Origin of the sequence: Robertmurraya beringensis, assembly GCF_042433785.1 — a bacterium.
Taxonomy (GTDB): domain Bacteria; phylum Bacillota; class Bacilli; order Bacillales; family Cytobacillaceae; genus Robertmurraya_A; species Robertmurraya_A beringensis.
In genome coordinates, this window is record NZ_JBHLUU010000022.1 from 1 (window position 1) to 115343 (window position 115343).

Consider the following 115343-nt stretch of genomic DNA (forward strand, 5'->3'; position numbering starts at 1 on the left):
CCGCTGGTGTACCAGTTGTCTTGCCAAAGGCATCGCTGGGTAGCTATGTGCGGAAGGGATAAGTGCTGAAAGCATCTAAGCATGAAGCCCCCCTCAAGATGAGATTTCCCATAGCGCAAGCTAGTAAAACCCCTGAAAGATGATCAGGTTGATAGGTCAGAGGTGGAAGCGCGGTGACGTGTGGAGCTGACTGATACTAATCGGTTGAGGACTTAATCTAAGATGCGGAAACGGCTTGGTCAGGGACGACAGGCATAAGATGAAGACTGAAAGAGGTCCTGACCTCTGGAAGGCTTTGGCTTATGACCCCGAGTCCCTAGCCGTTGGAGCTCGATTCCGCTTGGTGAACCCTCTGTATTTCTCCTTCTTCATTCATTATCTAGTTTTGAAGGAATGATTTTCTTCAATCATATAATCTAGTGGCGATAGCGAAAAGGTCACACCCGTTCCCATACCGAACACGGAAGTTAAGCTTTTCAGCGCCGATGGTAGTTGAGGGTTTCCCTCTGTCAGAGTAGGACGTCGCTAGGTTTAAAAATGGCCCCTTGGTCAAGCGGTTAAGACACCGCCCTTTCACGGCGGTAACACGGGTTCGAATCCCGTAGGGGTCACCAAGTTTTTTTACGAAGTGAAAATAACCAAGTTTTTTTACGAAGTGAAAATAACCAAGTTTTTTTACGAAGTGAAAATAACCAAGTTTTTTTACGAAGTGAAAATAACCAAGTTTTTTTACGAAGTGAAAATAACCAAGTTTTTTTACGAAGTGAAAATAACCAAGTTTTTTTACGAAGTGAAAATAACCAAGTTTTTTTACGAAGTGAAAATAACATTCCATTTCGGAGGATTAGCTCAGCTGGGAGAGCACCTGCCTTACAAGCAGGGGGTCGGCGGTTCGATCCCGTCATCCTCCATTAAGAATTTTTTCACGAAGTGAAAAATAGTCTTCCTTAATACAATCACGAGATGAAAAAAAATTAAACTATGCCGGCGTAGCTCAATTGGTAGAGCAACTGACTTGTAATCAGTAGGTTGGGGGTTCAAGTCCTCTCACCGGCACCACTTATACCGAGCCATTAGCTCAGTCGGTAGAGCATCTGACTTTTAATCAGAGGGTCGAAGGTTCGAGTCCTTCATGGCTCACCAAAGTTTTTTACTATAACTTTCTTTCATTATGCGGGTGTGGCGGAATTGGCAGACGCACTAGACTTAGGATCTAGCGCCGCAAGGCGTGGGGGTTCGACTCCCTTCACCCGCACCAATGTTTTTTTTTATAGCCTATAAACTTTCCATATGCGGAAGTAGTTCAGTGGTAGAATACAACCTTGCCAAGGTTGGGGTCGCGGGTTCGAATCCCGTCTTCCGCTCCAAGAACTTCTTTTGCCGGGGTGGCGGAACTGGCAGACGCACAGGACTTAAAATCCTGCGGTAGGTGACTACCGTACCGGTTCGATTCCGGTCCTCGGCACCAATGCTTTTTACGAAGTAAAATAGCTTTCGTTAATACGAAGTAAAATATCCAACGATAAATTGCAAAGCAAAATAGGATTCAATAAATTATGAAGTAAATTTCTTATATGCGCCCGTAGCTCAATTGGATAGAGCGTCTGACTACGGATCAGAAGGTTATGGGTTCGACTCCTTTCGGGCGCGCCATTTCTATTAATATTTGTTTGGGGCCTTAGCTCAGCTGGGAGAGCGCCTGCCTTGCACGCAGGAGGTCAGCGGTTCGATCCCGCTAGGCTCCACTTAGATTTTTTCACGGAACGAAAGTGCAGTGAAAATAATCTTCAATAATTCACGGAACGAAAGTGCAGTGAATAAAATCTTCATTAAATTAACTTTGGCGGTGTAGCTCAGCTGGCTAGAGCGTACGGTTCATACCCGTGAGGTCGGGGGTTCGATCCCCTCCGCCGCTACCATAATAACTTATACTTTTGGAGGTATACCCAAGTCTGGCTGAAGGGATCGGTCTTGAAAACCGACAGGCGGGTCAAACCGCGCGGGGGTTCGAATCCCTCTACCTCCTCCATCTTTAAATAATATTTATTTTTCAAGTAAGACACTTGAAAAAAACTCTGGTCCCGTGGTGTAGCGGTTAACATGCCTGCCTGTCACGCAGGAGATCGCCGGTTCGATCCCGGTCGGGACCGCCATCTATACATAATTGAATAGTATTATGGCTCAGTAGCTCAGTCGGTAGAGCACGATGAATAAGCTACAAAGAAAAAACATCCAGCGTACCGATTGAAGATCGGGACGAAGGACGAAATAAGATTTTATCTAGGGTAATTATTAATAATCATGGCTCAGTAGCTCAGTCGGTAGAGCACGATGAGTAAGCTTCAAGGAATTAACATCCAGCGTACCGATTGAAAATCGGGACGAAGGACGAAATAAGATTTTATCTAGGGTAATTATTAATAATCATGGCTCAGTAGCTCAGTCGGTAGAGCAAAGGACTGAAAATCCTTGTGTCGGCGGTTCGATTCCGTCCTGAGCCATCTTTTTTTGAAGGGGTATAGTTTAAAGGTAGAACGAAGGTCTCCAAAACCTTTGGTGTGGGTTCAATTCCTACTACCCCTGTCAAATCACATGGCGGTTGTGGCGAAGTGGTTAACGCATCGGATTGTGGTTCCGACATTCGTGGGTTCGATTCCCATCAGTCGCCCCAATATTTACAATTTCTTCTTTGGGCTATAGCCAAGCGGTAAGGCAACGGACTTTGACTCCGTCATGCGTTGGTTCGAATCCAGCTAGCCCAGTACGAAAAGCGGAGCCGACTGTTTTGGTCCGACAAGCGCTGGAGGGGCACCTGCGGAAGTCATAAGACTTCAAAGGGGCACCGAAGCGACCTCGAGGACCAAGGAGGCGCAGCTGGACAATATAATATGCGGGTGTAGTTTAATGGTAAAACCTCAGCCTTCCAAGCTGATGTCGTGAGTTCGATTCTCATCACCCGCTCCATAAATACATATAACCTTGTTTCCAACACTAGAGTTGTTTCCAATGAAGCAGTCCTAGTGTTTTTTATTTTTTTAGATGTTATTCTCATAAAGAAAGGATAGATGCATAGCATCTATCCTTTTACCAATCTTGTGTATTTTCAAGTAAATGATCAATTTCAATTGTTGTGATGAATGAGAATCCCTCATCTTCAGTAAGGTCTCGAGTGGATTCTAACAATTCATCGATATCAGCTTTAATTAATCGCATAGTTATTTTCTCCTCTCGTGTATGTACGTTATTAAACATACCCTATTTCCTGGTCTACTAAACTTTTCGATGCGACGTTCTTCTTTATGGGGGTAAGAATAAAGAAATTATTAATTTGTTTCCCTTATCATGTTATGAATAAAATATGACCAAACTATTACTTAGCTATTAACAAATTAGGAAGAATCTCATTTTTAGTTGAAAAAAAGTTATAAATACATTTAAATAAGGTCGAGAGATGTAGGGGGAGTTGAAATAAATGAACGTTTTAGTAATAGAAGATAATGAGAGTGTATGCTCAATGATTGATATGTTTTTTTCTAAAGAGGGAATTAAAGGAACATATATCCATGATGGTTTAGAAGGCCTTAACACATTTAAATCAGGTGAATGGGACTTGGTTATTATTGACTGGATGCTTCCGAGTATGGATGGTGTTATGATATGCCGAAAAATCCGAGAAGAGGGCTATTCGGTTCCTATCATTATGTTAACAGCAAAGGATACAGAATCAGACCAAGTGCTCGGGCTTGAAATGGGAGCGGATGATTATGTAACGAAACCTTTCAGTCCACTTGCTTTAATGGCAAGAATTAAGGCCATTAGTCGTCGGATGCAAAGTAATGATCTAGTAAAAGTCGATAAAGGGATGCTACAAACAAAACATTTTAAAATCAGTAAAGATACAAGAGAAGTATTTTTAGATGATCAGCAAGTGTTAAATTTAACACCAAAGGAATTCGAACTTCTTTACTACTTCGCACAGCATCCAAAGCAGGTCTTTACAAGGGAACAGCTTCTAGAAAGAGTTTGGGGCTACCAATTTTATGGCGATGAGCGAACAGTAGATGTTCATATTAAAAGATTAAGAAAAAAGATAGGAACCGATTCACAGCCATTCTTCCATACGGTTTGGGGGGTAGGCTACAAGTTCGATGAAGTGGTGCAGGGAAATGAAAATTAAATATTTGTACCAACAGCTTATAAGTCACATAAGTGTGCTAGTAGTTGCTTTTTTAATATTAAGCTTAGTGTTCTCTCATTACGTAGAGGGGCTGGTGTATAAAAATAAGGTGGATGAACTTGAATCATACGGTGAAAATATCTTGCGTGACATTACAGAGGGGAATCTTTCCTCCGACCGAATTGTAAATGAATATATGACCGTATTAGGTGGACGGAATATTAGCTTCTCTATCTTTGATGAGAAACGATCAGTTATATTTCCTGCCGATAAGCACGGGGGAGATTTAAGGTTAGTGGATGAAGTACTTGAACAAATTTCGAGCGGAGAGACTCTAATTGTTAAAAATAGGACGAAACGCTCGAATCAGGAAGTAACGCTTGTTGCTATTCCTTATATAGTAAATGGACAATTAGCAGGAGGAATCTTGCTTACTGCACCAATTAGCGGTTCAAGGGAAATGATCAGTCAAATTAACCAATATTTATTTTATACCGTTCTGATCGCTTTAGTGGTTGCTGTTTTACTAAGCTTAATTTTATCAAGAATACATGTTCATCGAATTAAACGAATTCAAGCGGCAACATCTTCCGTTGCTGCAGGAAATTACACAGTAAAGCTACCTTCTTCAACATTTGACGAAATTGGGGAACTTGCCGAGGACTTTAATTCAATGGTGATGCGATTAAATGCCTCGAAGGAAGAAATTGAAAGCTTGGAAAACCGCCGTCGTAATTTTATGTCAGATGTATCGCATGAGCTTCGAACACCGCTTACAACGATCAGCGGAGTAATTGAAGGGCTAAAAAATAATATGATTGCTGAAGAAGAAAAAGAAAAAGGAATTCAACTAGTTAGCAAAGAGACCAAGCGCCTTATTCGCCTGGTCAATGAAAATCTAGATTATGATAAAATCCGATCAAATCAGATCAAGCTTACTAAAGAAGAGATTCCATTGGATGAGTTATTTGAAATTATTCAGGAACAATTATCTCTGCAAGCGGAAGAAAAAGGGAACTCTATCCAAATAGAGGTAGAAGAGGGTACATCCATTTTTGCGGATTATGACCGTCTTATACAAATTCTCATAAATATCACCAAAAATAGCATTCAATTTACTTCAAATGGAAGTATCTATTTGCGAGGGAAGAATGGAATAAGGGAAACGATCATTGAAATACAAGATACAGGAATTGGAATTGATCCGATGGAGATTGAAAAAATATGGCATCGTTTTTATAAAGCTGAAATCTCGCGTACATCAAATCCATTTGGTGAGTTCGGGTTAGGCTTGTCCATTGTCAAACAGCTCGTACAGCTTCACAATGGAAAAATTGAAGTTACAAGTGAAAAAGGAAAAGGAACAATATTTACGATTCGTTTTCCTTCTGAATGATCCTAGCAAGAAATAAGCCGCATGAGCGGCTTATTTTTTTTTGGCTAAATAATCAAAATCTTTCCCTATTATTTCTAACTCTATTAAAGGTTTGTTAATTATTTGTTCATAAATGGGGTCTATGATGTAAATATGAAGCAAGACATAAAGGAGGAGCTTAGAATGAGTGATTTTAATCAATATCCATCACAATTAGAAACTTCGCAAGAATATCATACAGAACCTGTTAAGAAGAAAAAGAAAGGAAGGAAGGTACAAAGCTTTTTATCAATGGTAACCGCTGGGGTTGTTGGCTCTATGCTTACCATTGTAGCGATTCCTAATATTGACACTTTACAAAACCTCTCTGAAAAGATCAGTGGAGTGACTGGAGAGCAAAATTCCGCTATTTCTAGCTCAAATGAAAATAATGAGGCAGCAGCTGTAGTGACAACAGCTGCAACTACTACTAAAGATTCTAATGATATTGCGGTTGCAGATATGGTTGAGGCATCCTCAAAAGCGATTGTAGGGATTGTCAACTTACAAGAGCAAACTAGTCGTTATTCTACTGACACATCAGCTGTTGAGGCTGGATCAGGATCAGGTGTCATTTTTAAAGTAACAGGTAATGAGGCTTATATTGTTACAAACAATCATGTAATCGAAGGGGCAAGTGAAATTGAGGTTTCACTCTATAACGGAGAGAAAGCTAGTGCACAACTTATTGGAGCAGATGCTCTAACTGATTTAGCTGTATTAAAAATTGATTCCAAAGATGTTGAAGGCACACTTGATTTCGGAGATTCATCCACATTGCGTGCTGGAGAAGAGGTACTTGCCATTGGAAATCCACTCGGTCTTGAATTTTCACGTACGGTAACTCAAGGGATTGTAAGTGCAACGGATCGGACGATTGATGTTACGACTTCTGCAGGAGAATGGGAGCTGAATGTTATCCAGACGGATGCAGCCATTAATCCTGGAAATAGTGGTGGTGCTTTACTAAATTCAAGTGGGCAGGTGATCGGAATTAACTCACTTAAGATCTCAGAGGATGGAGTTGAGGGATTAGGATTCGCGATTCCAAGTAATGACGTCGTACCAATCGTAAATCAACTCATTGAATCAGGACAAATTTCACGTCCATATATGGGTGTTAGCTTAGCAGGCCTAGAGGAACTTCCGCAAATGTATCTTCAGGAAGTGCCAGAAACAGTAACAGAAGGTGCTATGGTGATGCAAATCGATTCTAGCTCAGCTGCTGCAAAAGCGGGTCTAGCAGTAGGTGATGTTATCGTTACTATCGATGATGTGAAGGTAACCAATTCAAATGATTTACGTAAATATTTATACAATGACTTATCTGTGGGAGATGAAATAACTTTAAAGGTCTATAGCAAAGGACAAGAAAAAACGGTCACGATGACTTTAACAGGTCAGCAAGCGACAAGTTAATCAAATCTATGGAGGAATTAGATATGAACGATAAAAACAAGATATTAAAGAAACTGCGTATGCAATCTTACTTGAAGGGAGGTGAATTCATTTGAACAAGGCGGTAAAATGGACGATGATTGTAGCGCCGATCGTCGTTCTAGCGATTGTTATAGTTAATATGTTTAGTATACCTACCATGACTGTTCAAGCTCAGGGATTTCATGGAATGAAAGGTGGAGGCGTTCATGGTTTTCATGAAAGAGGTATGATGGTGAGCCACTCCTACTTCGTAGTACCATTCTTACTGGGTGTATTGGCAAAGGCGGGCTTAGTGATAGCTGGTTGGATGCTGTGGGTCCGTGGAAAGAGCAATGGAATGAAGCTGATTGGTGGAATCTTACTTGCACTAGGAATACTAGCTTTATTACCTACTATTCTAGCCATTCCACTTCTAATATTATTAGGGTACTTACTTTATAAGGGTGCAGTAAAGAAAGACACAAATGTTCAGGAATTAATGACGGGAGAAGAGCTAGTGGTACCGTCCTATACAAATAGAGATTACCTTGATGAGTGGGAAAACAAAGTACGTAGGGAGGAAAAGTAAAAATGGGGATTTTCAAACGAATAAAAGACATCGCAACAGCAGATTTTAATGACGCATTGGATAAATTAGAGGATCCAATTAGTATGCTCAAGCAATATTTAAGGGAGCTTGAGGGAGAGATAGGAAAGGCACAAAAGGCTCTCGCTCAGCAGCTGTATATTGAAAAGAAGTTTGAAGCAGTCATCGAATCAACGATAGATAGAGTCCAAAAAAGAGCAAGGCAAGCAGAGTTAGCCGTTGAAAGAGGCGAAGATCAGATTGCTAGACTAGCGATAGAGGACAAGCTTCAGCAAGAGAAAAAATTAAGATTGTATGAAGGACAGTACCATACCATTAAAAATCAAACGAATTTATTGTACGACGAACTCGATAAACTTAAAGAAAAATACGACGAATTACAGGATCGAAAACTTCTGCTCGTTTCTAGAATGACAGCGGCAAAGGTATCAAACGATATCTCTCAAGTCCTTGCTTCCATTAATCCGGACCGAGCCGTCAAGGGGTTCATAAGAGTAGAGGAAGAGATACTAAAACTTGAAGCAAAGTCACAAGCAAATCAATATTTCACAAAAGCGAATGCGGGAAGAATTGAGAGTGTTCTTGAAACATATTCACATGAAGATGTAGAGAAGGAATTGGAAAAGCTAAAATCTTCAAGACTAGAAACGGTATAATATGGGAGACGGAGACGAGTGAATCGTCTCTTTTTCTTTTTCATATCTCTTTCATTGCTTGTTAATAGTTTTGTCACATTTACAGGTTAGTATAGAGGAAGAGAAAACAAAGGAGAGGACAATCACATTATGAAGGAAAAATTACTTAGGAAGAAATTAGTCATAACAATAGTAACAGCACTAATTGGACTAGCTATTATCGCTGGTATTCTCTTATCAACAAAAGACAGTGTAATAGCAAAAGTAGGAGATGCGTCCATTTCAGAAGATGAACTACAACAGACATTGTTAGATCAGTATGGAGCAGATGCACTTGATGTGTTAATTACAAACAAATTAATAGAGCTTGAAGCGGATAAACAAAAGATTACGGTTTCTGATGAAGAAGTTGACGAGGAACTTGCTACATTGGCTGAATCATATGGCGGTGAAACTGCTCTTGAAGAGGCAGTTGTAGCAAGTGGATCAACAATGGACGATGTACGAGACGATATTATCAGTTATATTAAAACAGAAAAATTGCTTGAGCCAAGAATTGAAATTACAGATGAAGAGTTACAAACGTATTTTGATGAAAATAAAGATACTTTTGCTACAGCTGAACAAGTACAAGCAAGCCATATTTTAGTAGCTGACGAAGCAACTGCTAACGAAGTCAAGAGTAAGCTAGATGCTGGGGAAGACTTTAGCGAATTGGCAAAAGAATATTCTACAGATACAACTACAGCAGAATCTGGTGGGGATTTAGGTTACTTTAGTAGTGGTGATATGGTAGCGGAGTTTGAAGAGGTTGCATTTGCACTCGGTGTGGATGAGATTAGTGCTCCTGTAAAAACCGACTATGGTTACCATATCATTAAAGTGGTGGATCATCAGGAAGCGAAGGAAGCAAATTTCGAAGATAGTAAGGAAGAGATCTCAGACACTTTAATGAATGATAAGATGTCAACAGAATATACTGTATGGTTAGAAGAGCTAAAAGAAGAGTATGAAATTACTAACTATCTAGAAGCATAAAAAAACCCTCGATTTGAGAAAATCGAGGGTTCTTCATATTAGAAACTAACTGATTGCTTAGAAATCATTTCTTCTGATGTGTTTGGGACAGCTGGTAGTGGGGTATCAATTAAAGAATGCTTTGTGACATTCTTTGAAACCTCTACATATTTCATATGATGTTCTTCCATTTCAATAATTTTGAAGGTGTAGTGTTCAAGTGTTATTTCGTCGCCTTCTCTTGCCTCATAATTCTCAGTTAAGATCCAACCACCAATTGTATCCACATCTTCATCATCAATATTTAATCCTAATAGATCATTTACTTCGCTTACAAGCATTTTTGCATCAATAATATAGTGATCTTCCTGAAGCTTTCGTATCATTGGAATTTCATCCATATCAAACTCATCACGAATTTCACCAACAATTTCTTCTATTATGTCTTCCACGGTAACGAGACCAGAAGTACCGCCATATTCATCCATAAGAATGGCCAAATGGATCCGTTCCTTTTGCATTTTAACTAACAAGTCATGAATAGGAACCGTATCTATAACGCGGATAATAGGTCTTGTATAAATTTCAAGTGTCTTCGTTAAGAGTGTTCGGTTTTGGATCAGCTCTGTCATGATTTCTTTTATATTTACCATTCCTATAATATGGTCCTTGTCACCATCTATGATAGGGTAACGAGTAAACTTTTCTTCATTAACAACTTGAAGAAATTCCTCTAACGTATTGTCCTTTGATAGGGTAATGATTTCACGTCTAGGAACCATAATTTCCTTGGCAATTCGGTTATCGAATTCAAATATTTTGTTTACATATTTAAACTCTGATTGGTTTATCTCACCACTTTTATAGCTCTCAGAAAGTATTAATCGCAGCTCTTCTTCAGAATGTGCTAAGTCATTTATGGAAGCAGGTTTTAGCCCAAATATTTTTGTTAATATTTTCGTTGTACCATTCAGTACAAATATAAAAGGGAACATTAGCCGGTAAAACCAGATCAGTGGACGCGCAGTAAATAGCGTCATTTTCTCTGCTTTTTGCAGTGCCATCGTTTTTGGAGCTATTTTTCCAAATAGCACATGAAGGAATGTAATTGCTAAGAACCCTATTCCGAAAGAAAGGAAAGATACGATTGCCTCTGTTCCGTTCATTTGCTGGAAAATAGGTCGCAATACGATTTCAATCGGTTCAATGGCTAACCAACCTAGACCTAGTGTTGTCATTGTGATACCAAGTTGGCAAGCAGACAAATAATTGTCTAGATTAGCATTAACCCTTTTGGCAGAAATAGCACCTCTTTTTCCTTCCTCAATGAGTTGGTCGAGTCGTGAGTCTCGTACCTTTACAATAGCATATTCCGAAACCACAAAAAATGCCGTCAAAGCAATTAAAATGGCTATTAAAACCAAGTTTAATATGTCCAATAAGTTTCCTTATCTCGCTTTATAAACGAGTAAGGAGTCACCTCCCAGTTAATTCGAAAATTTTACTAACCTTTGAAACTCGGGTAAAAACTTCATCAGCCATTCGCTCTCCACTGTTAACTCTTCTGAGAGCACTTTCGTTTGCTGACCATCTAGATTTTCAATTAATGGGATGAGTACAGAAATATCGTGCTGTAGCTGCTTCATTTGTTGACCAATGGAGTGAATATGCTTTTCCATTTCTACCTGTTTCACTTCTTTTTGCTTTTTCATTTCTAGTTTTCTCTTAATCTCTTCTAAAGGGATGTGCATTTCTTTACATGCTTCAATGAATTGTAGTGCTTCTAGAGCTTCATCATTGTAAAGTCTGTAATTCCCCTTTGAACGATCAGCGTGCAGTAACCCTAAGTTTGTGTAATAGTCAATCGTTCTTCTTGAAACTTTTGCAATTGAAGCTAGCTCTCCAATTCGGTAAAATGCCCCATTGTACCACCTCTGCTTATGAATTCTTCAATATTAAATAATTATAATTATACGAAAGGAAAAACTGTACAGTCAAACGTTACGGTTAGATAAAAATTGGTATTATCCATATTTTATGATGAATTTAGTGTAATATGAAGGTATAAAGATGAATTGTTAGAAAAATGAAAAAAAACCTCTTTACTCAGAGGCTTTGGTATGTGATGGTATAGGCATGGTCATTCTAAAAATGGTTTTTTCTTTACTTGATTCACATATTAGACGACCTTTATGTTTTTCAATGATTTCTCTACATACGAAAAGTCCAAGGCCAGTTCCGAGTGTTTTAGTAGTAACAAATGGCTCGAAAATGGATTTTAACATTTGGTCTGGAATCATCGGTCCGTTATTTGAGATTTCAATAACAACATGCTTATTGTGTGAAAGAGAACTAATGATCTCGATTGTTGGGTCTTCACGGTATTGTGTTAACACATCAATTGCATTAAATATAATATTGATTAGAACCTGTCTAATTTCATCCACATATCCGAATAAATGAACATGGTCAAAAGTTTCTCTGATAACCTTTACTTTTGAGTCGAGTATGCTTGGATATAAGAATATGAGTACTTCATCAAAAAGTTCATTTAATGAAAATGAACTTTTTTCTTTACCAATGAGTTCTTTCTTCGAGAGAAGTAAGAATTGAGAAATACGGAAGTTTAACTGTTCTAATTCACTTGAAATAATATCTAAGTATTTAATTGATGGGTCTTCGGCTTTTAATAATTGAATAAAACCTTGAACCGAAGTTAAGGGGTTTCTGAATTCATGAATAAAACTTGAGGTCATTTGTCCAAGTAGTGTTAACCTATCCTTATGTGTAGAATCGATAAATTGCGTCTTTTCTTCAATTATTTTATTTTTCTCTTCTGTAAAGTAAGAAACAGAGTACAGCAGAAACTTATCGAAGAATGAATCAATGATCTTTATGGATTCTTGAATTTCTTCTTTAGTAAAATCACTTTCAAGTAAATGGTGATAGATAATCGACCGGCCGATGTTGACATTATAAACAAATGTCCCAATGTTGATAGAATCATTTACTCGTTGTTCAGCCATTTTTAACGAAAATTCCTCAATAAACATTTCAAAACCAAGACCTTCTCTATCAAGTCCATCTAGAATCATTTGAAATAAAGAAAGATCATTTGTATTAACTTCAATTTTATATGGATCTTCTGTTGAGATCAGGATTTCTTTTTCCCATAAAGAGATTAATAAATTCTTTGATTTGGAGAGATAATCAATTAATTTCTCCCTGGTTGCTTGCAGCATGGATTGTCACTCACCCTTATATTCTTTCTCTCTCTTTATTTAGTTAATATGGATATATTCGCGGATTTTAGGTGGAATCCTCTTTCGAAAAAGGAGAAAGAGAGAAATCATACGTAAGTCTTATTAATTGTAAAAAATACCCAGATAAACGTAGTCATTATTGGATAGCAGTATTTTTATGGAATATTTTCCATTATTGCTTTATAATAAAAAGAGGATGTGTAAAATTACACCAATTCATTTTAAAGGACTGAATGGATTTGACTAGAGACGAGATAATATCGAAGGTATCGGAGAAAATGAGATTAATCCGGACGGAAGCAGGTTACACACAGGATAAAATGGGTGAAGTCATCGGTCTTTCGAAAAAGACGCTCGTACAAATTGAAAAAGGTAGGATGGATGCAAACTGGCAGACTGTTGTTACCATATGTGCTCTATTTCGTGAAACAGAAACCATTCAGTATTTATTTGGGAGTGACCCATTAGAAGTGCTTGAGACTGTGGCGAGAGATGGGATTGATTACCGAAAAGAAAAAACATTGGGTGGTAAGCTATGGTGGCGTGAAATTGAAAGAAAAAAGGGGATTATTCTACAGCAGAATGTCTTAAGTCAACACTATCGCATTCTTGATGATGAGTACTTTCGAATTTTTAGCAGTTTCGAAGAACATGCATCCAGAGAACGTTTTGAAGAGCTTGTGAATGAAATAAAGGATTAAGAACAAAAGCTACCGGGTGTCCATTAAGGGATACATAGTAGCTTTTTTTCATGAGATTTTTGGAATGAAGTTAGTAGCCACTTTCGTCATTTGAGTTGTAGCGGGTGTTGAAATGAAATGGATTTGGAGACATGATTGAGCGAATGGTCATTTTCAAAAATAGATTTGATCTTATTTAGAAATAAATGATTCCTTTTTCCATCCACAATTACTAGCAACTTACTTCCCCTTTTTACTGTTAAAAAGAATGTCACTAGCTTTGTTATGTGTAAGCCTGAAACGGAGTGATGATTATGATAAAAAGTAACCAGGCCATTGAATTTCTTTATTAATGTGTATAATTCCATTATCTCTTTCATCATTATTCGATGAGTGTAACGAATCGTTACAGACGATGTTTCATTCATGGACAGCACTCCTTTATCCAGTTATTTTAATAAATGATTACCCCTTCTTCCCCATAATGAAACATGTTTGTTAGGGAATTTACTGAGAATTCAATCTCTTCCGTCTAGAGAAGGGATGTTAGTTGGAGTATTTTATACTATCGCTCTTCCGAAATACAGTCGTAATCTCCAGGCACAATCCAAGCCTTTGCCTGTTTCTTAGAAGCATACCAATATTGAGAAAATTCAATTGACTTTAGAGGGTTTTAATGATAATGTAAAAAATATGGAAAATATTGAAAGGATAGGAGGTTACGATCATGAGAGTTAGAGATTTTCACATTCACTCAACTAAATATGGGAGCGTAACCATTTTTTATTCTGTCCTTAAATGAGCACTGTTTACTTTTTAATGAACAGCACAGGTTGCGTATGAGTAGCTTGTGCTTTTTTGTCGCCTTTGGACATATCGCATAGGATGCGGTATGTCTTTTTTGTCTTGTAAAAGAGGTAGCATTGGGAATAACCCATTACTATAAAAAGATTCTAGGAGGAGAAACAATGCAAACATTACGTGTAGAAAGATTATTGGTATCACCCGTGGAGCTTGAGAGTGGTTAGTTAAATATGATGGAAAGAAAAGAGAGGAGACTCAAAAGATGTTCTCTATATTAAGAAAATTAAGTTGGTTCTTTAAAGAAAATTGGAAACGTTATACTGTTGCGATAACGCTTCTTGTTTTTATAGGATTTGTTGATGTTATTCCACCAAAGCTTGTTGGAATGGTTATTGATGATATTCACATGGGAGTAATAAGTCAGGAAAGAATAGTGCAGTATTTATTAGCATTTTTCATTCTTACAGTTGTTTCTTATGGGGTCACATATATTTGGATGTATCAGCTGTTTGGTGGGGCTTTTCTGATTGAAAGAAAACTGCGCTCACAATTTATGAGACATCTTTTTAAAATGACACCAACGTTTTTTGAAAAAAATCGAACGGGAGATTTAATGGCGCGTGCAACAAATGATCTAAAGGCAATTTCAACCACTGCTGGTTTTGGTATTTTAACACTAGTAGATTCTACAGCCTTTATGCTTACCATCGTTGCGATGATGACGATCTTTATTAGTTGGGAACTTACTCTTGTAGCAGTACTACCGTTGCCAATTATGGCTGTTCTCATCAATTACTATGGCAATACCATTCATAAAAAGTTTATGTCAGCACAAGATGCATTTGGTGAACTTAATGACCGTGTTCTCGAATCGGTTTCAGGAGTAAGAGTGATTCGCGCTTATGTACAAGAACGTGAAGATCAAGAACGATTTCACGATATGACTGAGGATGTTTATAAAAAGAATGTGGCTGTTGCAAAAATTGATTCTTTGTTTAATCCGACGATCAAGGTTTTGGTTGGACTAAGTTATGTTATTGGATTAGGTTTTGGTTCATACTTAGTGTTCCATAATCGACTCACGTTAGGGGAACTCGTTTCGTTCAATGTGTATTTAGGTATGCTTGTTTGGCCGATGTTTGCCATTGGGGAGCTTATCAATATTATGCAAAGAGGAAATGCTTCACTAGACCGAGTACAAGAAACTTTATCCTACGAGCCTGATGTATCGGATCCATTGAATCCAAAATCGGGTAATCATCCTGAGCAGATTACATTCAAGGAATTTTCTTTTCGTTATCCATCCTCTAGTGTAGATAATCTTAGTAAAATCAACGTAGATTTAAAGCAAGGAGAGACGTTAGGGATTGTTGGGAAAACGGGAAGTGGAAAAACAACCTTTATTAAGCAGTTATTAAGAGAATATCCATTAGGGGTAGGAGCGTTAACGATTTCTAATGTAGAGTTAAATGAGCATACGTTAGAGACAACTAGAGGATGGATTGGGTATGTTCCACAAGATCATGTCTTGTTTTCAAAGACAGTAAAAGAAAATATTCTTTTTGGACGAATGGACGCGACCGATATCGATTTGGCAAAAGCCATTGAATTAGCGGACTTCCAGAAGGATATTGAGATGCTTCCTGAAGGTCTAGAAACACTTGTTGGGGAAAAAGGTGTTGCTTTATCTGGGGGACAAAAACAAAGAATTTCGATCGCTAGAGCATTAATTAAAAATCCTGAAATTCTAATTTTAGATGATTCGCTTTCAGCCGTTGATGCCAAAACAGAAAAGAAAATCATCGAAAATATACGGAGTGAACGAAGCGGAAAGACAACAATAATAACGACTCATCGAATGTCTGCCGTTCAGCACGCGGATCGTATTCTCGTGTTGGATGAAGGGTTGATTGTTGAGGAAGGAACCCATGAAGAATTGATGAAACAGAACGGCTGGTATCAAGAGCAATATGATAGACAGCAGGTTCAAACCTCATCTGATGTGGAGGTGAGTGTATGACGACCGGTAAACGCCTCGTACAATACGCTTTGTATTATAAAAAAATCATTATCGCCGCACTTTTGATGCTTTCAGTCGCAGTTACCGCTGACCTTGCAGGACCATTCATTGCCAAGAGAATGATTGATCAACACATATTAGGAATTGAGTCGACTTGGTATCAAACAAATGGAACGAAGGATTCAGTTGAATACAAAGGGAATTATTATAAACGTGAGAAATATACTGAGGACGATGAGGTGAAGGTAGAAGAAGCAACCATTCTACAAGTGAATCGTTCATTCGTCTTTGTGGAGGAGGCGACTCCCTTTGACGGGGAAAGAAGCTTTAATAATGGTGTACTAACCATTACAAAGGGAGACAAGATTAAGACCTTTGAAGGAACAAAGCTTACAACGGAGGAGCTAGTTGCATTTTATCAACCGGAAACCTCAAGAATTATTGGTTTATTATCACTATACTTCGGGCTGATCGTTATTGCAGCAATCTTTGAATACGGACAGCGTTATTATTTGCAGATGTCTGCAAACCGTGTCATTCAAAAAATGCGTGAGGATGTATTTGGACAGATTCAAAAACTCCCTATTCGATACTTTGATAATTTACCTGCCGGTAAGGTTGTTGCTAGGATAACAAACGATACAGAAGCGATTCGAGAATTATATGTTACTGTACTATCAACCTTTTTTACCAGCGCGATTTACATTACGGGAATTTATATTGCATTGTTCATTCTGAATGTAAAGCTAGCGTTGATTTGTTTATTACTATTACCAATTCTCTTTGTGTGGACACTTGTTTATCGAAAATACGCATCAAAGTATAATCATAAAATACGTTCAAGAAATAGTGATATTAACGCAATTGTTAATGAATCCATTCAAGGCATGAACGTGATTCAAGCCTTTAATCGAGAAAAACAAACTCAGAATGAATTTGAAAAACTAAATGAAGATCACTTTAAGTTTCAAAACAAACTTCTCAGTCTCAACTCATTAACTTCACATAATTTAGTAAACGTGCTCAGGAATGTGATATTTGTAGCTTTTATTTGGTACTTTGGCGGAGAAGCATTAAACCCAAGTGCAGTTGTCTCACTAGGAATGCTGTATGCGTTTGTTGATTATATTAATCGCCTTTTTAACCCTATTCAAGGGATTGTGAATCAGCTAGCCAATCTAGAACAGGCGCTCGTTGCGGCAGACCGTGTGTTTGAGTTATTAACTGAAGAGGGAATTGATGTTAATGATCATCGGATGGAACGCTATAAGGGGAATGTAACTTTTGATCATGTTTCCTTTGGTTATAAAGAGAATGAATTTGTTTTAAAGGATATTCATTTTTCCGCTGAGCACGGGGAAACTGTGGCACTTGTCGGACATACCGGCTCAGGAAAGAGCTCAATTATCAATTTGCTTTTTAGGTTTTACGATTGTCAGAAAGGAAGTATTTTAGTTGATGGAACCGATATAAAAAATATTCCCCATCAAACCCTGCGACAGCATATGGGAATCGTGTTACAGGATCCTTTTCTATTCACTGGTACGATTGCTTCAAACGTTAGTCTTGATAATCCAGCTATTACTCGAGAAAAGGTGGAACAGGCACTTCGTGATGTAGGGGCTGACAGAGTATTCAAGCATTTGGAAAAGGGTTTTGATGAGCCGGTTATTGAAAAGGGTAGCACGTTATCAAGTGGTCAGAGACAGCTTATATCTTTTGCAAGAGCATTAGCGTTCGATCCGGCCATTCTTATCTTGGATGAAGCAACTTCAAGTATTGATACAGAGACGGAATTGATTATTCAAGAGGCGATGGATGTATTGAAAAAGGGAAGAACCACATTCATTATTGCTCACAGATTATCGACCATTCGAAATGCTGATCAAATACTCGTATTAGATAAAGGATGTATCGTCGAAAAAGGAACGCATGATGAGTTAATTGAACAAAAAGGAAAGTATTATCAAATGTATCAGCTTCAACAAGGTAGCAACTTAGCGGGTTAATGTTCAAAGAACTTTCGAAATATAGACATACAATTTTCTAATTTTACGTCCAGTTGGTCCCCTATTTCATGATAATGTTAAAGCAAACATAGGCACGAAGGGGGACTTAAAGATGGAAGAGCTTTCAGTGACATTAGTTATTGCAAGTATTATGGTTTTAGGTTACTTTATTGGATTTACAATCATAAAAGAATCTTAAAAACGGCCTTTTATTAGGAAAGGCTGTTTTTTATTTGGGCATAATATGAAAGCCCTCTTCCGGAATGGAAGAGGGCTAAGCCATACCTTATTCAATTGTTGTACTATCTTTAATTAAATTAGCGTTGGAAAGATCCGCTCATAGATTGTTGAGCCATAGATACTAAACGCTTAGTGATTTCTCCACCTACAGATCCGTTAGCACGTGAAGTAGTTTCGCCACCAAGGTTTACACCAAATTCGCTAGCGATTTCGTACTTCATTTGCTCTAATGCTTGCTCTGCTCCTGGTACTAATAGTTGGTTTGAAGAATTGTTGTTTGCCATGTTGAACACTCTCCTTCAGTTTTTTTGGTGGACTATTTTGGATTGAACCAAATTGATTTTAGTAAATCAAGCTTTCAGCATAGTCCGTTATAAAAGTTATTTGGTGGTTGGCCACTCGTTGTCGCTGTGTTTAATCAATATTATGGATGATTTTTTGGATCCTATTCGAAATAAACTACAGGTAATGTTTTCCTGTTCATTATTTCTTTTTACTTTACATGAAGAGGTTAGATGCTTCTCAAACTAATAAAAAAACAAAGTAGGGAAGAGAAATGGGAATATGTCCAGTTTGTAACGGGCTTGAAGAAAAATATTTTACTTGCAGTACATGCGGAAGTGAATTAGAGGAAGCAGGAAGGCTAATGGATTTTTTTGATGATTATAGTGCCTATATGCCAATTGACTTAATGAAGCTTGAAGATGGATATCCCGAGGATTATGCTAAGGGACTCTGTCCACACCTTTATAAGTGTCCTACTTGTTATAGTGATGTCGTACAATTCATCCAAGAATAGAATAGAAAAAAGGATGCAGCGCGTTCGTGCTGCATCCTAGGTGATTAACGGATTCTTGATTCTGTAGTTACATCGAAGAAGTGAGCTTTGTTCAAATCAAATGCTAAATCGATTGATTGACCAGGTTTAATATCTGAACGAGAGTCTACTCTCGCTACAAAATCCTGACCCTCAATGCTTGAATAAAGCATGGTTTCAGCACCAGTTAATTCTGATACATCGATTTTAACATGGATTTTTGTACCTTGAGAAGCCTCGATGAAAACAGGCTCATCATGAATATCTTCAGGACGGATACCGAGAATAATTTCTTTACCAACATACCCTTGCTCACGTAATACTTTCATTTTTCCTTCTGGGATAGCGATAGCAGTTTTGCCTGCTACAAATTTACCTTCCTCGATTTTTCCTGTTAGGAAGTTCATTACTGGTGATCCAATAAATCCACCAACGAATACATTTTCAGGCTTTTCGTATACTTCTTTTGGTGCTCCAACTTGCTGGATAACTCCATCCTTCATAACAACAAGACGAGTAGCCATTGTCATTGCTTCTGTTTGGTCATGTGTTACGTAAATAGTTGTTGTTTGTAGACGTTGATGAAGCTTTGCAATTTCAGCACGCATCTGAACACGAAGTTTAGCATCAAGGTTTGATAATGGCTCATCCATTAAGAATACTTTTGCATCACGCACAATCGCACGACCTAACGCCACACGCTGACGTTGACCACCAGAAAGTGCTTTTGGCTTACGATCAAGATAAGGTTCTAGACCAAGGATTTTTGCAGCTTCTTGAACACGGCGATCAATTTCATCCTTAGGAAATTTACGAAGCTTTAATCCAAAAGCCATATTGTCATAAACACTCATATGTGGGTAAAGAGCATAGTTTTGGAATACCATGGCAATATCACGATCTTTTGGTGCAACATCATTTACACGTTTACCATCAATAGAAAAATCACCTTTAGAGATTTCCTCAAGACCAGCAATCATACGTAAAGTTGTTGATTTTCCGCAACCAGATGGTCCAACGAATACGATAAACTCTTTATCTTGAATATGAAGGTTAAAGTCTTCAACAGCAGTTACTTTATTGTCGTAAATTTTGTAAATATGATCTAATACTAACTCAGCCATAATTAATTCCTCCCAATGTTCTGTAATCGTTTTCTTATGTATAGATTACATGATGGGTAGGATCTTGTACCATGTGAATAGTGCACAAAAATAGGGAGAAGGAAATTGGGCAATGTGCTATTTTTGCTTTTGTGATTGTAGTAGACAAGCAATATAAAGGGTTATGGCACTAGGATAATCTTTTAAATTTACGCCAGCTTTTTCTGTAAACTTGTCTACGCGGTATTGTAAGGTGTTTCGGTGAATGTATAACTTCTTTGCTGTAACACTCGCGTTTAAATTATTTTCTAAATATACTTGAATGGTTGCGAGCGTTTCTGGATCATCCATTAAAGGTTGAAGAAGTTGGACTTCTATAGCTTTTAAAAGCTCAGTGGTGAGACTGTGCGAGAGCAACGATGGGAATAGGTTCTCAAATGTAAATACTCTTTCTTTGAGCTTCCATTCTAAAGCTTGTTTGAAAAATTGATGATCTTGATGGAATAATTCCTTTAATTCCTCTGTGGCAGAATGGAACTTTCCGATAAAAAAACTGACACGTAGGTAAAGATCGTTTTCAAATGTCTCAGAGATTTCTAAGAAATTTTCTGCCATTAAAAAGCTGTGAGATTCGTGTTCAATGAGCACAGCGTGATTTGGACTTTCCCAAAAAATAATAATGTCTTCAGATAAAAAGCCTTTTAAGGCGAGTTCTAAATCTTTTTGCTCCCAGTCCTCTCCTGAACAATGAAGGTGAATGATTCGAACTCGACGTTCTTGTTTTTGTAAAGGGACTTTATCATCCGAAAATAAAAAATTGTACCATCCCTGAGATTGAAACTCTATAACAGGTGGTTCAAAAGAGTGGAAAAGGGCATCTAGTAACTGTTTTTCTTTTGGTTCTAAACTGTCTTTTTTAATACCAAGCCAGCCCTCTTCGTTTTCTTCATAAAACCAGTCATACTCTTTTGTCTCTTCAAGTGTAGGCTGTTGATTTAAAAATTTACTGTCTTTGTATAATTGGTGAACTTTTTTTAGCATATGGTTGCTCCCAAATGTTTGTATATCTTCATTATAACAGGTAACGTCTCTTATCAATAATTTGTCTTATAATTTCTATTTAAGAAAAGAATACGATATAATCGGTTCAATAGGGGATACCGTATCGATAGTTGAGAGGTGAATAAATTGGAATACTCACAAGAAATGAAAAATCGGTTAAAACGGCTTGAGGGTCAGGTTCGTGGAGTAATACGTATGATGGAAGAGGAAAAACATTGCAAAGATGTGGTAACTCAGCTATCAGCTGTGCGATCGGCTGTTGACCGAGCAATGGGATATATTGTAGCAAAAAATTTAGAGGCATGTATTCGTGAAGCAAATGACGAGGGGAAAAACGCCGAGGATGCGATTCAAGAGGCTGTAAATATGATAGTAAAAAGTCGATAGACAAGTAAAAAGACACGCTGTGTGAATAGTGTGTCTTTTACTTCTTTTCTATAGAGGAACGGAAAAGCTCGCAAAGCATTTTCACCCGTTTTTCTTCAATAGTTTTTTCGTCAAAGCTCATTGGCTTTGAATTAATTTCATAAATAACAAACCTTCCATCTGAAGTTAACCCTAGATCGATGGAGAATTCAGCAAAGAATCCGTATTTCCTATTTAATTCTCTCCCGCAAAGCTCTACGATTTTTTCGATTAACAGGTCATGTTCCTTTGTTTGAAATAGTGAGTAAGGAAGGAGCTTCCCTCCATTAGGAATATGTGTAGTTACTTGTTGATGACCTGATTGTCTAACACCTACTCCTACAGGGATATGCTTCTCGCCTTGGAAAACAGCCAATATTCTAAAATCATACCGTTTCCCTTGATATAGTTGAGGACTTGCTGCTTGCTGTGCAATATATAATATTTTGAGAAATTTAGTAGACCATTGTTCCCAATAGTGATGAAAGTCATGATATATAGTCTGCCGACTTTGATCTATGAGCAGAACTTTCCCATCTCTTCGCCGTTTAATCATATGAATGCCTCTCCCCATGGAAGAATTGGCTTGTTTTATATAGATAGAACGATGAGCTAAAAGAAATTTTTCTAGTGCTGTTTTGTCGTCGACTTTTATTGTTGGCAAGAAATATTGCTTTAAATCCATATGCTCCTTGAACTGCAAATAACAATCGTATTTGTTTAAAAAACCTGGGTTAAAAAAGGGAATGGATTGTTCTTTAAATAGAGCTACAGTTTCTTTAAAGATGGTGGTGTTTTCATGTTTTCGAAACGGAACCCGGTTGTATACTAGGTGTGGAAAGGGAGCTATTACAGTCTCCCATGTATTATTGCTAGGTTCATATTTTGCTGCTTTTATTCCATGACTTAAAATATCCTCAGGAGAGAATACAATAGATATTCCACCTGTCTTCAATAACTCTTGTTGAATAGATCGGAATAACGGAATATTTCCAGCTAGGTTCTTTTCACCTTTTTTACTGGTTAAGATACCGATAAAAGGATTCCCAAGAATGAGGGAAGTCATTTAAAAACCTCTCCTGGTTTCTTAATCGCTTGCTCTGATAAAAAGACACCAAATGCAAGAGAAAGTTTACGAGTTAATAGGTCAAATTCCTTCATATCAGGATGCTTGAAAATCGAACGACCTGGTTTTGAGTTTGCCTCAAAAAGCCAAACCTTTCCTTCTCGGTCGACTCCTAAATCAAACCCAATTTCTCCAACAATGCCTTCCATATGATTTTCTAACACATGACTAAGTAGAAGACTAGCTTCAGATAACTTTTGCAGTAGCTTCTTTTGTTCCTCTTTATTTTCAATCACTTCTTCTATCGTTTTTATACAACCACCACTTTTTACATGTGTTGTCACACTTCCAGGTCCAGCTACTTTTGCTGCAACGGCGCTAACTTTCCAACGTCCATTTTCATCTTTATTGGTGTGAACTCGGAAATCGACTGGACAGCGCTCATGGCGTAGAAGATGTATCCCTTGTTGGACAATAAGGTGATTGAGCTTGTTATTCGGAAAGGTATGCTTCATTAAAGATTCTAATGTTTCAAACTTTCTAAGACGGTTGATTCCATCAGTATCTCGGAACCGACAATAATAATGGTTCTGGTCTCGATCATAAAGGACTTGATAAATTCCAAGACCCAGGCTTCCATTCATTGGTTTTACATACACATGACCATATAAAGATAGCATTCTTTCAATCATTGAAAAAGAAGTAAAAGGATGTGTTTCTGGTAGTAGAGAGGAAACGGCACCAACCGATTCAAGCCTTTCAAATACATCTAACTTATTAAAAAAGCCTGGATTATACCAAGGAATAAGATACTCGGATTGCAAGCGATCTTTCACTTTTCGCAACGCCGCCTTTTTTTCACTTCGGCGGTTTGGGAGTCGATCATAAATGACATTTGGGAACGGTAAAATGATAGATTGCCAACCGTTCTTATGATAGATAAGTCCCTCTATCGTTCCTTCTTCCCAATTGATATGTTGTTCGCCAAAAACAAATGGGAGGGCTCCAACAAACTTTTTGACAGATAATAACTTCGAAAAAAAGATGGATCTTTCCCCAATCGGCCGCATAGCAAATGGAGTAAAACCAGAGGTGAAAACACCAATAAGAGGACCAATATGAATGGTCTTATCTGCAATGAACAGATGAAACGGAATGTCTAAAGACGGGACTTTAATAGTTTCTGCAATGTCAGGACTAAGAACAAGAGTGTTTTTTCCATCGGGATGTGGATAGCATTTTGCTTGAGTCGCAAATGTTCCGAAAGAGACACGAGTTGGAGCATGATGTTTAGATAGCTCAGCCGGAAAGTATATGGTGCCTTTTTCAAGATGGTCGCTAATGTCAATTCGATATTGTTTTTTCATGATTCATCAAACTCCTTTTTTGCTCCATCAGATGTTTTGCATAAAGGATTGGAGCTAAATCTAACAAGGCTTTTACTTCAGGTGTGGTAGAAACAACGACTTTTCTTCCTGGCTTTGAATTTACATCTAGTATCCACAGTGATCCATCCTTCGCAATTCCGATGTCTACCCCGATTTCAAATAAAGGACGGAAGGTACCTTCTAAAACAGTTGGAAGAAGGGACAAGATATATTGAATTTCTTTTAAAAGAAAAGAAGATGGAGTATTTTCTTTTGACCAGTCCTCGAAGGTAAGAATTTTCCCCCCAGCACTAACATTTGAGACAATAGAGCCAATAGAACCCTCACGAATACCTTTGCCACGAACCATCCACTTCCCGTGTTGATTCTTTTGTAGCAAGATTCGAAGGTCAAAGGGGTGCCCATCTTTATTGGTTAAATGTTTATAAGGTTGAATAAGGAATGTTTTCTTTTTTAAAAGAGATTGAAGCCAAGCTGAAAAAAGTTCTTTTGATTCAAAGACTCGGTTCACATGTTTCCCTTTCTTATCGGTTTCAACAATATATTGTTCTTTTTCTTTTTTAATAAAATATATGCCCTTTCCTTGTGAACCATTGATGGGCTTAATAATGGCTGGATTGATATGGGAAAGCGAGTGTATCACTTGATCAGCATGAGCGACTAGTGCTGAGTGAAGAAGATAAGGATGAAGCTTAGAATGATTCAAGACATCATAAAGTTCCATTTTGTTTGGAAGACCATATCCTAAAAAGGTTACATCCTTTCGTTTTTTTAACCAGCGTACAATGGAAAGGCAACTTTGAGAATGTGTATCATCACCATAAAAGCATCGGTCGTACAAAACATCAGGAAGTGGGAATTCCGCTTTTATCCAGCGGGACTCGCTCGGATTATATTTCTCTCCAACGATAAGTTCTGAAGTTGGGATAATATTCGATGGGACAAATCTAAAGCAACTGATTCCAAAGTTGCTGGCAGCCTGGGCAATTCCACTAAAATAAGAATTTTCATTCCTCAGGTTTAATGTCATGAATCCAAAGGTCAGCATGTATGTTCTCCTCCAATTCCTTGCTTTTGTACTCGAAAGCCAGTGTTGTACATAATTCCATTATTGCTCTTGTGGAAGGTCGGATTTTAACGTCCTGCTCTTCGAAGTTTTTCGAGGGCTTTGAGTTAACCTCAATCAGCCAAAGCTTACCATCCTGATCAATGCCTATATCTAAACCCAGTTCACCGGTAATACCATCTGTTTTATTACTAATAACAGTTGCAATTTCTCTGGCTAACTCTTTCATATCCACGAGTTGCTGGATCGCCACATTTTTTTCGAAGAGCTCTGTTAATGCTTTAACTGGTTTATAGGTTTCGCCACCTCTAGCGATATTTGCTACAAATTGCTTTTCACCTGAAATTCTGGCTACTACAGAGGTGACTTTCCATGCATTATGAAGATTTTTGTGACATAATACTCTAAAATCGATGTGGCGATTTTTATATAAAAGCAAGGGGATGCCCTGCTGAATAATATAGGTTGTATTTTTTCGGAAGCGTGAAAACCATTTGAAAAAACGCTCAACATTAGAAAAGGACATGAAATCATCGCTTTGTGTTCCAGTGGAAACCTTTACGATAAATGAGTGACTTTCTTTATATAAATGTAGGATTTTTCTCCCTTGACTACCATGAATAGGTTTAATAAATAGGCTAGAATGTTTATTTAATAATTCAAGAAAATGGGTTTCCGTAAACAGTAAAGTTTCTGGGAGATGTGGTTGCAAATGGTCTTCTTGAATTAACAGTTCATGAACATCCCATTTAGATAAGAAACGGTCATTAAAGAATGGAATATTCAATCTTGTCATTTCGTTTTTAATTTTATTAAAGTGGTCACTACGTTCTTTTTTTCTTGAGTGAATGCGGTTATAAACTACATCAGGGGGTGGGAATGTATGTTTTTTCCACCCGTCATTATAGTAATAGCCACTAATTTCATCTATTGAAAAATCATCACTTTCAAATACGTAAAAAAGTCCACCTGTTTGCTGTGTATGGTAATGAAGTTCCTCACAAAATGTATGAACAGACCGGAAATTAGGCTCATAATTCGTTTCCGTGCTGTCTGTTATAAGGGCTACAATAGGACCAACTATTAAGGTGTTGAATTCATCAATAAATTTTGCTAAATACTTTGTTGCTTTATTAGGTATTTTAAATTGTGAGAATAGGAATGAAGGTAAGTGTACTTCGTTTTTTGGTATATCACTTATTTCCACATTAACTTCTATACAGACCCTACCAATCTTTAGAAATATGGTAGGACGTGCTAAAATGTGAAAATAACTTGCTATTGCTCGGCTTATCTGGATACAATTTGCTTTTGTTTGAAACGTTTCGGTAGGAATCACCGTAATAGGTAAGTAAGAAGTAGCCATCACGATACCTCTTTCTATTGCCCCTATATATGGGCAAAAGCTGATACGGTATCGTATGAAAAAACAAAACCATTTGTGAAAATTTTTATGGAAGGTAGATGCTGTATGAATATAGCAATAACCATAGTCTTTATGGTTGTCATTGGAGCAGTGATTGGAGGGTTTACTAACTCGCTTGCCATTAAAATGCTGTTCCGCCCGTATCGAGCACTTTATATAGGGAAATGGAGAGTGCCGTTTACTCCTGGATTAATTCCAAAGCGAAGAGATGAATTAGCTGAACAAATGGGGAAAATGGTGGTTGATCACCTGCTAACTCCTGAAAGTATCCAAAAGAAATTTTTAAATGAGCAATTCCAAAAGGATATGATAACCGTTGCTCAAACGGAGCTTGATCAACTGTTAAGAAGTGAACTTACTTTGGCACAAGTCTTCGACCGGCTAGGCTTTAAGCATATAGAAACAAGTGCAACCGAAAAACTGTCCCTATTTATTCAAAGTAAATACGAGGAAATGATGCCACGCTTTAGGGAGAAACCAATAAAGGACGTGCTTCCAAAGGAACTTCAAGAAAAATTAAGTGAAAAGATCCCTGTAATTAGCGAATATATTTTAATAAAGGGGAAGGATTACTTTAATAGTGCCGAAGGTCAGCTTAGAGTGGAAAGAATGATCAATGACTTTGTCCGTGAACGAAGTGGGATGTTAGGGAATATGCTACAGATGTTCTTAGGAAATGTAAATCTCACAGAAAAGATCCGTCCAGAGATTTTAAAGTTTCTTGAAAATGAGGGTACAAAGGACCTGATAACGACACTCCTTTTAAAGGAATGGGAAAAACTATTAAATAAGAAAACGGAAGAATTTGAGGATCAATTAGGAAAAGAGCAATTATTACAACTGATTAATCAAACAGTTATAAAACTTGTGAAGATGGATCAATTTTTTCAAAAACCTATTTCAGAACTACTTGAAAATAATCGTGAGAGCATTATTAACGACTTTGTTCCTGCCGGCTTACGTTTAGTCTTCGACTGGACTACTGGCCGTATGGAGACAATTCTTGAACGATTACACTTAGCAGAAATTGTGAGAGAGCAAGTCGAAACGTTTTCAGTAGAACGCCTTGAGGAGATGGTATTATCCATTTCTAGAAGTGAATTAAAGATGATCACGTACTTAGGAGCATTGTTAGGAGGAGTGATCGGCCTTTTCCAAGGTATTGTTGTTATTTTCATTGGATAGGGATTATTCGCTTTTTATTGAATTGTTTGGTATAGTTGGAAGGATTTCTTGATAAGGAGTGTATAAATATGGCGGTTAATTTACATGATGCAGCTTATGAATTAGAAAAGGCGATTCGCTCAAGTAATGAATATGCGAGTTTAAGAAGAATTTATGATGAAGTAAATGCGGATCCATCCGCTAAACAAATGTTTGAGAATTTCCGTAACTTACAGCTTGAATTACAACAAAAGCAAATGATGGGCCAAGAAATTACTCAAGAGGAAGTAGAGCAGGCGCAAAAGACAGTAGCACTTGTTCAACAACACGAAAAAATTGCTCAGCTAATGGAAGCTGAACAAAGAATGAGTATGATTATTGGTGAATTAAACCAAATAATTATGAAGCCACTAGAAGAACTCTATGGAGCTATGGGACAATAACATCTAAAACACTTTATCTATTTTGATAAAGTGTTTTTTCTTTTCAACAGCAAACTCTGCTTCTCAATTGTTCTATTTGCCTCACTGTTTTCATACATGTGATATAAAGGGAAATGATGAAGGTGGGGGGCACTAACTATGATTTATCGTCTGCTTGCTATAAATATAGACGGAACGCTTCTTCAATCAAACGGGCGAATCCAAAGGTCAACCAAGGAAGCCGTTGAATATGTCCAGGGAAAGGGAATTTATGTTACGTTAGTATCATCTAGAAGCTTTCCATCAGCAAAGAAAGTGGCAAAGGCATTAAAGCTCGATTCTTATTTAGTCACACACCGTGGAGCTTATATTGCAAGCTCGATGGATCAACCGGTATTAGTAAGAAGAATTTCGGAGGATGTCACCTTCGAGTTGGTTCGATTATTAGAAGCCTTTCACTGTCAAATTCGATTAGTAGATGATCGGTATTCACTGGCCAATCGCTCAAGAGTTAGTAATAATTTACTAGCAAAAACAGTGTTTTCTTCAGGGGATCCGGTCTTTTACTCACAACAGTATGTTGATTCACTAAGTGATGCCATTTCAGATGAACCATGTAGTCCACCAAAAATTGAAATATATTTTGAGAGAAAAGAAGACCTTCAGGATGCAAAGAAAGCAATCTACACGATGTATGATGAAGTGGATACATTGCAACTGGATGATCTTCGGTTAGAAATTGTACCAAAGGGTGCATCCAAGTTAACAGGTCTTTTATACTTAGGAGAAAGACTCGGTGTGAAGCGTTCAGAAATGGTTGTAATTGCTGATGCATTGGATGATATAGATATGATTGAAAAGGTTGGGTTAGGTGTTGCCATGGGGAATGCACCCGTTGAGGTAAAAAAGGCAGCCGATTGGGTGACACGATCAAATAATGAAAATGGAGTCGGATATGTAGTAAAGGAACACTTCCGGAAGCAACAGCCGATTGAGTTCTTAAAGAAAATGAATATTATCAAGTAATTGGAAGGTATGGATCAACGATTGAAAGTTGACCCATACCTTTCATTTTTGTACACTTTTAAAGCAATGATATAAATTTAACTAAAAGGTGATTTTTTTGCAGATTAATATACAAGGATTAGTGGAGGAGAAATTCCACCGCCCACTAACAAATATTGCGAACTTATTTTTTGAAGAAACGAAAGTATTCATGGAAAACCATTCGGACCAAGCAGAGTTAACGGTAAATTTTGATTTACGAGTATCGGATTGGATTCATGTACAAGCTGAAATACCTGGTTCCGAGCTACTACATGCAAATTATGAAAAAGTTCTCCCAAATGAACTTTCTCAAAAAGAAAAAGATCGAATGATTAAACATGCGATTTCTTATGTATATTTATCTGTTCTACAAACTTATACAGGAATGACACAGAAGTGGGGGATATTAACAGGAATAAGGCCAACGAAACTTCTCCACAAGATGTTGCACGAAGGAATGCCGAAAGAGGAAGCACACCAAAAGCTTCAAACGGAGTATATGATTTCTGATGAAAAGATTCAATTAATGCAGAACATCATTGATCGTCAATTATCCGTTGTTCCGGACTTGTATCAACTGCAAAACGAAGTGAGCATTTATATTGGCATTCCGTTTTGCCCTACCAAATGTGCGTATTGTACATTTCCTGCCTATGCGATTAATGGTAGACAAGGATCCGTCAATTCATTTTTAGGTGGCCTGCATTTTGAAATGAAGAAGATTGGACAATGGTTGAAGGAAAATAACGTTAAAATAACTACGGTCTATTATGGAGGCGGTACTCCTACGAGTATTACTGCTGAAGAAATGGATATGCTCTATGAAGAAATGTACGAGTCATTTCCTGATGTGATAAACATTCGTGAAGTAACGGTAGAAGCAGGGCGACCTGATACCATCACGCCAGAAAAGCTAGAGGTATTAAAAAAGTGGAATATTGATCGAATTAGTATTAATCCACAATCGTATATTCAGGAAACATTAAAAGCGATTGGCCGTCATCACACGGTAGAGGAAACGATTGAAAAATTTAAGCTTGCACGAAATATGGACATGAATAATATTAATATGGACTTAATTATTGGTTTGCCTGGAGAAGGGGTGGAGGAGTTTTCTTATACACTACAAGAGACTGAAAAGCTCATGCCAGAATCCTTAACTGTTCATACTCTTTCCTTTAAACGTGCTTCCGAGATGACAAAGAACAAAGAAAAGTACAAGGTTGCAGGGCGTAGTGAAATTGAAGACATGATGAGGCTTGCCGAAAACTGGACGAAGGAACATAAATATGCCCCTTATTATTTGTATCGCCAAAAGAATATTCTAGGAAATCTGGAGAATGTAGGATACGCGCTTCCTAATCAAGAGAGCATTTATAATATTATGATTATGGAAGAACAGCAGACGATCATTGGTTTAGGCTGTGGCGCTGCGAGTAAATTTATTGACCCATCAACGGGGAAAATAACACAATTTTCTAATCCTAAAGACCCAAAAACATACAACGACTCATACGAGAAATATACAAATGATAAACTTGAAATTCTCACAAACTTATTCACAAGCCCAGGCTCTTCTATAAAGTAAGTCAATAGGGTAATTGTAGTAGCCACGGATATTTAGTTATCCGTGGTGTTTTTGTATGCCTCGTATATTTGTTCCATATTTAATGGCCGCAGCATTCGGTTTTCTGGTTGATCGATTGGCCGGAATCCGAATTTTTCATAGAGGCTGTGTGCATCCTTCGTCGTTAAATGAAAGGCAGCCCCCTTTAATCTTGGCTCACTAACAATCGTCTCAATTAACCATTTACTTAAACCTTGACCACGGTACTCTTTTATTACAAACACATCTGCTAAATAAGCAAATCTAACAAAATCAGTTATTACGCGAGCAAAGCCAATTTGCTTGGCTGTAGAGTTTTCTTGTGGATTACCATCAAACAGGCCGAAACATAAATTAGAGTTCTCTATTGATTTTACTATTAAATCGCGATTCATCCCCTGTCCCCAATAGGAATCGTGGCAGATAAATCGTTCAATGACATCAAGATTTAAAAGATCTTTGTTCGTTGTAATAAAAAATTGATTATATGAGTAGGTTGATTTCAAAAAGAACACTCCTTTCCTTTTAACTATACCTATTTTTGTAATAATTTAAAATAATTAGTTTTTTATCAAATGGAATACCGATATAATAATAGAAGAGAAGTCATTTGGAGGGGAGAAGGATGAAAACGAATACTGAATCTAATACACTGTTAGTACATGTGAATGGACGAGTCGCAACGATACAATTGAATCGACCAGAAAGCTTAAATTCACTAAATGTTGAACTAATCAAGGGATTGACAACAAAATTAAAGGAAATAAGTATTACAGATGATATTGATGTTGTGGTTATAACTGGAAACGAACGTGCCTTTTCATCAGGAGGCGATATAAAAATGATGCTACAGGAAACGAATGAAAGCGATTTCTTTAATGTGATGGACAACATTAATGAATTGGTTATGACTCTTTATTCTTTACCTAAGCTAACAATTAGTGCTGTATCAGGTTCTGCGGCTGGTCTCGGACTAAGTATAGCTTTAGCGACAGACTATATTCTAGCTGATGAAAAAAGCAAGCTTGCTATGAATTTTATCGGAATTGGTCTCGTCCCTGATGGTGGAGCTCACTTCTTCCTTGAGAAAAAGTTAGGTGAGGATCAAGCCAAACAGCTCATTTGGGAAGGGAAAATAATGACTGCACATGAGGCATTTCAAAAAGGCCTCATTCATGAGGTAGCGCCTAATTATTTGGAAGCATTAAACGATAAGCTGGAGGAGTATTTAAAGAAACCACTTCAAGCTATGATAAAAACTAAGAAAATATTGGTTGAAAAGAACCGGCCACAATTATTAAAAATTCTTGAGCTTGAAAAATATGGACAACATAAAATGAGACAAACAGAGGATCACCAAGAGGGAATCCGTGCCTTTATAGAAAAGCGAAAACCTCAGTTTAAAGGGAAGTAAAGGAAAACTCAGCCAATATTTACTGGCTGAGTTTCTTATGCTTTAAATAGGATTAGATTACCATCAGGGGTTACGAGACGGTGTGTTTTATTGTATAGCTTCTTTTCCTTTAAGAGAACCTCGGTCTTATTCTTTGCCTCGATATCATTCTTCGCCTCGATTGCTTCGTCTATAATTTTTTCCCCAGTAGCTTCAAAACAAGTTAATTTGTAGATCTTCATCCTTTTTCCCCATCGTAATAACTTCCTAGTTTTATTTTCACATAGGTGAGGAGGTTCTTGCAAAATAGAAATTACAAAAATATGTAACTTTTTATATTCTCGAACGTACTACCTTATGGAAGAGGAGGGAAGGACATGGTTTTAAAAATCGAAAACATAACGAAGCGTTTTGGAACGTTTACGGCAGTGAACGACCTATCATTAACCATACCGGAAAGAGAGATGTTTGGTTTTCTTGGGGCAAATGGAGCAGGGAAAACAACAACTTTTCGGATGATTCTAGGCTTAATGGATAGTAGTGATGGTCGAATCACTTGGAATGGTAACCCCATTAATTATTCAACGAGCAGATATATTGGCTACTTACCAGAAGAACGTGGACTGTACCCTAAATTAAAGGTAAAAGAACAAATTGTGTACTTGGCAAGGTTAAGAGGAATGGAGAAGGGAGAAGCACAAACGGAATTAGACAAATGGCTCGAACGATTTAAAGTTCCTGAGTATGCAAACAAAAAGGTTGAAGAGCTTTCTAAGGGAAATCAGCAAAAAATTCAGTTTATCGCAGCCGTTCTACATAAACCAGAACTGCTAATTCTGGATGAACCTTTTAGTGGACTTGATCCTGTAAATGTCGAGTTGTTAAAAGAGGCTGTACTGGACTTAAAGAAAAACGGATCAACGATTGTCTTTTCAAGTCACCGTATGGAGCATGTAGAAGAGATGTGTGAACATTTATGTATCATGCATAAAGGAAGCCCTGTTGTACATGGCTCTCTTAGGGATATAAAGAAAAGTTTTGGTAAGAAAAATGTCGTGATTCATGCTGATTTCTCACTAGACTTTTTAAAAGAATATCCTGGAGTAATTAAGCACAAAAAGACCGCAGAAGGAATTCATCTTCAAATAACGGGTGAAGAAGTAGCGGAGAACCTACTTAAGGAAATTGTACCTTATGGGTTTATACGAAAGTTTGCCCTAGAGGAGCCAAGCTTAAATGATATTTTTATCGAGAAGGTAGGTGCCTCATATGAGTAAGTTTTGGATCATCCTGGCTCATACTTACATGAGTAAAGTGAAATCAAAATCATTTATCATTACAACTGCTGTAACTTTATTGTTAATTGTAGGACTTACGAATCTCTCAAACGTGATGGACTATTTTAATAAAGGAGAATCCGGAGAGGAAATTGCAGTCATTGATGAGAGTGAAGCAATTTTTTCTCCATTAAAGCAGCAAGTCGAAGCAGTCAATGAAGATATTAAACTAACCCAATTTACTGGGGACGAGGATGCGGCAAAGGAAGCAATTCGAGAAGGGGAATATGATGGACTACTTCTTGTACGATTAAACAATGTGAACTTACCTGAAGCAACTTATCATGCAATGACCATTGCTGATACAACCATTGCAAATGAGGTGAAAAATAGCCTCCAGCAATTGAAAACACAGTTAGCTGCCACACAGATGGAACTCTCCACTGAGGAGCTTGCAAAACTGTATGAGCCTGTTGACTTTGAGCAACTAGCACTAGAAGAAAACGCAAAAACAGAGGAAGAACTGAACCAAGCAAGAGGCCTTGTTTATGTACTTTTATTTGTCATCTATTTCTCAGTGATTCTATACGCTAACATGATTGCAATGGAAGTTGCGACGGAAAAATCTTCTCGTGTAATGGAAATTCTTATTTCGAGTGTATCTCCCATTAAGCAGATGTTTGCAAAGATTCTTGGTATAGGTTTGGTAAGTATTACACAAATGGCTGTTTTACTAGGTGTAGGTTATGTTTCCATGAAGCAGAATCTCGATACGATGCAAGGGGGATTTTTTAGCTATCTTGGTTTTGGAGATTTACCCTTAGCTACCCTTATATATGCTGTGGTATTCTTTATTTTAGGATACTTTCTTTATTCCACTCTTGCTGCCTTTCTTGGGTCACTTGTTAGTAGAATAGAAGACCTTCAGCAGATGATTACACCCATGACAATGTTGGTTGTTGCTGGTTTTATGATCGCTATGTTTGGATTAGGCCAACCAGAAACACCTTTCATCACGATCTCTTCATATATACCGTTCTTTGCTCCCATGCTAATGTTCATGAGAGTTGGTATGTTATCGTTACCCATTTGGGAGCCAATACTAGCGATTGCGATTCTTATTATCACTATTATTCTTCTAGCGATCTTCGGAGCAAGAGTATATAGAGGTGGCGTACTAATGTATGGACGATCAACTTCTTTTAAAGATATTAAAAAAGCCCTTCAACTTACAAAGAATGAATAAGCAAGCTTCGATTTTGAAGCTTGTTTTTTTTATTTAGTATAAGAACGTGCATTCGTATTTTTAAGATGCTAAAATATAGAAAAATAGAAAACCAAATGAGGAACCGATTATGAAGCGAGTAACCTTTATTCATGCTGCTGATTTGCATTTAGATAGTCCGATGGTGGGTCTGAAGTCTTTGCCAGCATCCATTTTCTCACGACTAAAGGAAAGTACGTTTGTCGCGCTTGAAAGGATTGTTAATAAGGCGATTGAGGAAAAGGTCGATTTTGTTATTTTAGCTGGTGACCTATTTGATAGTGAGGATAGAAGTATTAAAGCCCAAACAAGACTTCGTAATGAAATGAAGCGGCTTCAAATGCATGGAATACCTGTCTTTGCTATTCATGGAAACCATGATCACCTTGATGGGAGTTGGGCTCATCTTGATATGCCTGAGAATGTACATATTTTTTCCACCGATGTAGAAAGAAAGATATATACAACGGCCAATGGAAGCCATATTCACTTATACGGTTTTAGTTACCCTAGCCGGCATGTTTTCGAAAGAAAAATAGTTGATTACCGAAAAGAGGGCGAAGCGGATTTTCATATTGGGATACTACATGGAAACATCGAAGGAAACCATGAACATGGAAATTATGCCCCTTTTTCGATAAAGGAATTATTAGACAAGGATTTTGATTATTGGGCTCTTGGACATATTCATAAACGCATGATCCTGTCACAAGATCCTCCGGTCATTTATCCAGGCAATACGCAAGGGCGTAATAGGAAGGAAACAGGGCTAAAAGGAGGCTATTTGATTGTGTTAGAGGAAGGGAAAAAGAGTTTTGAGTTTTTTCCTACCTCAGACTGTTTGTGGACAGAAAAGGAGATCAATGTAAGTGAAGTAAATGGGTTTGAACAGCTTTACTTAACCTGTAAAAGCTTGATTGATGCTGAGAGAGAAAGTAAGGTAGGCATTTTGCTTAAACTTCATCTAACCAAGCTAAGAAAGGAAAATAATCCTAGTGAAAGAGACATTTTAAATGATTTATTGGAAGCTCTTCAAGAAGATGAAAAAGAAGAAGCTTCCTTTGTTTGGACATATGCTGTTACAGCTGAGGAACAGTGCATTTGGGATAAGGAGACATTGGCAAATCAAACGGATTTCTATGGTGAGTTATTTCGGCTATCAGGGGAGCTAGGGGAACTCGGACATAGTTTAGACATACTATTTCACCATCCGCAAGCAAGGAAATTTCTAAACCCATTAACTGAAGAGGAAAAAAAAGAAATGATACGATATGCGGAGAGTTTTCTAGTGGATCAATTGTTAAAGGAATAGGAGGTGAAAGATATGATAATTAAAGAGTTACAAATTTATGGTTATGGAAAAATAGAAAATGTTACGATTTCTAATCTACATTCCTTTACCGTTTTCTATGGAGAAAACGAAGCAGGCAAATCAACGATCATGTCCTTTATTCATAGTATGTTGTTTGGTTTTCCAACAAAAGTTCAGGCTGAGCAGAGGTATGAGCCGAAGTCAGGAATAAGGTATGGTGGGAAGCTCCTTTTCGAAATAAACGATAAAGGTCACATCGTTATCGAACGAATAAAAGGCAAAGCCACAGGTGATGTGATCGTTACTTTAGAGGATGGAACAAGGGGAGGAGAGGATCTCCTTAAAGAGTTACTATCCCGTATGGATAAATCTCTTTACCAATCGATCTTTTCTTTTAATTTACAGGGGTTACAAAATATCCATCAACTGAAAAAAGAGGATTTGGGAAGATTTTTATTTTCTACGGGTGCTGTTGGTACTGACCGGCTGGTTTCGATAAATTCGACCCTCCAGAAAGAAATGGATGAAAGGTTTAAACCAAGTGGAAAAAAACCTGTAATTAATGAGAAATTAAAAGAGCTGAAAGAAGTTTATCATCAGCTTAAGAGTTCGGAAAATAAAAATGAAGGCTATTGGCAGTTGGTACGGCAACGCAATGAGCTAGTGGAGGAAATCTCCCAACTAGCTAATAGCGAAGAAGTTTTAATGCAAGAGCTACACCAGCTACAAGAATGGAAAAAGCTTGAACCAGTTGTAAAAGAGCTGGAATATGTAAAAGAGAAAATAGAGGGAAAACCTCCTATTAAGTTTCCTGTTGAGGGGATAAAAAGATTAGATCAAATCATTCAATGGATGAAGCCATTAGAAGCGCAAAAAGAAAGATTAGATAGGAAAATACTAGTGCTTAGTGAGGAGATTAGAAATTCTCAACCCAATCTTGCTCTTCTAGATAAGGAAATAGACATTCAAGAAGCATTAGACAAACTTCCTTTACTTGAAACACTCAGTGAGGAAGAAAAGAGTTTGCGCATTCAACTGGAACATCTACAGAGACAAAAAAGAGAGTGCGTGAGCAAATTACATATTCCTCTACCCGATGATGCGCTCTTAAATATTGATACGAGCATGTTTATGAAGGAACGTGTGAAGATCGCACAGAAAAAACAATGGAAGCTCAATGAAAAGAAAGAAGAACTTGATGCGTTATTTGAGCAAGAAAAGTTGGACTTAGAGTTACTTGAGAATAGGATTGCCTTTTATAAGAATGAGTTGCTTTCGGAGAATGAATATCTCGAGCTTGAGGAAAAGGTAAAGCTTTCGAGCCCAGCTAGCTTAAAAAGTGATCAATTACAAGTGAAACAAACACTCAATATGTTAATGGGATTTGAAGAGGAGGCAAACAAGGAATCGAGGAATCGCTTCTTTCAATTACTCGCATTTACAATCATAAGTATATTCCTTGGTGTATTTGGTCTTATGAGATCAGAACCTTTATTCATTTTTATTAGTATCAGTCTGTTTCTAATTGTATTGTTTTCTTCACTTTCCACGAAAACGAGGAAAACAAAGAAAAATATCCGAACGCAGCTAGAAGATTTATTAAAAGAAGAAAAAGAACTAGATGTACAAATACAAGCATTGAATTCTGATCAATTTCACGAAAATAGCCGCCGGTTAGAAATGGAGAAACAAAAAGCGGAAGAGTTAAAGATCCTTAACGTTAAATGGGAGCAACAAAATACCCATTATGAACGAATAATCTTAGAATTTGAAAAATGGGAAATTGAGTCTGCAGAAATCGAATCGGAGCTAAAATCAATCGCCCAAAAACTTTGCTTATCAGAAGAAGTTACAAAGTCTTATTTAGGAGAGGCATTTGACCTTTTAGAACGTATCAAACAGACGATTCATGAACAACACGCCCTTCAATTACAAATAGATAAAAAAATAGACGTCATTCAAAGGATATCAAATCGTATCGAAGAGCTTGGTAGATTATTTTTTGAGAAACAGTTTCCATTGCCACAACTAGCGTTGGAACTAAGAAATCGATTAAGAGAAGAACAGCAAAAGTATATAATATTCAGTGGAAAAAACGAAAAACTCGACGAAAGTAAGGAGGAGCTTGAGAAGGTTATAAGTGAGCTGAATCAGTTCCGTAATGAAATGAATGAACTGTTTGTTTTAGCTGATGTAATCAATGAAGAAGAGTACCGTAGTGCAGGGCTTGAAATGGACAAACAAACGGAGGATAGAAATAAAATAGAAGAACTTCAAAAGCAAATCGCTTTTTCATCATTAACAAAGGAAGTAATCGGAAAATTAATAAAGATTACTGATATCAAACAAGCCATAATAGAAAAGAATACGGACATTGAACAGAATCATAAAAGACGTGAGGAAGCTCTAAAAACTCTATCTGAAACAAAACACCAAATTTCAATTCTAGAAGAAGGAGGTAAATATTCAGAACTCCTTCATAAGTATACGCAATTGAAAGCGGAGTTAGAGGATGAAGCAAAGGACTGGGCACGCGTGGCTCTAGCTAAAGAGCTTTTGAACAAAACCATGAAGGTATTTAATGAAGAAAAGCTGCCAGCGGTTTTAGGAAAAGCCGAGGAATACTTATCATTTTTAACGGAAGGCAACTATCAGCGCATCGTTCCAAAAGAGAATGAAAGTGGGTTTTATATTCATCGAAAAGATTATTCTGTATTCGAAGCTAATGAACTAAGTCAAGCGACCATGGAGCAGGTGTATGTTGCGATCAGACTTGCTCTTGTAACCACTATTTATAAAAAAAGACCCTTCCCAATTATGATTGACGATAGCTTTGTAAACTTTGATCACGTTCGAACGAGTCGTGTTCTTGAATTATTAAAGAAAATAACGAATAATCAAGTTTTGTTCTTCACTTGCCACCGTCATTTACTGAAGGATTTACAAGGTAGCCATATCATCCGTCTTGAAGAAATGCCCGTTCCTCAGTTGAAGTGAGGACGGGATTTCTTATTATGACGAAAGAATTACCATAATCAAGTCTATGAATATTGACTGTTATGATGATTAAATATGCTATACTAGAATCATAGAAAGGGGCGTATTTGATGTCAAAAGGTATCCTTGATTATGAAGTAGGAGAAGCTGTTGAACAGTTTCTACTTATAAAAAATTCGGTAAAAGGGATCGCAAGTAATGGTAAGCCCTTTTTAACGATCATTTTCCAAGATCAAAGTGGTGAGATTGAAGCGAAACTATGGGATGCATCTGATGAAGATGAAAAAATATATGCAGCACAAAAAATCGTGAGAATCGTTGGGGAAATCCAGAATTATCGTGGGCGTAACCAATTAAAGCTAAGACAAATCCGACCTGCAGCTCCTACAGATTCTGTGAAGTTAGCTGACTTCCTTGAAACAGCTCCTGTTAGTAAGGATGAAATGTCTAGTAAAATTACACAATATATATTTGAAATGAAAAACCCTAATATCCAAAGAATTACAAGACATTTATTAAAGAAACATTTAAATGAGTTTTTAGAGTATCCAGCTGCAACAAAGAACCATCATGAGTTTGTTTCAGGACTAGCTTACCATGTGGTTAGTATGCTTGACTTAGCTAAGGCAATAGCTGAGCTATACCCTAGCTTGGATAAAGATTTACTATATGCTGGAATCATTCTTCATGATCTAGGGAAAGTAACGGAACTATCTGGACCGATTTCGACCTCATATACCGTCGAAGGAAATCTTTTAGGTCATATATCTATCATGGTGAACGAAATTGGTAAAGCGGCAGATGAGCTTCATATTTCTGGTGAAGAAGTCGTTATCCTTCAGCATCTTGTATTGAGTCACCATGGAAAGGCTGAGTGGGGAAGCCCAAAACCACCATTAATTAAAGAAGCAGAAATTCTTCATTATATTGACAATTTAGATGCAAAAATGAATATGCTAGACCGAGCATTGGAGAGAGTGAAACCAGGTGAGTTTACTGAAAGAATTTTCCCTCTAGAGCAAAGGTCATTTTATAAACCAAGCTTTCATAAATAATACCTTACGAAAAATGCTCTAAATGGGCATTTTTTTGTTTTTTATCTCATATGGTTTATAAAGACTTGGACAACCATTAATGAAAAAGGAGGATGTTCTATGATACCAATTTGGGTCTATTTTGTTGTTGCTGGTATTTTTATTAGTGCCATGATGGCACTTCGTACAGGAAGGAAAGAGAGGGAGGAAGAAATGCAAAGTATTGAAAGAGAAGGAGAAATTTATATGATGAGGGTTGAGAGGGCCAGAGAAGGTCGTTCTGCTCAATAAAAAAGGTTCCAGATACTCTGGAACCTTTTTTACATACAGAGGCTGCTATTAGCCTTGCGTTGTTGTTTCCTCACTGTCCAATGCTTTTTCTAAATCCTCATCTTTGATTTTTACATCAGCATCTTTAAGCTCACGTTCCATGGCTTCAGTAATCGATGCTTCGTCTAGCTTGGACACTTTTACTTGGTGTTCAATTTCAGCCTTCATATCTTCATATGATTCTTTTTCTTTCTTTTCAGTTACCTGGATAATGTGGTACCCATGTTCTGTTTTTACAGGATCACTGATTTTGTTGACTTCAAGTGCATAGGCAGCTTCTTCAAACTCAGCAACCATTTGTCCAGCTCCAAACCAGCCAAGGTCTCCACCGTTTGCTGCAGATGCTGTATCTGTAGAGAATTCTTTTGCTACATCTTCAAATTTCTCTCCAGCATCAAGCTTAGCTTTTACTTCTTTTGCTTTTGCCTCATCTTCAACTAAAATGTGACGAGCTTTAATTTGTGGCTTAAAGTTTTCGTAGTATTCCTTCATTTCTTCTTCTGTAGCCTCAATATCTTTCACTGCAGCTTTTTCTTGTAGCATACCGATTCTGAACGTTTCACGAAGGTCATCTTCGCTATCGTATCCATATTGAGATAAAGCAACTTCAAAATTGTCCCCTAGTTGCTCTTTTAATTCTGCAATTTTTTCATCTAACTCTTCATCGCTTACTTCATAGTTGTCAGAAAGAACTTTTTCATAAACAAGCTCACGTAAAGTAGCTTCTCCGTATTTTTCTTTCATTGCCTCGTAAAGCTCGTCCTTCGTAATATCCCCTGCAGACGTTTCTACAACTGTTGCAGAATCATTGGCATTATTACAGGCAGTTAAAGTAATGATGCCAGCAATGACTGATAGGGATAACATCCATTTTTTCATCTTGAACACTCCTACAAAATTATTTCGTATCATTCGGTCACAAACATTACTATACCATACCTGATGGGAAGAGCAAAAAAAATATCTGTTCCACAATGGTAAATCTTCAAAAATAAGTAAATGGCCCATCCCATTATGGAATGGGTTACATAATATAAAGGGAACTAGCAAATAGTTCACCCAAGAAATCAGGCATCCTTCAAAATGATTGGAATGCCACGATAAAAATTAGAGAGAAAGGGAGGTTTTAAAGATGGGACACAATGGCTTTGCGCTACTTGTTGTTTTATTCATCTTGTTGATTATTGTGGGGGCAGCTTATTGTTAAGCTCCATATGAAATATAATGAATCCTTTTAACGGATGTAGCTCTACTTGAATAGGATATATTAACTTTCCTTGAGAGGAGGTGTTAGAATGGGTCACTCATATGGTGGAGGCTTCGCGCTAATTGTAGTATTGTTCATCCTTTTAATCATCGTTGGTGCTGCTTGGCTATAAGCGAATAAATGAATAAGAAAAAAGAGCGGTGGATGAATGTCCACCGCTCCTTATTGTTCTATGTAAATAGGATTTCTACATAGGAAGATATCAGAAGGATTGTTATTAATATATTAATCGTCCTAAAAATTTGTGGCTGTCGTTCTTCTGGAATCTCTTTCTGTAAGCAGAGAGAGTTTGTAAGTTTGTTAATTTGGAATAAAATAAAAACGGCAAGTACTATAAAAAGAAAAATCATCGTTAAATCCCTCCTATGGGAAGGTGTTTTCTTGTATTGTATCATAATCAATTTTTAAGTTAAAAGAAAAATTGATTTTAGCAGTGATTAAAGAAAGAGGACATCAGTAAGATGTCCCTTCCTTATTGATAATTAGTATTTCATAACCATCTTCATTTTCTTCAATAAATGCATTCTTAGGAGCGCTAAGTACATCTTTACCGCAAATAAGATCAGAAACACACAATCCAATATGGTAAGCTAGTAAAATCGTAAAATAGTGTGCGTAATGCGGAAATACGAAGCAAGCTGCTAATAATACCGAATTGATAATGACAAATGGCGATAGTAGAGCGATTAAGAACTGATACTTTTTAATTGGTTCTGTAATTTGAATTTTGATTGTTGGAATAAAACCCAATTTAATATCTACAATTTTTCTGATCTTCTCATTCATAGGAGCAATTGGTAAAAAATGTAGAAGTTTATGAGCCGGATACAATAAAATTAATGCTAAAATAAAATAAATAAAATGATTGTCATAAAAGGCTGTTGCAACAAATAAGTATGTTGCCGGAATATAAAGTAGAATAAAAGTAAATAACATAGTTAAGGCAGACAGTATAAAAAGACGCTGCGATCCATATTGTCTTGTAAAGTTTATTGTTTTCCAGCAATTCAAGCGAATCAGCCTCCAAATGGAGATATAAGTATTTTGTAAGCTTCATATGTTCCACTTACTTTAGATACTTTACGATGAACAGATAAAAAAATCAATAGGAAAACAGCAAACAATTTTCGATAAATTTTTTGTCATATCATTTTACATTTTATACAATAGAATGAAGGAAGAATAGAAAAGAGGTAGAAGGATGTTTGACGAGGAATTATTAGAAAGAATAAAGCGTTTAGAGTACCATCAATCCTTGCTTTTAAAGATGATTGGTAGTAATAATGCCAAATTTGATCTGTTAGTAATTGAAAGAGGTTTATCTGAACGTGATGTACAGGTATTTTGTACGAATTGTGAACGAATGAGCATAGAATTGGAAGAACAGAAAGCGGAAGGCTTTGTATATTTTCATCCGCTTTTTAAAAAGTTTAAAGAAGAATTACACCCACGCTTACAAGTAGAAGAAGTAATTCATGCGTGTATCCTTCAAAGACTGTTTCTACCACTAATGGATGAGCTTAAAAGGTACTTATGATTATACATACTCAGACGATGATTTTTTCTTTGTAAGCTTTCCTTCCTTCTCTTCAAAATCCTCTTCAATGTTTCTAAAGGATGTTTCGAAAATCTCCATAAAGTCGTCCCCATAAATATTTCGGACAATGGCCATTACCTCAATGATATCTGGAAACTTGCCGTATAGTTCCTTTAATGGCAAAGCACCTGAGAAAGCAGCATTTCCTGATGGTTCATAGTGTTCCATTAAGTCCAGAAGGATGCTTTCTCCTTTATCCGTAATTTGTACATACGTGTTTCGCTTATCATTTTCCTTTTTAGAGAATTGTAAAAGTCCTCGCTCCTCTAGTTTCTTTGAAAAGTTAAAAGCTGTTGAAACATGCATGACCCCAAATTTCGCCACATCAGAGATGGATGCACCATTTAGATGGTAAGCAATCCATAAAATATGATGTTCATTAATGTTTAGATCATGTGGCTTAATCCAATGTTGCCAATCCTTTTCAATGGCTTTCCAGAGAGCTTTGCTTAGTTGCGCAATTCTCTGACTAAATAGCATTGCTTCTTTCATTGTATAATCTTTTCCCGCCATCCCTATTAGTCACCCACTTTTTTTTGTCTATTATTTTCATTATGCCAATAAAACAAAAATTAATAAAGATGTAATTTACAAAATTTTTAGAAATTAGATAAAATTTTATTTCCAATTAAGAAGATAGTGATAGATTTATAAGATTTATGGAAATAAACGTTAAATAATATGAGAAAATTTTCATTAAATAAAAAAAATCCTTCTTTTCATATGAAAAAAAGGACAGACAAGATCTTAAATTCTAGAGTGATTAATTTTTTCCTAAATCATTTTCAAGTTTGCGTAACGCTTCTTGTATCAAATCTAGCTCTATTTTAATCGCATGTTGGTTGTCGGCCGTAGACTCCTTCCAGGCTTGTACACTAATTTTAATATCTGTTATCAAGCTTGAAAGGACGACTTTCCCTTCTTTAGTTACTGAAGCAACCTCTTGGCTCAGATCTCGTATAGAAGTACTTAAAGCGGCCAAATTTTGTCTCCATTCCTCTTCAAAGCGAACTAGGTTTTTCCGCAGAGCAACACCAGATTGAGGAGTTGTTAGGAGCGTAGCTATACCACTAGCAATTCCACCAACTACCACTCCTAGAAGAATTTTCTTTGCATTCATAAGCTCACCCCTAATAGACGTTTATAGGACTTATATTAACATGATTCATCATGGGTAAACATGTTGTTTCACATAGATTATATAAAACAAGCATATATATAAATATTTCACGAACAAGAAGGTGGTATGGGTGGTAAGCATATTAGTTTTAATAAGCATTATTTGTTTTGTAGCCGCAGTTTTCTATATGTTATCACTATTGAAACCAGGTTTTTATCCTCCAAAAAAGCGGTTGAAAAAGAGGGCAAGTGCATTTTTAGGGACTGGAATCATCCTTTTGTTAGCGGCCATTCTTCTATCCAGCATAAAATAGAAAAGAACCCTTAAAGGGTTCTTTTCTATTAACCAGAAATAACTTGCTGGTTAAGTTTTGTTCTTTTAACAATTGCATAGGCAATTGGGTAAAGTACAATCATAGCAATTGTGTTAACCACCGTAGCAGGTAAGACCACACCAGCAAATAATGCGGCAAATGGACCAGGTAACCCAGCGATTACACTAGCTGCACTTAAGAATACAAGTCCGGACACAACTGTACCAACAGCAGTTAATACACCAACACTAACCATATTGTTTCTAAACTTCTTAAGAGCTAGAAATAGGCCAAAGAAAACAAAAGCAGTGATAGGCTTATCGATAATATTCGGGAATAGTCCTCCAGGAAAGCTTGTAGTTAAGCCAGAAATGATGCCTGTTACTAATGAAACAAGCAGCACATTTTTCTTTTCTGGAAATAGCATAATTCCTAAAAACATCATCGTTAACATCATGTCAGGCTTCATTCCAAAAAGAATTGGTGGAACTACTGCATGTAATACCGCACCCATTCCCACTAGTAATGATAGTGCAACAAGATTTTTCGTATTCATTTCTCATCTCTCCTCGTCTGTTCTTCTCTCATTTTCGTTCCTCCTATAGTGCACTCTTTGCCTATAGCGAAAAACTTGCTCTTATTATATCACACTACAAATTATATAAAAAGTTAACTAATCTGGTTATTATTTTTGCGAAAACTTCTTCATGAACTCAGCTAGCTTTTCAACATTCTCAAGAGGAACAGCATTATAAATGGATGCACGGCAACCACCGACTGAGCGGTGACCATTTAAACCAACAAAGCCTTCTTCTTTTGCCTGTTGAAGGAAAACTTTTGTTGCTTCTTCACTTTGTAAAGTGAAAGTCACATTCATCTTCGAACGGCTATTAAGTGTGGCGTGCCCATTATAAAAACCTTCACTCTCATCAATGGCATCGTATAGAAGCTTAGCTTTTTGATCGTTGATTTTTTCTATTGCTGTCACACCACCTTGATTTTCAACCCAATCAAGTACAAGCTTCAATAAATAAATAGCGATTGTTGGCGGTGTGTTATATAAGGAATTGTTGTCTGCATAAGTTTTGTAATTAAGCATGGTTGGTAACGCATCTGTGGAGCGTTCTAACAGGCTTTTCTTTATAATAACAACAGTAACTCCTGAAGGTCCTAGGTTTTTCTGTGCTCCAGCGTAAATAAGTCCAAATTGATCCACTTGAATAGGCTTGCTTAAAATATCACTCGACATATCTCCGATTAAAGGAACAGGCGAATCTGGGAAGCTTTGCCATTGTGTACCAAAAATTGTGTTGTTACTAGTAATATGAAGGTAGGCAGTATCAGATGAAAGATCTGAAAGAGTAAACTCCGGAATAGAGTTATAATTGCTTTCTTTACTTGAAGCGAGGATGCTCGTTTGTCCAACTTTTTTTGCTTCCTTTAACGCTTTTTCAGACCAAGCACCGGAAAGGATGTAGGAAGCGGTTTGACCTTCCTTCAGCAGATTCATTGGAACCATAGAAAACTGAGTGCTAGCGCCACCTTGTAAGAAAAGGACTTCATAATCATCAGGAATGTTCATTAGCGTTCTAAGCTTTGAGATGGCACCATCGTGAACTTCCTCATAGGGTTTACTTCTATGGCTTAACTCCATTACCGACATGCCGGTACCATTAAAATTAAGCAAATGCTTTTGAGCTTCAATTAGAACCTCTGCCGGAAGAGCAGCTGGTCCTGCATTAAAATTAAGTGCGCGATTCATACAATACATACCTCCAGTTAGATGTTTACGGTTTAAAGCAGCAAAGAAAAAAGATATATTTATCCTAACAGAAAATCGTACTATGTAAAGATGAGAATTTGAACATTATGAAAATTTTAAAAAGGAAAAGAAAAAAAGACTGTCCGAAAAGAACAGTCTTACAATTCGCTACTGATAGAATCCGCAATTTTACGAAGATCGTCTGGCGTGTAGTTACTTTGATTAGACTTCCAAACAGCACCGAATCCATCTCCTTCACCATAGCGTGGAATCAGATGCATGTGGAAGTGGAACACGGATTGTCCAGCTTTTTCACCATTATTATTCACAAGATTTAGACCAACTGGGCGATACGCATCTTTAATGGCATTGGCAATCTTAGGAGCCACTTTGAATAATTCGCTAGAAATTTCGGGAGTCAATTCGTATAGATTTTCCTTATGTACCTTTGGAATGATTAATGTATGTCCCTTTGTTACTTGGCTTATATCTAAAAACGCAACCACGTGGTCATTTTCAAATACTTTCGCTGCGGGAATATCTCCATTCACAATTTTGCAAAAAATACAATCGCTCATTATTTGTCCCTCCTATTCATATATATGTATATTTTACCATAGAATTTAAACAAATAAGAGGGCAGGATTCGCAAGGAATCCCGCCCGTTCTTGAAGGGGAAAGCTTTTTAATCGTTCTATAGCAATAAATTCTCTTTGATAAACACCTCATTTAAAAATGATTTGTCTATAGAGATTTCGATCCTTTGTTCAAGCGAACCATCCCCTTATCTTTATATGTTTTACAACTTATAAAGCATAGCAGATTGGTCTTTTGCGAACACCTCATTTATAAAAATGTGGTTAGATCAAAGCATATAGGAACGTTTAACGTATCGTGATTGATTATTATCGCCCACTGACACCTCATTTCGATGATTGAACATCTACTTGTTGTTCCCCTTCGAATATTATCATGCCCGCATTAAGAGGTTCTATACAAAAAGAAATGAAATTTTTTTATAAATGCCTATTTCTATTTTTTAGAATGACATTTTGTTAAAATGGTGCTAACAACTAATGGAGGAAGATAAATGACACTTTTGCAGCTTTCAAATATAACCGGTGGATATACTAGAAACCCTGTTTTAAAAGACATTTCTTTTGATGTGAAAGCGAATGAAATCGTTGGTTTAATTGGACTGAACGGGGCAGGCAAAAGCACAACCATTAAACATATTATTGGCTTGATGGAGCCACAATCGGGTGAAATTACGATTAATGGAAAAGCCATACATACAAGCAAAGAGGAATATCGAAGAGAATTTACGTTTGTACCCGAAACACCCATTCTTTATGACGAGTTAACATTGGATGAGCATTTACGTTTAACTGCTATGGCATACGGTCTAGAAGAAAAGACCTTTCAGGAGAGAAAAGAAACCCTGTTGAAGGAGTTTCGAATGAGTAAGAGGCTAAAGTGGTTTCCTGCTCATTTCTCAAAAGGAATGAAACAAAAGGTAATGATTATGTGTGCTTTTTTGGTTCAGCCTTCTCTTTACATTGTGGATGAACCTTTTGTAGGTCTGGATCCACTTGGAATTCAATCTTTGTTAGATCTTATGAAGAAGATGAAGGAAAGCGGTGCAGGGATATTAATGTCTACCCACATACTTGCAACGGCGGAAAGATATTGTGATCGGTTTGTTATTCTTCACGAAGGTAAGGTTCGTGCAAAGGGCACTTTAGCAGAATTAAGGGAGCAATTTTCAATGCCAGATGCTACACTTGATGATCTTTATATCCAACTGACAAAGGAAGAAGATTATGTTTGATGCACTTAAGTTGTGGAGGGAGCGACTCGGTACAGCAAGTAAAGAAGTTGGTCGTTATTCTCGATATATTTTTAACGGTCATATTGTCATTGTCCTGGTATTTTTATTAGGAACGGCTGCTTTCTACTATCAAGAATGGGTAAAGACATTATCAAGCGATTTTCCCGTAGCCCTATTAATGGCAATCATTTTGTCCCTAGTGGTTACAATTAGTCCTATTTTTACTTTTGTAGTTGATCCTGATAAAGTGTTTCTTCTTGCCCTTGAAGAAAGACTTCAATCATATTTTAATCGCAGCATTCTTTTGAGTTTTTTCATTGGCTTGTACTTGTTAGTACTTTTCCTCGGTGTCTTAATGCCGATTTATGCTCAAGTAACAGGAAGTGGTTTTCATCATTTCCTCCCGTTTCTTGTCGTTTTAGCAGGGCTAAAACTGTTAAATCTGTATATTAGATGGAGAGTACAATATTATGTGGAGGAGTCCACTCAAAGGCTAGATACGGTCATCCGGTTTGTGGTGAATGGAGTATTTTTATATCTTTTGTTCAATCAAGCAGCTATTTGGTTAATTGGGGTTGTCGCTTTTTTATTACTTCTTCTTTTCTTTACTTACTATAACCAAACAAAGAATAAGGGGTTAAAATGGGAGCGTCTTATTCAGCTAGAAGACAGAAGAATGATGTCATTCTATCGCTTAGCCAATCTGTTTACAGATGTTCCGAAGTTAAAGGATGAGGTAAAGAGACGCAGGTGGTTAGATTGGATACCCTCAAGTTTGCCCTATCATCAGGATGCTACTTTTTTACATTTATTTCTTCAAACTTTTATCAGAGGTGGAGATTATTTAGGCTTGTGGATACGTCTGACTGTTATTGGAGGACTAGTCCTTTATTTTGTCACTTTTGGATATGGACAAATTCTTTTTGTTGTACTGTTTCTTTACTTAACAGGTTTTCAATTACTCCCATTATGGAATCACCATCAAAACAAGCTATGGATACAGTTATATCCAGTAAAAGAAATAACGAAAAAAATATCATTTCAGAAGCTTCTTTTTGTCGTATTAAGCATTCAATCCCTTTTACTATCCATTTCAATCATCTTAAAGGGTGACTTGATGATTAGTGCTGTTGCATTGTTCGCAGGGGTTGCATTTAGTTATTTGTTTGTATATCAGTATAGTCATAAAAAGCTGACGTAATTTTTGCAAAGCTGGTTACACTATGACTACCCAGAAAAGAAAGGGGAGTCATGATGGAAAATACAAGTCAATTTGTTGATAAACTGGCAGAAGATAAAAAAAAGGAACTAAAAAATAAGAAGCGTGGAAATAATCACCCAGAGAAAAGGCTTCCGAATAAGCAGCATTAAGTTGAAGAAGGCGAATGCCTTCTTCTTTTTTGAAACAAAAGTCTTGTTTGAACGTATAAAAGAGAGGAGGGGAAATTTTGATGAATGAATACGAATTAAAGATTTATCATGAAATTGTTTTATGGAAACGGAAATTATTAAAAAAATCACCAATCCTTCAGCGAGTATCCAAAAAAGCACAAGGAAAAATTAATGAGTTAATCCCTGCAAAGGCGCATCAATTCATCACTGATAGTATTAAACAAATGGTTAAAGCTCTACTAGTAGGGTCATATATCACGACAAAGAAAGAGAATAGGGCAGGTTCATCTTTAATGGAAAAAGATAAAATGGCTGCTGAAAAACTTTCCTTTTACCGAAAAACAGCCACTCTAGAGGGAGCAGGAACAGGAGCAGGAGGGATTTTTTTAGGTTTAGCTGACTTTCCGCTGCTACTGTCCATTAAAATGAAATACTTAAGTGAAACGGCTACGATATACGGTTTTAATCCTGAAAAGCTTGAAGAACGAATATTTATTTTACATGTGTTCTCACTAGCTTTCTCAAGTGATGAAAAAAGGCTGGAAACATTTGAGGTGATTGAAAATTGGGAGGTAAGAAAACAAAATTATGAAGATATGGACTGGCAATCTTTCCAACAAGAGTACCGAGATCATATTGACTTTATAAAAATGCTTCAGCTAGTCCCTGGGATTGGAGCCGTTGTAGGGGCATATGCAAACTATAATCTTCTAGACTCTTTAGGAGAAGTGGCAATGAACTGTTATCGTCTTCGTTTACTTAAAAGGGCCCCACAACCTGAGTAGTAGGGGCCGATAAGAATTATTTATAGTTAATGGCAGCTGACAAGAGCGTTTTAGCAGCTACGAGTAGGGCTTGTTCATCGATGTCGAATTTCGGGTGATGATGTGGGTAAGCAATCTCCACACCGACAGGCTTTGCCCCTGTAAAGAAGAAGGTTCCTTTCACATGCTGGAGATAATAGGCGAAATCTTCTCCACCCATTTGCAGCTCTGCTTCTTCTACTACTTTGATGTCTTCCATATCATTTGCTAGTTGAACCAGATACTCCGTTTCTTCTTTATGGTTAACAACTGCTGGATAACCTTTTATATACTCATAAGAATACGAGCAGTCGGAGGCAATGCAAGTACCCTTTACAATGCGTTCGATTTCGTCAGCGATAAAGTCACGAAGGTCTTCGTTAAATGTGCGGACGGTTCCGATTAATTTTGCTTTATCCGCAATTACGTTAAATGCATTGTCTGCGACAAAGGATCCAACGGTAACTACTGCAGACTCCACTGGACTAACACGTCTGCTTACAATCTGTTGTAAATTGGATACGAGTTGGGCGCCAACAACAATGGAATCCTTTGTTTTATGTGGCTGTGCTCCATGTCCCCCTTTGCCTTGGACGGTAATCACAAATCGATCTGCTGCGGCCATAATAGGACCAGTTCGGTATTGGATTTTTCCTGTGGGCTCGCTTGCCCATAAATGCGTACCAAAGATAACGTCTACCCCTTCAAGACAACCCGCTTCAATCATGGATGCCGCGCCTCCTGGAGCATACTCTTCTGCATGTTGATGAATCATAATATATGTACCGTGAAGTTCATCTTTTAATTCATGGAGTACTTTAGCTAGGACAAGTAGGGATGCAGTGTGACCATCGTGCCCACAAGCATGCATAACACCTGGAACAGTTGATTTGTACGAGACATCCTTTTCATCCTGAATAGGAAGTGCATCAAAGTCTGCACGTAAGGCAATTGTTTTTCCAGGATAGTTTCCTTGGATCTTTGCTACTACTCCATTGCCACCGACACCTCTTTGAACTTCCACTCCAAGTTTTTCGTAATAAGATGCGATAAAGTTAGCTGTATTCACTTCCTGAAAAGAAAGCTCTGGATGCTGATGTAAGTATCTTCGAATCTCAACCATTTCAGGATAATAATCTTCTAGCTTCGTAAACAGTGTCGTAAGCAAATTAATCCCCACTCCTTTTTACTAATTTCAGATAATTATAACATTTTTTGCTTGAAAAATGGTTTTCTTCTTATGTAGAAAAAAAGAAAAACGAAAGACTACCTAGAGGTAGTCTTTCGTTCGTTAAATAGATAAAAACTTCACACAAACGGCATAAGGAACGGTAATGTCAGATTGAAGCAGACTTAGTTTACCAGTTTCTTTGTCTCTAGCAAAAAGGACAAGGTTGCCTGACTCTTGATTGGATGCAACAATATATGATTCTGTTGGATCTAGTGCAAAGTCACGTGGCCAATCACCTTCTGTTGATGTATGTTCTAAAAATGAAAGGGAGCCATTTTCGTCTGCAACAAAGCTCGCAATACTATTATGTCCTCTATTACCAGCGTAAACAAAACGCCCATCAGAGCTAATGTGAATTGCGCTTCCTTGATTGTTTTCGGTAAAACTTGAAGGAAGTGTAGAAATGGCTTGAATTTGTTTTAAGCTACCGTTAGTTGAATCGTATTGAAGAACTAGTACCTCTCCACTAAATTCGGTCATTACATAAGCGAGTGGTTTTGTTGGATGAAACACAATATGTCTTGGGCCACTTCCAGGTTTCACAGAAAGTTCATAAACTAGAGATAATTGATCTTCTTTCAGTTCATATGTAAAGATTTTATCAATTCCAAGTTCAACTGCCACCACGTATTTTCCATCAGGCGTTAAGCCAGAGAAGTGGGTATGTGCCTTCTCCTGTCTAGGATCTGGACCGCTTCCAGTATGGGCAACACTTGAAGAAGCAGGTTGGATTTCACCCGTCTCTGCGTTTACCTTATGCACTTCAACCGTTCCTTTATGGTAGTTCGCAGTAAACAGTGCGGTATTATCTGGGTTTATCTCTAAGTGACAAGGAGGAGAACCAGCCGACCCTTGATCATTAATTTTTTGAAGCTTTCCTGTACCTTCTTCAATTGAAAAAGAAGTTACTCCACCTAGATCACCATTTTTTGAAACGGAATAAAGAAATTTGTTATCGCCTGTAATAGAAACATAGGTAGGGTTTTCTACTTTACCTGCAAGTTCAACCTTTTCAATTTTTCCAGCTTTTGTGTCTAAAACAAAGCGATAAATCCCTTCACTATCACCTTTTGTGTACGTTCCAACATATCCAATTACTTTATCAGCGCTACTCAAGGCATTCCCTCCAATAAATTAATATACAATGTTATCCTATTCTTACGGTCATTGAAAATCAAGAAGGAAGTCTTATTTTAATTATCAACTTGACAAGAAATAGAGAGAAATGTTAACTTTTCAGAAAAGTCCGTAGAACGAAATAAAGCATATTTTAGAAAGAAATAGATTTTAGGGGAGTAGGTTCGAAATGATTATTTCTCGTCTCACGATGATACTCGGAGAACTAATGGGAGCGAAGGTGCCTATTACGAGCGAGTATTTAGCAAGCGTTATTAAAGTAACATCAAGAACCATTCGTAATGATATGAAAGACCTTCAGGCAATCCTTGAAAAGAACGGTGCAGATATTAAATCAGTACGAGGAACAGGATACGAACTAGTTGTAAATAATAACCAGCAGTTTATCAACTTTATAAATGAAGTGTTTCAAGATACGGCTGAAACGAGTGTTGGAAGACCGGACTCACCTGAAGAACGGATACGGTATATTATTACGAGGCTACTTCTAACAAATAAATTTGTAAAGCTTGATCACTTGGCTGATGAAATATTTGTTAGTCGCTCAACCATATTAAATGACGTAAAGGATATTAAGAAAATCCTCTCACGGTATGGATTAAGTTTAGAAAAGAAACCTAATTATGGTTTAAGGATTAAAGGTGATGAAGTCAAGGTTCGCTTTTGTATGTCGGATTATATCTTTAATAAAAAAAGGGACGAACTTGATGTTGTTAATGAACAACTGAATATCCTTACCAAGGAAGAAATACTAGTGATTCGAAACGTCATTTTAGCGCTTATTAGAGAGCATCATATCACCCTATCTGATGTCGGGTTAAATAATTTAATTATCCATGTAGCAATAGCTTGTAAGCGCATCCGTGAAGGGAATCATGTGTTATTGTATTCAGATGAGCTAAATGAAATCATTGGACAAAAGGAATTTTCTGTTGCTGAAAAAATTGTGAAAAACCTAAGTGAAAGCCTCATGGTTGATTTTCCAGAAAATGAAGTCGCTTATATAGCCATTCATCTTTTAGGTACGAAAATGATTGAAAAATCACCTGGTGAGCAAGTGGAGAAAGTGATTGATAAAAAAATTGCTCAATTAGTATCTGATATTCTTGCAAAAATCGATGAAAATCTGTCATTAGGAATTAGCGAAGATAAAGAACTCCTAGAGCAAATGTGTCTACATATTAAGCCAGCAATCAATCGGTACCGTTATGGAATGAACTTGAGAAATCCAATGATTAATGAAATCAAGGCTAATTATCCAGTAGCGTTTCAAGCTGGGCTCATTGCTGGAAAAGAGTTAAAAAAACAACTTAGTATTGATATAGACGAAAATGAAATTGGATACCTAGCCCTCCATATTGGAGTCGCTATGGAGCGGAAGCAAATCCACCATGGTCCGAAAAGATGCTTAATTGTATGTGCATCAGGAGTAGGGAGTGCGAGATTGCTTTACTATAAGCTTCAGTCAACCTTTGGGCCAAAGCTTGATATTGTTGACACAACCGAATTTTATAAACTTCAGCAGATGGATCTACATGATATTGATTTCATTATTAGTACAGTACCTATTCAGCAAAAAATGTCCATTCCAGTCATTCATGTGAACACATTTTTAGGTGATCAAGATTTAAATAAAATTAAGTCGGCTGTATCAGAGCAAACGACAACCCTCGAGTATACAAGGGAAGAGCTAGTTTTCTTACAACAAGCACTTTTATCGAAGGAAGAAGTTTTATCTTACATGTTCTCGAATTTGAAAGAAATGGGTTTGATAGATGATGTTTTCATTGAATCAGTGAAGGAGAGGGAAGCTCTTTCCTCCACCTCCTTTGGAAATTTTGTTGCTATTCCACATCCGTTAAATCCATTAACAGACGAGACATTTTGGTCGATTTGTACCTTACAGAAGCCTATAGAGTGGGACGATAAACTGGTACAATTTGTTTGTTTGCTTAGTGTCGAAAGAGATAGTAGTGGAGATTTGCAGAGAATGTACGATATGTTAGGTAAAGTGATCGATGATCGTGAGTTAGTACAACAATTAATTAAGGCAAAGTCCTATCATGAATTTAAAGACACCTTCTTAAAATTATAGAGGCTGGTGTCTTTTCTTTTAATAGAGGAACCTGAATGGGAGCTTTTACTTTGTCGAATTAGTATAGGAGGAGTTGCGATGAATATCTTGTTATGCTGTGCAGCTGGCATGTCAACAAGCTTGCTAGTAAGAAAAATGAATCAAATTTCACTCGATCAGGGTGAAAACAATAAAATCTGGGCAGTACCCGGGGATGTTGTGTATAAACATATTAAAGACGCGGACATTATCCTATTAGGTCCGCAAGTTCGCCATCTACTACCTGAACTTAAAAAGCTTGGAGAAGAAAAAGGCATTCCAGTAGACGTAATTAACACGGTTCATTATGGTACTTGCAATGGTGTGGAAGTATTAAAATATGCAAAACTATTAAAAAATAAATAAACTGAAAAACAGGGAGTGAGTTCCCTGTTTTTTTGTGTAAAAAAGAATTCAATATCCATTTCCTTTGAGAAACGGAAAAACGATAGATGTAAGTGAAAGCGGTTTACAATTACAATAAAGACATCAAGAAGAGACAAACAAAGTGAAACAAACAAGTAAGGCTTCTTGAGACAATCCAATCATTTACTTTTAGGCTCTCAATGATTAAGAGAGCATCTCAAAATATTAGGAGGAATTTATAATGAATATTCTATTATGCTGTGCGGCAGGTATGTCTACAAGTTTACTAGTAACAAAAATGGAAGCGGCTGCAAAAGAACAAGGTCTTGAGTCGAAAATTTGGGCTGTAAGTGCAGATCAAGTAAAAGCGAATATCGATCAAGCGGATGTATTGCTTCTTGGACCACAAGTACGTTACCTATTACCTCAAATGCAACAACTAGGAAAAGAAAAGAATATCCCGGTTGATTCTATTAATCCAATTCACTACGGAATGTGTAATGGAGCAGAAGTGTTAAAAACAGCTGTAGCACTAAAAAACTAAATATCTCTGTTTAAAGAAGGGAATAAAACGTGATGAATAAGTTTTTAGGTTTCCTTGAATCAAAGTTTATGCCTTTTGCTGGTAAATTAGCCGCACAAAGACATTTAGGTGCTTTAAAAGATGGTATTATCCTAGCGATGCCAATGATTATTATCGGTTCTGTATTCCTAATCTTAGGTTTCCTACCGATTCCTGGTTATGCTGATTTCATGGCAAGTGTGTTCGGAGATCAATGGCTAGCAAAATTAATGTATCCAACCGATGCAACGTTTAACATGATGGGTCTAATCGCCGCATTCGGTATTGCGTATCGCCTAGCTGAGCGGTATGGCATTGACGCCATTACAGCTGGGGTTATCTCACTGTGTGCGTTCTTACTAGCAACACCTTTCAATGTACCGTTTACTCCAGATGGAGCAACGGAAGCCATTGCAGTTGGTGGAGCAATTCCTGTCGCACTAATGGGAAGTAAAGGACTTTTCGTAGCGATCTTAATCGCTTTATTCTCGACAGAAGTGTATAACCTTATTCTAAAGAAAAATATCGTTATTAAAATGCCAGATAGTGTACCACCGGCAGTGAGTAAATCGTTTGTTGCACTCGTTCCTGGTTTTATCGTTATTACTACTATCTTCGTTATTCGCTTAGTAATTGAATACTTTGGAATCAGCAGTATTCACGACGTGGTTCAATTAGTACTAGGAAAGCCACTAGGATTATTAGGCGGAAGCTTAATCGGTTCCATTGTTGCCTACATGCTTATCATGATGCTTTGGTCAGCAGGTCTTCACGGAACAAACATCGTTGCAGGTGTACTAAGTCCAGTATGGTTAATGGCTACAGAAGAAAACCAAATTGCGTTCCGTGCAGGTGAAGAATTACCAAATATCTTTACATCACAATTCTTTGAAGTATTCGTCAATATCGGTGGTACTGGTGCTACATTTGGTCTAGCTATGCTCATGCTTTTCTGGGCAAAGAGCCAACAAATGAAGGCGCTTGGTAAATTATCGGCTGGTCCTGGAACATTCATGATCAACGAACCAATCATTTTTGGTACACCAATCGTAATGAACCCATTACTAATCGTACCATTCTTCTTAACACCAATCGTGTTAATCATTGTAACGTACTACTCCATGAAGTTAGGTTTAGTTGCGAAGCCAGCAGGTATCGCGATTCCTTGGACAACGCCGCCAATTATCGGTGGATACCTTGCAACTGGAGGTAAAATTTCAGGTGCGGTTATGCAGGCTGTCAACGTCGTTATCGCTTTAGCTATCTACTTCCCGTTCTTCAGAATGTGGGATAAAATGAAGCAACAAGAAGAAGGCGGAGTAAATAATTCATCAAAAGTAAGCTAATTAAACGTTTAAAAAAATAGAAGGAGTATTCTCACAAGAGTTTATGTGAGAATGCTTTTTATACGGAGGGACTTACAATGGCAACAATGGAAGAAACAGTATTTCAGATTATTTTACATGGTGGAAATGGAAAAAGCTCTTCAATGGAAGCGATCGCAGCAGCGAAGCGAGGAGATTTCACAGAAGCACGAGCAAAATTACAAGAAGCAGCAGATGCATTAAATGAAGCACACCATGTTCAAACGTCATTAATTCAAGGTGAAATCAGAGGAGAAAAGGTAGAAATTTCTCTATTGATGGTTCATGCGCAAGATCATCTCATGAATGCCATTACCATGAAGGATTTAGCAAATGAATTTGTGGATTTATATGAGACGATTAAGTTAGAGAAAGTTTCTAGCTAACAATTTGGTACTGTAATTTCTAGAGAAATAAGCATAATAACAAAGAATTGGTTCTGGTGTGAGAGCATCAGAACCATCTTCATTACTTTGAAAAAAGGGATAAAACGAAGGAGAGATAGAAATGATACATAAGCAACTAAAACCGTTTCCGGAGAATTTCCTATGGGGTGCAGCTTCTGCAGCTTATCAGGTAGAAGGTGCATGGGATGAGGATGGAAAAGGACCCTCTAATTGGGATTTATTCGTTCGCATACCAGGGAAGACATTTAAGGGGACAACTGGTGATGTAGCAGTTGATCATTACCATCGATATAAAGAAGATGTGCAGTTAATGGCAGAAATGGGAATGAAGGCATATCGTTTTTCAGTGGCGTGGACAAGAATTCTTCCTCAAGGAAAAGGGGAAGTTAATGAGAAAGGTCTACAGTTTTACGATAATCTAATCAATGAGCTCGTAAAACATAATATTGAACCTGTTTTGACGCTATATCATTGGGATTTACCCCAATCGTTACAAGATGAATATGGTGGCTGGGAATCAAGAAAGATCATAGAAGATTTTACGAATTACAGTACCATTTTATTTAAGCGATTTGGTGATCGTGTTAAGTATTGGGTAAGTTTAAATGAGCAAAATATTTTTACAATGCTTGGGTATCAGTGGGCCGCTCATCCACCAGGAGTTAAGGATGACAAGCTTTTTTATCAAGTAAATCACCATGCGAATTTAGCGAATGCAAGCGTGATTAAAGAGTTCCGTAAGTATGTTCCAGATGGGAAAATTGGTCCAAGTTTTGCTTATTCTCCTGCTTATGCTGCTACATCCAAACCAACCGATATACTAGCCGCTGAAAATGCCGAGGAATTTACAAGCCATTGGTGGATGGACGTTTACGCGTGGGGGAAATATCCTGAGGCAACGTGGAACTATTTAGAAAAGAACGGATTGGCTCCTCAAGTAGAAGATGGTGACTTTGAATTATTAAAAGCTGGAAAACCTGATTTTATGGGTGTAAACTATTACCAAACAACCACATACGAAGAAAACCCGCTTGATGGAGTAACAGAAGGTCATTTTAATACATCAGGGAAAAAAGGAACAACAAAAGACAGAGGAATTCCAGGTGTATTTAAAACGGTCAAGAATGACAATTTAGAAAGAACAAACTGGGATTGGAATATTGATCCGGTTGGACTTCGAATTGGACTTCGCCGCATACAAAGCAGATACGGCCTGCCAATCTTAATCAGTGAAAACGGGTTAGGGGAGTATGATAAGCTTGAAGAAAATGATGTGGTAAACGATGATTATCGTATTGACTATATTCGAACACATTTAGTAGCCATTCAGGAAGCCATTTCGGATGGTGTTGAGATGCTTGGATATTGCGTGTGGTCATTTACCGATCTTTTAAGCTGGTTGAATGGATTCCAAAAACGTTACGGATTCGTTTATGTGAATCAACATGAAGAAGGAGAACACGACCTTCGTCGAATCAAGAAGAAAAGCTTTGGATGGTACCAATCCGTGATCGAGTCAAACGGTGAGAAACTATAAGCATATTTGGAGGTTTTAATTATGGCAAAGAAAACTTTTACAGTCATTGATGAAACAGGTATTCATGCAAGACCAGCTACACTTCTTGTAAGCACAGCAAGTAAATTCAACTCAGATGTGAAACTAGCTTACAAGGAAAAAGAAGTTAACCTCAAGTCAATTATGGGTGTCATGTCTTTAGGTATTCCTAAAGGTGCATCAATTACAATTACAACTGAGGGTGCAGATGAAGAGGAAGCGTTAAAAGGTCTTACTGATGTATTAGCTAAAGAAGGACTTGCTGAATAAAATCAAATCAAGTAGCCCCATTCAATTTTTGGATGGGGTTTCTAATTGGGAGAGAAGATACATGTCCAAAAAATTGATCTTTTTTGATATTGATGGAACATTATATAATGAAGAAAAAAAACTACCACAATCGGCAAAGGAAGCTATTCAGCAGTTAAAAAATCAAGGGCATGAGGTAGCGATTGCGACAGGGAGATCTCCTTTTAATATAACCGAGATTCGTAAAGAGTTAGAAATAGATAATTATGTAAGCTTTAATGGTCAGTATGTCGTATTAAATGGACAAGTGATATACAAAAATCCAATCAACATCTCAGCTTTAGAAGAGCTTACAAATTATTCAACTAAAAATCAACACCCAATCGTATATCTTGATCACAAAGATATGAAGGGAAATGTAGAATCACATACCATGTTAGAAGAAGCTGTTGGTTCTCTAAGTGTAAGTGGGAAGGTTGGATATGATCCTCTATATCATCGAGGTCGAGAAATATTTCAATCCTTTTTAATATATAGAGATCAAGATCAAGTGGATTATAAATCAGCATTTCCTCAATTAGATTTTATCCGCTGGCATGAATATGCGGTGGATGTGTTACCTGCTGGAGGATCTAAAGCTGTAGGAATTCAAGCAGCTATGAATCATTTTGGCATTGGACCTGAGCATGTGTATGCATTTGGAGATGGACTAAATGATATTGAGATGCTTTCCTTTGTTAAGAATAGTGTAGCAATGGGAAATGCACATGAAAAGGCGAAGAGTGCTGCTAAATATGTAACAAAGCATGTAGATGAAGATGGAATTGCGTACGGATTAGAATTGGTCGGGCTGTTGAAATAAAAAAACATCGTCAGAAGGAATCTGACGATGTTTTTTTATATTAAAAAGATGGCTACAATCGTGGTAACAATAAGACCAATACAAACAGGAAGCAGGTTTCTTCGGGCTAATTCAAACGGATCGACATTGCAAATGGCAGCTGCAGGAATCAAAGCCCAAGGAACCAATGTTCCTCCCCCCACCCAAATGGCCGAAATTTGACCAAGAGCCGTTAATGTAGCAGCACCTGCACCAATTCCTTCGGCAAATAAATTGGCCACAGAACCGGCCAGTGAAATGCCTGAAAAACCTGAACCATCTAACCCAGTAATAGCTCCGACTGTTGTAAGAGTTACCGCAGCAATCTCATTGCTTAACGGAACAATACCAGCTAAGGAGACACTAAGGTCATTGACGATTCCTTGTGATGCATCCGGTAAATACTCTCCAATGATGACAGAAAAGCCAGCATCGCCAAGATAAAAGAAGGCGGCAATGGGAATAACAGGTCCAAAAACCTTAAACCCAAATTGAAATCCTTCAATTAAATAACTTGTTGTTTTTTCAAGACCTTTGTTTTTATGCCCGACGATTGTGATGAGTATAAGGATAACGATCGATGTTCCACCCACTAATGCCGTTGCGTCCCCACCCTGTAAATCGAGTAAGAACATAGCGACCACATCTAATAAAAACAAAAAAGGGATTAGGAGCGAGAAAAATCGTTTTTGTCGAAGAGATAATAAATTTTTCTCTGTATCATCATCTGAAGATTTAGATTGAATATAAGAAGTTGTGGGTAGCTTCCCGAGTTTCATATCGCGTTTTAAGAAGAAGAAAGCAGTTATTGTTGTAACCACACCCATGACGATGACAAGCGGAATACTAGCACTAATAACCTCACTAACTGGTAATCCTGCAGCATCAGCCGTTAATTTGGGTGCAGCTTGGATAATAAAATCACCAGAAAGCGCAATTCCGTGACCGAATAAGTTCATAGCCATGGCCGCACCCAAGGCAGGTAGACCGACTCGGATTGCGACAGGTAGTAATACCGCACCTAGGAGTGCAACGGCAGGAGATGGCCAAAAAAACCAAGAAATCACCATCATCAAAATACCAATTGTCCAGTATGCGAGTGCGGGTGTACGTATGATTTTTGCAAAAGGAGAAATCATTACGTCATTAATACCGGTTGTAGTTAAACTTTTACTCATAGCTACGATAATGGAAATGACTAATATAGTGGGGAGTAGCTCCGTAATAGCAAATATAAAACTAGAAAATATATCACTAATAGAAGCGCTAAGTGAACCGGTAGCCGTAATCGCTATTAAAAATATTCCCGTAATACAAACGAGTGAGGTATCTCTTCTCATAACCATAAAGCCTATAATTAAAATGATAAAAGAAAGGTAAATCCAATGTAATGCTGTTAACTCAATACCCATCGAACAAACTCCTTTCTCCTATATAAGGGGACATGCCTTTTTAGGCTTTTGCCCTTATATGGTTGGTTGCTACAGAATATGTAAAATGGGCAAAGATGTGAGAGGGAAAACAAAATCTTTCCGTCCCTAGACGGAGAAAAAGAACACCTCGAGTTTGGTTCAAGTTTTCAAAAGAAGAGGTAAGATGAATGAAGGAGAATATGCAAAATTATCGAATTATTAAGCTATTGATTGAAAGTAGGCGGATGATTTGAGATATCAAACTATAAACCAAGTGCTTTTTGCAATAATGCTCTTACTGGTGGGTGGAGTGCTCCTACTTGTTAATATAGGTGTCATTTCCTTGGAAATAACAGAGTTATTTGTCGTTTCTTATCCATTTCTGATATTTGCGATTGCGACGATTCTCTGTGTAAAAGCCTTAGGCGAAAGGAGAAATTTGTTTTTCTCTTTATTTTTATTTCTTTTTTCTTCTATATTAATATTTGATCGATTTGGAAAATTAGATTTTGGATTTTGGGAGTTTTGGAAGCTTTGGCCATATATTATTATTTATTTTGCGATTAGCTTGCTGACTAGAAGAAATAAAATTAAGTTTCATTTTCATGAGGATATGCCTAAAGATGCGTTTAAAACGAATGATGAAAAAGGGAAGAAAAAGAGAAAAAGAGCTAGAGGTTTTTCGATTGGTGATGTTAGTTTTAAACAAGCCAATTGGTCAGTAGAACCAATGGAGCTCTATAACACAATTGGAGACTACTTCATTGATTTTAGCCAAGCATATATTCCAGAAAAAGAAACGCCGATTATCGTTCAAGGATGGATTGGTGATGTCAAGATGATCATCCCAGAAGATGTCCCTGTTTTTGTCCAATCTTATATAATCTATCCTTTAATCCTAATTGTAAAATTATTATCATAACAAGCTTTTATGATGACGAACAAGTATTTCCTGCGATTGAGGCTGGGGTATTTAGTTATATGTTAAAAACTGCAACTGCTGATGAAATCGTTCAAGCGATTAGAAAATGTGCCCGAGGAGAATCAGTGATCGAACCGAAAGTAGCCAATCGGATGATGAGTCGTTTGAGAGTGAAAGAAAAGAAGCCCCATGATGAGCTCACTGATAGAGAAATGGAAGTATTAATATGCATCGGGGATGGAAAAACGAATCAGGAAATTAGTAATGAGCTATACATCGGTGTGAAGACAGTGAAAACTCATGTGAGCAATATTTTGAGTAAATTACAAGTAGCTGATCGAACTCAGGCGGCGGTATATGCCAATCGAAATGGACTAATGAAGTTAGAAAAGGGCCGGGATGGATAACATTCCCGGCTTTTTCTTATTCCTTCTCTAGGGCAAGGTGGTATTTTGTCACAAAGGAAGGTCTAGTGAAGATCGATGGTTGCTGCTGATCAATCCCCTTATCGGTTTTTCTTCTCTCATGAGCCTTTTCATAAGCCTTAGACTCCTGCCAATTTAAAAAGTCTTTTTCTTCTTTCCATGCAGTCAAAATGACGTATGTATCGTTAGAAAGGGGACGTAGCACTCGAATGGCTGCAAAACCAGGTTCTTGTTCAATGAGTCTGGCCCTATTTTTAAAGCGATACTCGAACACAGGTCTACCTTCTTCACTAACAGGAATATTGTTAAACACAAAAAATGCTCCATTTGCCAAAACCCCTGATTGATCAATCACTTCATACTTCCTTGGGGATGCGAAGACCGTATTGCCATCTGTTTCATGGATGAGAAGGGTTGTTTCATTATCCTGCATAAGCAGCATCTTTTCCTGAAGATACTTTTCCTTTAGTGCGTGCATAAATTCATAGGTTCCATTCGTCATAAAGATATTCATACTCTTTCACCCCTTTCAATGTAATAAATTAATTATAACGAGAAGAGTTACCCAATCCTAATTTCAACTTGTTATAGAATAAAACCATTTAAAAAAAAGAAGATTTTTTGACAGATGAGGCGGTTATCTATACATCTATAGTAGAAAAAGCTATATTAGAAGATGTGTATGTAAGCGCAGTATTTTTAAAATATGAGTAAAGTATATTAAAATGGGAGTTAGCTTGTTTTTTTGAAAGGGGTCAACATAATGGTTAGACAAATTAATGAAACATTTTTAAAGGCAGCAAGAGGAGAACAAACGGATTATACCCCTGTTTGGTATATGAGACAGGCAGGCAGGTCTCAACCTGAATATCGTGAAATTAAAGAAAAATATTCTTTATTTGAAATCACTCATCAGCCTGAGCTGTGTGCGTATGTAACAAGACTTCCGGTGGAGCAATACGATGTTGATGCAGCCATTTTATATAAAGATATTATGTCACCGCTACCTGCAATCGGGGTAGATGTAGAAATAAAATCAGGAATTGGGCCGGTTATTTCAAATCCTATTAGATCTTTGGCTGATGTAGAGAAATTAGGCGAGATTCACCCTGAAGAGGATGTTCCATATGTGCTGGATACGATTAAGCTTCTAACGGAGGAACAGCTTAACGTGCCCCTTATTGGATTTGCAGGAGCACCTTTTACACTAGCTAGCTATATGATCGAAGGTGGACCATCGAAAAACTATAACAAAACTAAAGCATTTATGTACTCAGAACCAAAGGCATGGTTTGCACTAATGGATAAATTGGCAGAGATGACTATTACATATGTGAAATCACAAATAAAAGCAGGCGCACGGGCCATTCAGATCTTTGATTCTTGGGTTGGTGCCCTAAATGTTCAGGACTATCGCTATTTTATAAAGCCAGTGATGAATCGGATTTTTAGTGCACTTAGAGAAGAAAACGTTCCATTAATTATGTTTGGTGTAGGTGCAAGTCATTTGGCTCTAGAATGGAATGATCTTCCACTAGATGTAGTAGGGTTAGATTGGCGTCTACAAATTGAAGAAGCTCGCCAAATAGGAGTGCATAAAACGGTTCAAGGAAACTTAGATCCGGCTATTTTATTGGCTCCATGGGAAGTAATAGAGGAGCGTGCCAAAGCGATCCTTGATCAAGGACTGGCACATCCAGGGCATATTTTTAACTTAGGACATGGTGTGTTTCCTTCCGTTAATCCTGAAACTTTAAAGCGATTAACAACTTTTGTTCATGAATATACAGCAATAAACAAACGTTAATAATTATTAATTAATAATTATTATTATATTTTAAGTATTATTACTAGCACTCTCACGGTTTTTTTGGCAAAATAAATGAATGAGTGAGAAAATTGCTGAATAATCGTGAATAAACAGGATGTGAGGGATAGTATGACAAAGAAAGTAATGGGGCTTTTAGTAATGGCCTATGGAACTCCTTACAAGGAGGAGGATATTGAACGTTATTATACGCATATTCGCCATGGCCGTAAACCGTCTCCTGAAATGCTAGAGGATTTAAAAAATCGCTATGAAGCAATTGGTGGCATCTCTCCACTAGCTAAAATCACGCAGGAACAAGGAGAGGAATTACAAGAGCATTTAAATAGAGTTCAGGATCAAGTGGAATTTAAGCTTTACTTAGGTTTAAAGCATATCGAACCGTTCATTGAAGATGCTGTGAAACAAATGCACGACGATGGCATTCAAGAAGCAGTGAGTATCGTGCTTGCGCCGCATTTTTCTACCTTTAGCGTAAAGTCATACAACGGACGAGCTCATGAGGAAGCGGAAAAGCTTGGAAATCTTAAAATTACATCAGTTGAAAGCTGGTTTGATGAGCCGAAGTTTATTCAGTATTGGTCTGAGAAAGTAAAGGCAACTTTTGATTCTATGCCAGTAGAAGAAAAGGATCATTCAGTTTTAATTGTTTCTGCGCATAGTCTACCTGAGAAAATCCTTCAATCGGGGGATCCATATCCGGAGCAGCTTCAAAAAACAGCTGATTACATTGCTGAGAGTGCCGGTGTAAAAAACTATGCAGTTGGCTGGCAAAGTGCAGGAAATACACCAGAGCCATGGCTTGGACCTGATGTTCAGGATCTCACAAGAGAGTTGTATGAAAAGAATGGTTATAAAGCATTCATATACACACCAGTTGGCTTTGTCGCTGACCATTTAGAGGTTCTCTATGATAATGATTATGAGTGTAAGATTATTACGGAGGAATTAGGTGTGTCGTATTACCGACCAGAAATGCCGAATTCACAACCATTATTTATTGATGCGATGGCAACAGTTATACTGGACAAGTTAAATATGAGATAAAGTAAACAACTTTTAGAAAAGAAGGCGATTAACCGTGTTGCAAGAAAAAAAGAAGGTTGTCATCATTGGGGGAGGCATAACAGGTATAACAGCTGCTTACTACTTACAAAAGGAAGCTCGTGAAAAGGGCTTACCGATTGACGTATGCCTTGTTGAAGCATCGCATCGTCTAGGTGGAAAAATACAGACTATGGTTCGTGACGGTTTTGTCATTGAAAGAGGTCCAGATTCCTACCTAGAAAGAAAGCAAAGTGCGACACGTCTTGTAAAGGAAGCAGGAATGGAGTCAAAGCTTGTGAACAATACAGCTGGGAAATCGTATGTATTGGTTCAAGAAAGGCTGCATCCAATGCCAGGTGGTTCTGTTATGGGTATCCCAACACAACTGGCCCCATTTGTTACGACTGGACTATTTTCTATTCAAGGAAAGTTAAGAGCCGCTGCTGATTTTGTTTTACCAAAGTCAAATCCAGTTGAGGATCAATCTTTAGGTACCTTCTTTAGAAGAAGACTAGGAGATGAAGTGGTTGAAAACTTAATTGAGCCACTTCTTTCGGGTATCTACGCAGGGGATATTGACCAAATGAGCCTAATGGCAACCTTTCCCCAGTTTTATCAGGTAGAACAAAAATATGGCAGTCTAGTTCTTGGAATGAAAAAATCAACACCCCAAGCTCCAAAAAAATCGCCTGAAACAAAGAGTAAAGGTATTTTCTTAACACTTACTTCCGGGTTGCAGTCTTTAGTGGACGGAATTGAAGCAAAACTTGAGGCTGGATCGGTGTTAAAGGGAATCCGTGTGGATCGAATAAAAAAGATGGACAAAGGATACAAGCTTGAGTTAAACAATGGAGAAAAACTTACAGCAGATGCTATTGTCTCTGCTGTCCCACATCATGTGACACATGCGATGTTTCAGCAGTACGATTTCTTCGATCCTTTTGAACATATGCCATCTACTTCAGTGGCGACCGTTGCATTGGCTTTTCCAAAAGAAGCGGTAGAAAAGGATATCAATGGGACCGGGTTTGTCGTGTCTCGAAATAGCGATTATTCGATAACTGCCTGTACGTGGACACATAAAAAATGGCCGCATTCATGCCCTGAAGGTAGTGTTCTGCTTCGTTGTTATGTGGGCCGTCCTGGTGATGAGGCGATTGTAGATTTATCTGATGATGAACTAAGTAGAATTGTTCTGGAAGATTTGAATAAGACTATGAATATTACGATGGATCCTAATTTTGTTGTTGTTTCAAGGTGGAAGGACTCTATGCCACAATACACTGTTGGACATAAACAAAGAATTCAAACGGTCAATGAGCACGTTGCTCAAGAATTGCCGGGTGTATTTTTAGCAGGAGCTTCTTTTGAAGGCTTAGGAATCCCTGACTGTATTGATCAAGGTGAGGCAGCAGTAAAAAAGGTATTACAATTTCTTCAATAAATTTTTTAAGGGACTCTTTACTAAGAGTCTCTTTTTCACTATTGACACAAACAATATAAGGTGATAGATTACTGATTATACAAAATGACCGTTTTGTTCATTTGGTCAATTATTGAGGTGAAGATATGGGGATTGATCGAAAAAAGCTCATTGTTGAGGCTGCGACAAAGTCTTTTTCACAGTTTGGTTATAAAGCTACCACCATAGACCAAGTTGCCAACATTGCAAATGTTGGTAAAGGAACGATCTATACCTTTTTTAAAAATAAGGAAGAATTGTTTGATGAGATTATTTCTAGCTTAATAAAGGAGCTAAAAGTAACAGCAGATGAGGCATTTTTAGGCGATTTGCCTTTCCATGAAAAGCTGCATCAGGCACTGTATCAAATCCTCGAATTTCGGATGAGCCATCAGCTTTCCATTAAGCTTTTTCAGGAAGCAAGAGAAATTGGTACACCTGCTGTAGTAGATGTGATTAATCGGATGGAAAATAATATATTGCGAAATATTGAAGAACGAGTCGCCAAAGCCATTGAAACTGGAAGCATACAATCCTGTGACCCCAAGTTAACGGCGTTTGTTATGCTGAAACTGTATATTGCTTTAATATTCGATTGGGAAAAAAATAATCCACCACTTGAAAAAGACGAGATAGCCAAGCTATTCGAACAATATATATTTAAGGGTTTAGCCAAATAAGCCCTTCTTTTTTGTTATAAAATGACCAAATGAACATTTCAGTCAATTTGAATATAAAGGGGAGAATAACAATTGAAAAATAATCTTCTAAAAGAAGAAATTGCAGCGGTGTTTCGAAACCGGAAACTATTGATTCCACTGATCGCCGTACTTTTTATACCTATCTTATATAGTGGGATGTTTTTATGGGCATTTTGGGATCCGTATGATCACCTAAAGGATCTTCCAGTAGCGATTGTAAATGAAGATGATGGTGCAACTTATGAAGGAAAAGAACTTCATCTAGGTGATGACTTAGTCGCCAAGTTAAAAGAAAGTCAAGATTTTCATTTTGAATTTGTGGATCGTACTGTGGCAAACGATGACCTAGAAAACCAAAAATATTATATGATCGTCGAGATACCAGATAATTTTTCTGAAAATGCGACGACACTTTTAGATGAAAATCCAGAAAAGCTAGCACTTAACTTTATACCAAATGAAGGCTATAACTTTTTAGCTGCACAAATTGGTGGCACAGCAATTGAAAAGATTAAAGCTTCTCTTTCTGCAAAAGTAACAGAAACGTATGCAGAAAGTATGTTTGACAAAGTAGAAGAACTTGCGGATGGAATGACAAAAGCAAGTGAAGGTGCGAATGATTTGAGCACTGGAACAGCTGATCTTTTGGCAGGAACTTCAAACTTTCATGAAAAGCTGACCCAATTTTCAAATGGGACAGAAAAGTTTTCAGAAGGAATGGCAAGTGCTACAAACGGGACAATTGCCCTCAATAGAGGTGCGTCTGATTTATCAGCAGGTTTAGGACAATTAAGCAGTGGCCAAAACGAGCTTGTTACAGCCTCAAAGACAATTCAATCAGGATTAGGCAGTTTGCATCAAGGAATGACGGATGTAAACACAGGGCTAGAAACGGTGAATGGTAAAGTTCCGGCGTTAATCAGTGGAACAAGTGAGTTAATGGAAGGGGTGGCAACACTTGAAACCTCACTTGCTGAATGGCAAAAGGGTGCTGAGGCGGTTAATGGTGGCGTAAAGGCGCTCACTCAATCCTTACAAGCGGTGATTGCACAAATGCCTGAAGGACCGGAGAGAGCAGTACTTGAACAAACACTTGCCTCTTTAGATTCCAACACTCAAATTCTAGCAGAAAAATCGGCTCTTTTGTCCGCAGGTGCAAGCAATCTTGAAAACGGCATGGAATCTTTACTAGCCGGACAAAAAGAGCTTCAAGGTGGATTAAATCAGTTAGAAGAAGGTACGAATGCTTTAGTAGAAGGATCCTCAGAGCTTTCTGCGGGACAAACAACGTTCGAGTCTGGCATGGAATACTTTCAACAAAAGCTTACAGAAGCATCAAATGGTGCCCAAAAAATCAGCGAGGGTACAAATGGGTTAGTGTCCGGCGTTACAGAGTTAGCGGATGCATCTAAAACCATTGCGTCAAGTGCCAGTCAGTTACAAGAAGGTAGCGATAGCATTATCGATGGAAACAATAAGCTACTAGACGGAAGCAATAAACTGTCAACGAAGCTAGCTGAAGGTGCAGACAAAGCATCCAGTGTTGAGGCGACGGATAAAACATTTGATATGATGGCACAGCCAGTCGAAGTGAAGGAAAAGAAAGTGAATGAGGTATCAAACTACGGTACAGGGTTTGCTCCATACTTCCTGTCTTTAGGATTGTTCGTAGGTGCTTTACTATTATCCATTGTGTTTCCTTTAAAAGAGCCAGCATCTATTCCTAAGAGTGGAATGAACTGGTTCATCAGCAAATTTTCTATTATTGGTGTAGTTGGTGTATTACAGGGGATTGTAGCAGCGACCGTGTTACTACTAGGTCTAGGATTACAAGTTGAAAGTACATTTTACTTCTATCTTTTCACGATCATTACTAGTATCACGTTTGTGACATTAATTCAATTATTGGTCACAACGCTTGGAGATCCAGGTCGTTTTGTCGCCATTATCGTTCTTATTTTGCAATTAACAACAAGTGCAGGAACTTTTCCATTAGAGCTTATACCAAGCGCATTACAGCCGTTTAATTCATTATTGCCAATGACCTATTCGGTTCAAGGATTTAAAGCGGTTATTTCAAGTGGGGATTACTCATTCATGTGGCATAACGCATATATCCTATTATCCTTCGCTGTTGTTTGTGCGGTGGGGACCATTCTTTATTTTTCAAAAATGCATAAGCGCCAATTTCGTGTCATGGCAGAATAAAAAATAGCCCCAGTCAGCTGACTGGGGCCTTTATTGTAAACTATGAATCTATATGTTTGTTACATCCATGCAATGCTCGCACTTATTGCCATAGCATTCATGTTGTTCATCAATTTTATTCCCACATTGTACACATTCCTTCGGTGGTAAGTTTCTGAAAAATTCAACAATGCTCTCAAACATATAAGTTCCCCCTATTATGGTGTTTAAAACAGATTAATTATTAATTAAATTGTATTATAACAGTTTGGATGTGTCAATCGTTGTTTTACCTATTTTTCATAAATAAATAAAAAAGCTATAATAAACGATAGATATAATAAAAGCGGAGGGATTCGTTCAATGAAGCTCACAACAATAGGTTTTTGGGGTGGTTATCCTAAAGCAAATGCAGCAAGCACAGGATATGTGTTAGAACATAACGGTTTTCAATTATTGATTGATTGTGGAAGTGCGGTTTTGTCCAAGTTACAAAATTATTATCAGCCTGAAGAATTGGATGCAGTGGTTTTATCTCATTATCATGCCGACCATATTGCTGATATTGGTGCCTTGCAGCATGCTCGATTGATTCAAGGGTTTTTAGGGAGTGAGATGAATACATTACCGATTTATGCACATGATGGTGATGCCCATGAATTTTCTAAGTTAACGTACAAAACGATCACAAAAGGAATTGCTTATGATCCGAATGCTGAATTGAAAGTAGGTCCATTCACTATTCAATTTTTATTAACCAAGCATCCGGTTCCTTGTTATGCGATGAGATTTGAGGTTGATGGTAAAGCTTTAGTTTACACAGCAGATACTTCGTTCATTGAGGAGTTTGTTTCTTTTAGTGAAGGAGCCGACGTTCTTTTGTGCGAATGTAACTTCTATGCTAATCAGGACGGCAGTGGAGCCGGACATATGAACAGCTTTGATGCTGGAAAGCTTGCGGCTAGAGCAAATGTTAAGCAGCTTGTGTTAACGCATCTTCCTCACTATGGAGAACTACAGCAGTTAGTGGACGAAGCAAAGCAACATTATATGGGTCCAACAGGCTTGGCCTACACTGGACAAGTGATTGAAATTTAAGGAGAGAGAAGCATGCTATTTATTGATAATAAAGGGATTACCGATCCAAGAATAAATTTAGCAATTGAAGAATATTGCCTGAAAAATTTAAACATAGATAAAACATATCTACTTTTCTACATAAATGAACCATCTATTATCATTGGTAAAAATCAAAATACGATTGAAGAAATAAATACGGACTATGTAGAGGAAAACGAGATTCATGTAGTTCGTAGGCTTTCAGGTGGTGGAGCGGTTTACCATGACTTAGGAAATTTAAATTTTAGCTTTATTACTAAGGACGATGGAGAAAGCTTTCATAATTTTAAAAAGTTTACGGACCCGGTCGTTGAAGCTTTGCGTGAGCTAGGGGTACAGGCAGAATTAAGTGGGAGAAACGATATTTTGGTTGAGGGTAGGAAAATTTCTGGGAATGCACAGTTTTCCACTAAGGGACGAATGTTTAGTCATGGAACGCTTATGTTTGATTCAGAAATTGACCATGTTGTTTCAGCATTAAAGGTTCGTAAGGATAAAATTGAGTCCAAAGGAATCAAATCGATTCGAAGCAGAGTCGCCAATATTTCGGAGTTCTTAACAGAAAAGGTTTCTATGGAAGAGTTTCGTTCCCTGCTGCTTGAGAAAATCTTTAGTGGTACAGAGAATGTTAATGAGTACGTGTTATCAGAGGAAGATTGGAAGAATATTCACGAGCTTTCCAAAGAACGCTATCAAAATTGGGATTGGAATTACGGGAAGTCCCCTAAGTTTAACCTCCAGCATTCGCACCGTTTCCCGGTGGGTCATATTGATGTGCGATTGGAAGTGAATAAAGGGGTTGTTGAAAGCTGCAAAATTTATGGTGATTTCTTTGGAGTTGGAGATGTCGCCGATATAGAAGAAAAACTAACGGGAATTCGTTACGATAAAGCTGTGATACAATTAGCGTTGGACAATGTAAATATTAAACATTATTTTGGTAACGTGACAAAAGAAGATTTTTTACAACTAATATATTAAGTTGTTGGGGGATTAAGGATGGCAATTTTAGTAACAGGTGGAGCCGGCTATATTGGTAGCCACACAGTGGTAGAGCTTTTGAATCATGGAGAAGAAGTCGTGGTTGTAGACAATTTACAAACCGGTCATCTCCCAGCGGTAAAGGGCGCAACTTTCTATCAAGTAGACTTACGCGATTCTAAAGCATTATGGGAAGTGTTTTCAAAGCATTCGATTGAAGCCGTGATTCATTTTGCGGCGAGTTCTCTAGTAGGCGAAAGTGTAGAGAAGCCGCTCATGTATTACGAAAATAATCTTATTTCTTCACACTCATTGGTCTCTGTTATGGTGGAGCATAATGTGAAGAAAATTGTGTTTTCATCAACAGCAGCAACATACGGAGAGCCCAAAGAGGTTCCGATTTCAGAGGAGTCAGAAACATCTCCAACGAATCCATATGGAGAAACAAAGCTTGCTATGGAAAAAATGTTCCGTTGGTGTGACGGTGCTTACGGCTTAAAGTCGATTTCCCTTCGCTATTTTAATGCTGCTGGCGCCCACTCGGACGGAATAATTGGTGAGGACCACACACCTGAAACTCATTTAATTCCAATTATTTTGCAGGTAGCCTTGGGACAGAGAGAGCATATTGGTATCTATGGGGATGATTATCCGACTGAGGACGGAACATGTATCCGCGATTATATTCATGTTATGGACCTTGCTAACGCTCACTGGTTAGCTTTAGAATATTTACGTAAAAATGAAGTAAGTGATGTGTTCAACCTTGGAAATGGACGAGGTTTTTCGGTGAAAGAGGTAATTGAAACAGCAAGAACAGTTACAAAGCATGAAATTCCAGCTGTAGTTAGTCCACGTCGAGCAGGCGATCCAGCTGTATTAATTGCATCATCTGAAAAAGCTCAGCAAACATTAGGCTGGAAGCCAAAGTATAATCAGTTAGAAATCATTATTGAAACCGCATGGAATTGGCATCAGAACAATCCTGGTGGCTATAAAAAATAGGATGTAGGTGGGGCTCCATGGGATGGAGCCCCTTTTGGTGTTATTGTAGGATGCGGTTTTGCTGATTGCTCTGCATTCCTTGTGTAGTACCTTGGATACCTTGGGAACCACCTGATGTAGCGAACGAATTAAGCAACTGTTGTGTGTCTTCTTCTTTGAGCTGAGGAACTTGATAAAATTCCTTTTTGTTTTGATATAAGAAAATTTCGTACGCCATTTCCAAATAGTTAGGGATACTATCCTGAAGCACACGACGAACAATCGGATTCGTTGCTTCACCAGCAGCCATCGTCATCGTTTGAGCAGATGACTTCATACAGCCAAGCATGAGCGAAGATAAACACTTATCGTCAATTTCAGCTGCAGACTGCTTCGGTTTAGTCGGTTGGGAGGATTTCATACCATAAACAACATCATTGGATTGCTTCATCATATAGCTAGAAGTTGGGTGACTTGGATCTTGCCCAGTTTTAAAACACTCGACTAACACATTATATTGATCCGTAATAAATTGACGTTGGCGAACGACAATATCCTTTAACTCAGGATCCTTAATCTGTTGTTCGAACATTAAATACTGGTCAATCGTACCAAGAGTACCCGAAATCACCTCATGCACATCAAGAATCTCATGCGCCCCGTGATTCACGGTTCTCGCCATATTTGGTGAAGCCATCATATTATTTGTAGAAGCCGTTTGCATGTTGTTTTGCTGTTGTTGTGTTATCATCCGCCTCAACCCCCACATTTGGATTTGTACAGCTAAATACCGTACGTGTCTATTATGGTGAAAGATGCGGGAGAGCATACGAGGTGAAAATTTGGGAAAAATGGTAGTTAGGTTCCCAGGAGTCGGAAAAAAGAGTGTAGCGGTAACCAAAGTGTGGGTTAGGTTCCCATGAGTCCGAAAAAAAGCGTGTGGCGGTAACCAAAGTGTGGGTTAGGTTCCCATGAGTCCGAAAAAAAGCGTGTGGCGGTAACCAAAGTGTGGGTTAGGTTCCCGTGAGTCCGAAAAAAAGCGCGTGGCGGTAACCAAAGTGTGGGTTAGGTTACCGTGAGTCCGAAAAAAAGCGCGTGGCGGTAACCAAAGTGTGGGTTAGGTTCCCATGTGCACAGTAAAAGGCTCTGAGCGGTAATCAAAGGTGTCATATTTACAGAATTTAACTTTTCAGTACAAAATGAGCTTTCCTACTATGCCCCTTTAATGCAAAGTGTGATGACAACACCCGCCTCACAGTCTTCTTCGACTTCACCACACCCCCGCACCACTCATAAATCACATTCGTGGTTACCAACCGATCCGGAAACAGCAGCATGAACTCATAAACACTTCTAACGATTGCATCGTCAATACTTTCAGTTGTTCCGCATGAACAGACCAATCTCGTTTCTGTAGCTTCTTTGAAGAAAGTATAGCAGTGGGAACAATAAATTCCTTTTTGTAGAATCTCATAAGAATAATCAGGTTTTCTTATTATCGGTGATGTAGATAAATGATGTGTCAGGAGTTTATTTGCCATTTTCTCATGTAGATGAGTAGTTTTGGTTGGTTTGTTGGCAAGAGTTCTTAGTAATCGCTGGATTTGGGTAGGGTAGATAATGGGTGTTTTCATGGGGGCTTGATAGAGGGTGAACTCAGGGTTTACAAATACTAAAAATGGTTCAATAGGAAGCATACAGCCGTGTTCCTGTAAAAAACGTCGCAGCAAGGATTCGCTTCTTTGCAACTGTTCTAGGGGGTTTTTAATTTCCTTATCTGATAAAGTATACCAACGATCTCCTTTAACATAAAAATCTCCTTCAAAATTTTTTATCTCAAACAACAAAACGGATTCTTGAAAAATTGCTAGGGAATCCATTTGAAAAAGGTTATTACCAAAATCAAGCAGTACGTCATTTAACAGTAGAAACTCATTTGTCAATGAACTGACATATTGATCAAACAACAATTCACCAGCGTAGCCCTTCTCAAGACGTTGGTAATGAGAAACATCCTTTTCACACAAGCTCATTCGTAAAAATAAACTGCGATATAACAAAAGGTTTTCCGACTCTTTTCTAGATTTAAGTAACATCTTCCACATCCTTTCCTTTTTAGTGTATATCTTCTTAAATGATTTGTCTAAAAATTCATAAATGTATGCGTTTACACTTGTAAGCCTAATTGCCAACCAATATAATGGAAGTAGGGATTTATCATCATTTATGAATGAATACTCATTCATAGTGAGTGTTTGAAAAAATTCACGAACAAAGCAAACGAAAAAGCACACAAACAAATCACACAACAACACAACAACACAACAACACAACACCTAAGACCACCATACGAACAAACCAACACAACCAACTAAAGGGGATGGAGCGATGAATTTATCTGCTCAGTTACACGAGACGGCGAAAGCATTGCCTCAAAAAACAGCGTATTTTTTTAATGATGAGGCTAGTACGTATGCTGAATTGGATGGGGCCATTACGAAGTTTGCGTCAGGGCTTGAGGCACTTGGGGTCAAAAAAGGGGATCATATTGCGTTACTATTGGGGAATTCACCGTATTTTGTTGTTAGTTTGTACGGAGCACTGAGATTAGGGGCAACAGTGATTCCGGTTAATCCGATTTATACTCCGGATGAAATTGGCTATATTATTAAAAATGGGGATGTAAAAACAGTGGTTGCACTGGATCTATTACTTCCACTTGCAGAAAAAATGCATCATTTATTGCCTGAGGTTGAGAATTATATCATTTGTGATACACCTCAAGGTAAGGAACGAGGACTCAATAATAGCAACTTATCGGTAGGAGATAAGCTACATACATTTACAAGCATACTTGCATCCGGTGACTTAAGTTATCAGGGCCCAGAGCTTAATGAGGATGATGTGGCAGTGATTTTGTACACTTCAGGTACAACTGGAAAGCCAAAGGGTGCCATGCTTACTCACAAAAATTTATACAGCAATGCAAAAGATACAGGCGATTATTTGAAAATGAATGAGGATGACCGTATCATTACCACTCTTCCCATGTTTCATGTGTTTTGCTTAACGGTCGCGCTTAATGCACCTTTATTGAGTGGGGCAACCATATTAATTGATCCAAAATTTAGTCCTGCTGAAATTTTCCGCTTATCCAAAAAGTATGAACCGACTGTTTTTGCCGGAGTACCTACTATGTATAACTTCCTTTACCAATACGAAGCAGGAGATCCAAAGGACTTACAATCCTTACGATTATGTATTTCCGGTGGTGCCTCGATGCCGGTTTCCTTGCTCGAGAACTTTGAGAGGAAGTTCAACGTGCTTATTTCTGAGGGATACGGACTTTCGGAAGCTTCACCAGTTACTTGCTTTAATCCGCTCGATCGTCCGCGAAAGGCAGGTTCGATTGGTCAGTCCATTGTTCATGTAGAAAACAAGGTTGTGAATGAATTAGGAGAAGAAGTTCCTATCGGGCAGGTTGGGGAGCTTATCGTTTCCGGTCCGAATGTGATGAAGGGGTATTATAAAATGCCGGAGGAAACACAGGCGGCCATTCGTAATGGCTGGTTATACACCGGTGATCTTGCTAGAAAGGATGAGGAAGGTTATTTTTATATCGTTGACCGGAAAAAGGACCTCATTCTTGTCGGTGGCTACAATGTGTATCCGAGAGAAGTAGAGGAAGTGCTTTATAGTCATCCAGATATAATCGAGGTGGCAGTGCTTGGTGTTCCTGATCCAGAACAAGGAGAAATGGTAAAAAGCTATGTTGTTACGAAGAATTCAGAGCTAACAGAAGAGGATGTTCTTGATTATTGCCGTGAGCGTTTGGCAAAATACAAGATTCCTAGTTCTGTAGATTTTCTTGAAGAGCTTCCAAAGAATACAACCGGGAAAATTTTACGTAGAGCGTTAAAGCAACAAATCATTCAAGCATAGGAATAGAAAAAAAGCAGGCAGAAATATGTCTGCTTTTTGATTGAGGCTGTTTTCGCAAAGATTGTTGTTAAAATCTAAAAGCCGATTTTAACGTGGAAATAGCTATTTTGCCCTATAGAATTTAGTTTGCAGGCTCTTTTCTTATTAATTTTATGCTATTTTCTGCTGAAATTTAGCACAATTATTAAAATTAGGTTCCAAAAAGCAACAAAGTTTAAGAAAAGAGCTTTGATTGAAGGAGGAGTTAGCTGTGAGCCTTATGCTTTATGAAAAAAAAGACTTCATCGGTTTTATTACCTTGCATCGTCCGGATGTTATGAATGCTTTCAATTTTGAATCCTTGCTGCAACTTCAGGATATTGTGCAAAAAATTCGTCATGACCGTGATGTGCGTGCTGTCCTAATCACCGGATCAGGAGAGAAAGCCTTTAGTGTCGGTGCCGATTTAAAGGAACGGAAACATCTCTCACCAGAAGATGTGATGAGAAATGTACACAAAATCGGAGAAGTGTTTTCAGAAATAAGCGAGCTCCCTCAACCAACAATTGCAGCAATTAATGGATATACCTTTGGTGGAGGAATGGAGCTAGCTCTAGCTTGTGATTTCCGCCTAGCGGTAAAAGGCACTAAGATGGGGTTGACCGAAACGAGTCTTGGAATTATACCAGGTGCAGGTGGTACACAGCGTTTGCCACGTTTAATTGGTGAAACAAAAGCATTGGAGCTTATTTTAACGGCTAGAAAAATAACAGCTGAACAGGCAGAACAATTAGGGCTCGTGAACAAAGTGACTGAGTCGCATGACCTTATGAATGAATCCTTAAAGCTGGCTAATGAGATGCTTGCTAATGCACCTATTGCCCTTCAGCAAGCGAAATTTGCCGTTCGTCAAGGGATGAGTGTAGATTTGAATACGGCATTAAAGATTGAAAGGAAAGCTTATGAGGTAACGATACCAACCGACGATCGCAAGGAAGCGTTACAAGCTTTTAGTGAAAAGAGAAAACCAAATTTTCAAGGAAAGTAGATCAAAGGACCAGTCGGAATCGATTGGTTCTTTTTGTAGTATAATAAATATTTAGAAAATTTATAAAAAAGACTTGTAGAAAAGAACGGCTCCTTATATATAATAATAGGTAGATATTTTAGTGCATAAAAGCATAAAAGTAAAAAAGTGATAGAGAGAGAGTAAGAGGGGGAAATATTATGCTAAGAAAAATGAAATCACTCGCTGCCATTTCGGTTGCAGGTGCATTATTCTTAAGTGGCTGTGGCAGCTCAGAAACGGATAATGCAAACGGAGATTCAGAAGTAAAGACACTTAAAGTCGGTGTAACTCAGATTGTTGAGCATCCGTCGTTAGATGCGGCTCTTGAAGGCTTTCAAAAAGCGCTTGAAGAACAAGGACTTGAAGTGGAATATGATGTGCAAATTGCTCAAGGTGACCAAAATAATAACCAATCGATTGCTAACAACTTTGTTGGTGATAAGGTGGACCTGATTTTTGCTAACTCAACACCAAGTGCATTGAGCGCGTTAAACGCAACGAAGGACATTCCAATTGTGTTTACGTCTGTTACTGATCCAGTAGGTGCTGGTCTTGTAACGGCTATGGATCAGCCAGGAGATAATATTACAGGCACAACAGATACACATCCAGACGCGATTCCGAATATGGTTAATTTTATGAATGAGAACTTTAGCGGTAGTACGGTTGGAGTTATTTACAATTCAGGTGAACAAAATTCAGTTGCCCAAATCGATCTTGTTAAGGATGCGTTAGAAGGGACAGACTTGAAGCTTGCTGAAGCTACGGTTTCTACTTCTTCTGAAGTAAAGCAAGCAGCTGAATCATTAATCGGTAAGGCTGATATGTTCTATATCATTACTGATAACACAGTTGTTTCTGCTTTAGAGTCTGTTATTCAAGTAGCGAATGACCAAGATTTACCGTTGTTTGTAGGAGAGCTAGATTCAGTAAAACGCGGTGGTTTTGCAGCATTTGGCTTTGACTACGGTGATATCGGCTATGAAGCTGGAGCGATGGCTGCGCAAATCTTAAAAGGTGAAAAGAAGGCATCAGAATTACCTGTTCAGTATCCACAAAACCTAAAGCTATTAATCAACCAAACAGCTGCAAAGGAAATGGGTATTGAAATAAAGGACGAATGGAAAGAACTTGCGGAACTTGTAGACTAATGAATATTGGTTTGGGCTTCTGGATTTATTCCTTGAAGCCCTTCCGTATTTAAGAAAGGAGAAGCATCTATGTTTACAGCGATTTTTTCATCAGTAGAGGCAGGTGCCATTTACGCACTTATGGCGCTTGGTGTGTACTTGTCTTTTAGAATACTAGACTTCCCTGATTTAACGGTGGATGGAAGTTTTGTTACGGGAGCATCAGTTGCAGCTGTAATGATCGTGTCTGGAGCGAATCCTTTTATCGCAACATTGGCTGCACTTGTTGCAGGCTTTATTGCCGGTTGCTTGACGGGTCTTCTTCATACAAAAGGAGGAATCAATCCTTTATTATCTGGGATTTTAATGATGATTGCTCTTTATTCGATTAACCTGCGAATTATGGGGAAATCAAACGTTCCACTTTTATCAGAGGAAACGGTTATTACAAAGATTTCGGATTTTTGGACGAATTTAAATATTGATCAGACCATCGGCTCGTTGTTTGTTTCTATAGGATTAGCCGACTATACTCCAAAAACATGGGGAATTTTGCTTTTTATGCTCATCCTAGCATTTATTATTAAAGGATTGATCGATGCATTTTTAAAGACAGATATTGGTCTTGCCTTGCGTGCGACTGGTGACAATGAAACGATGATTCGAAGCTTTTCTGCTAACACGGATACATTAAAAGTAATCGGTTTAGGTTTATCAAATGCTCTTGTTGCTTTTGCGGGTGCACTGATTGCTCAGTACAACGGATTTAGTGATGTTGGAATGGGTATTGGTATGATTATCATTGGTTTGGCATCGGTAATTATCGGTGAAGCAATCTTTGGAGCTAAAAGTATTGTTCGTGCGACCTTCGCTGTCATCGGTGGTGCGATCGTATATCGAATTATTGTTACGTTGGCGTTACGAGTAGAGTTTTTAGAAACGGGAGATATGAAGTTAATTACTGCGATTATTGTTGTTTCTGCCCTTGTTGTACCTAAGCTGGTTAATCAGCAAAAAGAAAGACAACGAAAGAAAAAACGCCTGCTTGAATCATCATCAAGACAAAATAACTCCATAGAGAAGAGTGGTGAACAGCTTGCTGCAGCTAAATCAGATTTATAAAGTGTTCAATGAAGGCACACCTGACGAAAAGATTGCCATTAATCATGTCAATTTGTCTTTGAATAAGGGAGACTTTGTCACTGTGATTGGAAGTAACGGAGCTGGGAAATCAACTCTTATGAACCTTATCTCTGGAAAAATGTTTCCTGATATTGGCCAAGTGAAGGTTGATGGCCAGGATGTTACTACCATGAAAGAGCATAAACGTTCTCGTCTCATTGGTCGCGTGTTCCAGGATCCAATGGCAGGAACAGCTCCATCTATGACGATCGAAGAAAATTTAGCCATTGCCTATTCAAGAGCATCTTCACGAGGATTGAGCAGAGGAGTGACCAAAAAACGCCGAGAGTTTTTTATCGGAAAATTAGAGTCACTGCATCTTGGGCTTGAAAATCGTCTTCAGGCGAAAGTTGGACTCCTATCAGGAGGGGAGCGCCAAGCATTATCTTTACTGATGGCAACCTTTACTGATCCTAAAATCCTTCTCTTAGATGAGCATACAGCTGCTCTTGATCCATCACGAGCAGAGCTTATTACAAACTTAACTAGAGATATCGTGAATGAAACAAACTTAACAACGTTAATGGTAACCCATAATATGCAACAGGCACTTGATCTTGGTAACCGACTGATTATGATGGATAGTGGTCAAATTATTTTCGAAGCAACTGAAGAGGAAAAATCAAAACTAACGGTTGAAAAGCTTCTTGAGGAATTCCAGCGTATCCGTGGTTCTAAAATGAGTAGTGATCGTTCAGTGCTTGTATAGAAAACACATCAGAGAGACTCTCTGTGTGTTTTCTTTTTTGTGTCTCTTGATGGATATTTATTGTACAGGTATAATATTCGTTACCTGAGTTTCCAGTTTTATGTATATTTTGGTAGATTCGTAGATATGGGTGGTGATTTTTTTGGAAGAAGTGGTTTCTGTTAGAAGTAACAGTGAATTTCGAAAAGGAATACAAGCAGGATTGTCGATCGGCATTGGTTATTTCCCGATTGCGTTAACATTTGGTTTGCTTGCAAAAACAACCGGACTTACAGTGACTGAAACCGTACTAATGAGTATTATTGTGTTTGCCGGTGCCTCTCAATATATTTCACTTAGCTTGCTCACGCTTGGTACAGGAGTATTTGAGATTGTATTAACAACTTTTATTGTAAACATCAGACATTTTCTTATGTCAGCTTCCTTGAATGAAAAAGTAGAAGAGGAAGGGACTTCACTTAAAATGCTTTATTCTTTTGGAATAACAGACGAGACGTTTTCTGTTGCCGCATTAAAAGATGGCAAGGTTTCGACTGGATTTCTGTTTGGAGTCATTACCGTTTCATATTCGAGCTGGGTCATTAATTCCGGTCTAGGACATGTAATTGGTGCGTCACTACCTAAGACTCTTCAAGAAAGTATGTCTGTTGCTCTTTATGCGATGTTTATTGGACTTGTGGTTCCTTCGATGAAGAAAAGCGTGAAGGTGGTTTTTTTAGCGGTAATAGCGGCGAGTTTTAACACAATATTTACGATGACAGAAGTTCTGTCTACTGGTTGGTCCATTGTCGCGTCGACTTTGCTATCAGCTGTAATTGTGGAAGTTGTGCAAACACTTCGGGGACGGGAGGGAGAAGAGGAACATGAAAAGTGAGATTCTATGGATGATTGTCGGAATGGGATTAGTCACTTATATTCCAAGAATGCTTCCTTTCGTGCTGTTTAAAGGAAAAGAATTACCCTCATTTTTGCAAGGAATTTTGAAAAACGTACCATATGCAACACTAGGGGCACTAATATTCCCGGGCATATTATTTATTCAAGAGGATCTTTGGTATGGACTTTTTGGGGCTGCAGCCGCGTTTATAGCCGCTTTTCTCGGTGCAAATGTAATAATAGTCGTTATTGGCTCAATCACGGTACTTACGGTGTATTCCTATTTTTTCTAAGCTGTTTCTCCTGGAGGAACAGTTTTTTTGTTATCTTTTGGGATACAGTAATTACTGGTTCTAAATCCTATTTTTATTACTAAAATAAGTACAAAAGGATTGGACAAGGTGGAAAGGGGAGATATTTTTTGGCTAAGAAAATTGGCTTGTACGGTGTGCTTGCCTTTTGTTTATACGTACTCTTTTTTTACTGGTACTTATTTTATTTTTCACAATCAAGCTTGCCGTTTGAATATCAGGGAACGAAGGCAGATCCTGCTACTTTTTTAAATGAAAGAGAGTTAATGTTAACAGAGGAATACTCGAAAATTCGCAACTTCTTGTTTTTTATTTCGACCCCCATTGAGTGGTTATTTTATTTGCTTATATTATTGTTTGGTTTATCTAAGACGTTTAAGCGATGGTCGGAACAATCGGCTAAATATCGGATTCTTCAGCAAGCAATTTATTTAATTTGGTTGTCTGTAGCTGCCTTTATAGCAACGACTCCATTAAGCTATGTTAGCTATTCACTCTCAAAGAAATACAATATTTCAACCCAATCCTTTTCGTCTTGGATGAAGGACGAGTTAATCGATTTTTGGATAAATTACGGTACTTTGTTTCTCATAGTATCCGTTTTATATTGGTTAATGAGAAAGAGCGGTAAGAAGTGGTGGTTTTATGGGTGGTTAATTTCCATACCATTCACTTTATTTATGATGTTTTTACAACCAGTAGTGATTGATCCATTGTACAATGATTTCTATCCTCTTAAAAATAAGGAGCTGGAGACTAAGATCCTTGATATAGCGAATTCGGCTGGAATTCCTGCGGAGCATGTATTTGAAGTAAATATGGCAGAAAAGACGAATGCGCTCAATGCGTATGTAACAGGAATTGGATCTAATTCTAGAATTGTTCTATGGGATACGACTCTTAATCGATTAACCGAAGACCAAATTCTATTTATTATGGCTCATGAGATGGCACATTATGTGGAAAAGCATTTGTATATTGGAATTGCTGGGTATTTGGTGTTCTCTTTGCTCGGACTATATATCATTTCGAGGTTAATGAGAGCGATTGTGAGCAGATGGGGTGAGGCATTAAAAATTTCTGCAGTTAACGATATTGCGTCGCTTCCACTGTTTCTATTGCTGTTATCGATGCTGATGTATGTATCAAGTCCATTTTCAAATACAGTGTCACGATATCAAGAGATGCGTGCGGATCGCTATGCAATTGAAATGACTCAGAATTCAGAGGCAGCGATTGGAACATTCCAGGAGCTTACAAAAGCGGGGCTTAGTCAGGTAAATCCGCCTCTACTTGTAAAAATCTTCCGATATGGTCATCCAACCATGCTTGAGCGGATTACAAGAATAGAAGAATATGAACTTGAGCAAAGAAATCAGCAATAAGAAGAAAATGGGGCCCTTTAAAGGAGCCCCATTTTCTTCTTAAGTCCCAAATCTCTTGGTCAACAGCTTGTATTCATTTGATAGCTTAAAAAATTCTGATCTGTTTCTTTCGTCAATGGCTTGATCAATTCGTTTTGTTAGTTTTTCTTTTTCCGCTTTTAACAATGATTCTGACAGCAGCATCTCAACGTACAAATCTAACACAAATGATTCCTTCGCTTTCTTGCGATTCATGGCACTGGATTTCATTAGCTCTGTATAAGATTTTTCTTTCATTGAAATCACCTCTGATGTCTTTTTCATATTATATTTAACTTTATAGAAATTATCAACAGAATTTTTAAAAAATTTAGAAAGTTCAAGTTTCAATTGTGAACTAATTCCGAATTTTTTACAAAATTTGATATTGTTTTAATTCAAGCTGATATGATAGGAGGTGAATCAGAATTGTCATAAGGAGATGAAAGAATGAGAATGCAGCATCAAAGAAATCTGGTAGAGGAGTACGAAATTAACCCATTTACGATGGTGATTATGCCTACCACGTATGGGTGCAAAACATATTCAAAGGTATATGAAACAGATGATACCTGTCTTTCCCCTTTTAAGCCTATTGAAATCATAAGAAAAAGCTGTCAGTTTTTTGGATCAAGTTATGAAGGTAGAAAGGACGGAGTTAGACAGCTCACTGGAATTACCCATAAGGTCCCCATTCCTGTTTCCCCTACAAATTACATCTACTTTTTCCCAACCACTTCCCCCGATAATTCGGAATGTATTTGGCTTGCTCATGAGCATATCGTCGATTATAAAAAGGGTGATAAAAGTGAGACGACGGTCATGTTCACGAACAAGGAAGTTATGAATATTCCAATTTCCTATAACTCTTTTCACAACCAAATCTCAAGAACCTTGCTAGTACAATCGAAGTTAGGAAAACGTCTAGAGGATACAAGAACCATGTATGTGAATTTTGGTAAAAAGATGAGGGCGTCAGAAAACCAACTGGATTATGGAAATTACGGGCATTAAATCAATATGAACAGGAGCAGCTTTATGCTTCTGTTTTGTTATTTTCTCGCTTAAATAAATAATACTCAAGCAGTTCTTGGACTTTGTTTCGAATTCTTGGATTAAAATAATTATGATGCTCTTCGTATCCTTTATAAAGAAAGGTAAACATCGTAAACGCTTCGTCGTGATTGGATTGGTATACTTTCATTTTATTTTTACTCATATAGCGCTTAATCTCACTAAGCTCCTTTTGGACGATCTTCATGGTTTCTTCAATCAAATGAAGATAGGGCTCCTTTAACTTAATGGTACTTTTGTTAATACTTTGAATGTCACGATTTAGAACGGTAAGGACCATTGGTAAGTAAATGGCTTGCTCAATCATATTTCTTTCTTCTGGTGGAATTCTAGTCATATTTATCGAACCTTTCAGACTAAAATAAGAACGTTTGTTCTATTTTATTTTATACGATTCAAGAGGGAAAGGCAAGATGCTAACTTAAACGATTTATTTCAAGTGTTGTTGTGCGTTAGTTTATGAAAAGAAAAAAGAAAAAATAAGTTTTTTAGAAGGAATAATATTTCAGCTATCGAAATAAATAAGTAAATATGAAGGAGATGATATGGGTGAGTAAAAGAACGTTAGTGGCAGAAGACTTGTATCAATTAAAATCAGTAGCAGACCCTCAGCTAGCTAGCAATGGACAAGACCTAGTGTATATTCAAACTGCAATTGATGAAAAGAAAAATGATTATGTCTCAAATATTTACTACATGAATGTAGAGGAAGAATCGGATCCTGTTCAATGGACTTTTGGTACGGAGCGGAATTTTTCTCCAAGATGGTCACCATGTGGAGAAAAGGTAGCTTTCGTTTCAACGAGAAGCGGGAAGGGACAGATATACATACTGCATAAAAAGGGTGGGGAAGCGAGACAGCTTACTAGCATAGCTCATGGAGTTAGTAATCCAGTTTGGTCACCTGATGGAAAACAAATCGCTTTTACTACCGGGTTAAAACCAGGGGAAGAACTGAGTGAGAAAGAAGAGAAAAGTGAAGAAAATCCAAAACTGTTAAAGCCATTAGTAGTAGAGAAGATGAAGTATAAATCGGATGCAGCCGGTTTTCTAGATGAAAAAGTAAAACAGGTGGCCATCGTGAACGTCGAAAGTGGAGAAGTACAGCTAATCACATCGGGAAATGCCGATATCCATTTACAAAGCTGGTCTCCAGATGGAAATACACTTGCAGTATCAGCGGATCTAAGCGAAGATGCAGATTTTTCGTTCATAAATGATTTCTTTTTATTAGATATAAAAACAAAAGAGCTAAGAAAAGTGACAGAAGGTACAGGTTATTTTGGCAGTGCTAGCTTTTCTCCGGATGGAAAATATATCGGACTGTTTGGTCACGAAAGAGAATTTAAGAATGCAACTTTGACCAAGCTTTGGATTTATGATGTTGAGGGAGAAACATTATCTTGCTTAACGGAAGGCACAGACTTGCTTGTTGGAGACTTAGCAATCGGAGATTTTCATCAAGGGGTAGTAACTCCGGGCGTGCTTTGGGGAGAAAACAGTACGAGTTTTTATTTCTTGGCAACTGATCATGGAAATACCGTTCTATACTACGGTTCGGTAGAAGGTGAGCTGTATCCGGCATTGCTTGATAAGCAGCATGTGTATGGTGCAACTACGGGTGGACAAGTGAATCAAGCAGTCGTTGCAATCAGTAAACCAACCGAGCCAGGAGAGCTTTATCTATTGGATGTACCAACGGGAGATCTTAAACAACTAACAAATGTAAATAAAGAATTTCTTGAGGAGGTCGTCCTCGCTGAAGTGGAAGAAATTGAATTTACATCCACAGATGACTGGCAGTTACACGGTTGGATCATGAAGCCGGCATCATTTAAAGAGGGTGAAAAATATCCGTGTATTTTAGAAATTCACGGTGGACCTCATGCTATGTATGCCAATACATATTTTCATGAGTTTCAAATGCTAGCTGCAGCCGGATATGCCGTTTTATTTATTAATCCAAGAGGCAGTCACGGATACGGGCAGTCATTTGTTGATGCGGTTCGTGGAGATTATGGTGGAAGAGACTATGCAGATTTAATGGATGCGGTTGATTTTGCATTGAAAAAGTTTGACTTTATAGATGAAAACAAACTAGGGGTTACGGGCGGAAGCTATGGCGGCTTTATGACAAACTGGATTGTTGGACACACGAACCGGTTTAAGGCGGCAGTTACTCAGCGCTCCATTTCAAACTGGATTAGTTTTTATGGAGTAAGTGATATTGGGTACTACTTTAATGAATGGCAAATAAAAGCAGAGCTTGAGGATTTAGAAACCTTGTGGAAGCATTCCCCACTCGCCTATGTAAAAAGGATAGAAACACCACTCCTTATTCTGCATAGTGAAAAGGATTATCGTTGTCCTATCGAGCAGGCTGAGCAGTTATACATTGCGTTAAAGCATCGTAAAAAGGAAACGAAATTCGTGCGTTTCCCTGAATCCAATCATGAGTTATCAAGAAGCGGGAAGCCTAATTTAAGAATCGAGAGACTAAACCATATTCTTGGATGGTTTAAAGAATATATTCAATAATCTAGTAAATACCCATGGGAAACGAGTCCTGTGGGTATTTTTGTCATAAAATAGGCGAATTCGTTCTCTTTTTTAATTAGGAGGTGTACAATATGAGAAAAAGGACCATGTTAGAATAATATGCAGCTTATTTACGTGAGGAGATTAAGTAATGGATGTAGAATTAATCAAAGCTTGGTTTACTCTTGAAAATATTATGGAGTTAATAGAAAAATACCGTTCCTTTGGGCCATTACCGGGAATATTACTTCCATTACTAGAAGCGTTCCTTCCGTTTTTACCACTTTTCCTTTTTGTGATGGCAAATGCGAGTGCCTTTGGATTATGGTTTGGATTTTTATTTTCTTGGATAGGTGCATCAGGTGGGGCACTAATCGTTTTTCTCTTGGTCAGGAAGTTTGGTCAAAAGAGAATATTGAACTTTTTAAAAAAGCACCCTCAAGTTCAAAAACTCATGGTTTGGGTGGAGAACCATGGATTTGGCCCACTGTTTTTACTTTTATGCTTTCCTTTTACACCATCAGCTGTTGTGAACATTGTAGCTGGCCTATCAAAAATAAGTATTGCTCAATATATGCTAGCTGTTTTGACAGGGAAAATGGTCATGATTTTTACGATTAGCTTTGTTGGCTACGATATACATTCATTGATTACTCAACCCATACGTACAGCGATCGTTGGTTTTGTTATTGTCTTACTTTGGTTTATAGGAAAAAGGATTGAGGCCCGTCTCAACCGTGTTGAAACGAATGTAAGTGAGCCGGAAAAGATCAGATTAAAGGACCGATAATCAACAGAAGGAGGGATGAAGATGAAAAGGTTTGCCCCTGTTATACAAACAAAACTAATTCCCCCTGCAGTAAAGGGTTAATTCGGCGGGCAAAGTTCATGAATAAAATGAAAGCGATGCCAAAATATAGAGTTTTTAAACTGAGGAGGAAAAGTATGAGATTACAGGGGAAAGTAGCAATCATTACGGGGGCGGCAAACGGAATTGGTTTTGCCGCAGCGAGCTTGTTTGCGAAAGAAGGAGCAAAGGTGGCTTTAGCAGATTACGATGCCACCTTAGGAGAAACAAAGACAGAGGAATTAAAGGCACAGGGGTATCAAGTGGCTTTTTTTCAAGTAAATGTAGCTGATCGTGATAGTGTAAATGCAATGGTGGAGGAAGTAGTGGGTCGTTTTGGTGGGATTGATATTCTAGTGAATAACGCTGGTATTACTCGTGATGCGATGCTATCGAAGTTAGCGGTAGAAGATTTTCAGCAAGTGCTTGATGTTAATTTAACTGGGGTATTTCATTGTACACAAGCCGTGCTTCCTATTTTAGTTTCTAACGGAAAAGGGAGAATCATTAATACCTCGTCCGTCTCTGGGGTATATGGGAATGTGGGTCAAACCAATTATTCTGCCACCAAAGCGGGCGTGGTTGGTATGACAAAAACATGGGCCAAGGAGCTTGGGCGTAAAGGAATCAATGTAAACGCAGTGGCACCAGGCTTTATCGCAACGGGAATGACGGCCAAAGTACCGGAAAAAGTACTACAGCAAATGAAGATGATGGTCCCACTTGGTCGACTGGGAAATCCGGAAGACATTGCGAATGCCTACCTATTTTTAGTATCGGATGAATCCAACTATGTGAATGGAACTGTGCTACATGTTGATGGAGGAATTATGATGTGACTAATGGACTAGTCCTTATTGGGCTAGTTTTTTTGCGTTTTTTCCTGTGTAACTTTCGTGTAAAAGCCAATGGATGGGAAGAAAGGGAGGTCCTAATTGCCCGCTAGGACGGAATAATCCCCTTGACGGTCAAATAGAACTGCCAGCCAACCTCCTACACATTCCCCGCCTACTTCCTACTCAACAAATAACCCGTAATGATCTGATTAACATAACTAGGCTGTCTCGTTGGCAACTGGTGTGATTCTCCCTTAATAACAAAGATCTCGACATCAGCCAGCTCCTTTTTATACGTTTTAATGTAGGTATTAAAAGAATCTGATCTGCTTCCGTACATCAACAGAGCGGGTGCGGTAATCTTTGCTAAATCATCTTTGCAGTTAAAATGCATAACATCATAATAGTATTTTGCCCAGACATGATGGTTAGCTTTGTACATATGCTCTTTTAACTCACGGCGAAATTGTCGATCCTTTGGCACAGTATTCTGTTGATAAAGCTTTTATTGGGGCAGTAGGTATATCCGAAATGGGTTTAACAAGTGCTCATGAAGAGGATGGAATGTTAAAGAAAAAAATGATGCAACAAGCTAGACAAGTGATTGTATTAGCAGATCACACAAAATTTGGAGTCAATGGCTTCTTTCATTATGGAAGTTTTGCAGATATAGATGTACTGATCACAGATCGTGAGCCTAGTAGTGACTTTATGCAACTCTTACAAGAGAAAGGTGTAGAGATAGTCATAGCTGGCGAGGGGGAGGAAGAGGAAAATGACTAATTTAATTGCAGTTGACTTAGATGGTACCTTGTTGAGCGACGAAAATACCATCAGTGCTGAAAACATGGAGGCGTTGACTTTTGCCCATAATCAAGGAGTCATGGTCGTCATTGCAACAGGACGTTCTTATCACGATGTTAAAAACATACTTAATGAAAGTAACTTTCCTATGACACCATGGATCATTTCAGCGAATGGATCAACCATTCATCATCCGAACGGTGAGAAGGTGCACTCGGTTCCCATTGATAAAGAGGCAGCAGAACCGATACTGAAATGGCTAGAGGATGAAGGATTCTATTATGAAGTGTTTGCTGACCATTCATTACTTACACCAAAGCATGGGAGAGAATTACTAGAAAGGGAAGCAGAAAAGCTGAGAACGGAAGATCCTTCTGTCAAAGAAGAGGATATACAGCGGGCATTAGCGACCCAGTACAGTCAAACAGGCTTTGAATTTGTCCCCTCTTATCAAGACATCATTAGAAGTGATGCAGACATTTATAATATTCTTGCCTTTTCTTTCCATGATGAAAAATTAAATAGAGGGAAAGAGAACTTCCTTGGATTAAAAGGGATGAATATTGTTTCGTCGGGTAAACATAATTTTGAATTTATACATGAAAACTCCTCTAAAGGTAAGGCTTTAGAAAAATTAGGAGAAATCTTACAAATACCACTTCTAAAAATGGCAGCAGTGGGAGATAATTACAATGATGTATCTATGTTAACGATGGTAGGAAGAAGTGCTGCCATGGGAAATGCTGATGAGGCAGTAAAAGAAAAAGCACATGAGGTAACTCTAGAAAATCATGAACATGGAGTTGCTCATTTTATCTATCGTCTATTAAAAAAATAGGTATCCATGGTTGGCGTAACTTGATCGCAAGGCGTGACAACCAAGATATAAATGGTCAACCAAATCGGTTGGCCTATTTTATTTCTAAATTGGAAAGAAAAAGCGGTTCACGGTAAGAAGGTTATTTCCCTATTTCCGGGAGTAGCTATGGTAAGATAATAGGATAGAGAAGGAACGTACGAGGGAGGTTTTCTTATGGCAGTTCACTTAGTTATCGGAAGATCTGGAACTGGAAAAACGCAATTTTGTTTAGATGAGATAAGAGAAGAAATGCTGCAACGGCCAGTGGGAGATCCAATTGTTTACTTAGTACCTGACCAGATGACATTTTCTTCTGAATATAAATTGATAACAACACCTGGGCTTGGAGGAATGATTCGAACTCAGGTTTTTAGTTTTTCAAGACTAGCGTGGCGAGTGTTGCAGGAAACGGGTGGGAATACTAGGTACCATTTAAATAGTGTTGGTATTAATATGTTGATTCGCAAGATTGTTGAGGAGAGAAAAGCAGACTTAAAGCTCTTTAATCTTTCTGCTGACAAAAATGGGTTCATCCAGCAGCTAGAACAAATGTTGGTTGAATTTAAAAGATATTTAGTAAGACCAGAAGAGTTGCTTATTCAGCAGCAAGCTGAGCAAATGAACAAAGTCCTTCGTGATAAATTACATGATCTGGAGTTGATTTATAAACATTTTGAAGATGCCCTTTTTGGTTCGTATGTGGACTCGGAGGATTATTTCAAATTACTAGCTGAAAAAATACCGTTATCGCACTACTTAAAAGATGCGGAAATATATATTGACGGATTTTACAGTTATACACCTCAAGAGTATTTCATCATAAGTCAGCTCATGAAGCATTGTAAAAAAGTAACGATCACTCTTACGTTAGATGAACCGTACAATGAAAAATATCCAGATGAATTGCATTTATTCCGTATGAATGCGGAGACTTGTCAAAGTCTTTATGAGATTGCTAGAGTAGAAAAATTAGAAATAAAAGAAACCATTTTATCTGAGCAAAAAAGATGGCAGCATCCATCCCTGAAGCATTTGGAAACATTTTTTGATACGCGCCCTACAAATGTATTTAAGGGGGAAACGGCTGTTACGATTGGACAAGCGGTTAATCGTCGAGCGGAAATCGAAGGAATTGCACGTGAAATTCTATCACTTGTTCGAACGAAGAATTATAGATACAAAGACATTGCCATCATGATGAGAAATGGTCATGAATACAAGAATTTAATAGAAACGGTCTTCGATGATTACGAGATTCCGTTTTTTGTGGATCAAAAACGTACGATGCTTCATCATCCTGTTATCGAACTTATTCGCTCCACGCTTGAAGTAATCAACGGATATTGGCGTTATGAACCTGTGTTTCGAGCGATCAAAACAGAGCTGCTTTTTCCGCTTCATGTAGATTCAAATAAAATGCGAGAGCAAATGGATCAGCTTGAAAATTTTGTCCTCGCGTTTGGAATTCAAGGAGATAAGTGGACAAGACGTGATCGTTGGGTCTATCGCCGAATGAGAGGACTTGAATTAGAATCTGTTGCCCAAACGAATAAGGAAAAAGACTTTGAACAAAAGTTAAACGAGCTTAGACTAATGATCTCAGCACCGATCCTTCGCTTATCAAGAAGATTGAAAAAAGCTGAGAATGGAAGCAAATTAGCGGAGGCACTTTTTCTTTATCTAGAGGAATTAGAAATCCCTGCAAAGCTTGAAAGATGGAAAATAGCTGAAGAGGAAAAGGGAGAATTAACAAAAGCAAGAGAGCATGATCAGGCATGGAACGGTGTGATTGAGCTTTTGGATCAGTTTGTTGAAATGTTAGGGGATGAAAAAGTTTCTCCAAAGCAGTTTTCAAATGTTTTGGATGCAGGATTAGAAGCACTGCAGTTCTCTTTAGTACCACCGGCAATGGATCAAGTGCTAGGGGCTGATCTTGAAAAATCTCGTTTAACCGATGTGAAAGTTGCTTTTATAATCGGAATAACAGAAGGTGTCCTACCTGCTAAATTTTCAGAGGAGGGTATATTTGGCGATGAGGACAGGGAGCAGTTATTACTAAATGGTTTAAAGATTTCCGCGAGTAGTAAAACCCGTTTATTGGATGAGGAGTTTATCGCCTATAAGGCTTTCACCACTCCGTCTGAGCGTTTGTATGTTTCTTATCCACTAGCAAATTCTGAAGGAAAGGCATTAATTGCCTCCCCATATATTAAGAGAATGGTTGATATGTTTCCTGATGGTGAAGCTCTATCGTTCATGACTGAGCCTTCAGAGCTTAGTGAGTTGGAACAATTAAAATTTGTTGCACATGAAAATACGGCGCTTGCATATTTAACGACACAACTTCAGCTAAAGAAAAGAAATTATCCTATCTACGACCTATGGTGGGATGTGTATAACTATTACCAGTCAAAACCGCATTTTCAAAGGGATGTGCGGAAAGTACTTTCTAGCTTAACCTATGAAAATCAAACAACAAAGCTGTCTGAGGAGACGAGCAAGGATTTGTATGGAGAAGAAATCCAATCGAGTGTCAGCCGAATGGAAATGTTCCATAGCTGTCCGTTCTCACATTTCTCTCAGCACGGGTTAAAGCTTAGAGAACGTCAAGTATTTAAACTAGAAGCACCGGATATTGGAGAACTCTTTCACGCAGCATTAAAATATATTACTGAAACAATTGTAGCGAGCAAGTTGTCATGGTCAGATGTGTCAAAGGATGAAATGGAAAATTTGGCAAAACAAGCAGTGGATTTACTTGCGCCAAAACTACAAAATGAAATTCTATTAAGCTCGAATCGTCACCATTATATTAAACGAAAGCTGGAACAAATTATTCAGCGGGCTTCTCTTATTTTACGTGACCATGCAAAGGCAAGCGGGTTTGCACCGGTAGGGCTGGAACTACCATTTGGACCTTCGGAACAAATAAAGCCTGCACCATTTACCTTGAAAAATGGGACGAAAATGGAGCTAGTGGGCCGTATTGACCGAGTAGACAAAGCCGACCATGCTGGTGAAGTGTTCCTGCGAATACTCGACTATAAATCAAGTGCAAAAGACGTAAATGTAAACGAAATTTATTATGGTTTGGCCCTGCAAATGCTTACGTATTTAGATATCATTATTTCAAACTCTGAATCTTTAATTGGTACTAAGGCTAGCCCAGCAGGTGTTGTGTATTTTCATGTGCATAATCCGATGATTAGTACGAGCAAAATGCTTAACTGGGATGAGATTGAGGCAGAGCTTTTTAAAAAATTCAAGATGAATGGTTTATTGTTAGGCGAAGAAAATGTGATTAAACTTATGGACCAAACATTAGAATCTGGTGAATCGAGAATTATTTCTGCTGGAATTAAAAAAGACGGGTCGCTAACGAAAAAATCGAAAGTGGCAAGTAAGGAAGAATTTAATCAGTTGCGGTCGTATGTTAGAGATATGTACGTGAAAACGGGAAATAGTATAGTCGACGGTGCCGTTCAAATTTCTCCTTATAAAATGAAGGAGAAAACACCATGTACTTTTTGTTCGTTCAAGTCTGTTTGTCAATTTGATGAATCATTACAGGCTAATAACTATAGGATGTTAAAGGTTGAAGACAAAGAGACTGTAATAGAAAAAATGCGAAAGGAGAGTGCTGAAAATGGCGAGCATGAAACTTCCACCGAAACCGAGTGATGCGACTTGGACGGATGATCAGTGGAAAGCAATTGTTGCAAACGGACAAGATATTTTAGTTGCTGCCGCAGCAGGATCTGGAAAAACAGCCGTTCTTGTTGAAAGAATGATTAAGAAAATTGTTTCTGAAGATCAACCGATGGACGTTGATGAGATGCTAGTCGTAACCTTTACGAATGCTTCCGCGGCAGAAATGAAGCATCGTATGGGAGAGGCACTTGAGAAGGCGATTGATGAAAATCCCACATCGAGACATCTCCGAAAGCAACTAAGTTTACTTAATAAGGCGAGTATATCCACTCTCCATTCCTTTTGCTTAGAGGTGATTCGAAAGTTTTATTATAAAATTGAGGTTGATCCCGGATTTAGAATCGCTGACGAAACGGAAGCGCAACTCTTAAGAGATGAGGTTTTAGATACCATATTTGAAGAGGAGTACGGGAAGGAAGCTAATACTGAATTTTTTGATTTGGTTGATATGTTTTCAAATGACCGCAGCGATGCGGCCCTACAAGTGATTATCCGAGAGCTCTATGACTTTGCGCGTTCAAATCCATCGCCTAAGAGCTATCTACAATCAATTATTGGTATGTATGATGTAGATGAACAAACAACGATCGAATCATTGCCCTTTTATCAGACACTTCTTTTTGATATTCAACTCCAGCTTCAAGGTGCAAGGGGCTTATTTGAAGCTGCTCTTGAAATAACAAAGCTTCCAGAAGGACCCAGTCCTCGAGCGGAAACTTTTACTGATGATATTAGAATCATTGATCGACTGCTTGAAGCAAGTAACCACTCATGGGATGAGTTATATAACACACTGATAAGTGAATCATTTTCAAAGCTAAAACCATGTAAAAAAACGGAGTATGATGAGGTACTATTAGAAAAATCTCAAAAACTTCGTGACAAAGGAAAGAAAATGGTTCAAGCCTTACAAGCGGAGCTTTTTTCACGAAAACCACAAAGTTTTATTCATGACATGAAACAAATGAAGCCTTATATCCAAACATTGGTTAACCTTGTTGAGGAATTTTCTAAACAATTCGATTTCATAAAGCGGGAAAAAGGACTTGTCGACTTTGCTGATTTAGAGCATTATTGCCTCCAGATCTTATCAAATCCAGAAGAAAGTACGGATCAAGAGTTCAAACCTTCTGAGGAAGCTTGTGTCTATCGACGGCAGTTTAAAGAAGTACTTGTTGATGAATATCAAGACACAAATATGGTACAGGAAGCAATTTTAAATTTAGTAACTAAAGACGAAGAGCAGACAGGGAATTTCTTTATGGTAGGAGATGTAAAGCAATCGATTTATCGCTTCCGCCTAGCAGAGCCAAATTTATTTTTGGGTAAATACAACCGATTTACTTCACAGGGTGAAGAATCAGGCCTTCGAATTGATTTAGCTCGTAATTTCCGGAGCCGAAAGGAAGTTCTTCATGGAACCAACTATTTATTCAAGCAGATCATGGGTGTTTTAGTTGGAGAAATCAACTATGATGAAGCGGCTGAGTTAATTACTGGTGCGTCCTACCCGGAGGAAGCTGTTCCAGTTGAGTTGTTGATCATTAATAGTAATGGTAAAGAGGAAATTTCAAATGAAGAAGGAGAAACTGAGAGTCAAGGTGACTCCTTTGATGAAGAAGAACTCGAACAATCACAGCTAGAAGCTAAGCTTATTGCGAGTAAAATAAACGATCTGATTCAAGGGCGAAAGCCTGTTTACAATCCTAAAACAAAGAGCTCTAAGCCGGCATCATATAAAGATATTGTCATCTTGCTTCGATCAATGACGTGGGCTCCACAGATTATGGAGGAATTAAAAGATCAGGGAATACCGGTTTATGCGAACCTATCAACGGGTTATTTTGAAGCAACAGAAGTCGTTATTATGATGTCTCTGTTACATGTCATTGATAATCCATATCAGGATATCCGACTTGCTTCTGTTCTGCGTTCTCCGATTGTGGGCTTAACCGAAGAAGACCTGGCTTGTGTTCGCATGGAGAATCGAAGAGGTTCTTTTTACGAGGCTCTAACTTCCTTTTATCGAAAGGCGCCAACGGAAATGAATGAAGCGGCGCATGAGAAGATTGTACCGTTTATGGAGAATTTAGCAAAATGGAGAACGGCAGCTAGACAAGGTGCATTATCAGAGTTACTTTGGCAGCTATATAGAGAAACGGGGTTCTTTGATTTTGTTGGTGGGCTACCAGGCGGGAAGCAGAGGCAAGCGAATTTACGTGCTCTGTATGATCGTGCACGACAATATGAGGAAACATCGTTCCGTGGATTGTTTCGCTTTCTTCGATTTATCGAACGGATGAGAGAACGTGGGGACGACCTAGGTGCTGCTCGCGCACTTGGGGAAAGTGAAGATGTTGTACGAATCATGACCATTCATAGCAGTAAAGGGTTAGAATTTCCAGTCGTGTTTGTGGCTGGATTGGGCCGCCAGTTCAACATGATGGATATCAGGAAATCCTATATGCTAGACAAGGAGCTTGGCTTTTCTGCAAAGTATGTTGATCCTAAAAAGAGAATCTCATATCCATCGTTGCCCCAGCTAGCTTTTAAACGCAAAAAGAAACTCGAGATGTTAGCGGAAGAAATGCGTGTATTGTATGTTGCATTAACCCGAGCAAAAGAGTATTTATATTTACTAGGAACCGTAAAGAATGTAGAAAAGAAGCTTGAGGATTGGGAGCAGTTCTCCATTCATCCGGAATGGCTACTAAAAGAGTACGACCGTCAATCAGCGAAGGGCTACTTAGACTGGATTGGACCATCCTTAATTAGACATCAAGATTGTCAGGAGTTGCGAAATGGAAAGGGGATCGGACATCTTGTCCCAGAAGAAATTTCGAACCATTCATCGTGCTGGAAGATAGAATTAATCGATGCAGTACAGTTAGCTTCAATAAAAGAAACGGTTTTAGAAGAAAAGGATCATTTATTAGAACTTGTAAAAGAGGGAAAAGAGCTTCCGGTTAAATCAGAGTGGAACGAACAGGTACTTTCACAATTAGAGTACAAGTATAAATACTTCGCGCCTTCCACTCATCGTTCTAAGCAGTCTGTCTCTGAAGTGAAAAGGCAAAGAGAATTGCGGGATGAAGAAAGCGGAATAGAATTGCAAAAAAAATTCAGGAAACCGCTAATGAATCGTCCACGTTTTATGCAGGAAAAATCCTTAACCCCAGCAGAGCGAGGCACGGCTATGCACGCGGTGATGCAGCAGATTGATTTAGAAAAACCAATCACTTTTGATAGCATTACGAGCCAATTAACTGAAATGGTTCAACTTGAACTGTTAACACTTGAGCAGCTGGAGGTAATAGATGTTGACCAGGTGGTTCAATTTTTTGAATCGAAGCTCGGTGTTAGATTATTAAAAGCAAACACAGTGTTGCGTGAGATCCCTTTCAGTTTATCTCTTCCTGCAAGCGATGTGTATGCAGATTGGAAGGGAGAGGAGGAGGCCGTTCTCCTTCAAGGTATCATTGATTGTGTTTTTGAAGATGATGAAGGACTCGTCCTACTTGATTTTAAAACGGATGGAATTCATGAACGCTACAAGGGTGGATATGAAGAAGCGAGATTAATTCTTGAAGATCGTTACAAAGTTCAAATTGAACTATATAGAAGAGCGTTAGAGGAAATATGGAAGAAGAAGGTACATGAATCGTATTTATTCTTCTTCGATGGTGCACATATCATGAAAATGGACTAAATAGTTAGTCAGCAGGAGAAATTACTCTTGCTGGCTATTTTTTTAGGAGGGAAAGCAATGGGGAAGAAACCAATCATTCTTGGTGATTGTGAGCTTTGTTTGCGCAACAATGTTGAGATTACTATCCATCATCTAACACCGAAAGAGCTGGGAGGAACTTTTTTACCTACAGCCAAGCTATGTCTACCATGTCATAAGCAAATTCATGCCCTTTATACGAATGAGGAATTGGCTGCTCGTATGAACACAATTGAAAGACTACGTGATGACGAAATGATTAAAAAGTTTGTAAAGTGGATTCAGAAACAACCAGCTTCCAAATTGATTACTGTATCTAAATCAAAGGACAGAAGGCAAAATAAGAGGTGAAACAGTGTTCCACCTAGTTATTTCCTAATGTTGGCTGATCAATTAAGTTAGTATCTAACACATTGCTAGCTGATAACCCGTTATTAGTAATAATGATACCGCCTGTATTTACAGCACCAGCACCAGTGACAGATTTAGAGTTGCTTTTCGGTGAGATGTAAAGTGCATCGCCAAATTGGACGATTCCACCGCTCACCGTTGTAATTTGTACGGGACCGGTAATTGCGGGCATAAAAAACATCCTTTACATATGAGTCTTTTCAGTCTGCATCAAGTTTTCTTTGGTAAAAGCTGACGAATATGCTTGATTCGTGCTTCCATATTAATTGCCTGCGTATTTCCAACATGAAGAATAGAGGAAGAGGAGAAGGCAATGACATTAATGGTGTTCACATGAATCATTGGATTTTGATGAAAGGAAGTGATCATCACGTCTTCCTTGTCTTGAGGAAAAATAATGGGGCGTTGAAAGATGGGGTATTTCGAGAAATCCTCCTCATCACCAATAAACAATTGCTTTTCCCGTTGCACAGCGATCGCTCTATTCAGACCATTAATAATTTTTGAATCCCCAAGTTGAATGACGGATGATATAGCTGCATTCGTAATGTGAATATGTTTAACAGAACTTGATCGTTGAAGCATACTATCTACCTTCCACAGCTAGAGGTACAAATGGACCAATGATTAGAGATTCAGCAGGGGTATCGAACGCTGATGCTAGATGGATGGTTTCTGCATCTCCTACCATTAATATTGAAGAACTCGAAACCCCGACCACTCGGATATCCCCCACATGTATGTCCCGATTGTATACTTGAAAATTCATCATTCCTGTTTCATCCCTTTCACATTCTCCGGTAAATTCTTTATAAAAATCTCAACACCATGCTCCATTTCTTTATGAAACTGGTCAGTTATCGTTTTTTCTAGCTGTGAACGATCCTCGTTCTCAATAACTCCTGCGGAAAACTCACGTATATAATGTTCGACTCTTTTTGGTATTTGTTTTTTGATATCTTCCTCGATAAAGTGATAGTACGATTCATCGAGGTTTGTTTGCAGCTTTGCTTGGGTCTTCTCAAAGATTGCCTGTAAATGATTGCCCATATATTCATATACCATATCCTCGAGCTCCATTGATCTTTGGAACATTTGCTTTGGCGGGGTAGGAGTTTTGATAGATTGATTTGGAACAGAGAAGTCCTCGATCCCTTGTAGATCAGATGGATTTAGTCCAATATTTAAAGTGCCATCGAGCGATTCTACCTTGAGTTGATCAAATTTATATTCAATTCGATCCACATGAACAGGTGGTCTTTCTTTGAGTTGAGATATTTCTTTTTGCATGAGTAATACACTTCGTTCAAGAGCTCGTATCCGGTGTTCTTGGCTTTCAACAAGTTGGTGAAGCTGTCTTAAGTAGTCATAGAATTCATTATTCATACTGACATCTTCCCTTCTATTATGAAATGGATAACGGAACAGCTGGAGAATCTATATACGACCCAGTATCAATTCCTGTGGGTTCAGCCGAATCCTGACTTGTTACGATTGTGCCGCCGGGATGAATAGGTTCAGGTGCTGGTCCTGTAAAACCTCCAGTATTATATAGATGGGCGGTTGGGCGAATGACTCCAGCACTGCCAATCTGTAAAACGGATGAATTCGTAATCGCATCAATGCGTAGAAGATTAATAGAAATATTTTGTTGAATATAAAAATTCATATCATCACCTGCTTATTAAGCATTTAATATATTTCCTTGGTCAATGCCGTCATGGTCATACGCGTTGGTAGAACTAAACTTATTATATACACGTAATCCATCCCCTGTATTAAAGGAACCTGCCCCTGAGTATGTCTTGGCATTAGAAATAGGCATGATTTTATATACATCTCCAATATGAAAAATGGAACTACTTCCAATCGAGATTACTTGAGCTACACCGACAATTACTGGCATACACTACACCCTTTGTTTAAGATTCTTTACATTGTATGTGCCTAGAAACTAGATGTGAGTTATTTAGAGGAAAAATTAAATTGCAGATTTTTACTTAAAGGGTCATATCCTGTCCATTTAGGGAACAGTTTTGGTGTTTATTGGGAATATTTGAAGTATAATAGTTTTTAAGTTGTAGAAATGGGGGAGGGATACATATAAGAAGTCAGGAAAGAATTGTTTCCATTGATATAATGAGAGGGTTATCGATATTGGGGATTTTCTTAGTAAATATGCTATCTTTTCATACTCCAATCCTTTATATCGACCCATTTGTTACTTGGACATCAACTAGTGACCGTTTGTTTTACTCGTGGATTGATTTATTTATTCAAGGAAGTATATATCCTTTATTCTCTTTTCTTTTTGGATATGGTTTTGTTATTTTAAGGGAGAGAACCATTATGAAGGGTGGAACATTTTCCACCATAGCAATAAGGAGATTGCTTTTTTTGTTGGTTATCGGATGGGTACATGCTAACTATATTTGGCATGGAGATATTCTTTTTACCTACTCGTTGTTTGGTATCCTCCTACTGCTCTTTATCAGACTTAGAGGGAAAGTACTAATGTTATTGGGGTTGATTTTATACTTTGTACCTAATGTAATCATTACGGTAATGATGATCTTAGCCTCAATGGTTGCTGGTAATGGGGAATTTACGGTGGCAGATGAGACAAGTGCTTTAGCGTCATATAAAGCTTATCAAAATGGTACTTATGAGGAAATTCGGGAACAAAGATTTATCGACTGGTCTTTAGTCAATCATCCAGGCAATCTATTCTTTATGCTCTTTTCGATCTTTCCGTTGTTTTTAATCGGGGGAGGAGCGGCGAAAGAGAACTGGTTAAGAAGAGTAACAGATTTAAAAAGACCGTTTCTAGTAGTAATAGCGGTAACATTATTTATGGGATTGTTTATTAAGAGCGCTCCTTATTGGTTAACCAGAAACTGGGCAACAGAATATTCTCAAGATATGCTTGGTGGTCCTTTATTATCGATAGCATACATCCTACTGATCGCGCTTGGTACGAATCATCAACGAGGCTTACAGGTGTTTAAATTCTTTGGACCTGTTGGGAAGCTTAGTTTTACAAATTACTTAGTTCAATCCATCGTCTCGACGTTGATATTTTATTCCTACGGTCTTGGTCTATATGGACAAGTGTCAGTTGACGAAGGAACGTTACTAGCCATGACGATATTTATTATTCAATTGATTTTTAGTCATATTTGGGTAAAGTACTTTTATCTTGGCCCCTTTGAGTGGGTGTGGAGAACCGTTTCGTATTGGAAATGGCAGAGTCTAATGAAAAAAGGAGAAAACTCATGAAGCTTCTTACCGGAAAAAGAGATAACAAAGTGTTTATTGGTGTTTTAGATTCAACAGAAACAAAAGTTCTTTCTGTTAATGAAAGAGAATCAATGGTCGAATGTATTGCAAAGGGAGAAAAATTTCTACAGGAGATAAAAGAGAAAATTCAAGCAGCAAGCGAGGAGGAGTATTTTTTCCTAGAAGAGGTTACCTTGCTTTCGCCCGTTAAAAAACCTCCGAAAAACATTTTGTGTGTAGGGAAAAATTATGTGGACCATGCGATTGAGATGGGAAGTAAGGACGACATTCCGGAGCATTTGATGGTTTTTACAAAAGCTCCAACTACGATTATTGGTCCAAATGAACAAATTGATAATCATCTTTCCATTACGAAGCAGCTAGACTATGAAGGAGAGTTAGCGATTGTGATTGGAAAGAAGGGTAGGAATATAAAAAAAGAAGACGCTCTTGACTATGTGTTTGGTTATACAATTGTAAATGATATAACAGCACGTGATCTTCAGGCGAAGCATAAACAGTTTTTTCTCGGAAAAAGCCTAGATACGAGTTGCCCGATGGGACCAGTTCTTGTTCATAAAGAGAACTTATCAGACCCCAATCACTTACATATTGAAACGAAAATAAATGGAGAGGTTCGCCAAAGCTCCAATACAAAGCACTTTATCTTTTCAGTGGAGGAAATGATTTCGACCATTTCATTGGGGATGACACTTGAACCCGGAGATGTGATTGCTACAGGTACTCCTGCAGGTGTAGGAAAAGGATTTCAACCACCGCGCTTCTTAAATCCAGGTGATCAAATTGAAATTACCATTGAGGGGATAGGAACCTTATCAAATAAAGTCAGTGAGGAAATATGAAAAATTTGTGAACAAATGTTGAAACGTGAATTTCCAAAGGGACGTTCTTTTTAGTTTTTTTAACACTGTTGTGGTATGATAAAGTCGATATTTAATAGGGAGGCTAATTTATGTCGATTAACACACATGCCCATATCACTGCATGGGTTCTTGCACTAGTCCTATTTTTTGTAGCAACCTCATTACATAAGAGTGGAAAAGCAAAGGCAGCGAAAATCGTTCATATGATTTTGAGAGTTTTGTATATCCTTGTGTTTGCAACGGGTGGAATGCTCGTCCATACATTATTCTCGATGCAACCAGGTGAATATATAGCTAAAGTTTTAATTGGACTTTGGGTAATTGCAGCGATGGAGATGGTTCTAGTACGTACGGTTAAAGGAAAAGAAACAAAGTCGCTTTGGATACAATTTTATATTGCGGTAGTTCTAGCCATCTTATTAGGACTTCGCTTACCACTTGGATTTCAATTATTTTAAATAAAACCTGCTCCTTTAATCTCGGAGCAGGTTTTATTATAGAAATTTCTCAATCACTGTTCTCTTACCAGTGTTAAGTGTAAATTCAAAACGGTCAGTTTGCTTCTTATAATAACAGAAATGATGTTGAACATTACAAATATCTTCTTGATTATCAAAGATAATAAAATTCACACCACTTTTTCTTTCTGCATCCTTTAAAAACGTTAGATGATTGTAGCAATAAATACAATCAAAGATTGAAAAGCCAAGAGAATTTAAATGGGAGACAAACTGATAAAATGAATCATCGTTGATCTCTTCTAATAACCGTTCAAGGGAATACATTAAGTGTTTGCGGATTCTTACTACATCTTGATTTTTTAAATGAAGGGTTTCATTTCCAAATGTGACTTTCCCATCCTCAAATAAAATACCCTTTTTCCACCGATTGAACCGAAATACCTCAATTTCTTGGTGTAAAAAATCATCCAAGATGGAGGCTTCATCTGTTTCCTCATCAAAAAAAATCCACTGGTTGTTTATATGTTCTACCGTTCCTTCAATAAATGCTCTCGTTTGAAACTCAAAAAGTTGTAGTCGTTGCTGTCTACTCATGATAAGACCTCCGTTAAAGGCTAAAGGTTATAGAAGTTTTTTAGATCTATCTTCATTCTTTTTAGACATCTTGTATATTTTTTAAACGCCCGCACATAAAAATTGGACAATTAACCATTTTTCACGCCCAGCATAGTATGGGTATATGTTCGGACTGACCAAACAAACGCACTACTCTTGAAAGGATGAATAAAATATGTGTGGCATAACAGGCTGGATTGACTTCCAAAGAGATATGAGAAAAGAACGTGGCTCTATAACGAAAATGGCTGAAACCTTGGCAAAGCGCGGTCCAGATGATACAAATGTATGGACGGATATTCATGTAGGATTCGGACATAAACGTTTAATCGTTGTTGACCCTGAGGGCGGAAAGCAACCAATGTCTAAATCAAAAAATAATCACAAATATACGATTTGTTATAATGGTGAACTTTATAATACCGAAGATATTCGAAAAGAACTGCTATTAAAAGGATATTCCTTTAGCGGTCATTCTGATACAGAAGTTCTATTAACTGCATATATCGAATGGGAAGAAAATTGTGTAGAACATCTAAATGGTATCTTTGCTTTCGCCATTTGGGATGAGAGAAAGGAACAGCTCTTTATAGGACGGGATCGACTTGGCGTTAAGCCGCTTTTTTATTTATCAACAGAAAAAGGAATGATGTTTGGGTCTGAATTGAAAGCGATTCTTGCTCATCCAGAAGTAAAGACAGAAATTGACCGAGAAGGGTTAGCGGAAGTCTTTGCTTTAGGTCCATCAAGATCACCTGGAAATGGGGTATTTAAAGGGATATCAGAGCTAAGACCAGCTCATGCACTTACTCTATCCAAAAGCAAAGGACTAAAAATTTGGCGATACTGGAATGTAAAAAGTGAAAAACATACGGACAGCTTGAATGATACTGTTGATAAGGTTCGCTTCCTATTTACGGATGCGGTTAAACGGCAACTGGTTTCAGATGTTCCTCTCTGTACATTTTTATCCGGCGGAGTAGATTCTAGTGCCATTACAGCCATTGCTGCGATGGAATATCAAAAAGAGGGAAAAGGGAGCCTTCATACGTATTCTATAGATTATGAAGACAATGACCAATTCTTTAAGGCAAATGAATTTCAGCCGAACTCAGATGGAATTTATATACAAAAGATGTCTGATGAATTTCAGACTACTCATCACAATAGCATTATTTCTCAAGAGCTTCTTGCTGAACATTTAATTGAAGCCGTTCATGTGAGAGACCTACCAGGTATGGCTGATGTAGATTCATCTCTTCTATGGTTCTGCCGTGAAATAAAAAAAGATTTTGTTGTTAGTTTATCTGGGGAATGTGCAGATGAGATTTTTGGCGGATATCCTTGGTTCCGACGTGAAGCTGATTTAACGCGTGAAGGTTTTCCATGGATGAGATCGATTGAAGAAAGACAGGGTTTGCTCCGATCAGAATGGAGAGAAAAGTTACAGCTTAAGGACTATATGCTTCAACAGTACAATAAGACGGTTCAAGAGACTCCTGTTTTAGAAGGGGAGACGAGGGAAGAAGCAAAAAGACGAGAGTTGTTTTATTTGAATATGGTTTGGTTTATGACCACTTTGCTTGATCGCAAGGACCGAATGAGTATGGGAGCAAGTCTTGAAGTAAGGGTTCCTTTTGCAGATCATCGACTTGTTGAATATGTCTGGAATATTCCTTGGGAGATGAAAAATTATCAGAACCGTGAAAAAGGATTGCTACGAAAAGCATTAGAGGGAATTCTCCCTGATGAGGTATTGTATCGAAAGAAAAGTCCATATCCGAAAACACATAATCCGAAGTATACAAAAGCAGTACAGCAGATGCTTGCAGAGATTATGACGGATAAAGGATCGGTTCTTTATGAATTCTTTGATGAAGCAAAACTTAAGGAAATAATCACTACTGAAGGAGCAGCCTTTAAAGAACCGTGGTTTGGCCAATTAATGACTGGACCGCAACTTCTTGCTCATCTTGCCCAAATTCATATCTGGTTTAAAGATTACAATATTAATATTGTTGAATCGTAAGTAAGAAAAGAAGCCTATACACTAGTGTAGGCTTCTTTATGTTAAACTATTTAAACAGCTTTTTCTTCTACAAAGGAATGGCGAACCCAAACCTTTGAACGCCATCGCCAAAGCATGAGTAATCCTCTAAGCCATTCATCAGCTATGAAAGCAATCCAAATGCCAACGAGTCCAAGTCCAAAGGTGATTCCTAGCAAATAAGATAAGGTGACAGCCACCCCCCACATAGAAAGAATACCCATATATACTGGGAATTTTACATCACCCGTTGCTCTTAAAGAATTGATAATGACTAAGTTAAAGGAGCGGCCTGGTTCTAAGATAATCGTTAACAGAATCAACGTACTACCCAGTGCAATGATGTCCTCATTGCTTGTAAATAACTTCATTAAATCTTTTGCAAAGAACGAGAAGAGTATCGCTGCGCTTAAGGAAATGATAATAGCTAATCGAAGACTTTTTAAGCAACGATGATAGGCATCCTCATACTTCTTTGCACCAATCAAATACCCTATTAAGATTTGAGTACCTTGACTTATAGCTATGCTAAAAAGGAAAATAAACATCATAAGATTTTGAGCGTATACTTTGGACGTGAGTGCTTCTGTACCTAGTGTGGCAATAAAGAACGTGATGACCATCTGAGAAGTATTATAAGAGAGTTGCTCCCCAGCAGAAGGAATTCCAATTTTAAGCAAGTTTCTAACATGTACCTTTGGAAAACGGAAGAGTAGGTGAAATGGCAACTCAACAGGGATTCTTTTAATCATCACGATGATCGCTATTGCCAAACCTATGAATCTACTAACAGTAGTTGAAATAGCTACACCTTCCACACCGAGAACCGGAAAACCAAAAGGACCAAAAATGAATAAGTAATTACCAATCACATTAATAATATTCATGCCAATTGTGATGTACATAACATCTTTTGTAAATCCATAACTACGGATGACTGCACCAATCGTCATAATAAATGCTTGAACAAAAGAAAATCCTCCGACAATTAATAGGTAGGAGTTTGCTTCATCCAATAGTTCGGGAGGTAAATCCATCATTAATAAAATAGGTTTACTAAATAGAAAAATTCCTATACTTAGAAGAATCCCAAAAACAAGATTTGCTCCAAGAGAAACGATTGAAATTTCTGCAGCTGCATGTTCCTGTTTCGCTCCTAAATTCTGTGTCACCAATATTGCTGTCCCTGTTGCAACAAAACCAAACATAACGATAATTAGAGAAAGGACTTGGTTCGATACGCCAACAGCGGCAACGGACTCATCAGAGTATTGAGAGAGCATTAATGTATCTGCATTCCCCATAAGCATATACAATAAAATTTCAATAAAGATGGGCCATGTTAAAGCAACAAGGGTCATCTTTTGTTTTTTGCTTTTCGTGCTCATGACTATTTGACCCCCTAACATAATAAAACGAAATAGTCTTAAGCAGAATGCTTAAGACTATTTAGTAAACAATTCATTTTAACTGAATGAAGTACTAATTTAAAAGGAGATGATTTCAAAGCCGAAAGGAGCAACCGTAACTGAAAGATGATCAGATTCAGCTGCAAATTCTTTATTTTTCAATAAGTCTATAAGCTTTCTTCCTTTTAAATGAAAAGGTAATGAATGCGTAGCTTCTTTGCTAGTAGGGTTTAATATAACTATTATTGTTTTGTTTTCATCCTTTTTCGAATAGGCAATACACTCATCCTTATCCGAATGGGCAAGGAAAGAGAAGGTTCCTGAGTTGGCAAGAAGCTTTTCTTCTTTTCTTAGCTTAATTAATGATTGGATATGTTGTTGCATCTCTTTATTCCATTTTTCCATTTCCCACGGCATGCATTCTCTACAACCAGGGTCCATGACTCCACTTAAACCAATTTCATCTCCGTAATATATGCAAGGTGTCCCGATAAATGTCATCATAAAGGTATAGATAAGCTTCATTCTATCTGTGTTACCATTACATTCAGTTAAAATACGTGGTGTATCATGACTTCCAACCAGGTTAAATGCAACTTCATTAACATTGCTAGGATACATTTGAATAACCGATGTCATGTTTTCAATAAACTGCTGCTTTGAAATTTGATCTTTTGCAAAGAAATTTAACACATTTGTTAAGAAAGGATAGTTCATCACTGCATCAAATTGGTCTCCTCGCAGCCACGGCATGGAATCGTGCCATATTTCACCTAAAATATATAGGTCAGGCTTGAGGTTCTTAACAGCATGACGGAACTCTCTCCAAAACTGATGGTCAATTTCATTGGCTACATCTAATCGCCATCCATCTATATCAAACTCTCGAACCCAGTACCTTCCAACCTCAAGCAAGTATTGCTTTACTTCTTCGTTTTGTGTATTAAGTTTAGGCATCGTTTGCTCAAAGGCAAATGTGGAGTAGTTTGGAAGCTCACCACCTTTTAAAGGAAATTCCTTTGTATGGAACCAGCTTGCATACTTTGATTTCTCTCCATTCTTAAGAACATCTTGAAAGGGAGGAAAGTGGTATCCGCTATGATTAAACACAGCATCAAGCATCACCTTTATTCCATTTTTGTGACAAGTTTTTACAAGTTCCTTAAAGGTTTCTTTATCTCCAAACTGAGGATCAATCTCCATATAGTCCATCGTATCGTATTTATGATTTGAATATGCCTTGAAAATAGGAGTAAAGTAGATTCCTGTGACCCCTAAATCCACTAAATAATCAATATGATCGATGATTCCTTTAAAGTCTCCACCAAAAAAGTTTTTCTGTGATGGAGGTTCACTTGCCCATGGTAGGGCCCCTTTTGGATCATTGGTAAGATCTCCATTGGCGAATCTCTCTGGGAATATTTGATACCAGACTGTATCTTTTACCCAGCTTGGAGCACGAAATACTTCGCTCGCATGAAGGAAGGGAAATGAGAAGTAATAACTCGGATCTTCAGGAGCCTTCTCATAAAATCCTTTTTCTGTATATAAAATGGTTTCTTCTCCATTATTAATAAAGAATCCGTAGCGAATTCGCTTGTAGGTAGGTTGTATGCTTAGAAGCCAGTAATCAAAAAGAGCATCTGTGGCAACTTTCTCCATTTCTGTTTGCTGAGAAATCCAAGCCCCATCTTTCCACTCATATTGATCACCGAATAAAAGTTGAACCGTTTGAACTTCTTCTTTACGAGTACGCAGTTTTAAGTGTAATGTCTGTTCATCGATGGGATATGCGTATTCATCTGTAGGACGATGATAGATAGAAGAACGAGTAATCATAATATTTTCCTCCTTTTGTGCAATCGATTGCATTTAATTCTACTTTCTTTACGTTAGCAGATATGTGAAAACCCTTCAACAAATACATGGCAAAACACTTATAAATTTTTTTCTTTGTCTTTTATGTGAAAATAGTTGTCAAAACGAAAAAACTAGGTATAATAAAAATATAGTTTGTGCAATCGTTTTCACAACTCTATTCTTTCAGTTGAACGTATTAGACCAATAAATTACTTATTTATAACTAATTGTGGCAACGTTTTTATAGAGTGCTGTTTTTATAGATTTGTGCAATCGTTTGTACAACTAACAGAAATAAAAAACATACATTTTTGGAGGGGTCAATAATGAAAAAAGCATTTTCGCTTTTCATGATGATCATGTTAGTACTAGGAGTCCTTGCTGCATGTGGACCAAATCGTGAAGAAGCTACTTCAACAGAAAATGAAGGTAGCAATAAGGCTGGAGAAGAACCAGCAAAGCCAGAGAAATTAGTAGTATGGGAAGATACCGATAAAGAGGTTGCCTTAGAACCTGCTATCGAAGCTTTCGAAAAAGAATATGGCATTAAAGTTGAGTATAAAACATTAGGTATGGCAGACAAAATTCGTGACCAACTTCGTCTAGATGGTCCAGCTGGAAATGCTCCGGATGTAGTAACTTTGCCACATGACCAAATTGGTCAAGTAGTTGTTGAAGGATTAATTTCTGAAATTGAAGTTGAGCAAGATGTACTTGATACGTTCACAGAATCTTCTGTTTCAGCTCAAATGTATGATGGTAAGCTTTACGGACTACCAAAAGCGACAGAAACACCAGTATTTATTTATAACAAAGCGTTAATGGATAAAGCTCCAGCAACTTTTGATGAGTTATACACTTTCTCAAAGGATTTCACTAAAGGTGATAACTACGGCTTCTTAGCTCTTTGGGATAACTATTATTTTGCTCATGGTATTATGGGTGGAAACGGTGCTTACGTATTTAACGAAGAAAATGGTGCGTTAAACCGTGATGATGTAGGTCTTAATAACGAGGGCGCTGTAAGAGGTGCTGAATACATTCAACAATGGTATAAAGAAGGCTTATTCCCTAAAGGAATCATCGGTGAATCTGGTGGTTCAGCTATGGACGGGCTATTTAACGAAGGCAAAGTTGCTTCTGTTATGAATGGACCTTGGGCATTCCAAGCAATGAAAGATGCTGGAATTGACTATGGCGTTGCACCACTTCCAACATTACCAAATGGTGAAAATGTAAAGACACTCATGGGTGTTAAAGGATGGCATGTAACAGCATTCACTGAAAATCAATACTGGGCTACAAAGCTTGTTGAATTCTTAACAAACGAAGAAAGTGCAAAAACACGTTTTGAAACAACTGGAGAAATTCCACCAGTTAAGTCTTTAATCGAAGATCCAATTATTGCTGAAAACGAAGCTGCAAAAGCTGTAGCTGTTCAGTCTTCATATGCGATTCCAATGCCGAATATTCCAGAAATGGCTGAGGTTTGGTCTCCAATGGCATCAGCATTACAGCAAATCGCTACGCAAAAATCAGAGCCAAAAGCAGCTCTTGATTCTGCAGTTGATACAATCCAAAAGCAGATTGAAACTAACCACGCAAAATAAACTGTGGTATAATCGATAGGCAGTACCCTCTGGTATTGCCTATCATTACATTCATTTAGGCAAACGGTTGCGCAATAAAAAATACATTCCTCCTCAAGTTAGAAAGGGGATAGAAGTCAAATGGAAGCGGAAAAAATAGTAACAACAAAGCATGCAAGAACAGCTGCTTTGCTATCAATTGTCCCAGGATTAGGGCAAATTTACAATCGTCAGTTTTTAAAAGGAATTATCTTTCTCGTACTAGCAGCAGCATTTGGTATAGTGTTCGGTGACATCTTGAACATGGGATTTTGGGGCTTATTTACACTAGGTGAAATTCCTAGAGTAGACCATTCCATCTTTCTCTTAATTGATGGAATTATTGCATTGATTGTTACAGTGTTAGGATTAGGGGTGTATGCATTTAACCTTTACGATGCACACTCGAATGGAAAAAAACGTGATCTTGGCTTACATCTAAATTCAGTTAGAGAACAATACCACAACTTAATTGACGGTGGTTTTCCATATTTAATGATTACACCAGGGTTTTTGTTATTAATTTTTGTTGTAATCTTTCCAATCATTTTCGTGATTCTTTTGGCATTTACAAACTACGATTTATACCATTCACCACCAGCTAAGTTAGTAGATTGGATTGGGTTTCAGAACTTTATAGACATCTTTAAAATCGATATTTGGCGAAATACTTTCTTTAAAGTACTAGGATGGACAATTGTTTGGACATTTGGGGCAACGACGTTCCAAATTGCTTTAGGGATGTTCCTTGCCATTATTGTTAATCAGAAAGATCTTAAAGGAAAAGCGATTATTCGTACCATATTAATTTTACCTTGGGCGGTACCAGCTTTCGTATCCATTATGATTTTCTCTGGAATGTTTAATGAAACGTTTGGTGCAATCAATAAAATGATATTACCAGCTCTAGGGTTAGATCCACAGCCATGGATGACAGAAGCCAACTGGACACGTCTAGCATTAATTTTAATTCAAGGTTGGTTAGGTTTCCCGTTCATCTTTGCCATGGTAACAGGTGTTCTTCAGTCTATTCCAGAGGACTTATATGAAGCAGCAACTGTAGATGGTGCAAGTATTTGGCAGAAGTTCTCAAAAATTACTTTACCACTTGTATTGTTTGCAACCGCACCAATCATGATTACGCAATATACCTTTAACTTTAATAACTTTAACGTAATCTTCCTCTTTAACAACGGAGGACCAGCTGTGCCAGGGCAAACTGCATGGGGAACAGATATCTTGATCTCATGGATCTATCGATTAACGATGACTTCGGCACAATATGGAAAAGCTGCAGCCATCACAATGATTCTTTCTTTCATTATTATTGCAGTGGCTTTATGGCAATTTAGAAGAACAAAATCATTCCAAGAAGAGGATATGATGTAATATGAGTATGAAAAAGAATAAAATCATAAGACTTACACTGTCATACTTCGTCATTGCGGTCATGGCAGTTATCGTATTCTATCCATTGCTTTGGATTATTGGATCTTCCTTTAATCCTGGGAATAGTCTCTCAGGTTCAACGATGTTTCCAGAAAATCCAACTCTAGCACACTATAAGCATCTGTTTGATGCAGACAAGAGTGACTATATTATCTGGTACAAAAATTCCTTGAAAATTAGTATTATTACAATGGTGTTAACTGTTGCGAGTGTAGCTTTAACGGCATACTCATTCTCAAGATATCGTTTTGTAGGTCGTAAGAATGGACTAATCACATTCTTAATTTTACAAATGATTCCAAACTTTGCTGCATTAATAGCCATCTTTGTTTTAGCAAACCGTACGGGATTAATTGATACACACTTAGGATTAATTCTTGTGTATGTTGGTGGCCAAATTCCAATGAATACGTATTTAATGAAGGGATATTTAGATACGATTCCGAAAGAGCTCGATGAATCTGCAAAGATGGATGGAGCGGGACATTTAAGGATTTTCTTCCAAATTGTTATGCCTTTAGCTAAACCAATATTAGCAGTAGTAGCTTTATTCTCATTTATTGCTCCATTTGGCGACTTTATCTTAGCGCGTATTTTATTACGATCTGAAGATAAATTCACATTATTAGTTGGCCTATATGAACTAGTTGCGAAACAGTTCGGTAACGAATTTACAAAATTTGCTGCAGGTTCTGTACTAATTGCTATTCCAATCGCTGCATTATTCTTAGTTTTCCAAAGATATTTTGTTTCTGGTTTGACGGCTGGAGGAACAAAAGGATAATCTTGTAGGGAAGGATTTCTAACAGGAAAAGGAGGAGCGGAGATGAAAAAGAAAATGCTTTCTTTCATCTTAATCCCGTTTCTTCTTTTTTACTCCCTACCGATAGGTGCAGTGGAAAAAGAAGAGCGAAAATGGCAGGATGAGACTTTTTATTTTATTATGATCGATCGCTTTAATAATAGCGATTTCAACAACGATTTTAAAGTAAATATGGATGATCCCAAATCATATCATGGCGGTGACTTTCAAGGTATAATCGATCAATTGGATTATATTAAAGACATGGGGTTCACCGCTATTTGGCTTACCCCGGTTTTTGATAATGCGGAAAAGGGCTATCATGGATACTGGATTAATGACTTTTACAACACAGAAGAACATTTTGGAACGATAGAAAAATTTAAAGAGTTAGTTAAAGAGGCACATAATCGAGACATAAAGATCGTCCTTGACTTTGTTGTCAATCATGTTTCGCCTGAGCACGAGTGGCTAACAGACAGTGAGAAAAAGGATTGGTTTCATGAAAATAAAGAAATTTTAAATTGGGAAGATCAAGATGAACTCAATAATGGTTGGATTTATGGATTACCTGATTTAAATACGGAAAATCCTGAAGTATCAAATTATTTATTAGAGGCAGCAAAGTGGTGGATCACAGAAACAGATATCGATGGTTATCGACTGGATACGGTACGTCATGTGCCGGTTGAATTTTGGGAAACATTTTCTAAAGAAGTTAAAAGTGTAAAGGATGATTTTTACTTACTCGGTGAGGTTTGGGACAATGACCCAAATTATATAGCCCAGTATGACAAAGCGGGGATTGATGGCTTTGTGGATTATCCCTTGAATGAACATTTACGGACGGCTTTTGCTAAGCCAGATCAATCTCTTTATTGGTTGTATACGACTTGGGACCGAAACAAGACCATTTACGAAGAACCTTATTTAATGGGTACTTTTATGGATAATCATGATACTCCGCGCTTCACCAGAGATACAGTACAAAACAATGAGCATCCTGGTCCTCGCTGGAAGCTGGCCCTTACTTACTTGTACACGACGCCTGGTATTCCGATTGTCTATTATGGCAGTGAGATTGCTCTTGATGGGGGGGAAGACCCTGATAACCGTAGACAAATGGATTTTCGAACAGATAAAGAATTGGTAGATTATATTTCTCAAATTGGAGCTGCTAGACAGACACTTCCTTCCTTAACGCGTGGTACGTTCGAGTTTCTATATGAAGAGAAGGGTATGGCTGTATATAAAAGAGAGTATGAAGGTGAAACCACTGTTGTAGCAATAAATAATACATCAAAAACACAAACAGTAACCATTACAGAAGGACTTGAAAAGGATAAGGAACTTCGAGGAGTTCTCAGTGATGAGATTGTCCGCGGAAAAGGCCAGGAATATACACTCGTTCTCGACCGTAATCAAGCTCAAATCTATATCTTGGGTCAGAAAACAGGTTTGAATATTCCATATATACTTATTATGGCAGCTGTGTATGTAGCGTTTATCATATTTATCTATTTGCTTTGGAAAAGATCGAAAAGGAAAAAACTCCCGAATCAATGATTAAAAATATACTACAAAAGTATTGGATAGTTAGGGTAGAATAAGGAATAAAGAAAAACCTGAATAAATATTAATACTATTCAAAAATGTAGTTATTAGGAAATGAGGTGGGTATGATGGCTGTTACAATTAAAGATGTTGCTAAATTAGCAAAGGTCGCACCATCTACCGTATCACGTGTAATTGCAAATAATCCTCGAATAAGTGAAAAAACGAAGAAAAAGGTTAGAGAAGCCATGGATGAGTTAGGGTACCATCCTAACTTTATTGCAAGAAGTTTAGCGAGTCAAAGCACACAAGCAATCGGTCTCGTCATGCCTAGCTCTACTGACGTAGTATTCCAGAACCCCTTTTTTCCAACAGTGCTAAGAGGACTTAGTGAAGGGGCACATGAAAAGCACTACGCGTTATATATGACAACTGGAAAGACTGACAATGAAATTCTAGACGGAGT

General features: G+C 37.9%; 114 protein-coding genes, 17 tRNA genes, 2 rRNA genes and 1 pseudogene (1 of these 134 running past the window's edge). 93 read left to right on the top strand and 41 right to left on the bottom strand.

Annotated elements, in window-relative coordinates:
- The 19 genes from ACFFHF_RS06940 to ACFFHF_RS07030 form a co-directional block, all read left to right on the top strand.
- Positions 1–220 (top strand): 23S ribosomal RNA (locus ACFFHF_RS06940); the annotation flags it as partial.
- Between the two features lie 195 nt (positions 221–415).
- A 5S ribosomal RNA gene (rrf, locus tag ACFFHF_RS06945) occupies positions 416–531 on the top strand.
- 8 nt (positions 532–539) lie between these two features.
- Positions 540–614, top strand: a tRNA-Glu gene (locus tag ACFFHF_RS06950).
- 224 nt (positions 615–838) lie between these two features.
- Positions 839–911, top strand: a tRNA-Val gene (locus ACFFHF_RS06955).
- Between the two features lie 72 nt (positions 912–983).
- Positions 984–1059: transfer RNA gene (locus ACFFHF_RS06960), tRNA-Thr, on the top strand.
- A gap of 8 nt (positions 1060–1067) precedes the next feature.
- A tRNA-Lys gene (locus ACFFHF_RS06965) sits at positions 1068–1143 on the top strand.
- 30 nt (positions 1144–1173) lie between these two features.
- Positions 1174–1258: transfer RNA gene (locus ACFFHF_RS06970), tRNA-Leu, on the top strand.
- A gap of 34 nt (positions 1259–1292) precedes the next feature.
- Positions 1293–1367 (top strand) — tRNA-Gly (locus ACFFHF_RS06975).
- 12 nt (positions 1368–1379) lie between these two features.
- Positions 1380–1468 (top strand) — tRNA-Leu (locus ACFFHF_RS06980).
- Between the two features lie 108 nt (positions 1469–1576).
- Positions 1577–1653, top strand: a tRNA-Arg gene (locus ACFFHF_RS06985).
- A 19-nt stretch (positions 1654–1672) separates the two neighbouring features.
- Positions 1673–1745, top strand: a tRNA-Ala gene (locus ACFFHF_RS06990).
- Between the two features lie 97 nt (positions 1746–1842).
- A tRNA-Met gene (locus ACFFHF_RS06995) sits at positions 1843–1919 on the top strand.
- Positions 1920–1936: 17 nt separating this feature from the next.
- Positions 1937–2029 (top strand) — tRNA-Ser (locus ACFFHF_RS07000).
- Positions 2030–2077: 48 nt separating this feature from the next.
- Positions 2078–2153, top strand: a tRNA-Asp gene (locus ACFFHF_RS07005).
- A 275-nt stretch (positions 2154–2428) separates the two neighbouring features.
- Positions 2429–2501 (top strand) — tRNA-Phe (locus ACFFHF_RS07010).
- An 11-nt stretch (positions 2502–2512) separates the two neighbouring features.
- A tRNA-Trp gene (locus ACFFHF_RS07015) sits at positions 2513–2583 on the top strand.
- 12 nt (positions 2584–2595) lie between these two features.
- A tRNA-His gene (locus tag ACFFHF_RS07020) sits at positions 2596–2671 on the top strand.
- A gap of 19 nt (positions 2672–2690) precedes the next feature.
- A tRNA-Gln gene (locus tag ACFFHF_RS07025) sits at positions 2691–2762 on the top strand.
- Between the two features lie 128 nt (positions 2763–2890).
- A tRNA-Gly gene (locus tag ACFFHF_RS07030) sits at positions 2891–2964 on the top strand.
- 120 nt (positions 2965–3084) lie between these two features.
- Here ACFFHF_RS07030 and ACFFHF_RS07035 read toward each other — a convergent pair.
- Positions 3085–3213 carry a hypothetical protein gene (locus ACFFHF_RS07035; RefSeq protein ID WP_276131190.1) on the bottom strand — a complete coding sequence of 43 codons (129 nt, stop codon included), beginning with the start codon at positions 3211–3213 and terminating at the stop codon, positions 3085–3087.
- Positions 3214–3472: 259 nt separating this feature from the next.
- Between ACFFHF_RS07035 and ACFFHF_RS07040 the strand changes: the two genes are divergently transcribed.
- The 6 genes from ACFFHF_RS07040 (at position 3473) to ACFFHF_RS07065 (ending at position 9290) form a co-directional block, all read left to right on the top strand.
- Entirely contained in the window at positions 3473–4177 is a 705-nt protein-coding gene (locus ACFFHF_RS07040) for a winged helix-turn-helix domain-containing protein (RefSeq protein ID WP_160548164.1), read from the top strand.
- A complete protein-coding gene (locus ACFFHF_RS07045) occupies positions 4167–5573 on the top strand; it encodes a sensor histidine kinase (RefSeq protein ID WP_377057791.1) in 1407 nt (468 codons plus the stop codon). The genes ACFFHF_RS07040 and ACFFHF_RS07045 overlap by 11 nt, the downstream gene beginning before the upstream one ends.
- A gap of 162 nt (positions 5574–5735) precedes the next feature.
- The gene (locus ACFFHF_RS07050) at positions 5736–7010 is read left to right on the top strand and encodes a S1C family serine protease (protein WP_377057792.1); all 1275 of its coding nucleotides are present in this window, start codon (positions 5736–5738) and stop codon (positions 7008–7010) included.
- A gap of 91 nt (positions 7011–7101) precedes the next feature.
- On the top strand, positions 7102–7599 hold the full coding sequence (locus ACFFHF_RS07055) for a hypothetical protein (RefSeq protein WP_160548167.1): 498 nt from the start codon (positions 7102–7104) through the stop codon (positions 7597–7599).
- 2 nt (positions 7600–7601) lie between these two features.
- On the top strand, positions 7602–8273 hold the full coding sequence (locus tag ACFFHF_RS07060) for a PspA/IM30 family protein (protein WP_160548168.1): 672 nt from the start codon (positions 7602–7604) through the stop codon (positions 8271–8273).
- A 129-nt stretch (positions 8274–8402) separates the two neighbouring features.
- Positions 8403–9290: a peptidylprolyl isomerase gene (locus ACFFHF_RS07065; protein WP_377057794.1), complete on the top strand. Its 888-nt coding sequence runs from the start codon at positions 8403–8405 to the stop codon at positions 9288–9290.
- 38 nt (positions 9291–9328) lie between these two features.
- On the opposite strand, the gene ACFFHF_RS07070 is transcribed toward ACFFHF_RS07065, so the two are convergent.
- From ACFFHF_RS07070 to ACFFHF_RS07080, 3 genes are all read right to left on the bottom strand, one after another.
- Complete coding sequence (locus ACFFHF_RS07070) at positions 9329–10708, bottom strand: hemolysin family protein (protein WP_160548170.1); 1380 nt, start codon at positions 10706–10708, stop codon at positions 9329–9331.
- A 48-nt stretch (positions 10709–10756) separates the two neighbouring features.
- Positions 10757–11215 (bottom strand): MerR family transcriptional regulator, encoded by a 459-nt coding sequence (locus ACFFHF_RS07075; RefSeq protein ID WP_377057857.1) that lies wholly within the window; start codon positions 11213–11215, stop codon positions 10757–10759.
- Positions 11216–11371: 156 nt separating this feature from the next.
- The gene (locus ACFFHF_RS07080; RefSeq protein ID WP_160548171.1) at positions 11372–12511 is read right to left on the bottom strand and encodes a histidine kinase N-terminal domain-containing protein; all 1140 of its coding nucleotides are present in this window, start codon (positions 12509–12511) and stop codon (positions 11372–11374) included.
- Between the two features lie 260 nt (positions 12512–12771).
- On the opposite strand from ACFFHF_RS07080, the gene ACFFHF_RS07085 reads away from it, so the two are divergent.
- Positions 12772–13233 carry a helix-turn-helix domain-containing protein gene (locus ACFFHF_RS07085; protein ID WP_160548208.1) on the top strand — a complete coding sequence of 154 codons (462 nt, stop codon included), beginning with the start codon at positions 12772–12774 and terminating at the stop codon, positions 13231–13233.
- Between the two features lie 86 nt (positions 13234–13319).
- Here ACFFHF_RS07085 and ACFFHF_RS07090 read toward each other — a convergent pair whose 3' ends face one another.
- Positions 13320–13640: a hypothetical protein gene (locus tag ACFFHF_RS07090; RefSeq protein ID WP_160548172.1), complete on the bottom strand. Its 321-nt coding sequence runs from the start codon at positions 13638–13640 to the stop codon at positions 13320–13322.
- Positions 13641–14278: 638 nt separating this feature from the next.
- Here ACFFHF_RS07090 and ACFFHF_RS07095 point away from each other — a divergent pair.
- Together ACFFHF_RS07095 and ACFFHF_RS07100 are read left to right on the top strand one after the other, a co-directional pair.
- A complete protein-coding gene (locus ACFFHF_RS07095) occupies positions 14279–16036 on the top strand; it encodes an ABC transporter ATP-binding protein (protein WP_160548173.1) in 1758 nt (585 codons plus the stop codon).
- Positions 16033–18045: an ABC transporter ATP-binding protein gene (locus tag ACFFHF_RS07100; protein WP_160548174.1), complete on the top strand. Its 2013-nt coding sequence runs from the start codon at positions 16033–16035 to the stop codon at positions 18043–18045. Before ACFFHF_RS07095 ends, ACFFHF_RS07100 begins: the two co-directional genes overlap by 4 nt.
- A gap of 317 nt (positions 18046–18362) precedes the next feature.
- Here the strand turns inward: ACFFHF_RS07100 and ACFFHF_RS07105 are convergent, their stop codons facing one another.
- Complete coding sequence (locus ACFFHF_RS07105; RefSeq protein WP_066058898.1) at positions 18363–18569, bottom strand: alpha/beta-type small acid-soluble spore protein; 207 nt, start codon at positions 18567–18569, stop codon at positions 18363–18365.
- Positions 18570–18841: 272 nt separating this feature from the next.
- On the opposite strand from ACFFHF_RS07105, the gene ACFFHF_RS07110 reads away from it, so the two are divergent.
- On the top strand, positions 18842–19084 hold the full coding sequence (locus ACFFHF_RS07110) for a hypothetical protein (protein WP_160548175.1): 243 nt from the start codon (positions 18842–18844) through the stop codon (positions 19082–19084).
- 44 nt (positions 19085–19128) lie between these two features.
- Here the strand turns inward: ACFFHF_RS07110 and ACFFHF_RS07115 are convergent, their stop codons facing one another.
- Complete coding sequence (locus ACFFHF_RS07115) at positions 19129–20226, bottom strand: oligosaccharide ABC transporter ATP-binding protein MsmX (RefSeq protein ID WP_377057795.1); 1098 nt, start codon at positions 20224–20226, stop codon at positions 19129–19131.
- A gap of 117 nt (positions 20227–20343) precedes the next feature.
- Positions 20344–21246 carry a PucR family transcriptional regulator gene (locus ACFFHF_RS07120; RefSeq protein WP_160548177.1) on the bottom strand — a complete coding sequence of 301 codons (903 nt, stop codon included), beginning with the start codon at positions 21244–21246 and terminating at the stop codon, positions 20344–20346.
- Positions 21247–21393: 147 nt separating this feature from the next.
- Here ACFFHF_RS07120 and ACFFHF_RS07125 point away from each other — a divergent pair, with 147 nt between their 5' ends.
- The gene (locus ACFFHF_RS07125) at positions 21394–21654 is read left to right on the top strand and encodes a metal-sensitive transcriptional regulator (protein ID WP_119707106.1); all 261 of its coding nucleotides are present in this window, start codon (positions 21394–21396) and stop codon (positions 21652–21654) included.
- A gap of 37 nt (positions 21655–21691) precedes the next feature.
- On the opposite strand, the gene ACFFHF_RS07130 is transcribed toward ACFFHF_RS07125, so the two are convergent.
- The 4 genes from ACFFHF_RS07130 to ACFFHF_RS07145 are packed head-to-tail and all read right to left on the bottom strand — an operon-like array spanning position 21692 to position 26558.
- Positions 21692–22738: a YheC/YheD family protein gene (locus ACFFHF_RS07130; protein ID WP_160548178.1), complete on the bottom strand. Its 1047-nt coding sequence runs from the start codon at positions 22736–22738 to the stop codon at positions 21692–21694.
- Complete coding sequence (locus ACFFHF_RS07135; RefSeq protein WP_160548179.1) at positions 22735–24105, bottom strand: YheC/YheD family endospore coat-associated protein; 1371 nt, start codon at positions 24103–24105, stop codon at positions 22735–22737. Before ACFFHF_RS07135 ends, ACFFHF_RS07130 begins: the two co-directional genes overlap by 4 nt.
- Complete coding sequence (locus ACFFHF_RS07140; protein ID WP_160548180.1) at positions 24083–25174, bottom strand: YheC/YheD family protein; 1092 nt, start codon at positions 25172–25174, stop codon at positions 24083–24085. The genes ACFFHF_RS07135 and ACFFHF_RS07140 overlap by 23 nt, the downstream gene beginning before the upstream one ends.
- Positions 25134–26558 carry a YheC/YheD family endospore coat-associated protein gene (locus tag ACFFHF_RS07145; RefSeq protein ID WP_160548181.1) on the bottom strand — a complete coding sequence of 475 codons (1425 nt, stop codon included), beginning with the start codon at positions 26556–26558 and terminating at the stop codon, positions 25134–25136. Before ACFFHF_RS07145 ends, ACFFHF_RS07140 begins: the two co-directional genes overlap by 41 nt.
- A gap of 105 nt (positions 26559–26663) precedes the next feature.
- Between ACFFHF_RS07145 and ACFFHF_RS07150 the strand changes: the two genes are divergently transcribed.
- The 4 genes from ACFFHF_RS07150 to ACFFHF_RS07165 all read left to right on the top strand — a co-directional run bounded on the left by ACFFHF_RS07150 (position 26664) and on the right by ACFFHF_RS07165 (position 30839).
- On the top strand, positions 26664–27803 hold the full coding sequence (locus ACFFHF_RS07150; RefSeq protein WP_377057796.1) for a DUF445 domain-containing protein: 1140 nt from the start codon (positions 26664–26666) through the stop codon (positions 27801–27803).
- Positions 27804–27871: 68 nt separating this feature from the next.
- Entirely contained in the window at positions 27872–28225 is a 354-nt protein-coding gene (locus tag ACFFHF_RS07155; RefSeq protein WP_160548182.1) for a YlbF/YmcA family competence regulator, read from the top strand.
- Positions 28226–28363: 138 nt separating this feature from the next.
- Positions 28364–29230, top strand: coding sequence for a Cof-type HAD-IIB family hydrolase (locus ACFFHF_RS07160; RefSeq protein WP_160548183.1), 867 nt, complete (start codon positions 28364–28366; stop codon positions 29228–29230).
- Between the two features lie 88 nt (positions 29231–29318).
- A complete protein-coding gene (locus ACFFHF_RS07165) occupies positions 29319–30839 on the top strand; it encodes a coproporphyrinogen III oxidase (protein WP_377057797.1) in 1521 nt (506 codons plus the stop codon).
- 32 nt (positions 30840–30871) lie between these two features.
- Here the strand turns inward: ACFFHF_RS07165 and ACFFHF_RS07170 are convergent, their stop codons facing one another.
- On the bottom strand, positions 30872–31363 hold the full coding sequence (locus ACFFHF_RS07170) for a GNAT family N-acetyltransferase (RefSeq protein WP_340902778.1): 492 nt from the start codon (positions 31361–31363) through the stop codon (positions 30872–30874).
- Positions 31364–31482: 119 nt separating this feature from the next.
- Between ACFFHF_RS07170 and ACFFHF_RS07175 the strand changes: the two genes are divergently transcribed.
- Positions 31483–32271, top strand: coding sequence for an enoyl-CoA hydratase (locus ACFFHF_RS07175; RefSeq protein ID WP_160548185.1), 789 nt, complete (start codon positions 31483–31485; stop codon positions 32269–32271).
- 35 nt (positions 32272–32306) lie between these two features.
- On the opposite strand, the gene ACFFHF_RS07180 is transcribed toward ACFFHF_RS07175, so the two are convergent.
- Positions 32307–32492: a YhzD family protein gene (locus tag ACFFHF_RS07180; protein ID WP_160548186.1), complete on the bottom strand. Its 186-nt coding sequence runs from the start codon at positions 32490–32492 to the stop codon at positions 32307–32309.
- A gap of 135 nt (positions 32493–32627) precedes the next feature.
- Here ACFFHF_RS07180 and ACFFHF_RS07185 point away from each other — a divergent pair, with 135 nt between their 5' ends.
- From ACFFHF_RS07185 to ACFFHF_RS07210, 6 genes are all read left to right on the top strand, one after another.
- Entirely contained in the window at positions 32628–33527 is a 900-nt protein-coding gene (locus ACFFHF_RS07185) for an ATP-binding cassette domain-containing protein (RefSeq protein ID WP_160548187.1), read from the top strand.
- Positions 33520–34773: an ABC transporter permease gene (locus ACFFHF_RS07190; RefSeq protein WP_160548188.1), complete on the top strand. Its 1254-nt coding sequence runs from the start codon at positions 33520–33522 to the stop codon at positions 34771–34773. Before ACFFHF_RS07185 ends, ACFFHF_RS07190 begins: the two co-directional genes overlap by 8 nt.
- Before the next feature lie 109 nt (positions 34774–34882).
- A complete protein-coding gene (locus tag ACFFHF_RS07195; protein ID WP_377057799.1) occupies positions 34883–36103 on the top strand; it encodes a metallophosphoesterase family protein in 1221 nt (406 codons plus the stop codon).
- A 12-nt stretch (positions 36104–36115) separates the two neighbouring features.
- Positions 36116–39100 (top strand): AAA family ATPase, encoded by a 2985-nt coding sequence (locus ACFFHF_RS07200; RefSeq protein WP_160548190.1) that lies wholly within the window; start codon positions 36116–36118, stop codon positions 39098–39100.
- A gap of 110 nt (positions 39101–39210) precedes the next feature.
- Positions 39211–40155 (top strand): 3'-5' exoribonuclease YhaM, encoded by a 945-nt coding sequence (gene yhaM, locus ACFFHF_RS07205; protein ID WP_160548191.1) that lies wholly within the window; start codon positions 39211–39213, stop codon positions 40153–40155.
- A 99-nt stretch (positions 40156–40254) separates the two neighbouring features.
- Positions 40255–40425 carry a sporulation YhaL family protein gene (locus ACFFHF_RS07210; RefSeq protein WP_160548192.1) on the top strand — a complete coding sequence of 57 codons (171 nt, stop codon included), beginning with the start codon at positions 40255–40257 and terminating at the stop codon, positions 40423–40425.
- Between the two features lie 48 nt (positions 40426–40473).
- Here ACFFHF_RS07210 and ACFFHF_RS07215 read toward each other — a convergent pair whose 3' ends face one another.
- Positions 40474–41343, bottom strand: a complete 870-nt coding sequence (locus ACFFHF_RS07215) for a peptidylprolyl isomerase (RefSeq protein WP_160548193.1) — start codon at positions 41341–41343, stop codon at positions 40474–40476.
- Between the two features lie 253 nt (positions 41344–41596).
- On the opposite strand from ACFFHF_RS07215, the gene ACFFHF_RS07220 reads away from it, so the two are divergent.
- Positions 41597–41671, top strand: a complete 75-nt coding sequence (locus ACFFHF_RS07220; protein ID WP_160548211.1) for a YjcZ family sporulation protein — start codon at positions 41597–41599, stop codon at positions 41669–41671.
- Between the two features lie 88 nt (positions 41672–41759).
- Positions 41760–41843 carry a YjcZ family sporulation protein gene (locus ACFFHF_RS07225; RefSeq protein ID WP_119707122.1) on the top strand — a complete coding sequence of 28 codons (84 nt, stop codon included), beginning with the start codon at positions 41760–41762 and terminating at the stop codon, positions 41841–41843.
- A gap of 58 nt (positions 41844–41901) precedes the next feature.
- Here the strand turns inward: ACFFHF_RS07225 and ACFFHF_RS07230 are convergent, their stop codons facing one another.
- Complete coding sequence (locus ACFFHF_RS07230) at positions 41902–42081, bottom strand: hypothetical protein (RefSeq protein ID WP_119707123.1); 180 nt, start codon at positions 42079–42081, stop codon at positions 41902–41904.
- A gap of 103 nt (positions 42082–42184) precedes the next feature.
- Positions 42185–42742: a DUF3267 domain-containing protein gene (locus tag ACFFHF_RS07235; RefSeq protein WP_377057800.1), complete on the bottom strand. Its 558-nt coding sequence runs from the start codon at positions 42740–42742 to the stop codon at positions 42185–42187.
- A gap of 190 nt (positions 42743–42932) precedes the next feature.
- On the opposite strand from ACFFHF_RS07235, the gene ACFFHF_RS07240 reads away from it, so the two are divergent.
- Positions 42933–43268, top strand: a complete 336-nt coding sequence (locus ACFFHF_RS07240) for a DUF1878 family protein (protein ID WP_160548194.1) — start codon at positions 42933–42935, stop codon at positions 43266–43268.
- Here ACFFHF_RS07240 and ACFFHF_RS07245 read toward each other — a convergent pair whose 3' ends face one another.
- Together ACFFHF_RS07245 and ACFFHF_RS07250 are read right to left on the bottom strand one after the other, a co-directional pair.
- Positions 43269–43841 (bottom strand): HTH-type transcriptional regulator Hpr, encoded by a 573-nt coding sequence (locus ACFFHF_RS07245; RefSeq protein ID WP_160548195.1) that lies wholly within the window; start codon positions 43839–43841, stop codon positions 43269–43271.
- A gap of 250 nt (positions 43842–44091) precedes the next feature.
- Complete coding sequence (locus ACFFHF_RS07250) at positions 44092–44448, bottom strand: YtxH domain-containing protein (RefSeq protein ID WP_160548196.1); 357 nt, start codon at positions 44446–44448, stop codon at positions 44092–44094.
- Positions 44449–44578: 130 nt separating this feature from the next.
- Here ACFFHF_RS07250 and yhzF point away from each other — a divergent pair, with 130 nt between their 5' ends.
- Complete coding sequence (gene yhzF / locus ACFFHF_RS24825; protein WP_512700632.1) at positions 44579–44761, top strand: membrane protein YhzF; 183 nt, start codon at positions 44579–44581, stop codon at positions 44759–44761.
- Between the two features lie 28 nt (positions 44762–44789).
- Here yhzF and ACFFHF_RS07255 read toward each other — a convergent pair whose 3' ends face one another.
- The 3 genes from ACFFHF_RS07255 to ACFFHF_RS07265 all read right to left on the bottom strand — a co-directional run bounded on the left by ACFFHF_RS07255 (position 44790) and on the right by ACFFHF_RS07265 (position 47101).
- On the bottom strand, positions 44790–45317 hold the full coding sequence (locus tag ACFFHF_RS07255; RefSeq protein ID WP_160548197.1) for a tryptophan transporter: 528 nt from the start codon (positions 45315–45317) through the stop codon (positions 44790–44792).
- 129 nt (positions 45318–45446) lie between these two features.
- A complete protein-coding gene (gene serC / locus ACFFHF_RS07260) occupies positions 45447–46523 on the bottom strand; it encodes a 3-phosphoserine/phosphohydroxythreonine transaminase (RefSeq protein WP_160548198.1) in 1077 nt (358 codons plus the stop codon).
- 158 nt (positions 46524–46681) lie between these two features.
- Entirely contained in the window at positions 46682–47101 is a 420-nt protein-coding gene (locus tag ACFFHF_RS07265; protein WP_160548199.1) for an HIT family protein, read from the bottom strand.
- 512 nt (positions 47102–47613) lie between these two features.
- Here ACFFHF_RS07265 and ACFFHF_RS07270 point away from each other — a divergent pair.
- The 4 genes from ACFFHF_RS07270 to ACFFHF_RS07285 all read left to right on the top strand — a co-directional run bounded on the left by ACFFHF_RS07270 (position 47614) and on the right by ACFFHF_RS07285 (position 50531).
- Positions 47614–48354: an ABC transporter ATP-binding protein gene (locus tag ACFFHF_RS07270; RefSeq protein ID WP_160548200.1), complete on the top strand. Its 741-nt coding sequence runs from the start codon at positions 47614–47616 to the stop codon at positions 48352–48354.
- Positions 48347–49555: an ABC transporter permease gene (locus ACFFHF_RS07275; RefSeq protein ID WP_160548201.1), complete on the top strand. Its 1209-nt coding sequence runs from the start codon at positions 48347–48349 to the stop codon at positions 49553–49555. Before ACFFHF_RS07270 ends, ACFFHF_RS07275 begins: the two co-directional genes overlap by 8 nt.
- 50 nt (positions 49556–49605) lie before the next feature.
- Complete coding sequence (locus tag ACFFHF_RS07280) at positions 49606–49725, top strand: DUF4023 family protein (protein WP_377057801.1); 120 nt, start codon at positions 49606–49608, stop codon at positions 49723–49725.
- Between the two features lie 80 nt (positions 49726–49805).
- Positions 49806–50531 (top strand): EcsC family protein, encoded by a 726-nt coding sequence (locus ACFFHF_RS07285; RefSeq protein ID WP_160548214.1) that lies wholly within the window; start codon positions 49806–49808, stop codon positions 50529–50531.
- A gap of 16 nt (positions 50532–50547) precedes the next feature.
- On the opposite strand, the gene ACFFHF_RS07290 is transcribed toward ACFFHF_RS07285, so the two are convergent.
- Together ACFFHF_RS07290 and ACFFHF_RS07295 are read right to left on the bottom strand one after the other, a co-directional pair.
- On the bottom strand, positions 50548–51717 hold the full coding sequence (locus ACFFHF_RS07290; protein WP_160548202.1) for a M20 family metallopeptidase: 1170 nt from the start codon (positions 51715–51717) through the stop codon (positions 50548–50550).
- 123 nt (positions 51718–51840) lie between these two features.
- Complete coding sequence (locus tag ACFFHF_RS07295; protein WP_160548203.1) at positions 51841–52896, bottom strand: lactonase family protein; 1056 nt, start codon at positions 52894–52896, stop codon at positions 51841–51843.
- 190 nt (positions 52897–53086) lie between these two features.
- Between ACFFHF_RS07295 and ACFFHF_RS07300 the strand changes: the two genes are divergently transcribed.
- From ACFFHF_RS07300 to ACFFHF_RS07335, 8 genes are all read left to right on the top strand, one after another.
- On the top strand, positions 53087–55012 hold the full coding sequence (locus tag ACFFHF_RS07300) for a BglG family transcription antiterminator (protein ID WP_160548204.1): 1926 nt from the start codon (positions 53087–53089) through the stop codon (positions 55010–55012).
- A gap of 78 nt (positions 55013–55090) precedes the next feature.
- Positions 55091–55396: a PTS sugar transporter subunit IIB gene (locus ACFFHF_RS07305; RefSeq protein ID WP_160548205.1), complete on the top strand. Its 306-nt coding sequence runs from the start codon at positions 55091–55093 to the stop codon at positions 55394–55396.
- Positions 55397–55637: 241 nt separating this feature from the next.
- The gene (locus ACFFHF_RS07310; RefSeq protein WP_160548206.1) at positions 55638–55940 is read left to right on the top strand and encodes a PTS sugar transporter subunit IIB; all 303 of its coding nucleotides are present in this window, start codon (positions 55638–55640) and stop codon (positions 55938–55940) included.
- A gap of 32 nt (positions 55941–55972) precedes the next feature.
- Positions 55973–57304: a PTS cellobiose transporter subunit IIC gene (gene celB / locus ACFFHF_RS07315; protein WP_340906168.1), complete on the top strand. Its 1332-nt coding sequence runs from the start codon at positions 55973–55975 to the stop codon at positions 57302–57304.
- A 77-nt stretch (positions 57305–57381) separates the two neighbouring features.
- Positions 57382–57708 carry a PTS sugar transporter subunit IIA gene (locus ACFFHF_RS07320; RefSeq protein WP_160549167.1) on the top strand — a complete coding sequence of 109 codons (327 nt, stop codon included), beginning with the start codon at positions 57382–57384 and terminating at the stop codon, positions 57706–57708.
- 121 nt (positions 57709–57829) lie between these two features.
- Entirely contained in the window at positions 57830–59266 is a 1437-nt protein-coding gene (locus ACFFHF_RS07325; RefSeq protein ID WP_160549168.1) for a glycoside hydrolase family 1 protein, read from the top strand.
- Between the two features lie 21 nt (positions 59267–59287).
- Positions 59288–59554: a phosphocarrier protein HPr gene (locus ACFFHF_RS07330; RefSeq protein ID WP_119707141.1), complete on the top strand. Its 267-nt coding sequence runs from the start codon at positions 59288–59290 to the stop codon at positions 59552–59554.
- Positions 59555–59615: 61 nt separating this feature from the next.
- Entirely contained in the window at positions 59616–60395 is a 780-nt protein-coding gene (locus ACFFHF_RS07335; RefSeq protein WP_160549169.1) for a Cof-type HAD-IIB family hydrolase, read from the top strand.
- A gap of 35 nt (positions 60396–60430) precedes the next feature.
- Here ACFFHF_RS07335 and ACFFHF_RS07340 read toward each other — a convergent pair whose 3' ends face one another.
- The gene (locus ACFFHF_RS07340; RefSeq protein ID WP_160549170.1) at positions 60431–61825 is read right to left on the bottom strand and encodes a hypothetical protein; all 1395 of its coding nucleotides are present in this window, start codon (positions 61823–61825) and stop codon (positions 60431–60433) included.
- Between the two features lie 289 nt (positions 61826–62114).
- On the opposite strand from ACFFHF_RS07340, the gene ACFFHF_RS07345 reads away from it, so the two are divergent.
- Positions 62115–62747, top strand: a complete 633-nt coding sequence (locus ACFFHF_RS07345; RefSeq protein ID WP_377057858.1) for a LiaF domain-containing protein — start codon at positions 62115–62117, stop codon at positions 62745–62747.
- A pseudogene (locus ACFFHF_RS07350) lies at positions 62723–63154 on the top strand (response regulator transcription factor); the annotation flags it as partial. The gene ACFFHF_RS07345 and the pseudogene ACFFHF_RS07350, both read left to right, overlap by 25 nt.
- Before the next feature lie 16 nt (positions 63155–63170).
- Here the strand turns inward: ACFFHF_RS07350 and ACFFHF_RS07355 are convergent.
- Positions 63171–63686: an antibiotic biosynthesis monooxygenase family protein gene (locus tag ACFFHF_RS07355; RefSeq protein WP_377057802.1), complete on the bottom strand. Its 516-nt coding sequence runs from the start codon at positions 63684–63686 to the stop codon at positions 63171–63173.
- A 249-nt stretch (positions 63687–63935) separates the two neighbouring features.
- Between ACFFHF_RS07355 and hemE the strand changes: the two genes are divergently transcribed.
- From hemE to ACFFHF_RS07380, 5 genes are all read left to right on the top strand, one after another.
- Positions 63936–64979, top strand: coding sequence for a uroporphyrinogen decarboxylase (gene hemE, locus ACFFHF_RS07360; protein ID WP_160549174.1), 1044 nt, complete (start codon positions 63936–63938; stop codon positions 64977–64979).
- 132 nt (positions 64980–65111) lie between these two features.
- Positions 65112–66047 (top strand): ferrochelatase, encoded by a 936-nt coding sequence (hemH, locus tag ACFFHF_RS07365; protein ID WP_160549175.1) that lies wholly within the window; start codon positions 65112–65114, stop codon positions 66045–66047.
- Between the two features lie 34 nt (positions 66048–66081).
- Positions 66082–67491 (top strand): protoporphyrinogen oxidase, encoded by a 1410-nt coding sequence (gene hemY / locus ACFFHF_RS07370; RefSeq protein ID WP_377057803.1) that lies wholly within the window; start codon positions 66082–66084, stop codon positions 67489–67491.
- A gap of 125 nt (positions 67492–67616) precedes the next feature.
- Complete coding sequence (locus ACFFHF_RS07375) at positions 67617–68189, top strand: TetR/AcrR family transcriptional regulator (RefSeq protein WP_377057804.1); 573 nt, start codon at positions 67617–67619, stop codon at positions 68187–68189.
- 72 nt (positions 68190–68261) lie between these two features.
- Positions 68262–70418, top strand: coding sequence for a YhgE/Pip family protein (locus ACFFHF_RS07380; protein ID WP_377057805.1), 2157 nt, complete (start codon positions 68262–68264; stop codon positions 70416–70418).
- Between the two features lie 48 nt (positions 70419–70466).
- On the opposite strand, the gene yhfH is transcribed toward ACFFHF_RS07380, so the two are convergent.
- A complete protein-coding gene (gene yhfH / locus ACFFHF_RS07385; RefSeq protein ID WP_160549178.1) occupies positions 70467–70601 on the bottom strand; it encodes a protein YhfH in 135 nt (44 codons plus the stop codon).
- 159 nt (positions 70602–70760) lie between these two features.
- Between yhfH and ACFFHF_RS07390 the strand changes: the two genes are divergently transcribed.
- From ACFFHF_RS07390 to galE, 3 genes are read left to right on the top strand one after another with little or no spacing between them, the layout of a single operon-like run.
- Positions 70761–71495, top strand: a complete 735-nt coding sequence (locus ACFFHF_RS07390; RefSeq protein ID WP_377057806.1) for an MBL fold metallo-hydrolase — start codon at positions 70761–70763, stop codon at positions 71493–71495.
- Between the two features lie 12 nt (positions 71496–71507).
- A complete protein-coding gene (gene lplA / locus ACFFHF_RS07395) occupies positions 71508–72497 on the top strand; it encodes a lipoate--protein ligase (protein ID WP_377057807.1) in 990 nt (329 codons plus the stop codon).
- An 18-nt stretch (positions 72498–72515) separates the two neighbouring features.
- Entirely contained in the window at positions 72516–73502 is a 987-nt protein-coding gene (gene galE, locus ACFFHF_RS07400; RefSeq protein WP_377057808.1) for a UDP-glucose 4-epimerase GalE, read from the top strand.
- Positions 73503–73542: 40 nt separating this feature from the next.
- Here galE and ACFFHF_RS07405 read toward each other — a convergent pair whose 3' ends face one another.
- Together ACFFHF_RS07405 and ACFFHF_RS07410 are read right to left on the bottom strand one after the other, a co-directional pair.
- Positions 73543–74232 carry a spore coat protein gene (locus ACFFHF_RS07405; protein WP_377057809.1) on the bottom strand — a complete coding sequence of 230 codons (690 nt, stop codon included), beginning with the start codon at positions 74230–74232 and terminating at the stop codon, positions 73543–73545.
- 430 nt (positions 74233–74662) lie between these two features.
- Positions 74663–75577 (bottom strand): nuclease-related domain-containing protein, encoded by a 915-nt coding sequence (locus ACFFHF_RS07410; RefSeq protein WP_377057810.1) that lies wholly within the window; start codon positions 75575–75577, stop codon positions 74663–74665.
- A gap of 292 nt (positions 75578–75869) precedes the next feature.
- Here ACFFHF_RS07410 and ACFFHF_RS07415 point away from each other — a divergent pair, with 292 nt between their 5' ends.
- From ACFFHF_RS07415 to ACFFHF_RS07450, 8 genes are all read left to right on the top strand, one after another.
- Entirely contained in the window at positions 75870–77423 is a 1554-nt protein-coding gene (locus tag ACFFHF_RS07415; RefSeq protein ID WP_377057811.1) for a fatty acid--CoA ligase family protein, read from the top strand.
- Positions 77424–77673: 250 nt separating this feature from the next.
- Entirely contained in the window at positions 77674–78450 is a 777-nt protein-coding gene (locus ACFFHF_RS07420; RefSeq protein WP_377057812.1) for an enoyl-CoA hydratase-related protein, read from the top strand.
- 179 nt (positions 78451–78629) lie between these two features.
- Complete coding sequence (locus ACFFHF_RS07425) at positions 78630–79622, top strand: ABC transporter substrate-binding protein (RefSeq protein WP_377057813.1); 993 nt, start codon at positions 78630–78632, stop codon at positions 79620–79622.
- 69 nt (positions 79623–79691) lie between these two features.
- Positions 79692–80723 carry an ABC transporter permease gene (locus ACFFHF_RS07430; protein ID WP_377057814.1) on the top strand — a complete coding sequence of 344 codons (1032 nt, stop codon included), beginning with the start codon at positions 79692–79694 and terminating at the stop codon, positions 80721–80723.
- The gene (locus tag ACFFHF_RS07435; protein ID WP_377057815.1) at positions 80698–81492 is read left to right on the top strand and encodes an ABC transporter ATP-binding protein; all 795 of its coding nucleotides are present in this window, start codon (positions 80698–80700) and stop codon (positions 81490–81492) included. The genes ACFFHF_RS07430 and ACFFHF_RS07435 overlap by 26 nt, the downstream gene beginning before the upstream one ends.
- A 142-nt stretch (positions 81493–81634) precedes the next feature.
- Complete coding sequence (locus ACFFHF_RS07440) at positions 81635–82366, top strand: AzlC family ABC transporter permease (protein WP_377057816.1); 732 nt, start codon at positions 81635–81637, stop codon at positions 82364–82366.
- A complete protein-coding gene (locus ACFFHF_RS07445; protein ID WP_160549189.1) occupies positions 82356–82661 on the top strand; it encodes a branched-chain amino acid transport AzlD family protein in 306 nt (101 codons plus the stop codon). The genes ACFFHF_RS07440 and ACFFHF_RS07445 overlap by 11 nt, the downstream gene beginning before the upstream one ends.
- 128 nt (positions 82662–82789) lie before the next feature.
- Positions 82790–84064 carry a M48 family metallopeptidase gene (locus ACFFHF_RS07450; RefSeq protein ID WP_377057817.1) on the top strand — a complete coding sequence of 425 codons (1275 nt, stop codon included), beginning with the start codon at positions 82790–82792 and terminating at the stop codon, positions 84062–84064.
- A gap of 39 nt (positions 84065–84103) precedes the next feature.
- Here the strand turns inward: ACFFHF_RS07450 and ACFFHF_RS07455 are convergent, their stop codons facing one another.
- The gene (locus tag ACFFHF_RS07455; RefSeq protein ID WP_377057818.1) at positions 84104–84340 is read right to left on the bottom strand and encodes an IDEAL domain-containing protein; all 237 of its coding nucleotides are present in this window, start codon (positions 84338–84340) and stop codon (positions 84104–84106) included.
- A 192-nt stretch (positions 84341–84532) separates the two neighbouring features.
- On the opposite strand from ACFFHF_RS07455, the gene ACFFHF_RS07460 reads away from it, so the two are divergent.
- On the top strand, positions 84533–85096 hold the full coding sequence (locus tag ACFFHF_RS07460) for a competence protein ComK (protein WP_340902818.1): 564 nt from the start codon (positions 84533–84535) through the stop codon (positions 85094–85096).
- Between the two features lie 22 nt (positions 85097–85118).
- Here the strand turns inward: ACFFHF_RS07460 and ACFFHF_RS07465 are convergent, their stop codons facing one another.
- A complete protein-coding gene (locus tag ACFFHF_RS07465; protein WP_160549192.1) occupies positions 85119–85493 on the bottom strand; it encodes a YhjD family protein in 375 nt (124 codons plus the stop codon).
- Positions 85494–85696: 203 nt separating this feature from the next.
- Here ACFFHF_RS07465 and ACFFHF_RS07470 point away from each other — a divergent pair, with 203 nt between their 5' ends.
- The 3 genes from ACFFHF_RS07470 (at position 85697) to fabG (ending at position 89380) form a co-directional block, all read left to right on the top strand.
- Entirely contained in the window at positions 85697–87694 is a 1998-nt protein-coding gene (locus ACFFHF_RS07470) for a prolyl oligopeptidase family serine peptidase (RefSeq protein ID WP_377057860.1), read from the top strand.
- 151 nt (positions 87695–87845) lie between these two features.
- The gene (locus ACFFHF_RS07475) at positions 87846–88484 is read left to right on the top strand and encodes a TVP38/TMEM64 family protein (protein ID WP_377057820.1); all 639 of its coding nucleotides are present in this window, start codon (positions 87846–87848) and stop codon (positions 88482–88484) included.
- Positions 88485–88639: 155 nt separating this feature from the next.
- Positions 88640–89380, top strand: a complete 741-nt coding sequence (gene fabG / locus ACFFHF_RS07480; protein ID WP_377057821.1) for a 3-oxoacyl-ACP reductase FabG — start codon at positions 88640–88642, stop codon at positions 89378–89380.
- A gap of 169 nt (positions 89381–89549) precedes the next feature.
- Here fabG and ACFFHF_RS07485 read toward each other — a convergent pair whose 3' ends face one another.
- On the bottom strand, positions 89550–89861 hold the full coding sequence (locus ACFFHF_RS07485; RefSeq protein ID WP_377057822.1) for a hypothetical protein: 312 nt from the start codon (positions 89859–89861) through the stop codon (positions 89550–89552).
- 47 nt (positions 89862–89908) lie between these two features.
- Between ACFFHF_RS07485 and ACFFHF_RS07490 the strand changes: the two genes are divergently transcribed.
- The 5 genes from ACFFHF_RS07490 (at position 89909) to hlpB (ending at position 98829) form a co-directional block, all read left to right on the top strand.
- A complete protein-coding gene (locus tag ACFFHF_RS07490; protein WP_377057824.1) occupies positions 89909–90160 on the top strand; it encodes a DeoR/GlpR family DNA-binding transcription regulator in 252 nt (83 codons plus the stop codon).
- The gene (locus tag ACFFHF_RS07495; RefSeq protein WP_377057826.1) at positions 90153–91019 is read left to right on the top strand and encodes a Cof-type HAD-IIB family hydrolase; all 867 of its coding nucleotides are present in this window, start codon (positions 90153–90155) and stop codon (positions 91017–91019) included. The genes ACFFHF_RS07490 and ACFFHF_RS07495 overlap by 8 nt, the downstream gene beginning before the upstream one ends.
- 195 nt (positions 91020–91214) lie before the next feature.
- Complete coding sequence (gene addB / locus ACFFHF_RS07500; protein ID WP_377057828.1) at positions 91215–94721, top strand: helicase-exonuclease AddAB subunit AddB; 3507 nt, start codon at positions 91215–91217, stop codon at positions 94719–94721.
- On the top strand, positions 94687–98460 hold the full coding sequence (gene addA / locus ACFFHF_RS07505) for a helicase-exonuclease AddAB subunit AddA (protein WP_377057829.1): 3774 nt from the start codon (positions 94687–94689) through the stop codon (positions 98458–98460). The genes addB and addA overlap by 35 nt, the downstream gene beginning before the upstream one ends.
- 57 nt (positions 98461–98517) lie before the next feature.
- Entirely contained in the window at positions 98518–98829 is a 312-nt protein-coding gene (gene hlpB / locus ACFFHF_RS07510) for an HNH nuclease-like protein HlpB (protein WP_340902827.1), read from the top strand.
- A gap of 13 nt (positions 98830–98842) precedes the next feature.
- Here the strand turns inward: hlpB and ACFFHF_RS07515 are convergent, their stop codons facing one another.
- From ACFFHF_RS07515 to ACFFHF_RS07540, 6 genes are read right to left on the bottom strand one after another with little or no spacing between them, the layout of a single operon-like run.
- Positions 98843–99061 carry a spore germination protein gene (locus ACFFHF_RS07515; protein WP_377057830.1) on the bottom strand — a complete coding sequence of 73 codons (219 nt, stop codon included), beginning with the start codon at positions 99059–99061 and terminating at the stop codon, positions 98843–98845.
- 38 nt (positions 99062–99099) lie between these two features.
- Complete coding sequence (locus tag ACFFHF_RS07520; protein ID WP_160546456.1) at positions 99100–99474, bottom strand: spore germination protein GerPE; 375 nt, start codon at positions 99472–99474, stop codon at positions 99100–99102.
- 1 nt (position 99475) lies between these two features.
- The gene (locus tag ACFFHF_RS07525; RefSeq protein ID WP_160546475.1) at positions 99476–99658 is read right to left on the bottom strand and encodes a spore germination protein GerPD; all 183 of its coding nucleotides are present in this window, start codon (positions 99656–99658) and stop codon (positions 99476–99478) included.
- Positions 99658–100275, bottom strand: a complete 618-nt coding sequence (gene gerPC, locus ACFFHF_RS07530) for a spore germination protein GerPC (RefSeq protein WP_377057831.1) — start codon at positions 100273–100275, stop codon at positions 99658–99660. The genes ACFFHF_RS07525 and gerPC overlap by 1 nt, the downstream gene beginning before the upstream one ends.
- 19 nt (positions 100276–100294) lie before the next feature.
- Positions 100295–100558 carry a spore germination protein GerPB gene (locus tag ACFFHF_RS07535; RefSeq protein ID WP_377057832.1) on the bottom strand — a complete coding sequence of 88 codons (264 nt, stop codon included), beginning with the start codon at positions 100556–100558 and terminating at the stop codon, positions 100295–100297.
- 15 nt (positions 100559–100573) lie between these two features.
- Positions 100574–100795: a spore germination protein gene (locus ACFFHF_RS07540; protein WP_377057833.1), complete on the bottom strand. Its 222-nt coding sequence runs from the start codon at positions 100793–100795 to the stop codon at positions 100574–100576.
- A gap of 251 nt (positions 100796–101046) precedes the next feature.
- Between ACFFHF_RS07540 and ACFFHF_RS07545 the strand changes: the two genes are divergently transcribed.
- From ACFFHF_RS07545 to ACFFHF_RS07555, 3 genes are all read left to right on the top strand, one after another.
- Positions 101047–102168, top strand: coding sequence for a DUF418 domain-containing protein (locus tag ACFFHF_RS07545; RefSeq protein ID WP_377057834.1), 1122 nt, complete (start codon positions 101047–101049; stop codon positions 102166–102168).
- Entirely contained in the window at positions 102165–103031 is an 867-nt protein-coding gene (locus tag ACFFHF_RS07550; protein ID WP_377057835.1) for a fumarylacetoacetate hydrolase family protein, read from the top strand. Before ACFFHF_RS07545 ends, ACFFHF_RS07550 begins: the two co-directional genes overlap by 4 nt.
- A 110-nt stretch (positions 103032–103141) precedes the next feature.
- A complete protein-coding gene (locus ACFFHF_RS07555) occupies positions 103142–103510 on the top strand; it encodes a YisL family protein (RefSeq protein ID WP_377057836.1) in 369 nt (122 codons plus the stop codon).
- A gap of 36 nt (positions 103511–103546) precedes the next feature.
- On the opposite strand, the gene ACFFHF_RS07560 is transcribed toward ACFFHF_RS07555, so the two are convergent.
- Entirely contained in the window at positions 103547–104107 is a 561-nt protein-coding gene (locus ACFFHF_RS07560; protein WP_340902836.1) for a DUF2777 domain-containing protein, read from the bottom strand.
- A gap of 196 nt (positions 104108–104303) precedes the next feature.
- Here ACFFHF_RS07560 and asnB point away from each other — a divergent pair, with 196 nt between their 5' ends.
- Positions 104304–106157, top strand: a complete 1854-nt coding sequence (asnB, locus tag ACFFHF_RS07565; protein WP_340902839.1) for an asparagine synthase (glutamine-hydrolyzing) — start codon at positions 104304–104306, stop codon at positions 106155–106157.
- Positions 106158–106207: 50 nt separating this feature from the next.
- On the opposite strand, the gene ACFFHF_RS07570 is transcribed toward asnB, so the two are convergent.
- Together ACFFHF_RS07570 and ACFFHF_RS07575 are read right to left on the bottom strand one after the other, a co-directional pair.
- Positions 106208–107563 (bottom strand): MATE family efflux transporter, encoded by a 1356-nt coding sequence (locus tag ACFFHF_RS07570; RefSeq protein WP_377057837.1) that lies wholly within the window; start codon positions 107561–107563, stop codon positions 106208–106210.
- A 99-nt stretch (positions 107564–107662) separates the two neighbouring features.
- Positions 107663–109420: an alpha-glycosidase gene (locus tag ACFFHF_RS07575; protein WP_377057861.1), complete on the bottom strand. Its 1758-nt coding sequence runs from the start codon at positions 109418–109420 to the stop codon at positions 107663–107665.
- A gap of 350 nt (positions 109421–109770) precedes the next feature.
- On the opposite strand from ACFFHF_RS07575, the gene ACFFHF_RS07580 reads away from it, so the two are divergent.
- The 5 genes from ACFFHF_RS07580 to ACFFHF_RS07600 all read left to right on the top strand — a co-directional run.
- Positions 109771–111054, top strand: coding sequence for an extracellular solute-binding protein (locus tag ACFFHF_RS07580; protein WP_377057838.1), 1284 nt, complete (start codon positions 109771–109773; stop codon positions 111052–111054).
- A 120-nt stretch (positions 111055–111174) separates the two neighbouring features.
- Positions 111175–112461: a carbohydrate ABC transporter permease gene (locus ACFFHF_RS07585; protein ID WP_377057839.1), complete on the top strand. Its 1287-nt coding sequence runs from the start codon at positions 111175–111177 to the stop codon at positions 112459–112461.
- Position 112462: 1 nt separating this feature from the next.
- Complete coding sequence (locus ACFFHF_RS07590; protein WP_340902843.1) at positions 112463–113305, top strand: sugar ABC transporter permease; 843 nt, start codon at positions 112463–112465, stop codon at positions 113303–113305.
- 42 nt (positions 113306–113347) lie between these two features.
- Positions 113348–114889 (top strand): alpha-amylase family glycosyl hydrolase, encoded by a 1542-nt coding sequence (locus tag ACFFHF_RS07595; RefSeq protein ID WP_377057840.1) that lies wholly within the window; start codon positions 113348–113350, stop codon positions 114887–114889.
- A gap of 116 nt (positions 114890–115005) precedes the next feature.
- Positions 115006–115343, top strand: partial view of a LacI family DNA-binding transcriptional regulator gene (locus ACFFHF_RS07600; protein WP_377057862.1) — the 5' portion only. The gene runs 724 nt beyond the window's last position; 338 of the gene's 1062 nt are visible here — the first part of the coding sequence; the start codon lies at positions 115006–115008; the stop codon falls past the right edge of the window.

Coding starts and splice junctions, on each gene's coding strand:
- ACFFHF_RS07035 (WP_276131190.1), bottom strand. CDS start 3,213: ATGCGATTAATTAAAGCTGATATCGATGAATTGTTAGAATCCACTCGA.
- ACFFHF_RS07040 (WP_160548164.1), top strand. CDS start 3,473: ATGAACGTTTTAGTAATAGAAGATAATGAGAGTGTATGCTCAATGATT.
- ACFFHF_RS07045 (WP_377057791.1), top strand. CDS start 4,167: ATGAAAATTAAATATTTGTACCAACAGCTTATAAGTCACATAAGTGTG.
- ACFFHF_RS07050 (WP_377057792.1), top strand. CDS start 5,736: ATGAGTGATTTTAATCAATATCCATCACAATTAGAAACTTCGCAAGAA.
- ACFFHF_RS07060 (WP_160548168.1), top strand. CDS start 7,602: ATGGGGATTTTCAAACGAATAAAAGACATCGCAACAGCAGATTTTAAT.
- ACFFHF_RS07065 (WP_377057794.1), top strand. CDS start 8,403: ATGAAGGAAAAATTACTTAGGAAGAAATTAGTCATAACAATAGTAACA.
- ACFFHF_RS07080 (WP_160548171.1), bottom strand. CDS start 12,511: ATGCTGCAAGCAACCAGGGAGAAATTAATTGATTATCTCTCCAAATCA.
- ACFFHF_RS07090 (WP_160548172.1), bottom strand. CDS start 13,640: ATGAATGAAACATCGTCTGTAACGATTCGTTACACTCATCGAATAATG.
- ACFFHF_RS07095 (WP_160548173.1), top strand. CDS start 14,279: ATGTTCTCTATATTAAGAAAATTAAGTTGGTTCTTTAAAGAAAATTGG.
- ACFFHF_RS07100 (WP_160548174.1), top strand. CDS start 16,033: ATGACGACCGGTAAACGCCTCGTACAATACGCTTTGTATTATAAAAAA.
- ACFFHF_RS07105 (WP_066058898.1), bottom strand. CDS start 18,569: ATGGCAAACAACAATTCTTCAAACCAACTATTAGTACCAGGAGCAGAG.
- ACFFHF_RS07110 (WP_160548175.1), top strand. CDS start 18,842: ATGGGAATATGTCCAGTTTGTAACGGGCTTGAAGAAAAATATTTTACT.
- ACFFHF_RS07115 (WP_377057795.1), bottom strand. CDS start 20,226: ATGGCTGAGTTAGTATTAGATCATATTTACAAAATTTACGACAATAAA.
- ACFFHF_RS07120 (WP_160548177.1), bottom strand. CDS start 21,246: ATGCTAAAAAAAGTTCACCAATTATACAAAGACAGTAAATTTTTAAAT.
- ACFFHF_RS07130 (WP_160548178.1), bottom strand. CDS start 22,738: ATGACTTCCCTCATTCTTGGGAATCCTTTTATCGGTATCTTAACCAGT.
- ACFFHF_RS07135 (WP_160548179.1), bottom strand. CDS start 24,105: ATGAAAAAACAATATCGAATTGACATTAGCGACCATCTTGAAAAAGGC.
- ACFFHF_RS07140 (WP_160548180.1), bottom strand. CDS start 25,174: ATGCTGACCTTTGGATTCATGACATTAAACCTGAGGAATGAAAATTCT.
- ACFFHF_RS07145 (WP_160548181.1), bottom strand. CDS start 26,558: ATGGCTACTTCTTACTTACCTATTACGGTGATTCCTACCGAAACGTTT.
- ACFFHF_RS07150 (WP_377057796.1), top strand. CDS start 26,664: ATGAATATAGCAATAACCATAGTCTTTATGGTTGTCATTGGAGCAGTG.
- ACFFHF_RS07155 (WP_160548182.1), top strand. CDS start 27,872: ATGGCGGTTAATTTACATGATGCAGCTTATGAATTAGAAAAGGCGATT.
- ACFFHF_RS07160 (WP_160548183.1), top strand. CDS start 28,364: ATGATTTATCGTCTGCTTGCTATAAATATAGACGGAACGCTTCTTCAA.
- ACFFHF_RS07175 (WP_160548185.1), top strand. CDS start 31,483: ATGAAAACGAATACTGAATCTAATACACTGTTAGTACATGTGAATGGA.
- ACFFHF_RS07180 (WP_160548186.1), bottom strand. CDS start 32,492: ATGAAGATCTACAAATTAACTTGTTTTGAAGCTACTGGGGAAAAAATT.
- ACFFHF_RS07185 (WP_160548187.1), top strand. CDS start 32,628: ATGGTTTTAAAAATCGAAAACATAACGAAGCGTTTTGGAACGTTTACG.
- ACFFHF_RS07190 (WP_160548188.1), top strand. CDS start 33,520: ATGAGTAAGTTTTGGATCATCCTGGCTCATACTTACATGAGTAAAGTG.
- ACFFHF_RS07195 (WP_377057799.1), top strand. CDS start 34,883: ATGAAGCGAGTAACCTTTATTCATGCTGCTGATTTGCATTTAGATAGT.
- ACFFHF_RS07200 (WP_160548190.1), top strand. CDS start 36,116: ATGATAATTAAAGAGTTACAAATTTATGGTTATGGAAAAATAGAAAAT.
- yhaM (WP_160548191.1), top strand. CDS start 39,211: ATGTCAAAAGGTATCCTTGATTATGAAGTAGGAGAAGCTGTTGAACAG.
- ACFFHF_RS07210 (WP_160548192.1), top strand. CDS start 40,255: ATGATACCAATTTGGGTCTATTTTGTTGTTGCTGGTATTTTTATTAGT.
- ACFFHF_RS07215 (WP_160548193.1), bottom strand. CDS start 41,343: ATGAAAAAATGGATGTTATCCCTATCAGTCATTGCTGGCATCATTACT.
- ACFFHF_RS07225 (WP_119707122.1), top strand. CDS start 41,760: ATGGGTCACTCATATGGTGGAGGCTTCGCGCTAATTGTAGTATTGTTC.
- ACFFHF_RS07230 (WP_119707123.1), bottom strand. CDS start 42,081: ATGATTTTTCTTTTTATAGTACTTGCCGTTTTTATTTTATTCCAAATT.
- ACFFHF_RS07240 (WP_160548194.1), top strand. CDS start 42,933: ATGTTTGACGAGGAATTATTAGAAAGAATAAAGCGTTTAGAGTACCAT.
- ACFFHF_RS07245 (WP_160548195.1), bottom strand. CDS start 43,841: ATGGCGGGAAAAGATTATACAATGAAAGAAGCAATGCTATTTAGTCAG.
- ACFFHF_RS07250 (WP_160548196.1), bottom strand. CDS start 44,448: ATGAATGCAAAGAAAATTCTTCTAGGAGTGGTAGTTGGTGGAATTGCT.
- ACFFHF_RS07255 (WP_160548197.1), bottom strand. CDS start 45,317: ATGAATACGAAAAATCTTGTTGCACTATCATTACTAGTGGGAATGGGT.
- serC (WP_160548198.1), bottom strand. CDS start 46,523: ATGAATCGCGCACTTAATTTTAATGCAGGACCAGCTGCTCTTCCGGCA.
- ACFFHF_RS07265 (WP_160548199.1), bottom strand. CDS start 47,101: ATGAGCGATTGTATTTTTTGCAAAATTGTGAATGGAGATATTCCCGCA.
- ACFFHF_RS07270 (WP_160548200.1), top strand. CDS start 47,614: ATGACACTTTTGCAGCTTTCAAATATAACCGGTGGATATACTAGAAAC.
- ACFFHF_RS07275 (WP_160548201.1), top strand. CDS start 48,347: ATGTTTGATGCACTTAAGTTGTGGAGGGAGCGACTCGGTACAGCAAGT.
- ACFFHF_RS07280 (WP_377057801.1), top strand. CDS start 49,606: ATGATGGAAAATACAAGTCAATTTGTTGATAAACTGGCAGAAGATAAA.
- ACFFHF_RS07285 (WP_160548214.1), top strand. CDS start 49,806: ATGAATGAATACGAATTAAAGATTTATCATGAAATTGTTTTATGGAAA.
- ACFFHF_RS07300 (WP_160548204.1), top strand. CDS start 53,087: ATGATTATTTCTCGTCTCACGATGATACTCGGAGAACTAATGGGAGCG.
- ACFFHF_RS07305 (WP_160548205.1), top strand. CDS start 55,091: ATGAATATCTTGTTATGCTGTGCAGCTGGCATGTCAACAAGCTTGCTA.
- ACFFHF_RS07310 (WP_160548206.1), top strand. CDS start 55,638: ATGAATATTCTATTATGCTGTGCGGCAGGTATGTCTACAAGTTTACTA.
- celB (WP_340906168.1), top strand. CDS start 55,973: ATGAATAAGTTTTTAGGTTTCCTTGAATCAAAGTTTATGCCTTTTGCT.
- ACFFHF_RS07320 (WP_160549167.1), top strand. CDS start 57,382: ATGGCAACAATGGAAGAAACAGTATTTCAGATTATTTTACATGGTGGA.
- ACFFHF_RS07325 (WP_160549168.1), top strand. CDS start 57,830: ATGATACATAAGCAACTAAAACCGTTTCCGGAGAATTTCCTATGGGGT.
- ACFFHF_RS07330 (WP_119707141.1), top strand. CDS start 59,288: ATGGCAAAGAAAACTTTTACAGTCATTGATGAAACAGGTATTCATGCA.
- ACFFHF_RS07335 (WP_160549169.1), top strand. CDS start 59,616: ATGTCCAAAAAATTGATCTTTTTTGATATTGATGGAACATTATATAAT.
- ACFFHF_RS07340 (WP_160549170.1), bottom strand. CDS start 61,825: ATGGGTATTGAGTTAACAGCATTACATTGGATTTACCTTTCTTTTATC.
- ACFFHF_RS07345 (WP_377057858.1), top strand. CDS start 62,115: ATGCTCTTACTGGTGGGTGGAGTGCTCCTACTTGTTAATATAGGTGTC.
- ACFFHF_RS07355 (WP_377057802.1), bottom strand. CDS start 63,686: ATGAATATCTTTATGACGAATGGAACCTATGAATTTATGCACGCACTA.
- hemE (WP_160549174.1), top strand. CDS start 63,936: ATGGTTAGACAAATTAATGAAACATTTTTAAAGGCAGCAAGAGGAGAA.
- hemH (WP_160549175.1), top strand. CDS start 65,112: ATGACAAAGAAAGTAATGGGGCTTTTAGTAATGGCCTATGGAACTCCT.
- ACFFHF_RS07375 (WP_377057804.1), top strand. CDS start 67,617: ATGGGGATTGATCGAAAAAAGCTCATTGTTGAGGCTGCGACAAAGTCT.
- yhfH (WP_160549178.1), bottom strand. CDS start 70,601: ATGTTTGAGAGCATTGTTGAATTTTTCAGAAACTTACCACCGAAGGAA.
- ACFFHF_RS07390 (WP_377057806.1), top strand. CDS start 70,761: ATGAAGCTCACAACAATAGGTTTTTGGGGTGGTTATCCTAAAGCAAAT.
- lplA (WP_377057807.1), top strand. CDS start 71,508: ATGCTATTTATTGATAATAAAGGGATTACCGATCCAAGAATAAATTTA.
- galE (WP_377057808.1), top strand. CDS start 72,516: ATGGCAATTTTAGTAACAGGTGGAGCCGGCTATATTGGTAGCCACACA.
- ACFFHF_RS07405 (WP_377057809.1), bottom strand. CDS start 74,232: ATGATAACACAACAACAGCAAAACAACATGCAAACGGCTTCTACAAAT.
- ACFFHF_RS07410 (WP_377057810.1), bottom strand. CDS start 75,577: ATGTTACTTAAATCTAGAAAAGAGTCGGAAAACCTTTTGTTATATCGC.
- ACFFHF_RS07415 (WP_377057811.1), top strand. CDS start 75,870: ATGAATTTATCTGCTCAGTTACACGAGACGGCGAAAGCATTGCCTCAA.
- ACFFHF_RS07425 (WP_377057813.1), top strand. CDS start 78,630: ATGCTAAGAAAAATGAAATCACTCGCTGCCATTTCGGTTGCAGGTGCA.
- ACFFHF_RS07430 (WP_377057814.1), top strand. CDS start 79,692: ATGTTTACAGCGATTTTTTCATCAGTAGAGGCAGGTGCCATTTACGCA.
- ACFFHF_RS07445 (WP_160549189.1), top strand. CDS start 82,356: ATGAAAAGTGAGATTCTATGGATGATTGTCGGAATGGGATTAGTCACT.
- ACFFHF_RS07455 (WP_377057818.1), bottom strand. CDS start 84,340: ATGAAAGAAAAATCTTATACAGAGCTAATGAAATCCAGTGCCATGAAT.
- ACFFHF_RS07460 (WP_340902818.1), top strand. CDS start 84,533: ATGAGAATGCAGCATCAAAGAAATCTGGTAGAGGAGTACGAAATTAAC.
- ACFFHF_RS07465 (WP_160549192.1), bottom strand. CDS start 85,493: ATGACTAGAATTCCACCAGAAGAAAGAAATATGATTGAGCAAGCCATT.
- ACFFHF_RS07470 (WP_377057860.1), top strand. CDS start 85,697: ATGATATGGGTGAGTAAAAGAACGTTAGTGGCAGAAGACTTGTATCAA.
- ACFFHF_RS07475 (WP_377057820.1), top strand. CDS start 87,846: ATGGATGTAGAATTAATCAAAGCTTGGTTTACTCTTGAAAATATTATG.
- fabG (WP_377057821.1), top strand. CDS start 88,640: ATGAGATTACAGGGGAAAGTAGCAATCATTACGGGGGCGGCAAACGGA.
- ACFFHF_RS07490 (WP_377057824.1), top strand. CDS start 89,909: ATGGGTTTAACAAGTGCTCATGAAGAGGATGGAATGTTAAAGAAAAAA.
- ACFFHF_RS07495 (WP_377057826.1), top strand. CDS start 90,153: ATGACTAATTTAATTGCAGTTGACTTAGATGGTACCTTGTTGAGCGAC.
- addB (WP_377057828.1), top strand. CDS start 91,215: ATGGCAGTTCACTTAGTTATCGGAAGATCTGGAACTGGAAAAACGCAA.
- addA (WP_377057829.1), top strand. CDS start 94,687: ATGGCGAGCATGAAACTTCCACCGAAACCGAGTGATGCGACTTGGACG.
- hlpB (WP_340902827.1), top strand. CDS start 98,518: ATGGGGAAGAAACCAATCATTCTTGGTGATTGTGAGCTTTGTTTGCGC.
- ACFFHF_RS07515 (WP_377057830.1), bottom strand. CDS start 99,061: ATGCCCGCAATTACCGGTCCCGTACAAATTACAACGGTGAGCGGTGGA.
- ACFFHF_RS07520 (WP_160546456.1), bottom strand. CDS start 99,474: ATGCTTCAACGATCAAGTTCTGTTAAACATATTCACATTACGAATGCA.
- ACFFHF_RS07525 (WP_160546475.1), bottom strand. CDS start 99,658: ATGAATTTTCAAGTATACAATCGGGACATACATGTGGGGGATATCCGA.
- gerPC (WP_377057831.1), bottom strand. CDS start 100,275: ATGAATAATGAATTCTATGACTACTTAAGACAGCTTCACCAACTTGTT.
- ACFFHF_RS07535 (WP_377057832.1), bottom strand. CDS start 100,558: ATGAATTTTTATATTCAACAAAATATTTCTATTAATCTTCTACGCATT.
- ACFFHF_RS07540 (WP_377057833.1), bottom strand. CDS start 100,795: ATGCCAGTAATTGTCGGTGTAGCTCAAGTAATCTCGATTGGAAGTAGT.
- ACFFHF_RS07550 (WP_377057835.1), top strand. CDS start 102,165: ATGAAGCTTCTTACCGGAAAAAGAGATAACAAAGTGTTTATTGGTGTT.
- ACFFHF_RS07555 (WP_377057836.1), top strand. CDS start 103,142: ATGTCGATTAACACACATGCCCATATCACTGCATGGGTTCTTGCACTA.
- ACFFHF_RS07560 (WP_340902836.1), bottom strand. CDS start 104,107: ATGAGTAGACAGCAACGACTACAACTTTTTGAGTTTCAAACGAGAGCA.
- asnB (WP_340902839.1), top strand. CDS start 104,304: ATGTGTGGCATAACAGGCTGGATTGACTTCCAAAGAGATATGAGAAAA.
- ACFFHF_RS07570 (WP_377057837.1), bottom strand. CDS start 107,563: ATGAGCACGAAAAGCAAAAAACAAAAGATGACCCTTGTTGCTTTAACA.
- ACFFHF_RS07580 (WP_377057838.1), top strand. CDS start 109,771: ATGAAAAAAGCATTTTCGCTTTTCATGATGATCATGTTAGTACTAGGA.
- ACFFHF_RS07585 (WP_377057839.1), top strand. CDS start 111,175: ATGGAAGCGGAAAAAATAGTAACAACAAAGCATGCAAGAACAGCTGCT.
- ACFFHF_RS07590 (WP_340902843.1), top strand. CDS start 112,463: ATGAGTATGAAAAAGAATAAAATCATAAGACTTACACTGTCATACTTC.
- ACFFHF_RS07595 (WP_377057840.1), top strand. CDS start 113,348: ATGAAAAAGAAAATGCTTTCTTTCATCTTAATCCCGTTTCTTCTTTTT.